Raw genomic sequence first — 115,343 nt, forward strand, 5'->3', positions numbered from 1 at the left:
ACTGTCATGGGAACTCAAAGTTTGTCAGCACTGGCAAAGCTTTCTGGCTATCGAGGAGGGCATAACTTCCAAAGTTTTCAACCGACTGGCAAGTAACCCAAAGCGAGCGGGGCAGATCTTGAGGCAGCGTTCGCACAGATATTATACTAGCTGACACAACACCCAACAGCTTCTAAAACAAGTAAATCTGCCTGCGAGAAATCCAACCGCTTCTGGTAAAGATGTGTTAGACGATCTAGATCTAGACACGCCAAATCAGGAAATCGATCGCTCTTTCTTAGACGATGAGTTGTCATTGTAGCTTGGTTATGGCGAAAGCAGTTGGGCAATGAGACGATCTAGCGCTTTGGCAGCAGCTTTGTAACTCCGCGCTTGCCTGCCTAGTTTCAATTCAGAAAGGATGCGATCGCGGATAGCCTCAAGGTCTGGCTGCTGTTGTTGCCTGAGATCAGAGTTTTCCGCGTTGCCAGAAGAGGCGCGCTCACACCCACCAAAGACTGCACTGGGCGGTACTGTCTAGGTGTAGCCTGGAAATTATCACCTTAATCGCTGTATTGGATGAAGATCGACAGGCACGGCAGAGCCAAAATACTCACCCCAATTGAAATCCAGTTGCTATTTAACTCTGGGCTACAAAACAGCCGAGATCGCGCCCTGTTTGGCATCTGCCTTTACACCGCTTGCCGGATTACCGAAGCTTGCACCTTAAGGCGAAAAGATGTCTTCGACGAAAAAAGAAGAGTCCGTAGTGAATTAATCATTCGCAAAGCCAATACCAAAGGCAAGCTGGCAACGCGCACGATTTGGGTGGGCGAGGAGCTGCGGAGTTTGTTAATCGACTACAACCCCCCATCCTACCAATGGTTTTTGTTTCCAGGTCGTCACGGCAAAGGACACATTAACCCAGATAGTGCTGCTCGTATATTGCGCGAAGCTTGCCGCATAGTGGGGATAGAAGGAGCTAGTACCCATTCATTCCGGCGCACCGCCTTAACGATAATGAGCGACGCTAGAATCCCCTTGCGAGTCATACAGGAAGTATCAGGACACCGCACCCTGGACGAATTACAGAAATACTTAGAGGTTCGCCCAGAGCAAGTCAGGGGAGCGATCGCGTCTTTATCTATGCTCTCCCATGTCGGGAAAACGCGCTATCACGACCTAGACATCGACCTAAACACGTCAAGTCAGGAAGTTGACTGCTCTCTATCCCCCGATAACGAGTCATTGTAGCTTGGTTACAGTCAGCTGCGCGTGCGGGTTGCTGTTTCGTTCATTTCGGATGTTCCGCTCGTTTCGTATAATTGTTAGTAGAGGTAGCTCGCCCTTTTGACAATTCGATCTCTCAAAAGCGATCGCTCGGACACCATACAGCCAATGACTATTTCGACACCATTGGAAACATGACACTATCAGCTCCCCGTTCCTTCGACATTATTGCACCGACAGCAGAAGATTCTGCAATCGCCCAAGCCAGCAGCCAAATTTTGGCATCAATTGTGGACTCGGACGCATCTCATTGCACAATTAGGGTGATGCTAGATGGCACACAAGGTGAAGCGGTTACTATCCCAACATCTGCGTTGCGTCTTTTCGTTGACATCTTGACCCAGATGGCTAAAGGCAATGCTGTCAGTATCGTTCCCATCAAAAAGGAACTCACTACCTCTGAGGCAGCTGACATTTTGAATGTCTCTCGTCCCTACTTAGTGGACTTACTGGAGTCGGGAAAAATTCCTTTCCGCAAAGTTGGAACCCGTCGCCGGATTCTCTATCAAGATTTGATGACATACAAACACCGGATTGACGAAAGGCGGCGGCAAGCCCTGGCTGAGTTGGCTGCCCAAGCCCAAGAACTAAACATGGGTTACGAGTAGCTAAGTGGCTTTTTTCACTGCGGTCTACGATGCCTCTGTTTTATATCCAGCACCGCTGCGGGATTTTTTGATGTGGCTGGCGCTCACCGACCTGTTTAAGGCTCGTTGGACGGATGAGATTCATGACGAATGGATGAGAAACGTTCTTTTGAACCGTCCTGACCTAACACTAGCTCAACTGACCCGCACGAAAAATCTGATGAATGCCAATGTCCGAGATTGTCTAGTCACAGATTATTCGTCGCTCATCCCAAGTCTTGAACTACCAGATCCAGACGATCTCCACGTTCTAGCTGCGGCAATTCGTTCTGCTGCTAGTTTTATTGTCACCTTCAACCTCAAGGATTTTCCGATGGTGGCTCTTGCACCCTATGGCGTTGAAGCAATTCACCCAGATGAGTTTATCCTGCAACTGATTGACCTGAACGCGGTAGAGGTTGGGTATGCCGCTAATCGGCAACTAAGCACGCTCAAAAATCCACCACGAACGCAGGATGAATACCTAGACACGCTGATAAAGCAAGGACTGCCGCAGTCAGCGGCATCGCTGCGCGAGTTGTTTGAAGAGATGCCAGAAATTTGAGGAGAGCTAATTCTGAAACTAATAAAGTTTCTGCAACACAACCCTTTTAGGCTATCCTTCTCCCTGTATTTCTGTAAATCTGTAAACACGATTTATTACAATTACGGAAATAATGATTTCAGTACACGCTCGAATAGGCTGTCCTGATTCTGTATTTCTGTAAATATGTAAATACAGTTTTCTGCAATTCCATCAGAGATGATTGCGGGTTTTGGTGTTGTAGGTTAGAGTTTAGGCGCAACAATTTATCTGTATTTCTGTAAATCTGTAAACCCGCTTCGCTGTAATTACGGAAATGGTGACATCGATCGTTAATCAAAAAGGCGGCGTTGGCAAAACGACGCTGGCTATCCATATCAGTCATGCACTGGTACTCAAGGGCTTCAAGGTTCTACTGGTAGATGCCGATCCGCAGGGTTCAGCCCGTGATTGGGCGGCGGCGAGGGATGCCTTGCCACCGTTTCCCGTGGTTGGGTTAGACCGTCCGACGATTCACCGCGACCTACCAACATTAATGAAAGACTTCGACCATGCTGTGATTGACGGTCCGCCGCGAGTTTCCGATCTAGCCCGCAGCGCGATTATTGCCGCAGATTTAGTCGTGGTTCCCATCCAGCCTTCGCCCTACGATGTTTGGGCAGCGGATGAAATTATCAAGCTGATTCAAGAAGCTTCCGTATTTAAAGAAAAACTGAAATCTGTATTTGTAATTAATCGTAAAATCGTAAAATCAGCTATTGGCAGGGATGTAGTAGAAGCGCTCGAACAATACCCCATACCCGTGCTGAATACCACTATCAGCCAGCGGGTAGCATTTGCTGAGTCTGCTGCTACTGGTAGCACGGTTTTAGAAACTGACAGTAAAGGCGCAGCCGCCAAGGAAGTGATGGCACTGGTGAACGAACTAATGAGTTTAGGAGTGTAGGGATGCCAGCGAAGAAAGTCAGCTTTGGGAAAAAGCCAGCGCCAGAAGAACCGCTTGGCGAGAGGCTTAACGAATGGGTGACTCACCGAGAACGCCAGGAGTCGGCAGAACAGCCACATCTAGATCAGCCGGAAAAAATGAAGCGGCTGACGTTGGACATTCCAGAACCACTGCATCGGGCGATCAAGCGTAAGGCAGTGGATGAAGGGGTAACGATGGTTGAGTTGCTGCGATCTTTGTTAGAACAGCATTTTGATGCTAGCAGTTGAAGCGTAATTACGTATTTACAGAAACACAGAATTACTGATTTGCAGAAATCTGGCGATCGCAGTGGGATATTGTTGACTGGAGGCTGTGCAAGCGCGGCTAACGCCAGAGAAAGCGATCGCGTCGCTGTCGATGTTGTCCCATGTCGGGAAACAATGGATATTAGCCGAGTCAAGAGCGTGTCGGAGTAGTAGATGAATTCCTTTTTCCCAGGCTCGTTCGAGCGCCAGCCCATTACTCAAAATCTACTGCGTACCATCCGGCTGATTGGCGAGTACAAAGGCAAGCAGGAGCTATTCAAACAACAGTCGCCCCAAGTCTTGGAGACATTGCAGCTTGCAGCCATCATTCAAAGCACCGAATCATCCAATCGCATCGAGGGGGTTGTTGCGCCGCTCCAACGCATACTAGCACTGGTGGCGCAGAAGACCACGCCGATGAACCGCTCCGAGCAAGAGATTGCTGGGTATCGCGATGTACTCGACACCATTCATGCTAACTACGAGCGGATGCCTTTTAATACTGGCTTAGTATTACAACTGCACCGAGATCTATATCGGTTTCTACCAGGGTCGGGCGGTCAGTGGAAGTCAGCTGACAACAAAATCACTGAGACTCGTCCTGACGGCACTACCGCCGTGCGCTTTGAACCCGTCAGTGCTTTTCTCACGCCAACCGCGATGGCGCAGTTACACGAACGCTTTAACACTTCTTCGCAAGCAGATGAAGTAGAGCCATTGCTCCTAATTCCCACCTATGTGCTAGATTTTCTCTGCATTCACCCATTCCGCGACGGCAACGGTCGCATGGCTCGTCTCCTAACCTTGTTATTACTCTACCAAGCGGGCTATGAAGTCGGTCGATACATTAGTCTGGAGCAGATTGTCGAGCGAACTAGAGAGAGTTATTACGACACCCTGTATCAGTCCTCCGTGGGCTGGCACGACCGACAACACACGCTACTCCCGTGGTGGGAATATTTTCTCGGTGTCGTTCTCGCGGCTTACCGAGAATTTGAGCAGCGCGTTGGTACGGTGACGGCAAGCCGAGGTGCAAAGCGCGAGATTGTATTGGATGTGGTAGCACGATTGCCCAATCAATTCCAATATGCAGATGTTGAGCGTGCTTGCCCTGGCGTGAGTCGCCCTACAATCAACCGAGCTTTAGCCGAGCTGCGTGAATCAGGTCAAATCCGCTGCATTAAGCCAGGTCGAGATGCGGTTTGGGAAAAAACACGATCGCTGAGGGATTAACACGATCATTTTGACAGTTGATGATCGTATTATATGAGTTGGGTCGATGAGATCCGATCTTGAGCGCCGCACGTTCTTATAGGCGTGTGGGCATGGGAGAATTACTTATGAAAGATCGGCTTTTGACCTTTGAGCAAATTTGTCCAAATTTCAGTTGCTAGCGCAAGAGTCTCTTGAAACTTAACCACTGGCAACTCAAGGCTGGTTGACAATGCTAGAATGAACTGCATTGCCAGCAATGCTAGGACACTCCCCAGTCAATAGCACAATATCTGATAATGACTTGGAAGGTTGGCAATGTTAGCAATGACAGAGCAGGAGAAAATAGTAGTTCTACAGGTAGACGTTCGGGAATCCACTAGGACGCGGCTGAGAATCCAAGCCGTCAAAATGGGGGTAACGATGGGAGAGTTGGCAGATCGGATTTTGGATGAGGCGCTCAAGAAACTTGAGAAGCAAGGGTAAGGGCGATCTCCGTTCTACTTTTTTGCAACCGATTGAAACGAGGGCAAGCACTACTTGAAAAATTTGGAGGGAGCGAATGAATGAATGAAATAGAGAGCGCCAAACTCCGGCGAGGGAATCTGGCGCTGCCCATTTCTAAATGATTGGCAAATTTATCACGGCACAAGAGTCGGTCACAAGCCTGAGAAACTTACCCGACTCCCCGCCGCCGCTAGAACCAAGGGGTTCCACTGAGTCGGTTTGAGCCATTGAAAACTTAACCAACTCCCACTGTATTTATTATATGGAAATAAGTTTTCGCCTACGTACATTAGTCAAGTTATTTTCCCCGCTTTGGTTGCCAAATTGGGGAAGACTTGGTAATGCTGGCGAAGCGCAGATATCTATATATAAGTGAGATGTGTGAGAACGCAATCCCTTGGAAGACGCTTTATTGGCGGTTGGGAGAAAGTAAATAAGTTTGACAGGTGAAGTCTCCGACTCTCCACACACGCAAAGAAGAGTCATGCTCACCACTACAAAAGAAAAATCATTTGCCCCAAAAGGCGCAGAAAAGGCGATCGCCCCCGCCGACCCGCTAGGAGTCAGATTCTGCCAGTATTTCAACCATCCTTGGGGCTTCATCTACGCCCCAGCAATACGCTCTGAAAAACCGCACTGGCAGACAGAAACCCGCTATCCGCTACAACCGCGTAACCTGTGGCAGCAGTACCAAAACCCCCATTCCTTCTTGGGACTGCGATTCGGCAAAAACACCCGTTACTTCGCCATCGACATAGATATCAACAGCGCTTACCATCCCGCACACGACCCAACAGCATATAAATCGGTGTTAGGCGCACTAGAAGAAATCGGGCTGTGCAAACCCGTTGCAGTCACATCCAGCGACAGCGGTGGGATACACGTTTACTACTTCTTTGGCGAAGAACTCCCCACCTTCCCCCTAGCCTGTGCCTGCTTTGACGCACTGACGGATGCAGGATTAGAAATTAAGCAGGGGCAACTAGAAATCTTCCCCAACCTCAAAGCTTGGACAGCCCTACCCAGCAACTACAACGCCCTGCGGCTACCCTTGCAAGCAGGTTCGTTCATGCTGGACGAGAGTATGTCACCCTACACCAACGACCTAGACTCGTTTTTAGATGCCGCCGACTGGTCAGCAGCAGGACAAGACTATTTCACCCTAAAACTTGCCATCAAAGCCGCGTCACTTCGCCAGCAAAAACTCTACAAGCCAGCCAACTCAATTAAAGCCGAACTGTGGCGACTCGACCTCAAACAAAGAATTGCACAAGGCTGGACGGATTACGGACAGACCAACTCACTGCTTAAAGACATCGCCTGTTACGGCATCGTCTTCAAAGAGCTAGCGGATGAAGCCCTAGTGGAATACATCGTAGAAACAGCCCTAACCTCCCCAGGCTACTGCGAATATTGCCGCCACCAACACAACATAGAGCAGAGAGCAAGAGAATGGGCATATTGCTGCATGGGATTCTACACCCCCTATCCATCAATCCCCAATCGCCAGCGCAACTACCGCTCGCACTTTGGCTGTGCCAACAACATAGTAGACTTTCCCCATTCCAATCTCAACCAAGAAAAACAGCTTCATACCCAAGAAAGAATCCGTAATATCGTCGCCCACCTAGAGCTTGCAGGAGAACTACCACTAACTCCAGCGATTCGAGCAACAGCCATCATCGCCACATCCAAACAGCTATATGGAGTAGGTGTGTCCAAAACCACCCTACACAAGCCAGAATACTTAGCCCTGTGGCATCCCCGAAATTACCCGAAAGATGCTCAAAGGTGTGTACAACCGCACTGTGAGCCAGTTGCAGCCGATTTTACCCCCCAAAAATACCCCCAAATTCCCGATCCCTGGCTCGAACCAGAACCGCCACAACCCGCTCCCACTCAGGAACAGACCAATCTGTACACACCCTTGCCTATAATGAAGGTCTTGTGCTTGCCACAGGCAAAACAAGATCTCCAACCCCATTCCCTTGAGGATTCAACTAATTCTAAAAACTCTTTAAATTCTTCAAACTCTTTACCAACAGAATCAAATAGCTGCTCTGATAAGAATTACAAATCCCCTACTTCCGGCAGCGCGGTGGAAAAATTCTATAACCAGGACTTATCAATTGACGCATCTAGCATCGTGGATGCTACCGCCATTATCGCACCAGAGCAGCAGCAAGAGCAATCTACCTCACTCCAAGGGAGAGAGTCAAAGGGGGGGAGTGTGTCACTAGCTGCGACTCAAGTAGAAAATTCACGGCTGCACTCAACTGCTCCAGCTGACACGCAAACCATTCGCCGCCTCATCAAAATCCGGCTAATTGCCATACAACACGCTAAAAAAGCAGTCCAATCGCAGTCCCTAATTGAGGGAAGAAGATTTAGCCCCCAAGAGCGAGAGCAACGGGAAACTGTTGCCAAGATGCGTTTCCTCTGGGAGTCTGGCGAACCGATTTTGATGGACGAGGTACTAGCTTGGGCTAGAGCCAATCCAGACCTACTACCAGAAGTCAAGCCGTCCTAGAACAGCTCCGGCGCTTTCGTCAAGCCCGCTCGCCCAACTAATGTCACATGACTCTACAGTGACTACCAAGTTTAAACTAACTTGTTCTCAGTCAAAATAGCAGTAAATTTAAATGGCTGCAATGTTTTAGCACATAAACATAAATGGCATTAACAGTAGTTAGTTATGCTACTCCCATGTGTTCAACATTAATAGCACATGGCTTATGACTGGATTAGCAAATTCAACTTATGCTAATCTAATGCGTTCCAAATCTATACCACATTGTCTCTGACTGGGTAAGCAGTCATAACCATGCAAAGAAGATGCAATCAACAGTTAATCCACATTGGTTATACATGGAATAGCAGTAGGAGCAATGTATGGAAGATTCTGAAAAAAAGAGCGTACAAGTTACAACCTATTTACCAAAGGAAGTGCTAGAGCAGCTAAAGAAATGGATGGATGACAACTACCAGCGCTCAGTCTCTCAAGCCGTATCGCTGATAGTAGAACATTTCCTTAAAAAAGACGGACGACCCCTCGGAGACACAGATCTCGCCCCCAGAGTAGCCGCCCTAGAATCCGCCAACCTACCACCCAGACTAGAACAGCTAGAAATTCAGATGCAGATGATGAGAGAAGCCCTCATCGCTGCCGGAGCCAGAAGCTTAGCAACAGGAGTAGAAGAGCATTTGGCAGAGAACACCAGTATCAGTAGCGGACAATTCACCTACACAGTCAAAGAAGCTAGAGAGGGCTTGAGCAAAACAGAAATCATGCGCCGCTTGGATATATCCCCAACCACGTTAAAGCGGCAGGCAGAAGCAGAAAGGATGACAGAAGAAAAATACTTAACCAAGATAACAGGCTGGCAGTTGGGGACAGGAGAGCGCCCGAAATATTTCCCACCAACCCAAAGATCCTCACCTTCTGCATGACTCTAGCTGCCCTTGAACACGCGCTCACGGCAGTCGCGCTCACTCTCAAATTGATTAGCTCCAAAGCTAGTCACAGCATAGCTTTGAAGGGTGTTTTTTAGCTCCAATTGGAGCGACAGGTGCTGCGACGATTAGGAGCCTACTAAAGCCCCGAATAGGGGCGTAGTGCTGAGGGATGGCGTGGAAGGTCGCCTTCCACAATCAATTTAGGCTTGAACCGGAAAACAGGTGGTGGTGAAGTAACGATGGGACGACGATGGGACGACGATGAGACGACGATTTGACGACGATGCGACGACGTAGTTATGCACTCGCTCTTGTCTTTTCGGTCTCAAGCAGTGCATGAACGACGATGAGACGACGATGGGACGACGATTTGACGACGATGAGACGACGATGAAACGACAATGAAACGACAATGAAACGACAACACTTGTCACTCGCCCTAGTTTTTTCGGTCTCAAGCAGTGCATGAACGACGATGAAACGACAATGAAACGACAATGAAACGACAACCAATGTCATTCGCTTTAACCAGCTGTTTTTATGTAACTCTCGCTGCTGCCAACTTTCCCTAGTTTTTCCCTAGTAATTCCCTACCTTGCCCCAAGTAGAGTCAATGAACTGGGGCTGATTCTCAATAAAGGGGAGGTGTTCTCAAGAATTCGGGTGAAGTGCCACCAACTTTCCCTAGAAATTCCCTAGTAATTCCCTGAATAGATCGTGCGCGTGCCACAGTCGCATTGGTAGGAGTAATGGTTAATGAAGAGCAAAAGCCAGATGGAGTGCAACTGCAACGAGCGTCCACTCGCTTCCCACCCCACCCCAAGATGCGTTATCAAGAAAAGCGTGTGAGATTTCCACAGAGCAATAATGCTAATCGCGGTTGGGGCTGCAAACTACTCTTAACAACTACCAACAGCTACCAACAGCTACCAATTGGTACCACGCACGGTACCAGTTGGTAACGCTTGGTAACGCTTGGTAGTCGGAGTAGTTTTTGACCCAAAAAGACAATTGGGGTAATAGCGGGGATGATTGGGGTAATAGCGGGTAGCACCATCGGTAATAGTGGGTATGATTGCCCCAATATTGGGGTAATAGTGGGGCGTTCCGATCAATTCCCAATGGGGTAATTTGGGGTAATTACGGGGATGATTGGGGTAATAGTGGGTATGATTGCCCCAATATTGGGGATAATTGGGGTAATTCGCGCTTTTGCGAAGATTCCACCGAGCGGATTCAATAGTTTTCTCCCTACAGTGGGAGCGCGTTGGTGAATTCATTCGCGTCTCGTCACCGAATTTTATTCATCCTCATCCGACTCGTCAGTGAAAGGCAGCGAAGACATTCCCATATAACTCACTTCAAGATCGATGTTGAAACTCAACGAGTCTTTAATCGTGCCATCAGCACCCTCACCATAAGTCTTTTCAAGTAGCTCGACCAAATCTCTCACCTGCTCAAACTCGTGAAACTCTTCCACCGCTCCATAAGCTGCCACCAAGTAGAAAGCGCGGAGAGCTTTCAAGATCATGTGACGGCGCTTAGTTGGTTTAAAGCTTTGCAGATAACGAAATAAAATTCCATCAGGACTATCAGTATTAGGACGATACCGAAAAGTAAAATCAACGAAGTCTTTGTCGCTCATCTCAACTGCCAAACAAATTAGTATTTATACTCAAGAAACTCTGACAAAAAAACGCCACTCTAAACAGATAAAAGTGGCTCAAATTGCCACTCCTTTGAAAAAATGTGGCAGTTTTTTCGAGAATTGTCGTCAAACAACTCTCAAATCCATTTTTCTTCTCAAACTAAAAAACATTGTCCAACTACCCCTCGCCACTTTATAGCAAAATCTTGGCTCATGTTGCCACTAAAATGAAATAATCTGGCAGTTTTTTTGAAGTCATTTCGCTCCATAGCACCTCTCGTCCCCCTCATTGACCACCACACCACATCCCCTAATTCCCCCAATGACCCCGTTACCGCCGTCCACTCTGTCTACCCATAGATCCCTCACCACCGCAATCGATTCGTCTGTTCCAATGACCCTGTTACCGCAGTCCACCCCGTTACCCCCGAAGATCTTGGTCAGGAGCAAGCTATGCCGCCGTAGCAACAAACACCTCGTCCCCGTGCTATCATCGGGTCGGCGGCAGCTTGCCAGAAGGGGTTCCCCCCCTCTGGACTCCCCCATGCTCGTTGTTGGCGACAGCCAAAAAGACGATCTGTAGAATGCGTAGATTTGGTAAGCTGTCGCCACCGCTCTTGCTACAACGAGCCAGATTTAGATTAGAGGGAATTCCCGCGTGGTCAAATCAAAACCAAAACGCACTCGGATGGTACGCATCCGATTCACCGAAGATGAATACGCAGCAGTCAGTCAAAAGGCGATCGCCTCACAACTAACTTTTAGCGAAGCAGTCAGACGCGCTGCGTTATCGCAACCACTACCCCAACCCAAAAGCGAAATGGCGATCGCCACTTACGAGCAGCTGGCGAAGTTGGGCAACAACGTCAACCAGTTAGCCAAGGCAGCTAACACGGCTGTGAAAATGGGACAAGAGCCTAAAGTGACGGTGGAACATTGGCAGAAGGTTTACCAAACCATCAAACAGTTGGGACTGGAGATCGTCGGTGATCGGTAACATTTCTAAAGGGCGAGGATTTAGGGGCTGCCTGAGCTACCTGTTGGAGAAGGAGCAGGCAGAACTAATTGGTGGGAATATGTTGGGGGAGAATGCACGGGAGTTGGCAGCGGAATTCAAACTCTCACGACAACTCAACCCCGATATCAAGCAGCCAGTATTTCATGCCAGCTTATCCTTGCCCAAACATGAAGACTATGCCGAACACGTCGATGAGGAGCGCTGGAATTCTATTGCTGCTGACTACCTCCAGCAAATGGGATTCACCCGCAATCAATATATAGTAGTGCGTCACTTCGACCGCGACCACGACCACATTCATATCGTTGCTGCTAGGGTCAAGCTGGACGGGACGGTTGTGGATGACAGTTGGGACTATCGCAAGAGTCAAGATATTATCCGCTCCTTGGAAAGGGAATACAACCTGACACCAGTGTTGAGCAGCTGGGAAGTGGAGCGACGGGGAATCACTAAAGGACAATACGAGCAGCAGCGAAGAGAAGTAGAAACAGGTAGTACCCCAACTCCTAACGTCAAGGAACGGATTGCCGAGCTTGCAGACCAAGTACTACCCACCTGTACTACGCCGGAGCAATTTATCGAGAAGATGCAGGCAGCCGGAGTGCAAATCCAGACCCGCACCCAACGGGATGGCAGCATTAGCGGCATCTCCTACCAATACACCCAAAATGGTGTCACCGTTGCTACTCCTGGCAATAAATTAGGGACTGACTACAGTTGGAACGGGATACAGCGCCGCATTAAGGAGTTAACGCCCCAACTGGGCGATGCTGAATTATTAGCAGCCCAAAAGAAAGTAGCGGCATACTTCGCGAAACTGCCAACTCATCCCAACGAGCAAGAGCTGCAACGGTTCCAAAGAGATGAGCGCAGATTAGCGGCTTTATATGACGATTTATTCCAACAAACTCTTGAGAAACAGGACGAAATAGAACAAGCTTCTTGGTTGTCACGGTTGCTACCCAAATACAAGACCGATCTTGCCTCCTTGGAAAAGATATTGGCGCAAAGGGATCGGGTTTATGAAAGCTGGATGGCAGCGGGGAGAAGAGTTGAAGAATGGCATAGCCAAAAGGAGGAATACCGCCGCTGGCAGTCATCCCCTGCAACGAAGGAAATGGAGCAGTTGAGAGAATACCTCAACACTCCCCAAGTCCAAACTAGGCTAAGTCATATAAAAGAAGAACAGCGCCAGGAACGGGAACGGCAGCAGGAAGGTAGAGAAATCTCTATTGCCGTGCAGCAGTTGTTTAGGCTCATTGGCACTCAACCACAACCGGACGGTTCTCTGATGCTTGAAGGGAATCGCTGGAGACTGATGCAACGGGGTCACACCGTCAGCGTCAGCGTGAAAGCGGATAACCGAGAGATTCTAAGGGTGGAGGGGGAGAAAACTGTCGTGTTTAACCCCACAAGAGAAGAAAGAGAGAGAATGCACTCCTTACGGTCAAAGGTGAGCGAGCAGCTGCAACAGGAAAAGATTTGGCAGCGCTCACTCGAACGAAAACAGAGCAGGGGATTTAGCCTTTAGAATATCTGCCAAGAGCGCGAACGTTTGATTCCACTCCTCCCAGTAGACGGGAGGGATGAGCATCATGGCAGCGACAAGTCTTGCTGCTCAAGCTAGAGCAACATTTTTGGCAATTCTCAAAGTACCAATTAACCTATAGGTTAACTGGTGCAGCAATTTAGTACGGCACAATAAGGCTTTGAAGCTTCTAAATTTTAGAGACTCTAATTGGTACAGTTTTATTCCTGGCGAGCGGATATTGAAAACGGCTTATTAATTCCTTAGCGTAACTTTCGGAATCACTGCTCATTTCCCCCCTATGTGCAAGCCGCTGAATGAGTTGGTAGTTCTTTAAATTTCTTAAGAAGCGATTCGAGAAGGCAAATAACGGCTAAAGTTTAATCAGTAATTTGATGCTAGATATTGATGGATGAATAAAACAAGAGTGCTTGATTTAACAAAAGTGCTTCAGTAGCTTAACTTAGAAAAAATCAAAAAGGAGCTTAAATGAAAACTAAATTGTATGGTCTTCTAGCTGTATTTATCCTTCTTCCAAATCAAATTGCTTTGGCCTCACATCCTGCTAACACTACAACAAAGAAGGACGAAAGTGTCGACAAAGCAAAGCCTTTCCTAGTAACACAAGCACAGCGACCTGTACACAGGGCGGTAGAACAGCGTTGGAGCAAGCAAGTAACACCAAATAGTAAAGATAAAGCTTGTGTTGGTTGTAATTTCGACACTGGGGCTTTTAACATAAATTCTCCTTCTAGGAGAAATCCTCATCCTAGTGCTTTTTCTGGCACTTGGTCTCGCACAAATGATCCTCACTTAAATAACCTCTCTTTTGATACAATCAACTCATCTATAAGAGAGTGGTTCACGTCTTCACAAGGTGAAGCGACTATGAAAGCAGTTATGTCAGGTTTCGGAAATTATACAATACATAGAGATCGATTTTAGAATGATGGGACAAACGAGTTGGGGAGCTTGAGATGGAGACGAGCTTAACCCTCTTTCAAGAAACACACTCTTTTGCAGTAGGTTGAGCAACAAGGTCAAAGCCGAGAGAGCGAGCCTTATTCCTCAGATGGTTGAGGACTTGCTCGTGGTATCGCTGCTCGTAGTAGTCCATGCCAGGGTCGGCGTACTGCCCGCCAGTCGTCCACATGCGGTAGAATAAGCGTGCGATTTTATGGGCAGTAGCGGTAATTGCTTTGGGGGCACCAAGACGAGAGCGCAAACGTCGATAAAAAGCACCCAAGGCAGAACGACTCTGAGTGAGGGAAAAAGCGGCCATACGGAAAGCATTTGCGGCGCGATTAATAACGGTACGAGTTTGGGAACTTTTAATCTTACCACCAGTAATTTTTTGACCAGGAGATAGACCTAACTAAGAGCAAAAGTGTTTAACGTTGCCGAAGCGTGTTGGGTCTTATCCAACTTCCGAGAGTATAGTTTGTACAGCTAAAGCATCAAGACCATCAATTAGAGTACAATCAACATCTGTAATCCTGTATAAATATTGGTGCAAATCGAAAACAGGGTGATTGGCAGTCGGTTTTTTTCTCCGTTTTCTTTTTGCTGGAGAGAGTTGGTTATCAACGATCAAACAACTTCAATTCCTGCTCGCTCCGTTTGGCTCAACATTTCTATACCGGCGTTGGGCGCGGCGTACAAGCATCATCTCGACGCGCAACAACATCCCTTGGCAAAGCCAATACCCAAAAACCATCGAGCGTAAACACTTGACAATGAGAACTTGCATCAAACGATTAACTTGCACTCGCAATCTGTTTCTCAAAGTCCATTGATTTGCATGATATTATTATTGACCTGTTCACCAACCGGCATGAATTTGGACGGGCAATCTAAAGAGTAATACACACGTCTAGAACACCAGCGAATTCTGGATAAACCTGTGGTATACGCAAACACTTGTCGTCCCGCTATGTCCTAATCCGATTGGCTTCAACTGCCGCCCATCCTCCAAACTAAACCCCATTTGCCGACTTCAGTTATATCATCGACTTCAGTTGTATCATCGACTTCGGCACCACGCAGGTTAGCACCACGCAGGTTAGCACCACGCAGGTTAGCACCACGCAGGTTAGCACCACTCAGGTCTGCATCAATCAACATAGCACCGTTCAGATTAGCACCACGCAGGTTAGCACCACTCAGGTTGGCATTAATCAGGTCTGTACCCCTCAAGTCTTGGTTCTCAGTCCCTTGATTAATAATCTTCCAAACCAAACGCCACTTGTCAGCGAGTTTTGTTGCATCATCGATGTCAGCATGTTTTAGGTCTGCATCGCTTAGAATAGCACCAATCAGGTTAGTACCACGCAGGTTAGCACCACGCAGGTTAGCGCGCTTCAACCTAGCACCGCTCAGGTTAGCACCACGTAGGTTAGCACCGCCCAGATTAGCATCAATCAGGTTAGCACCGCCCAGATTAGCATCAATCAGGTTAGCCCCACTCAAGTCCGCACGGTGCAGGGTAGCACGAAACAGGTTAGTACGACGCAGGTCGGCATCATTCAAGCCAGCATTACTTAGGTCAGCACTACGCAGGTCGGCACGTCTCAGGTCGGTCTGACTCAAGTCGGCACCACTTAGGTCAGTACCACTTAGGTCAGTACCACTTAGGTCAGTACCACTTAGGTCAGTACCGCTCAGATTGGTATTACTCAGGTTAACATCACTCAAATCGGTATTTTCTAAGTCAAGACCTCTGAGTGGTTGACTGAAAATCGCTTCTACTAAATCCCATTTAGCATTAGCATTAGCTTCGGCAATTTCTTCATCACCCAAACTTTCGCTTGGAATTATTCCCTTTACAGGAAAACCCTGTATCTCTCGTAACTCTCTTGATTCAATGCAAGATACAAGCCGTTTGATATCCTCTGGAGAACCCTCTATAATTAATTTAATACTGCCTTCTTGAATATCAATAATTGTGATTGTTCTTCCTGAATGTTCTCGTAAAACCGTTTCAATAATTTTGAAATTTGGAACTGAATTTATATCGCCTTCTAATACGATAACAGTTATAATTGTTTGCCTTGTTTCATCTATTACAGTTACTCGACGGCGAACTGTTTGCACTGGCTTTACCCCTTCATTAGTATTTAGGCTACTGCGCTCATTTCCTGCTGACCATTCTGATTGTTCTTTTGATATCCCAGCAATCTCTTTCCAATCTAAATTCAGTGAAATGCATATTCGTTTGAAATAATATTTAGGAATTGGCTTACCACTTAAAAATCTTTTAATTACATTGCAAGCTAAATTTGTTTTACCTACCAAATTGCTTTCTAGCTTAGCTCCTGTAAGTCCTACTTTGCTCTTTACTTTATCTATACCTTGTTGACAGGCTTTGAGGGATTCCAATACTTCATAGTCAATATCCTCTTCTAGGCTTAACGTTATTCCCCTGGAGTAAAGCTGATTGGACAAATTATCGAGAGTTTTTTCAAGAACTCCGCTAGTACGCTCTAGAATTGTGGCGAATGTGTCCCGATCTAGATTGAGTGCTTCTGCCATCCCCGTCCAAGATTGAGAGCTAAGAGATTTAGAAAGTGCATCTAAGGCAGCTTTAAACTTTCTCAGTCCTTCTTTAGTCAAGATAACGCTTTTTTTACCCATCTTACTGAGTTCATAAAGTGTGCTCGGGAAGTCTCTTGCACTGCTATCCATTGTTTCTATTTAACACAAACTTCACGAAAAAACGGCTTGTTGGCAGATGCTTTAACTAGCGTGCTGGACTCAAAATGATTCGGGATTTTATTTTATCACAATCTTAACTCCATGTTGCGGATCATCCGCAACAGTTTGGGCAAGATCGGCAATCTTTGGATTTATCTTAATCCCTTTGTCTAAAAGGCAGACTAGCAGCTAGTTTGACAGGATTTTAAACCTATCTAAAAAATTGTTTATTTCCAACTCGTGGATCATCAGTGGTTCCGCTTTGGGGCTGTCATATGATGCTAATTAATGTAATGAGAGTGAAGCTGCTACCAAGTGCAAACTAGTTTGAAAGTATTGTTCTGTCTAACTTTCATTCCATGCGTTAGCTGAATTTTAGGGCGCTTGCAACAACTCCATCCTCATTACGAAGTTCAGGAGGAAATACATGACAACAAATACAACCAAGAAAACAACATCATCTCTCGAACAATTTTACACTGAACTGCTTCAAGACCCAATGCTGCAAGAGCGGCTCAAAGCAGCAACAGACCCTGAAAGTCTGAGTGAGCTAGCTGTTCAACTGGGAAAGGAAAAAGGCTTCTTTTTTACTAAGGAGGAGGTCTTAGCTGCAATGGCTGTAGAGGCGGCAATGGAAGGTGAGTACGAGGAGGTCCCTCTTACAGACGGTAGAACTGGTATCAAAGCTAGCTTTTGAACAACAGATCCAGGTGGCTAAAGCTTGTTCTGAGGTTGCATCGTTATGTTTCAACCCACCCAGAGAAAGTTATGCCTCCGAGGAGGAATTGCAAAATCTGTTGAGACCATTCAAGCAGTGTGCATAAAAACAATTAATCAGAACAAAAGGAGAAAAAACGTGAATACAGCTACAGCTATTGACGCGCAACTGTTAAAGAACCAGATGCAAGATCGAGAAAGTCTCGAACAGCAAGCCCAAATCGCCTCTTCTGACCTTGAGTTATTAAAGGATGAGGAGTTAGAAGCGATAGCGGGGGGGGGACTTGACGACCTATTAAAAAACCTCTCGTTGCGAGGTAAGGTCGCCAGGTGGGCTGCCGTGGCTGCATCCGTAGTAGGGCTTTCTGTTGGTATGGCGGTTATGCCAGCTGAAGCAGTCAACCGGGCCCGTTGTGAGCCAGGAACCTTTAATATCTATCAAGGACCTCGAGGCGACCGTCCCACAATGTGCTTCGCTAATGCTGGCGAAAAATTTGTTGGTATCGCTGACGTGCATAGACTGTACTCAGGAGATAACGCTGGATTTCTTATCACTAATAAGGGTTACGTCAGATTCGGAAAACATCAGTCCCTTGACTTCATTAACAACGGCGGCACGGTGACAATCTTACAAATTCATATCAACTGATTGCTATAGCGGCGGTTGGCATCCAGTCGCAGGTCGTAATTCTCATCGGTTACGCCGACACACGCGATCGGCTCCTGCCCTGTGGCTCGGGGCCACAGAGCAGGACTTACTTATTCAATCAAAGATAGTTATGAAACGCAAACGTTCTATAATCCTGGATTTATCGCTGGTCCCGTACCTGATGGTAGGAATTGCGAGTGTAGGCGCTGCTATTACTGGTTATCTACCTATCGTTAAGCTAAACGGAGATTCTATTGCCTGTCCGACCAACGGCTGCGATCTCATGCTTTCCAGCCCCTACGCCACTGTCTTAGGAAAATAGGACTAAATAAAGGCAATTACACTTACAAAAAACTCCTAAACCAGCAAAAAAGATGGAGATTTTCGGTGAATAATTGCCCGTGTTATAGGAGCTTACGGCAGACAAACAGTGTGCCTCAATAATACTCTGCATCGAATTGGCAAAATTGAATTAAGAGGAATCAGAGAACTTTTTGGAGAAAGTCTAATGTCCTCATTTATTTGTTCTGTAATAGTCTTTACTTTGTATTATTTCTCTACTGCAATAATTGTTTTAGCTCTTAGTGCTATCACTAAAGCTTGGGTGCTGGGTTATTTTTTTGCCTTTCTCTTACTATGTGGCTATCTCTATGGTTTGAGCGAGATGTGCGAAAATCGGCGTGACTGAAGGAAAAACGACTGCGGAATAGTATAGGTAAAAAACTTTTGTATACATTAACCGGAGATCGATCGAATGAAAAATTTCAAGTTGTTCAGAAGACTAGGACTTGCAGTTCTGGGAGTTCTAGCATTTTGTACGTCCATATTCTTGGTGCAACCATCACCAATAAATGCTAGAACTGCAATTAGTTATCAGAACACACACCTGCTTGCGCTAGGTTTAGTGGATGAAATTGCAACACCGCACCAGCTAGGTCTAGATTACCTAACAGGGGAACCAGCTCCCCTGGTTGCTAGCAGTGAACTTATGGCGAGCATCGAAGCAGTTAATGAAAAAGCATCCCAAATGCCTGAAAACTTTAACCTTTCAATTCCTCTGGGAACGAATAGTCCAATTAAAGCTGGGACCTTACCAGGCGATTCGGAGTCAGCACCAACAAACTGTGATTGTGATGCAATTGGTTTCGCAAATGCGCAAGGTCAACAAAAAAGCATTACCCCCTCAGACGTTGAAGACATGACCAATGTGGAATACAACAACAATGGGAATTTACCTGCAACTGCCGAAGCACAAACTGTTCTCGTGGCTGATGCTAGTGGTTCGTTGCTTCAGGCAAGAAGAGTGCCTACCCTCAATTTAGTCATACAAAACAGACACACAGGAAAGAGATTTTTACTTCCAAGAATCAAGGCTAACGTCTTTTGCAGGGACGTTTTAAATGCCTTCTTGAACGGGACTGTAACGAGAGTCTAAACCTGTTCTTCAGCCTAAGTCACAAAATCTCATCTCCCAAGAGGGGATGAGTACTTCTACTGGCACTGTTAGCAATTTCCTCTTTCTTTTTGCGATAACCATCGGAGATGACCAGTGCAAATAAAAGCCCCGAAGTTCTTACTGAGTTTTGTTGCAATATTAGCCATCATCTGGACTACCAACTGTAATTCACTTCCTGCGCTGGCTACTAACTATTTTCCAGCTTTAACAACAAAAGAAACCAGTTCAATAAGAAAGCTGGAGGAGCCTGTAGCTTTAGAAGATCTAGGCACTGAACCGATTCCTACTCCAACACAAGAGCAGTTGCTGAAGCTCAGCATTCATCTGCGAGACGCTGCTAGATATCTTGGAGCGAGCTTGCCAGTTACTGTGACTCTGTATGAGCCACTTAGTAAATCATGGCGATTTACGGATATTAAAGATTCTAATGGCTGGACAACCTTAACAGTAGGTCAAGCCTTAAAACTGGTTACGCAAGAACTGGAAGTAATCAAAGCTAGAGAAACACAACCAGTAATTGCCCTATTACTAAAAGATGAACTAGCCGAGCGATACCTCCCAGTGAGGTTACCATTAAACCTTTACTGCTACAAGCTTTCAGAGTCGATTAAATTACCAGCTACCTTTCGTCACCAATCATGAAGTTCTATTGCCTACTTCTCAGGCTTTTAGGAATCCTCTTATTCACGTTAGTTTTGATTTTGTGTGGAGTTGGGTTTGACTATGCCTTAAATACATCTCTAGCTGCCAGTCCTGATAAGCCAACTACCGACCTCAGTTCCCAATTGAAGCAAATCCTAGTTTCTGCGGCTCCAAGCAATCAAGGACTCAACTATTTTATTCTCCCAGATTCTTCAGAAATCGATCGTATTCCTGCTGACCCAAACAACCCGCTTACACCTGAGAAAATTCGTTTGGGGCAGTTTCTTTTCCACGAGACGGCGCTTAGTATCAATCCCCTCAATCCTAAAAACTGGCAACAATCAAGCTGTGCCTCCTGTCATATTGCCCAAGCTGGATTCCGCTCAAACTTAGCGCAGGGACTAGGGGTCGGTGGCTTGGGTTTCAACAAGCTTAGGCATCGAGATCCTGACATTTCTTCAGTGCAGATTGATAAGCAAAACATTTTGGCTCCTTCCGTTCTCAACAGTGCATATCAAGAGGTAAAGCTCTGGGATGGTAGGTTAGGCGTAGCTGGCCCCAATGCTAAGGAGCCTGTAATCCAAAGCAATGATGTTAACCGATTCAAATTGCATGGCTTAGAGACACAACCAATTGATGGCTTGACTTTTCATCGACTGGGTACTGCGGCGATCGCTTCCATCCCAGAGTACCAAGAACTGTTTGCTAAGGCTTTTCCAGACCGCCCGTATGTAGGCGCAGACGTGGAGGATACAAAAAGAGCAGGGCTAGCGATCGCCGCCTACGAACGCACTCTCCTTGCCAATCAAGCTCCCTTTCAAAAATGGCTTAAAGGCGATCCGAATGCTATGTCTGAAAAAGAACTCCGAGGCGCAAAGGTATTTTTCAGCTCCTCGTGCGTTCAATGCCATACAGGAGCAAATCTAGCTTTAACAGATTTTCGGGCTGTCGGTTTCGCGGATCACCCTGAGGAGTGGAGCGGACTTAACCTGGGTCGAGGGGCTATTACCAAACGTGCGAGCGACGATTTTAAGTTTAAAGTACCACAACTGTATAACCTAGCCGATAGCTCCCCCTACGGACATGGAGCTTCTTTTAATACCCTGCGCGAGGTTGTAGAATACTTCAATCGCGCCGAGCCACAGAAGTTAGAAGCTTTGTATGCAGGCAATCTCAGTGTTTGGTTCCGCCCCCTCAACCTGACACAAGATCGGGTTAACGATCTGACAGCGTTTTTGGAGACTGGTCTACGCGACCCCAACTTGACCCGCTATGTGCCAGAGCGCCTACCTAGTGGACTCTGCTTTCCTAATAACGACCCCTTGTCGAGAAAGCAATTGAATTGTGATTAAGAAACTGTTGGTTAATGTTCTATTTATAAACCGACCATTTCTCTCCAAGGTCGCTCTGCTCCTGACCTGGCGAATGCCTCAAACGAACAAGCAAGAGCAGCATCTCCTGCGAGAATTTACCGTCAAATCTTCTCAATTCGCATCCTGAGTTTTGTCAGTCAACCAGGGTGCATTATGGCTAATCAAATGTTGGGCGAGTGTTCTCGTCACGCTCCCACAGATAATAACCTTCTCATCGCTGTTGTAGATTTTCTAACACTAAGTTGAAGTATGAAACGTCAAAGTCGTACCCCTTGGGTTCATCGCTACTGGCGACCTTTAATGGCAGGAATTGCTACAGTTGGTGCTGCGGTAACTGCATATTTAACAGCAATCAAATTAACTCAAGGTTCTGCTATTTGTCCGACTTCTGGCTGTGACATCGTTCTTTCTAGCCCCTATGCAACTGTGTTTGGATTACCGCTGGCGTTGTTTGGTTTCATAGCCTATGCCAGCATGGCGCTCTTTGCAATTTCACCTTTATTAGTGCCACAGTCGAATCAGCAACTGCGATCGCAACTCCAGTCTTGGACTGGGTTGTTGCTGTTTGCTGGTGGGACTGCTATGACGGTTTTCAGTGGCTACCTGATGTATTTACTCGCTTTTAAGATTCAAGCAGTCTGTATTTACTGTGTTGGCTCTGCTATACTCTCGACTAGTCTGTTAAGTTTGGCTATTGTCGGTCGCAATTGGCAAGATATCGGTCAATTGTTATTCACTGGATTTATCGTCGCAACGCTGGTGCTGGTTGGCACGTTAGCAATTTATGCCAACGCCAATAATCCGGCGCTCTCCAACTCTAATACCAGCACCGAGCAACTTTCACGGCAAGAGTACGCTATTACTACCACATCTGGTCAAGCTGAAATTGCCCTAGCGCAACACCTAAAACAGATTGGGGCGGTATTCTATGGAGCTTCCTGGTGTCCTCATTGCCACGACCAAAAACAGCTGTTTGGCAAAGAAGCCGCCCAAGAAATTCCATATGTAGAGTGCGATCCTAAAGGCATAAATTCTCAAACCGAACGGTGTCAAGCTGCTGGGGTACGGGGATTTCCTACCTGGGTAATTAACGATCGAACTGTCATGGGAACTCAAAGTTTGTCAGCACTGGCAAAGCTTTCTGGCTATCGAGGAGGGCATAACTTCCAAAGTTTTCAACCGACTGGCAAGTAACACTGTTGTGTCACTTTAGGCGGAAGAAAAATGGAAATCGGGATGAGTTAGGAAGGTAAAAATGGAAGAGGTAAGGTAATAAACAATGGATTGAAGTTTAGTAAATCCGCGCTTATAATTGAGGGATAGAAAAAACTGAAAGCCAAGGTTGAATTAAGTTAAATAGGGTAAAAGGTTGAAGGATAAGACGAAGATTGTTCAAAATATTCTTCCAACCTTTACCATTATCCCACCAGGGATGAGAAGCAAATGTTGATTGAGAATCTGCCGGAGAAGGACGCAGAGAGTCTGAATGAAGGCTAACCATAAGATAGGCACTTGCATTCAATCTCCCACCATCGTTCAATATCCTCATAGCGAGTCAAACCTGTATCTGCCCAACCTAATTCATTTTTACTTTGTTTCAAGCCATATTCAATCCCCGTGCTTTAACACCCCCATAAGAACACAAACCCAATCGCAATTCGTTATCCTTAGTGTTGAGGGGTTGCTCAACTTGGCAGCGATGGCTGCTAAGGTACAAGCCGCTCAAATATCCTCCATTGAGGAAGGCACTGTATGTCTCAACAACTCATCCCCCCCCACCCAACCTACTGACTACCAACTTGTGGCTGACTCTGCCGCCCAGGAATCGTCAGCGGTCGTTGCAGATTCTCACGCAGATGCTGAACAGTCAATTGCAAACTCAGGAGGGCAGGCATGAAAAATCGTAAGCCTGAGTCAATGGAATGGCATAGTCAAAAGATTTTGCCGCAACATCTCGACCGATTAGCTGTGGTATATGTGCGTCAATCGACGCTGCAACAGGTGCTCGACCACCAAGAGTCTACGCGGTTGCAATATGGATTAGTCGAACGCGCTAAAGCTTGGGGATGGCAGCGAGAGCGGATATTAATCATTGACGACGATCTGGGCAAGTCGGGAGCAACTGCTCAAGGACGGGCTGGGTTTCAACGCTTAGTAGCCGAAGTCGGTATGGGGCACGTGGGCTTAATTTTAGGCATAGAGATGTCGCGACTGGCTCGCTCATGCAAAGATTGGCATCAACTGCTTGAGATTTGCGCGTTATTTGGCACCTTAATTGCGGATCTTGACGGCATTTACGATCCAAGTCATTACAATGACCGTTTACTGTTAGGACTCAAGGGCACTATGAGTGAAGCAGAACTGCACGTCCTCAAACAGCGGCTAGTGCAGGGCAAACTTAGCAAAGCCGAACGCGGAGAACTTGAGTTTGGCGTTCCCACAGGTTATGTCCGACGCAGCTCTGGGGAAGTGACATTTGACCCTGATGAGCAGGTGCAGCAAGTGATTCGACTGATTTTTCGCAAGTTTGACGAATTGGGGACACTCAACGCCGTGTTGCGCTATCTGGTAGACCACCAGATTCAAATCGGGGTACGTGTCAAGAGTGGACTGACCAAAGGAGAGCTCGAATGGCATCGTCCCAATCGGACTTTGTTACAAAATATCCTAAAAAATCCGATGTATGCTGGTGCCTATGCTTATGGTCGGCGGCAAGTAGACCCGCGTCAAAAGCAAGCTGGGCGGTTGTATTGTGAGCGTGTGGTGGTTGACCCAAACGATTGGCACGTGCTGTTACACGATCGATTTCCTGCTTACATCTCATGGCAGCAACACCAGCATAACTTAGCACAGTTGAAGTCGAATCGCATCTGTGCTGAAGAATTGGGTGCCTCTCGGTATGGTTCTTCATTACTGGTGGGGCTGTTAGTATGTGGCAAATGTGGATGCCGCATGAGCGTTAACTATCACCACAAACAGGGATATCGATACGTGTGTTGTCGCCAAGCCGTGGATTACGGCGGTGAACGATGCCAAAGCATGTCTGGTCCAACATTAGATCGATTTGTGGTCGAGCAGGCGATGGAAGCGTTAAAACCTGCTGCACTCGAACTCTCCTTGGCGGCAGCGACGGCGCTCGAACAGGAACGCATCGAACTCAATCGTTTGTGGCAACAACGCTTAGAACGGGCTGCCTATGAAGCTGACCGTGCCAAACGCCACTATCAACTGGTTGAGCCTGAAAACCGTCTAGTGGCGCGTCACTTGGCCTCTGAATGGGAGGCGAAATTGCAAGCTCAACAGCAACTGCAAGAAGAGTATGAACGGTTTTGTCAACAGCAGCCTCGCTTGTTAAGCGATGCACAACGCCAGACAATTCGTCAACTAGCGCACAATATTCCAGTTCTTTGGCACGCTACCACAACAACCAACAACCAACGCAAAGACTTGTTACGTCAAATTCTATCGCGAGTTATCATTGATGCCCAAGGCGATAGCGAACAGGTTCAGGTTACTCTGGAATGGATCGGTGGAACTGTAACGTGCGCTGGGATTCGTCGTCCGGTTGGAAAACTTACACAACTGAGTAATTACCCACAACTGTGTGAACGACTGCGTGAGTTAGCCGCTCAAGACATGAAGCCGAAGCAGATTGCTCAGCAAATGAACTCTGAAGGCTTTTACCCGCCGAAACGACGGGCAACATTCAAAGCCGAACAAATTCAGAACTTGATGCGGCACTTAGGACTGAAACCACCGCATCAATCGACTGCTGAACGTGACAACCTCGAAGCCGATGAGTGGTGGTTGACTGACTTGGCACGCATGCTTAACATGTCCACAGTCACGCTCTATAGCTGGATACGCCGTGGTTGGGTCAAAGCCCGACAGCAAGAACATCCGTCTCGCCGATGGATAATTTGGGCAGATTCAGCGGAAATTGAACGATTAAGACAACGCCGTGAACAACCAATAGGAGCTGCAACACGACAACATTGGTTAGACTATCAAAAATCAAGATTATTAAATTCTAAGAGTGCAGATTTATCGACGAAGTACGATAGCAAGATAGATGATGTAGAGGGCATGATAGATATCAATTCTTGCAACTAAATTGCCAATACACTCAAGTCTCTGGAGCAAACAACCATGTCTAAACAGCCTTCCAGGTCACGTCAGCACCACAGATTAGACTCTTATAGGGGGATTACGGCAAGCTCATTTCAACCCATGTTCTTAACCCATAAAAATTCCCAACCTCTCTGGGTGTAATGTCGGGATAATTACTCATGACATACCAGGTAGAGTTCCCAGGTAATTTCTCTATGTCTGTGGTAATTTGCCAATATCTATGTTCTCCACGTTTTCCGTGAATTATTTCTCTAAGGAATCGATTCTCACTTCCAGTGCATCGAACTCTGCCTGAATTTGCGACAAGCTCAAATGCGGTAGGTGCTGTTCTGCCCATAAAATCGCATCACTCACCGAATGCCAGGAGCAATAGACTGGAGCAGTTTCCAATACTGCGACTTGACTAATTGCTGGTAATTCAACTCGTGGTTCTGGTGTTGCTATGCTTTGGTTGTCTGCTTGCCCCATTTCTTCAGTCGAATAAAGCCCAGACAGTTCTTGGGGGAAGGCACGGCGTAGAGCTAGGCTCTCTGCTACCCTACCAATCATCAAGTCAGGCATCTGTTGCCAAAAGTTATTCGGTCTGCCATCGCCTGTTTTTTGGACATTGTTTGGCAGTCCTTGGGTACGGGCATCTCGCCATCGTCTAATCCTAGTTGCTCGCTAACAAGCGTGACTCTATACCGATAACTTCGTTCAGCTCGAATAGCGCAATTAGATAACGTTGTTGCGGTCGCCTTGGTTTCACTTGTATGATGCATATCAAACACTCCTTTCTTTAAACGGGAAGGGTGGGCGATCGCTGCTAGTTTTCCAGGCTGTGAGCGATCGCCTTTCAATCTTCTAAATTCTATCATGATAAAATCATGATAATAATAGAGTCATGATAAAATTGTGATAAAACTAGAGTAAATAAGTTTAGTTAATCAGTGGGTTATGGCTAGAAAGAAGCTGTATCAAGATAGTGATTATATTCAAATTGTTGTTCCCAAGTCAGAGAAGGCAATCTTTGACGCTGTTTGTTCTGCTAAGCAAACAACAATGAGTGAAGTATTACGACAGGCAATGAAGCAGTACTTGGTGGCTAACAAAGAGGTTGTTGAGGAGGTTGGCACTTAATCAGGCGCAATCGCGCCTACATCTGTCACTCTATATCCGTCTCGCCTGAAGCTCTAAGCATAACGAAGAGCGCAAGAGTGATTTGCCTCAACCCGTACAGCGGCTAGATTTAGAAAAATCATTTGATATAATTATGAGTCAAGCAATTACAAAAAGCATTAATTTACAACAAACACTAGATACTGCCATACAAGAAACTCAAGAAATCATGCAGCAGGGAATAGATATCAGCGATCCCTCTGTAGTCACTCCTTTAGAATCAGTAGCCAATCAGTATCCCGAAATCTCCCCCCAGTGCAACCAGTTGCTCATGGAGTTGGTTCAACAGCAGATGAAACAGCTTTCTGGTCAAGAATCATCCCAATTTGTGAACGAATTTTGAGCTATAAAACCAAATGAATTGGTCAAGGTTTTTGGCTCAAGGGGAAAGAGCAGTCAGAATTGTTCGCTCTGGACTTAGGAGAAGAGGTATTAATGTAGGAGACTCAATTATTACCTCTTTCAACACCGATGAAGATCTTCCTGTTTACGATCGCAACGGCAATAAACTGTTTTGGATATCTGTTAAAGCTGTTTCTGGTTTGATCGACGACCCAGTACGACAAATGCCACCCAATTATAAAGGTTGGATGTGTGGAGAAGTAGAAAGCAAACAGTGGGTCAACCCGCCTGCTGTAGTTATTTGGTATTGTCTGAGAACTAATGTAGCCTGGGGTGCAATAACACCAAATCGTCCTAGTACGAAATGGATTATATTTCCCGATCGCTATGGAGTGGTCATAGACAAGCGCAAAACTGCTCTAACTGGACAAACTCATTATCTTTATCCCTCTTACTGCGTTCCACCAGCGGAAATTATCAGTAAAGATGAAGCGATCGGATATATTCAAGAATTAACTCATACTACTAATCTTTGACACAAGCTGACTTCACCTAATTTGCTTTCACTTATTTATTGCTAGCAGCATACCGTACATTCACACTAGCTCAGTCCGAAGTAGCTTACTAATCTCGAAGAGAATTTTGAGTGGCACTCGTGGCGCATTGACTTACATTCGGTTAAGCTAAGTCAATGCTGTTTTAGTGCTGTTGCCAAGAGGTAAAACTATGACTCAAATTGTAGATTCATTACCCGACGACTATCAACAGTGCATCTTGTGCCACTACAAAAACGCGACTAGTAGAGTTCAAATTGCTCGGATTACAAATGGAAATTCACTCTACTAAAATAGCCAGTGCCATTCCTGCTGATACCATTGACTGCCAGCAACTACAAGTCAATACGAATGAGGGCGCTCGCGGTTGAAAGGGCGTGTTTGCTTTCCTGGCAACGACAAAACAAAAAGACTTTTTCCGGCGATCGGAAATAAAAAAGAAGCTGGGATTATCGATGTTTTCACGAACCGCAAGATGCGTTAAAAATGCTTCGATTTCTGCACTTCCCATATCTTTAGGATGGCGTTTATTCTGAAAAAGGATGTAGCGTTTAATCCAGTTAACATAACTTTTTCTGTTTGGTAAGAATAGTGCTTAAGACGGAGCGCGTCTTGTACTTGTTCAAGCAGTTTCTTTGGGCGTTGTTCCATCGGTGTTATACAGAAAAATTCCGTTTAAAACTCTAAATTAGGATGTTATACGGAAAAATTCTGGATAACACCAAGGGATATACGGAATAATTCCAGATAATACTCCCGTAAAGGGTGGTTATACGGAATAATTCGGTATAATACCCAAATAAAGGGGTAAAAAAGAAGGTTTCCGTGTATTCAGACAGGATTTCGTTGTAATGCTAGATATATTAGCAGCGAGAAAAAGATTATACGGAAAGTTTTCGTATAATAAATAGTTACACTGCCAACTTTTTAGATTGCCAGTCTTAGGAATGTATTTTAAGCCTGCGCTTGACCATCAAGCTTCTGAACTGCTCTTGAGCCGAGCAATATCACAGGAAGGAGGGGCACCAAACAACCGACGGTATTCGCGTGTAAACTGTGAGGGGCTTTCATAACCGACCTGATGACCCGCGATCGCTGCATTCATCCCATCTCCCAACATTAAGCGGCGGGCTTCTTGCAGTCTCAATTGCTTTTGATACTGCAAAGGACTCATCCCTATAACAGCCTTGAAATGATGATGGAGCGTTGAAGGACTGATGCAAACTTCACGAGCGATTTCATTAATCTCAAAGGGTTTCGAGTAATTGTTTTTGAGCCAGTTGATTGCTCGGTTAATAGCATGGAGCCGCCGATCGCCCATCGCAATTTGACGTAAGCATGGGCTATGTTCGGCAGATAGCAAACGATAGAGAATCTCTCGCACAATGAGCGGTGCTAGGATCGCAATATCTTGTGGAGTTTCTAACAGCCGCATCAGCCGAATCGCCGCATCTAGCAACGGTGGAGTCATAGGACTGAGTGATAAGCCTTGTTGCAAGGGTTGGTGCTTGGGAACGTCTAGTTCTGTTTCCAGCATCAATGCTCCCAGTTCTCCTGGATCTAAATCAAGCCGCAAGCATAGATACGGTGCTGCTAATGTTGCCTCAGTCACTTGTCCCACGATCGGTACATTGATCGGCACGACCAAACATTGCTCGGAACCATAAAGATAAATTCGATCTGCTAAAATCACCTGCTTCTGACCTTGAGCGACAATGCAGAGAGCAGGTTTGTGGAGGATATGGAGAGGTGCAGTCGGTTGCGAAGCGCGAATCAAGAATAGCCGCGCGATCGCAGTAGCATGAATGCCATCGACATTAGTGTTTTGTGCAATCAGAGCCGCTAGCTCAAGCTGCTGTTTTTGAACTGTTTCTGCTGTCATGATCGTCTCAAGTCGCTGCTGCTCCTGTCACGCAAGGTAGCCCTAAAACACTCAGTCGCCAACATCAGCTTATCGTTTAATGAAGCAAACCTGGTAAAAGAAATGCAGGATTAGGCAAGAATTGAGCAGGTTCAGACTACCGCTGCTAAATCTGACTCTTTTAGAGTGAGGATGTAGTGGATATGAACTTGCAGATCCGGTCTTATGATGACTAATGAGAACAATGCAACCGCAGAAAAGATTGTCCTAATTACAGGTGCGAGTAGCGGGATCGGTAAAGCGACGGCACTTCTACTTGCTAAAAAAGGCGCTCACGTTGTTTTGGGCGCACGGCGCACAGATCGATTAGAAGCGATCGCATCTGATATCCAGGCTGAAGGTGGCTCTGTTGCATATCGCACCCTTGATGTGACTAACCTCGAACAGATGCAGGCTTTTGTGAACTTTGCCCAAGAGAAGTTTGGGCGCATTGATGCGATCGTGAACAATGCAGGTGTAATGCCGCTCTCGAAACTGGAGGTGCTGAAGATCGAGGAATGGAATCGGATGATTGACGTGAACATCCGGGGTGTTTTACATGGCATCGCGGCTGGACTACCGTTGATGCAGCAACAGGGTTGGGGACAGTTTATTAATCTCTCCTCGATCGCTGGACATGCGGTTTACCCGACTGCTGCAGTTTACTGTGCTACAAAGTTTGCCGCGATCGCCATTTCGGAAGGGCTACGCCAGGAAGTGAGTAACATCCGAGTGACGGTGATTTCGCCAGGAGTAACAGAGTCAGAACTGGCGGATAGTATTTCAGATGACACGGCGCGGCAGGGAATGCAAGATTTTCGACGGATTGCTATTCCACCAGAGGCGATCGCTAGGGCAATCACATTTGCGATCGAACAGCCGAATGATGTCGATGTCAGCGAAATTATTGTTCGTCCTACTGCTAGCCCTTATTGATCGCCAAGGGTTACAAACCCGATTTCTCAAATCAGCAATCTAACAAATCAAAAGCAGCAAATATGCTGTTCAAGGAGATTTAATCGTGAAATTTAGTCCTGTTCTTGCGGTGATACTTGCGTTTACCCTCGCATTTGTCCTCGCTTGCTCACCGCTCTCAGCTTCAGCCCCAGGAATTGGCAAGTCTGACATAGAAGCCATTAACGCCACTCGCACTGCCCGATCTACGGCGATCGCTAACAGAGATGCAGTGGCTGCCGCTGCTGTAGCTACGGAGGACGGAATAATCCTGCCGCCCAATCTGCCGCCACGACAGGGGCAACCTGCCCTGCGCGAGTGGTTTACCAACTTCCCTGCAACCTCTGTCACCTTCACCTCGATCGAGATTGATGGTTCTGACCGAATTGCCTACGATCGCGGCACTTATGAAGCAACTGCAAAAGATGGGACTGTCACACCAGGCAAGTATCTTTGGATCTGGAGGAAGCAAAATGACGGTTCGTGGCGGGCTGCGATCGCAATGTGGAACCCGAACGCTCCTGCACCGTGATGACGTAGATTAGTAAATCACGAAAGAGCAATGGAATCGTCCGATTACTGTATAACAACCGCGCTGCACCGGAACGTATTAAAATGGTCGTTAGGTTGCAAAGGTTACCTGCGTCCGGTGAGCGCGACCGTTAGCAATCCAAGCTATGCGATCGCCTACCTTCAGAATCACAAAACTACATCACCAGTTGTTCATGTTTTCCCGCCACTTTCTGTAGTTCTTGCACAATTGCAATAGCTGTTTGAGATATGTAAGTCACATACTCGCGAGCAGACACAAGACATTCTTGCTTGGGCAGCGTCTGCTTCAATAGCCGCACGCGATCGCGAGCGTGTCAGTAGTGCTTCTAGCTCATCAATCGCCTCTGCGTCCTTGAGCGCCAGGATCGCTATGGCAATGTCGATATCATCATAGTTGCAATGGTTAAAGCTGCCAATCAAATGACTGCTGTTTTCATCCCCGCGTTCCCCTGATGCAGGAATCAGAACATCGTTCGAGCAACTTTTTTTTAAGAGAGAGCGCCAAAAGCATGAAATCGACAGTTATTAGACATCTCCAAAATAGTAACGTTCTGTGGTAAAAGAACATTAAGATAAGTTTTTTGGCACAAGAATAAGGCTTTAATACTGAATTATATTGAGGAGAACCCTAAAGAAACACAGCGGTTAATTGGTCTAGAGTATGGACAGTTGCAACAATTAGTTCAAAATGCAGAACGGCTCCATTATGAAAAACAAGCTGCAAGAGAATCCAAAAAAGTTAGAATTATTGCTGGTGGTGGAGGACGTAAACCAAAATTATCCCTCAAAGAACAGATAATTTTATCTTTGCTATATCTGAGACATTTAACGACATTTCAACTTTTGGACATCTTATTTGAAGTGAGTGAATCAACAGCCAATGATACATTTAACTACTGGTTACCTAACTTGCAAGAATTGTTGCCCTCTAGCTTACTCGAACAAGTAAAAAAAACGCTGCTGACTATGAAACGATAAAAGAAGTACTGACAGAATATGAATTAATAGTAGATAGCTATGAACAAGTTAGAGAGAGACCTAGAGACAATGAGGAACAAGAAAAGTATTTTTCAGGTAGGAAGAGTAATCATACGTTTAAAAGCCAAATGATTATCTTGCTTAATGGTAGCGATATCGTTGATATTGTGGCAGGTGAACCTGGACCAAAAAGCGATATAACATTGTTTCCTTGAAAATTGCACTCGCTTTGACCCAAAGCAAAAATTTAAAGGGGATTTGGCTTATCAAGGAGAAGATTTAATTGAAACTCCAATTAAGAAGCCGAGGAATGGAGAGTTAACAACTGCACAAAAGCAAAAAAACAAACAGTTCTCCTCTCAACGAATATATGTGGAACATCGCATCCGCTCCGTGAAAATATTTCGAGTTGTTCAAGATAGATTTAGGCTACATTCCAAAAAATACGAACAATTAATAATGGCAGTTTGTGGATTAGTAAGATTCCGCATTGGAGCACTCCTCTTACCAGTAGAAATAAGTCCTATGCCCTCAAGTTGCAATTAACGCATACAACTCTATGCTTCTGCCTTGTTATCAACACTAAATATCTCAAATCCTTATTTGAGCAGATAGCCTAGGTGATTCGTACTGCTTGCATTTGCGCCTTATAAGCTAGTCATAGGCAAGGTTTGATAGTTTTCGGAGATGTCTTTTGGCCCCTGATGGTTATTTTAGGAATGTGAAGAGCGCGATCGCCAACAACTACTATCTAAGTCATCCCAGCCTATTTAGCCGCTCTGGGAATTGCAGACTGATAGACAGATTGAACGACGAGTACGGGCTTTTGGCTGTATTCTGCTTCTAGCTGCTTGACAAAACCCTCATCCCAATTGAAATCGTATTCTCTTTCGAGGTCAGCGACGACTAAGGGACGCAGTACACCTGTTACAGCGACTGTCTGATCCTCTTTAACTGCCGTATTTGCTGTATTGCCTGTTTTAGGATTTGCTACTAACACGAGTAAGTCGCTAGCGCCAAACAATTGGTCTTCATCCAGGGTAAAAGTAGTTGGACTGAGGATTTCCTCAACTTCACCCGTTACAGCTAGAGTTCTGCCGTAATATTGTTTTGGGTTGGAAGTAATTTCTCCAGGTTCAGGTGCAGGCGCGATCGACTGAGCAATAATTGCTGGTTTGCCTTCGTAGTCTACATAATTAGGCGGACAGCCTTCAGGAGCTAGGCGCGTACTATTGAAAGGTTCTTCGTAGTAAATCCGAGGACAAGGATTGAGTACCTGAGATCCCTGTGCCGATGCCACTAGAGGAATTGCTGATATACCAATTAGTAAGCCACCAAAAATGGTTCCTACTATCCCAACTTTTTTAGGTTGAATTCTATTTTTATTATGCATTTGAAACTCCAATTAAAAGTGTTTTGGTTAGATTCAAGCAGTTTGCATTAGCTACAAGAGGCGATCGCGTGCTACTTTTTGACAAAACAACTCATGACGGTTTGTTTAAAGTTGCGGATGGAGTCATTTTTGGCTCTCCAACACGCTACGGGAATATGACGGCACAAATGAAACAGTGGATATGAGCGAGTGCTTTGTGATTTAGAGATAGAGCATTATATCAGTAAAGTCTTAACACAACGTGTAGAAAGAACTAACGGCATTGTGCGCGGCTCAAACGGGTCGTTGGCATCGACGACAGAACAAGTTAGTAAGCTGTGGCAGCAGAGTGAGGCAACTTTGAGGCTTATTATTAGCTATTTCAATGGGTGCGACCTCGATCTGATATTATTTAGAGAGCAACCGGAAACCCATATTGATTGAGTTTGTGCCAAAATTGAGTCCACCGTGTCGGTGTTAAAACCAACGTTCTTAAACTAAGGACGACAGATGCACCTGCTTCTTTCCATCGCATTCCAGAACAGCATAAGCGTTGCTTAATCACGGTTTTACACGCTGCTTCAGTCACGCCAGACCCAATCGGGTAGTGTTTGTCGCGGTACAGAGCATAGTTCATTTGATGAAGATGATTCCGATAATAAGTGACCGCTGCATCTAGGTTCTCTTGAATGGTTTTGGAGTGGGTTTGGGTCTCTGATAACTTCAGCATCTGTTGATAAAGTTCGGATGCAGTTTCCGACTCATGTTTGAGCTGATGGCACTTTTGAGTCAGCCATTGTTTCTGTTGGGCTAAGTTATCGGGATAAAGCGTAACTGCCACCGCACCAAGATAACCAGAGGCATGATAGAAATCTAGAATCTGCTCTTGGGTATGACCTTTCAGAAACTGCCAGTTTGAGGCGGCACCATCGGCAATGCCGATATAGGTGGCTTTAGGGTATCGTTGTTTGGTGCGTTGGATTTCTCGCTCTAGCCGCTCTAGAAAACTGGCTTTGCCATATTCAGGGGTTGCTCCAATATAAATTGTGTGCTGGCGTTCCCCTACAGCGTCATAAAGACTAATAGTCCCGACCATTGCCTCTCGCCATCCTGTGTCGCACAGCAGCATACAGGTGCCGTCTAGACCAATGGCAACGCTCTTGATCTCGACCTCCAGTTTGGGGGGAACATAGTTCCAGCTTTCTTCTTTGAGCTCAATGATACTGGCAACGGCTTCGCTGGTGCGTTGGATATAAGAGACTGCAACTGGACGACGATGATTTTCTGCGAGGTCGCGTTGTACGTCTCTTGCTGAGCCATAAGCCAGTTTGGAGGACACTTGTTTCGCAAACAAGGGGGTTGAGGTAATGATAATTCTGCCTTCTCGCTCAACCGGACAATAGGTCTTACCCCCTCCTGAACGCTGATACACATGACGATGGACAATGACTTCTCCATAGGGGGTTTGATACTCTTTGGGTTGTTCTCCTTTTGTGCGCATCACTTCGCCAGCGATTTCAATGGCTGAACCATCGGTATCTAAATATTTCAGGGCGGCTGAGGTTGCTAGACATCCTCCTTCGTTCAAGCTTTGCTGGATGTTCTCTTCACTCGCGAGCATCGAACGGCTTAAGTCTATGGTCACTTCTAGCTTCACTTGCGACCCTTCAATACTCAGGATTCGTGCGCCCATTTTTGCTCCTGTGATTAGTTTACTCAGTAGTATCACTATCCGATCGCTAAATCAACTAGAGGTCGCACCCATTTCAATTGGATCTGGCAGCATACATGCCTGGGAACTACAGCGGCACAGCGAGCAGGATTAACCGATCGTCCTTGGACTTGGAATGACATCGTTACCTATCCCACACTTCTGTAGGGCATGACCTTACCTTTATTATGACTGACTGAAACAAACAAATTGCTACACGAGCATTTAACCAGAGTCCAACTCGCCAGCAGTAAATGTTGGAAAACTTTTCAGGGAGATTCCAATGGAATGCGATCGCTTGCTTTCAATCCGCAAGGCAATCTCTTCGGCTTTCAACGATTAATAAAGGAGGACACTCGACGTAAACCATTTAAGACCGCTCTGATGGAGGATTGCGCCTCCCCTCAATGGTAACAAAGTGGAGGAAGCGACAAAAACTCCACACCATCGATGTCCTTAATTTGCACTGTTCGCGCATTTGACATCGCTCTCCTTCAATGCACGCTCCTGAGCCACAGCGGTATAACGCTCATACAGTGCTGTTTCTTTTCAGTAGTTTAGAGTTTACAAACAGCGATCGCAAGGCTAAGTCTTTCGGAGTAAGTTCGCATTCTTTTGCTCCTTTCTCTGCGTGCGATCGTATTTAAATGATAGGACTGAGAATGGCTATAGATAAATACAATACAATTACTGAATATTCAGTAGAATAGTACTGCAAACTTCAATATTTTTACTATAGGCATTCCAAAGTTTAATGCTGTAAAGACAACACATCATCATTTGCAGGTTCTCCAAACAGCTGAGAGAATGCGGGAATGAGCAATAACATCTTGGTAACGGGTGCTACAGGCAATGTTGGTTTTGAAGTCGTGCGCTTGTTGAGCGAACGGAGATCTTCAGTCAAAGCTGCTGTACGAAGTCATTCTACTTCGCGCGTTCGTCTGCCTTCTGGTGTAGAATCAGTTGAATTCGATTTTGAGCAACCCCAGACGTTTGAGCTAGCTTTTCGGGGGATTAATACGTTGTTCTTGGTCAGACCTCCGGCGATTTCGCAGGTGAAGAAATATATCTATCCCGCACTTACAACAGCCCAAGCAGCAGGTGTCGATCGCGTTGTCTTTCTATCTCTTCTAGGAGCAGAACGCATGGCGATCGTTCCCCACGCTAAGATCGAAGCATACATTAAATCTCTCGGTCTAGCGTATACTTTTCTGCGGGCAAGTTTTTTTATGCAAAACTTGAGTACAACGCATTGTCAGGATGTTAGAGATAACAACGAGATTTTTGTCCCAGCAGGTAAAGGCAAGACAAGTTTTATTGACGTGCGGGACATTGCCGCTGTTGCCGTCAAAGTGATGACGGAACCAGGACACGAGAATCGAGCATATTCACTGACTGGAAGTGAGGCACTGGACTACTACGAAGTTGCTGAGATCTTTACAAATATTTTAGGAAGAAAAATCTTTTACACTCATCCTTTTGTGTTTAATTTTGCCCTGAAAATGTATCGGAGAGGGTTCAACGCAGGATTTATTGCAGTCATGCTAGGAATCTACACTACAGCACGTTTGGGATTGGCAGCAAAAGTTACCGACGATGTCAGAAATTTGTTGCAGCGATCGCCTATTAGTATGTCAGAGTTCGTGCGGGATTATCGAGCAAGTTGGATGTCACAAAGCCAACATCAAGTATAGCTGAGGAGACCGTGCTATACAGGTGTCGCTTGCTTAAAAGCACGGGCGATCGCCTTCCACGCCTCCTTACGCCTCATGTCTGCATCAAGTGGTAGGGGACGTACTGCTCGTCCATCTTGCCGTGCTTGCTTGTGGGAAAGCCAAGTGTAGCGATCGCTCAGTCCCCAAGTGATAACGGCAATTACCGCTGGTTCATCTAATACCGCTGACAGATAATCTTGATAAATTCCGGCAACTAGGCGATCGCGGAGATGAATATCTGACGGCAGGTGTTTGTCTGTCACATCTAGTTCGGTAATTATAATTTTCAGACCGAGACTTGCAACATCCTTCAGAAAAGCCCTTAATTGACTAGGGTTAAAGCGAGTTTCTCCCCCCCATAAGTGAGCTTGAATCCCAAGAGCCTGCACGGGAGATTCCTGAGATCTCAAACGCTCTAGTAACTTTAAAACAGCAATTCTCTTGGCTTCATCTTTAGGCGTGTCATACTCCGTACCATAATCGTTGTAAACCAGCAACGCCTGCGAGTCTGCTGCGGATGCGGCACGAAATGCTAGATCGATATAATCAGAACCTAAAAATTTCAACCACGGCGTGTTGCGCAAACCATCAGACCGTCCATCCTGGGGAAAAACTGCCTCGTTGACTACATCCCAGGAATGAATTTGTCCGGCATAATGCCCAGCAACTTTTGTGATATGTTCCAGCATTATTTGCCTAGCATTTCGATGGTTAACCGTCGATTTAAACCACGACGGTAATCTGGCGTGCCACAACAAGGTATGTCCGCGAAACAGTAGATTGTGAGTGCTGGCAAACTGAGCTAGGCGATCGCTACGCGAAAAGTCGAACCGATTTGGACTAGGGCGAAGACTTTTCCACTTCAATTCATCTTCTGGCACGAGCATGGCACATTCTCGAACAAAGCTGCTGGCAAATTGCGGATTGGATGACAGCATGTGTTCTTGTGTAGCAGCTCCATAGATTAATCCCTTCGCAGCCGCCCATTCGCGTAAAGAAGCATTCTCGATCGCCGCGTCTGTATCCGCTGATAATATCTGCCGATCGTACCCAGGCTGAGATTTACTAGCGCCAGCACCTATACCCGCTACAGCACTCAACCCTAACAAAAATCTACGTCTCCCAGTCATCGTTCTTTCAGTAATAACTCAGTGGCAAATAGCCTCAAGATAAACCAAGGCTCAATTGAGTAGCGCCGCCAGAGCCGCTGCGGTTCAGCCAGCAAACGAAACAACCACTCTAAACCCAATTGTCCCGCCCATCTGGGGGGAGTTGGTACGGCTCCTGCTACGTAGTCTATAGCAGCTCCAGCAGTCAAAATCGCATTGGCAGACAGTCGATCGAGGTTATCCAGTATCCAGTGTTCTTGTCGGGGCATACCCATGCCCAACATCAGTACGTGCGGTTGGTAAGCGGCGATCGCCTCTAAAACGGCTCGGTTTTCCAAACTGCTCGGATGCACGTCAAAATAACCGTGAGCCGTAGCTAATTGCAAGCCAGGAAATCGCTGACGTAGTATACTAGCACCCCGCTCGGCAACTCCTGGTTTACCTCCTAAATAAAATATGCGCCAACCTTGCTGTGCGGCTACAGCCATCAGATGGTCTGTCCAGTCTACATACGTAACTCGATGCTCCCGTCTCAGAGGCAAGCCCAGCAACCGCCCCAGCAAAATTAAAGACATACCATCAATATGTATGTATTCTGCGCGATCGTAGAAGGCACGCATCTTTGGGTCTTTGTGGTAGATGCAAAGACTATGCAGGTTGTGATTGGCAATAATCCACCGTTCGTCACGCTTAACAGCCTCGGCAATGAGGCGATTGAGATCCGAGATTGTCAGTGCATTCACCCAAACTCCAAGCAGGTAATAGGACTGCTTCATTGTTCCCTATCCCTAAAGATTTGCTCAACTGTTTCAATTAATGTCCGAACGCGGGCAGTCCAACTATGGTAAGTGAGGATCTCTTGTCGAGCTAGCTCTCCCATATTTGGCAACACCTCTCGCGACTCATAAGCTTTGACTAATGCCGATTTGAGTGCCTGTTTATCGCCAGAGGGAAACAAAAATCCAGTTTCCCCATCTCGCAGCGCGAACTTAGCATCCTCAAATGCCGAAGCTAAAACTGGTTTGCCCATCGCCATTTACTCATAGATTTTGAGCGGCGAATGATACATTGTCCCGATTTGCAATTTGACATGACCGGAATATCCCAAGTCAAATCCGGCAATATAATCGGGTACTTCGTCCCAGGAAACTTGACCGACAAACTCGACTCGGTTTGATAAACCTAAACTACGAGCTTGAGATTCCCATTTCTGTCGCATCTGACCGTCTCCCACAACGACCAGAGACAAATCGAAACCATCCGCTTGCAAATCGTGAAGGACTTCCAGCAAATCGTCTAAACCCTGCCAAGAGTAAAGATTACCCACAAATCCAATTGTGAAGTTATTAGACCTCTTGCAAAAGGTCAACTAGACAGAGGGGGTTTGAAGTAGGTGTAGCTCATAGTTGTACAATCCAGCTATGAGATTAAACCGCAATCCAAAACGCTTACGACGATTTCTATAACGGTCAGACAAAATTTTAAACACCTTAAGTTTACAATTTATGTTCTCCCCTATCAGTCTAATTCTAGCCAACTCTCGATTCTTCTTTTTGTCGGCAATACTTAAATTCTTTCCTCACGTAGACTTCTTAGGAGTTTCACTATTTGAGTGAAGTTTTTGAATTCCTTGATATCCCTTATCTCCTAAAAGCTTGATATTTTCCCTCAATCGAGTCTTGCTATTTCTAAATATGCGGAAATCATGCTCCTTTCCCTTGCCATGTGCCGTACAGATGATTTCTTTTGTGGCTTGATTTACCACTATCTGTGATTTGAGTGTGTGCCTTTTCTTTTTGCCACTGTAGAACTGATGAATGTTTTTTTTGGGACGCTCTATTGGGGTTTCTGTAACATCTACTACCACGATTTCTCTCTGACAATCAGACTCTTGTAGTTTCTTCTTACCAGGTAGAGTAAAGGCTCTTGAACTCACCAGCGGATCTTCAGTTTTCCTAATAATTCGATACGCTGTTGATTCATTCACCCCCCATGATTGACCAATGTGGAAATATGTCCGGTATTCTCGCGCCATTTTCCAATGTCATTAACAATTGGTCTTCCAAGCTTAACTTGCTTGGTCAACAGCAGTGGCTTGTTTGACTCAGCTTGTTTTAAAACCGCGAGCATTGCCTCGAAAGTTCCAGAATGTACGCCACATAAACGTTTGAACTCTGATGGCTTCAGGTGTTTTACGGCATTATAGCTCATAATTTTTGATCTACTTATCTCACCTTTCCCTACCCTTTTGCAAGAGGTCTAATCACTTTGTAGTCGATTCCCCAACCCCCTTCAAAAGGGGGCATTAGTTCCCTCCTTTTTGCCGCAGTCGCTTTGTAGTCGATCCCCCAACCCCCTTCAAAAGGGGGCATTAGTTCCCCCCTTTTTTAAGGGGGGTTAGGGGGGATCGAGATCTGAAACTTCAAACGTTTAATTTCTGTATTTTTAACTGCAAATCTGCAAGAAATAAACATCAATTGAACTCAACTCAATAAAAGATGAAACTACAGATTGCTATCCAGAAAACCTTGTTTGAAAAGGTATTTGTGATTCTAGCACTTCTACTTTTCTCAGATGCTTTTATTTCGCTTTTTCGTCGTCAAGAAGGATTTGTGCTTGATGCAACTGAAGGCGATCCAGTCATGCAAGTTTTTTTATTTGGAGTCTACAGACCTGTCCGGAATATTATTTAAGTGCTAAAAAAATGGTAGAACGAAATTTTGTCGCTCTACCACTATGAAAAATCCTCTTGATTATATCCAAGAGAATCCGCATCGGACAAAGCAAATACTGGGAATTACACATGACCAGTTTCGAGACTTGTTGAGCCAAGCTCAAAGGCATCATCAAAACCAGCAAGTAGACAGAGAAAGTAAAAAAATCCGGATAAATCAGAAAGGAGGAGGACGTAAACCGAAACTCAATGTTTCCGAGTCGGTATGTTTGTGTCTGTTTTATTTAAGACAGATGCCAACGTTTGAGGTTTTAGGGATGCACTTTGGGGTGTCAAAAACTGAGGCAAATGATACGTTTCATTACTGGTTAAGAATATTCCGAAAAATTTTACCTGCCAGTCTTCTTGAACAAGTTGAAGAAAAGGATGGTGATTACGCGATTGCTTTAGAATTATTGAGGGAATTTCAGTTAATAGTAGATAGTATGGAACAACCAAGAGAAAGACCTTCAGACTATCAGAAGCAAAAAGAGTATTTTTCGGGCAAGAAAAGGCAGCAGACATTTAAAAATCAATTCATTGTCTTACCGAAAGGCAAAGATATTGTAGATATAGAGGTAGGTAAAAAGGGTCCAACGAGCGATATTAGTTTGTTCCGCGACCAACAAAAAAAGTTTGAGAATGAGCAAATGTTTGAAGGAGATAAAGCGTATCAAGGAGGAGAGAAGATTACGACTCCTCAGAAGAAACCACGAAAAGGAGAATTAACGACAAAGCAAAAAGAGGAAAATAAAAAATTATCCAGCCGCCGTATCTTTGTCGAACACGTAATTAGACTCGTCAAAATTTTCCGCATCGCTCAACAACGTTTCCCCCTGAATTCTCAAATTTATGAGCAGGTAATTCTTACCATTTGTGGGCTGGTTAGGTTAAGAATTGGCGCGTTAATATTACCAGTTTCATGAAAATTGTAAATTGGAGAATAGTTATGCTTTAGCCATGAATATTTTTACAGATAGTTGCTATTAGTAACTCTCTCAAAGCCTTATGATTACGTCGGTTCTGGTTTCATGCTAATGCTGTGCAAAGCCAGACGTGGACTGCTTTGCAAATTTCCGGACGAGTCTTACGCAATCACCTTCTTCCTGATTCTGCTGCGGTGGAAAAGTGTCGTACAACTCGTACTCAAAGAAAAGCTATTAATCCTGCTAGTCGCGATCGCCCTCATCTCTGCGCTTTGGTCTGTTGCACCAGCAGTCACTCTCCGCCGCAGTGTAGCACTCGTCATGACAACTTTATTTGGGGTGTATTTAGCGACGCGCTACAGCTTAAAACAGCAGTTGCAGTTACTCGCTTGGACTTTGGGTGTAGCAATGGTACTTAGTTTTCTGTTTGCGATCGCCCTGCCAGCCTACGGAGTTCACCAGGAAGGGCGACACATCGGGGCTTGGCGGGGAATCTTCGTGCATAAAAATGCCTTGGGTCGAGCTATGGGTTTATGCGTAATGTTATTCTCGCTGTTTGCTCTTTATGGCTACAGATACCGATGGATTGCATGGACTGGCTTAGCACTTGCGATCGCCTTAACACTGCTGTCAACGTCAGCAACACCGCTCTTGTCTTCTCTAATTGTTCTAGCTCTATTGCCACTCTACAGCCTGTGGCGGTGGCGCAATCCTTTATTTATGCATTTTGTTGTCATGGCAGTGACGCTTGGTTCAGCTATAGTTCTGTGGCTTTTGAGTCAAGTGGAAGCAATTCTCGCTGCTACCGGACGGGATTTAACTTTTACCGGACGCACAGAGTTGTGGTCGGTTTTGCTGCAAGCAATCCAAAAATATCCCTGGTTGGGTTATGGATACAGTGCCTTCTGGCTCGGTTGGCAGGGCGAATCTGGAAGGGTATGGAACGCACTCGTCTGGGAGCCTACATACGCTCACAATGGTTATTTACAATTAGGACTCGATTTAGGCTTGCTAGGTATTGCAGTATTTGTATTGGGATTCTCGATTGACTTTGGGCGATCGCTGATCTGGGCGCGTACTCACCAAACTGCGGCAGGAATGTTTCCATTAGCATTTTTAACATTCTTATTGCCCTACAACATGACAGATAGCATTATCTTGCAGCAAAATAATATTTTTTGGATTTTTTATGTTTCAACAGTTTTCTCAATAACGATTCAGCCTCAGCTAGCTAAACCGCCTGCAAATAGGCAATTTTCAGCATAGGAAAACAATCAAATATGCTTCACAAACCTGTTGTCCTAATTTATAGAAATAATCTCTTACCAGCTTCAGAAACCTTCGTGCAAAAACAAGCAGAAGCCTTAAGAGATTTCATTCCCTATTACGTAGGCTCTCGTCTCGTACAAGGTTTGCAACTTCCTCAAGAGCGCCGGATCGCCCTCAACCAAGGCGGACTGTTAGGTTTGACAAATGAGCTGTCTTATAAGTTATGGGGGAAAGTATCTGCCGACTTCATTCGGTCTTTACAGCAGCTTTACCCCGCACTGATTCACGCTCATTTTGCCCCAGATGGGGCAATCGCTTTGCCACTAGCGCAACGCTTACACGTTTCACGGTTACGATGCTACCATGCAGGATAAATATGCAAAAGCCTCCTTCTGGAGTCACCGCGTTTATCTGCGTCGTCGAGAGGCATTGAAGCAGAAGGCGCGGCTATTTATTGCCGTCTCTGAGTCGATTAAGCAGAAGTTACTAGAACAGGGTTTTCCACCTGATAAGGTTGTCGTGCATCACATTGGTGTTGATACAGAAACCTTTCAACCCGTCGTCCAATCGTGCTGTTTGTGGGACGGCTTGCTGAGAAGAAAGGGTGTAAATATCTAATTCAAGCCATGAGCCAAGTACAAGTCGTGATGCCAGATGTGGAGCTGGTGATTATTGGTGATGGACCGTTAAGGGTCGATTTAGAAAACATGGCAGCGATGAAACTACGTCACTATCGGTTTCTCGGTACACAACCGCCACAAGTCGTGAAAAATTGGATGAACCGGGCGCTTTTGCTGGCTGCACCAAGCGTAACGGCTGCCACCGGGGATTCTGAGGGGCTTCCTATTGTCCTCATCGAAGCTCAAGCAATGGGTTTACCTGTTGTCAGTTCGATACATTCTGGTATTCCTGATGCTATATTACACGGTCAGACAGGCTTTCTGGCTAGAGAACGAGACTGGAAGATATTAGCTGAATATATTTTGTTCTTACTTAACGATCGAAGCTTATGGCAGCAATTTAGCCAAAACGGTCAAGAACGAGTCCGCACCCAATTTAATCTTCGCAGTCAAACTAGTATTCTGGAGGATATCTACTCTACTACTTTGCGACCCAAGGCGAGTAGGGAGCAGGGAGCAGAGAGTAGGGGAGACGTAGTTCACAACTCAATCTCAAAATGCTAAATTTTTCCCAAGTTGTTACCTTTTTGTTCCTAGTTTGACACTTTTGTTGTTGTAAATTAGACATTAAGGTTGAAGATAAAAGCTGCTGAAATTTACTATCAGATTTGCAAGTTTATTTTCACCGAAAAACGTCGAGCTGGATGTAACACTCTTCCTACCATATAGTAGGTGGGCATCGCCCACCTTTCCCTAAAGCTTCAATTACCCAACAACAGTATTAACTATCTATAGAACTCCGAGCGAACTGTAAAACATGCACAATGACGGTCATTAGTCATTTGTGAGTCCGTAATTACAACTTACGAATTACGACTTAAGACTTACGACTTATAAATCTTATGCATCGCTTGGAAGTGCTATAGAGCGCAAGGAGTGAAAATGATGATGAAACTTGTCAATCTCAAAGAACTGGTTTGTTCGTGGTTGGATGGAATTGAAATTCGTGACTCCCAGAAAGCCCATTTATTATGTAAGGCAATTCCAGCCAGTTGTCCGTTTGAGCGAGAAATCAAGTTTTTTAATCGCATCCTAGTTCATATTCCGCCCCTATGCAAGTTAAATCCTTTTTACGAGCAAGTGGTGAATCTTCGCTTTAAAGCTCTGTGCTATCTAGCGGACGAATGCGGAGAAGATATAGCCTGAGGGGGCGACATGAAAACTAAAAGCTAGATAGAATAAGCTCCATAGCCCGAATACCTCGTAAATAATCCTGAATCTTATTGCGATGTAATCTCATTAAATCTCGAACAATACACCAACAATTATTCATGAAGCTTACCCAACTTTGGCTATATAAACCAATATAGAAATTACTATGTCTTCGCGTGACTCGTCCAAATTCTTTAACTCTAGCGACATATTTTTGTACTCCAATACGCTTAATTTTTTGTCCTTGAAAAGTGGACATACTATAAGCAAAAGAGATGATTAAAATCAGAGATATTAACCGATTTCCTTCAACATTTGTATCTTCTAAGTTATACCCACCACTTTTAAAGTCTCGAAACATTTCCTCGATGTCAAAGCGTTTTTTAATGCCTCGATCGCTGAATCTAAGTCGCTTAAATTTGTTAAGATGAACCACCCTTCTTCTGGCGACCATCCTTTGTACACTCGCCGCCATTTGGCAGCTAGGTTGAAACCTTGAATTTTTTGATTTTTTGTGACCTTGATGTTTTGCAAAAATAGGGAAACTCCTGGTGAGAAATCCAAGCTATCAAGCGACTGCCAAATTTCCTTTTCATTTTGGATAAATTCATTCTTTTTTAATCTCAAACAAAACTTGACTTTTTGCTCTCTGAGCCAGTTAGCTAATTTTATCGAACAAAATTCTCTATCCCCTAATACAACCGTCTGATATTTTTTGAATAATGGTAGGACTTGAAAAAATATTTGTGTTTGCTCCTCAAAATTACTATTGCCCAATTTTGGTAAAATTTCCCAGTATACTGGCAACGCCCTTCGGTCATAAATTAAACTTATCATTATCAAATTATTTCGCTGCCATTGAGTTCGATCGATTACCAAATAAATTCTTTGATTCTCTAGGAGATTTTGAGTTAACCAGTTTTCTATTATCGCAAACCAAATTCTCTGGATCTTAAGGATTGGCAGTGATAAGAATCTCTGAATTTTTTTGCGTCTGCTCTCAAATAATATTGGTAAAGGTAAAGCATTTGCTATTTTTTCCAGACTGACTTCTTTAATATCTTGTAGGACATTAATCAGCAGGTTGAAAAACAACAGTTGGGACTGAGAGAGTTGATTTTCTAAGTTCGTTTGATACAATGGAGGTAACATTTTCAAGCTTATTGGTCTTCTTGACAATGAGTGACCTATCTTTTTCTACCATAATTCGGTCAAATCTTTATCCCATTTGGAATCTGAGGCGTGTGTCGCCCCTTCAGGTCTGCATTATTAACCATTGTTCTAAATTTCCAAACATTGAAGCGTTTACCATGCAAACCTACGCGAGTTTGTTGATAAAATACAGGACCGGGAGAATCTAGTTCAATCAAAAGGGCGATCGCCAGATATAGAGGTGATAAAAATAAGACGATCAGAATGGCTAGGCAAAAGTCAAAACAACGCTTGATCCAAAAATCTAATCCTGCAATTAATGGAGGAGAAAGTTTAAAGAAAGGTACGCCACTTTTTAGCGATAAAAATGTTCCTGTTTTCTCCTCTACAATTTCTTCTAAGCTCAGCGGCAAAATGTTGAGCGTTATGCCATTATTACGCAATTTCCAATAAAGAAACATTCGTTGCTCTATTTTGTGCCAAGAACAAACAAAGACTTCGGCTGCTCCTGAAGTAGTAATTTCTTCAACAACCTTTTCTATTCCACGGTTTTTTAATACATAAATTGGTAGGTATCCTATAATTCTGTAATGGTTTTCTGGCACGAGTAACTGCGTGGCTTTTTCAATATCTGTTGAAAATCCAATAATAAAAATTGGATTACAGATCGTACCTTGTTGGCGTAGTTTATTAGTTGTAAAGTTCACGCACAGTCACCCAGCTAAAGATAACAATATGCTGAGTAACCAAGCCCAAAAGAAAGTAGACCAGGGAATCAAATGATGTGACTGGTAGGATAAGTTGATAGCTAGTAGAAAAAGATGCGATAAAGTCAGTGCTTCGATTGGGTTTAAATAGTTACAGCATTCTTCATGAGAGTTATACATTCCTCGTACTGCCATTATCCCGATATGAGCAATCGGAATTGGTAAAAGTAAGTTATTCAACTTCCAGGGAAGATCTAGAGGAATGCAAAAAGTCTGGGTGGTATGCTATGCCAAAGATAGAAGCACGTAATCCACTAAAACTAGTATGATGCGTTGCAACCAATCTACGCCAATTCCTTTACTTAAGGTGGTAAAAATCGGTGCGCGAAGATCTAAATTAGCGGCTGAAGAAGCGGACTTAATCATCTCTAATTCCTTTGCTAATACTTAGTAAGTTCTAGAATTTATAGTGCTGAAAACATGAGTAATAGACCTATTGCTAGACTTAGTTGCATTACCGTTTTACTAAAAAGCTTTGTTAAACCGGATTAATAATTTTGAACCGTTTTTTACTTGATGTAGCATTTCGACTACTCTCAGTTTGTGCCATCGTACTACTAGAAGCTCGGAGAGCCAACCAAGTAGTATATGCAATCTCTGAAAATCAAAGTGTGACTTGAAAGCCACTCTATTTGTAAGTCTCTTTGTCTTGATAGACACTACAGTTACTTGAGTGTTGAATTTGATACCTTAGCTTAGAGCTAAAAAAGTGAAAAACTTGGAACAAAATCAGACATTATTGATATGGGTCTGATTCCGGGGTTGTGACGCAAAAATCGGTGCTGAGCAGACAGTGTATTCTTTTTTTAAGAGAATAATATGTCTTAATGAACCCCCTCTATACTCTGATTAATATCATCGTTTGAGTCGTTTAGGGCTTAACCCTCTGTCCAGTGTTTGGAAACCACTTCAGATTCCAGTTGTTGAAGGTCGTCCTTAGTATCGATATCATGTGGATTGCCGATGCGATCGCAATCGACTTCCACAACTGGGTAAACTCGCATCAACTGCCTAGCTCCTTCATCTCCCTCAAGTTTCATGGCATCAAACCACAACGAACGAGCAAGGAGGACGGGGTTGCGTCGAGATCCTGCATAGGTAGCTACAACAAAAGAAGCTCCTTCATGGTAGGCTGCTGCGAGACGACGGTAACAAGCAGCCGTGACGAATGGTTGGTCGGCAAGCCCAATGCAGAGAGCATCAATAGATTTATTAGGCTCTAACATCCACAGAGCCTGTTTTAGACTTGAAGCAATTCCACTTTGCCATTGAAGGTTATGTACTATACTCACGCCTGGTAAGGCTGCGGCGGCTACTTGCTGGAAATTGTAACCGACGACAAGTAAAATCGGGGCAAGCCCACTTTCACTAGCAGCCTTAAGAGCATAGGAAACTAGCGATCGCCCTCTAAACATTGCTAAAGGTTTAGGAAAATCCCCTCCAAACCGAGAACCTCTACCAGCAGCAAGGATAGCAATGGCAACCTGTCCCATGTTCTTACTTTGCGTGAATTGGTTTTTGGGTATGAGAGAGCCTACAGCCGCTACGCCCACTCTTCAGCGCAATAACTTCAGCCATAATTGACACAGCTGTCTCTTCTAAAGTGTTAGCACCAATGTCCAGCCCAATCGGGGCGCAAATCCGAGCTAGTTCAGTTTCGCTGAGTCCAGCCTCCTTCAGGCGACGGACTCGATCTGCGGTGGCTTTGCGGCTTCCCATCGCACCAATGTAAGCTGCTGGGGTACGTACGGCGGCTAGTAACGCTGGAACATCAAATTTAGGATCGTGAGTGAGTACGGTAATAATGGTACGAGCGTCTATCTGTGTGCTTTGGAGATACTGACCGGGCCAGCTCACCACAACCTCGTCAGCTTCAGGAAAGCGTGCTGGCGTGGCAAAGCGAGACCGAGCATCACATACGCTTATCCGGTAGCCTAATATCTTACCTAGTTTGCAAAGCGATCGAGCGAAATCAACAGCCCCAATTACAATTAAGTGCGGCTGGGGTACAAAGGACTCAATAAAAATTGCTACATCTGCTTGACTGCATTCCCCATTAGCACCATAACAGCTCAAGTTTTTCAGTCCTTGAGTTAACAGTCTTTGAGCGTCACGAGTCACCACCTGCTCCAGCTCTGTGTTACCAAGAGAACCAGCGATCGCACCGCGATCGGTGACTAACATTTTAGCTCCAACGTTCTCCCCCTCCACCAACGTACAGATTGCTATGGGCTGCTCGGATGCTTTGCAGATGGCATCAAAGACAAAATTTATTGACAGCTCGCTCCCAAGGCACTTGTGTACGAGGGGTTCCACGAAAACGTGAATCGTGCCTCCACAGGTCAAACCAACCACAAAACCTAGTTCGTCAGCTACTCCGTATGTAACTAGCCGTGGCTGATTTAGTGCGATCGCTGCTAGTGCTTCTTCAACTACTGCTCCTTCAACACACCCCCCACTGATAGAACCAGCGACCTCGCCGCTACTCGATACAGCCATTACAGCTCCAGGTTCTCTCGGACTTGAGCCTTGAGTGCAGACAACAGTTGCTAGTGCCACAGAGTCACCCTGATTCCACCAGCGTTTGACATCAGCAACAACATTCCTCATTGACTTTTTGCCTTTAGGGGTACATTAGCTGTTCGTGCAATGGGCAAACGTTCCTTAGCCGTTACAGGTTGCGGCTTAGCTGTTAGAGATTCCGGCTGCATTTTTTCCACAGCATTTTTTTCCACAGCATAATGTACGGCACGAATGGCGTTTGGGTAGACACCACAACGGCAAAAAATACCATCAAGCCAATCTCGGATTTCCGCTTCGCTAGGTCTAGGGTTGTTTTGTAATAGATCCATGAGTGACATAATCATAGCTGGCGTGCAAAAACCACACTGTAGCCCGTGCATATTCCAGAAACCTTCTTGCAATGCACTCAGTTGACCATTTTGAGCAACGCCTTCAATTGTCATTACATCGCTACCATCAGCTTGTACTGCTAAGACCGTACAGCTTTTTACCGACACCCCATTCAGCATTACCGTACAAGCACCACACTGTCCCGTATCGCAGCCGCTCTTTGTTCCCGTTAGATTTAGAACATCGCGGAGAAAATCCACAAGTAGCAACCGTGGCTCAACGTCTGCTGTATACTGTTTGCCGTTGACTTTGATGAGAGTTTGCATAAGATTTTGCATAAATTGTTTTTCTGAAAATGAGATGTAGAAGCGATCGACATAGCAAAATAGCTTTTTAGCTCACTACTCCTGTTACTGTGTTCTTCGCAGGCTGCCGGAAACGTAAATTAACCAACCACCACCACCATGTGTGAGATACTTGCCACCACTGTCCCATCGGAGAATTTTCGTCTAGTTGATTGAGTTTTGGGTTTTTAGGTAGGATGAAATAAATGAGATTTGAGGTTTCCTGTAGGGACTGAATCTTTAAGTTGGAAGGAAATGCTGCTCCCATTTCTGCTTCAAACGTAGCTTTTGGATTAGAGGTAATATTCTCGCGAAAAGCCTCATTTGTCCAAATCCGAGCGATCCATAATGCTTGTAAGCTTTCTCTGTAAGCTCTTGCTTTTTCAGCCCCACAAAGATGACAGTACATTGTCCACCAAGTATGACCCAACATCCACCAGGTAGCAAGTTGCTCGTACCGATACCATTGCTCTTCTGCTGGCGGAGCTTTAGGAATCACAAAGTAAAAGGTATCTTCTGGTTCCTCTAAAACCCTAACTTCTACGTTGACGGGAAATGTAATATTTGATTCTCGTTCAAACACGGCTTTCGGATCGGTTAGTATTTCTTGCTTAAGTAATTCATCATTCCAAATGCGATCGATTAGTCGTGCTTGTAAAGCTTCGTAGTAAGGTCCAAAATCTGTAACATTGACATTCGACCACAATTTTCTAACTTGAGGAAATTGAGTTAGAATATCTGTGAAATCAGTAGTTGCTGTCATCGTCGATCCTTGTTTATTCTTCCTATAAACGAAGGTAAAACTCTATGCTTTCAATTTATCAATTGAATTCGAGAAGAACAAGGGTTTTTATTTTGCCTAATGTTAAGATTATTTCTTATCATTTTTTATTAAAAATACTACCTAAAAAATTTAGTATAGTATTTTTATTACTTTAATTATGAAATCAATTTAACTATTCTACTGACTCATAAATCATATAGGAAGTAAATAGCCATGTACTCTCTACAACTATGAGTCACTTTTTGACTCACAAAATCTAAAACAATAAGAGTTATTCTATTAATTTCTGTAGTAAAGTTTATAATTTCATGCTATTTGCTTAATAGCAATTCTCGATTGCGTGCGTGACATCCGTAGGGGCGCACGGCTGTGCGCCCCTACAGTCGTGTGTTTTATCCAATTGAAAACTGCTATAAGGTAAGATTCCCCCTAACCCTCTTAAAAAGGAGAAAACTTAAAGCCCCCTTAAAAAGGGGGTTGGGAGATTCTTCAAGATCTTTGAATTGATAACCAAAACGTACCCTATTGCTTTCATTGACACCAATAAAAGTCTACCTACACTGGTTGAGCTACTGGTACAGCTAAAAGTCTAGGAATCAGAATATTACCTGGTTGCTCTAGAATAAATCGAACACAACGAGCCACATCCTCGCTCTGAAGTGGGTTTGGCACAAGCTCGTCATAACCTTTCATCCCACGCGATTTCCAGGAGTCATACAGGTTAGTAGCAACTGCACCAGGCTCAACTGTGGCAACACCAATACCAGAACCAGCCAACTCCATCCGCAAGGAATCAGTAAAAGCTTCTAAGGCGTGCTTAGTACCATCATACACAGCTAACTTGGGAGTTGTTTTCAGTCCAGATATACTAGACATATTGATGATATAGCCACTACCCTGTTGCTTGAAATGCCGCAGTGCTACGTAACTCATTCGCACTACAGCCTCAAAATTAATCCGGATCATTTTACACAAAGCTTCGATGTCTGCATCCTCAATTGACATCATATGCATTACACCTGCATTGTTGATGACAACATCCAGACGACCAAATTTTTCCAAAGCTACATCAACTAAGTGTTGTGGCAATTCCGGATCGGTGATTTCCCCAGGTACAATTATCGTTTCATTGCTCATTTGAGCGGCAAGTTCTGCCAACTTTTCTGGAGAGCGCGCTGTAATCAACAGCTTCATCCCCGCTGCATCTAAGCTCTTGGCGATCGCCGCTCCAATGCCGCTACTAGCTCCTGTAACAATTGCTACTTTATTTTGTAAATCCATAGTGGCTCCTTTTACTGTTAACTAAATCAACTGATGCTAATGTAGGGTGCCTACATCCCTTGAGTAACTCAAAGCAAGCTCTGATTCTTAGTTAGAATGCCTTTCAGCTTAGGGACTAAAAAACACTGACGCAAGGATCGAAATTTCGATGCAAGTTGACAATCTTTTGATTTGACTATCTTGCTCTTATGTGCCAGTGTTTATATTTTCAGCAAATAGAAGCAACTTCTTCATTCGCCTCTAAAGACGGCGGATTATCCTGATCGGTGTATCCTTGACTAATTTCGATAATGTTACCGTTTGGATCGGTAATCCAAACCGATCGCCATCCACTAATAAACTCGTCAAAGTTGAGCGGTCCTAGAGAAATTTTGGCATCTTCGCCCATTTCCGCTAGCTTAGCATCGACATTATCGACCTGAAAGCCCAGGTGTCGCCAGCCTGGGTAGGCTGGTCCATCGTTACGAATCTGGTAAGTAGGAGATTCTTCCTTTGCTTGGATCAGCTCAAGATACATATCATCCAATTTCAGAAACACAATTTGTTCCTTGCCAAGTGGTGCGACCCGAGCGCGTTGGAAGCCAAAATATTTCGTGTAAAATTTTTCAGTTGCAATTGGATCTTGGCAGCTGATTGCCATCTGCGAAAATTTGAGCCAAGCCATAACTTAAATCCTTACTAAAGCTGGACAAGAACGTATCTATGCGTATGACCCATCGGGATATTGAACGACACCAGCAAAGTGAACGGCAATTTTGCCATCGCGCAATACCCAATTATCGTAGAAACTCATTTCACCAACTACGCCATTAGTACTGCGAGTTCTGAGACTTTCTACCATCATCAGCGTGTTCTCGGTCTCTGCCCATTGGTTGAGCGAGACTTCCAAATCTTCTAAACTGAAGATGCGACTTTCAAAAAACTCCTTGAGCTGCTGTCGTCCACGGATGTAGAGTGGCTGGCGATTTTCGGTCAGGGTACTAATTAGTAGAAGATCTTCAGTGTATTGGTCGAGCAACCCTTCAACATTTTTTGCTTTGATAAAACCGATATGCTCTTTGTAGAGCTTGCCCAAAGGAGATGCAGGAATTGCTCCCTTGACCTTTTCTGCATTGGCATACGTGCTATCAGGATACTGAATGACTCCAGCAAAGTGGATAGCAATCTTACCATTTTGTAAAAACCAATTGTCGTAGAATTCAACATTGCCGACCTCACCGCTAGTGCTGCGAGTTTTGAGGCTTTCCACCATCATCAGCGTGTTCTCGGTCTCTGCCCACTGGTTGAGCGAGACTTCCAAATCTTCTAAACTGAAGATGCGACTTTCAAAAAACTCCTTGAGCTGCTGTCGCCCACGGATATAGAGCGGCTGGCGATCTTCGGTCAGGGTGCTAATCAGTAGAAGATCTTCGGCGTACTGGTTGAGCAATCCTTCAACATTTTTTGCTTTAATGAAACCGATATGCTCTTTGTAGAGCTTGCTCATCGGAGACAATAGCAGTTGTTCCATTGGTGTTTTCATAGCGAACCTTAGTGCAGGAGATGGAAACGCAAGCAAGTTTTAGAGACAAAATGCGGCTCAGACTAAGCCCAAATCCAAAAGCCAAAATGATAGGCAATTTTGCCGTCGCGCATCATCCAAGCATCTCCAGCATTTACTGAACCAAGATCGTTATTGAAATTAGCTTGGAAGAAAATAGTATCTTCAGTCTCAGTAAAATCAAGAGACTTGAGATCGATATGACCGATCGCTTTCATATACTTATGAAAAAACTGTTTAATGTTTTCACGACCTTGAATCGTAATCGGTGCGGGCATGTCAGCAAAGCCGTTGAAATAGGTAATTAACACAGCGTCTTCCGTGTAATCTCTATCTACCATCTCATCGACTTTTCCAGCTGCGATCGTCTCTAGATGGGTATTGAAAAACTTGCGCCCAGGAGAAATTGTTGAAGTTACCATTGTCTGACCTCTTTTGATTTGCAGTTAAAGTGAATTGACGAAATAGTTCGAGAAATTATGTCTTATGACACTCTTCCATTGAAAATTACAATGGGCTATTCCACTTCCACCGATCGCGTTTGCTGATGATGGAAGTAGAAAACTTTGCCTTAAAGCTGAGCCGACCCCTCATAATAATCAAGAGAGTCTACAATATACGTCGTAATGACTGCTTTTCCTGTCTGAGGCGATCGCTGCACTACCCAAGTTTGATAAGCATCTAGAGTAATCCGTTCGCTTTTTGCTGCGGGTGGATTCCACACGCTAGCCTCCCATTTCACAACCACTTTAACATCAGCTTTATCTCCCTTGGGAGTCACTTGGACTTGTTTTAAGGTGTGAACTTCGTCGAAAAAAATGCCGATAACGCGCTCGTACCAATCTTTGAACCCAGCAAAGCCGTAGACAGTTGCTTCAGGAAAGCGCATTTCTGAGCCTTTCTCAGCCAACATGGGGATATATTCTTCAAGTGGTGCGTGAACGTCCAACTTTGAATACCAATCCGCTGCTAATTGCTGCACTTCAACTTGAGATAGAGTCGTGATATTGCTTAATGTCATGGTTTTTCCTCTCGATAATTTCGATAATTGGTAGAAACGCTAGATTGCTATTGACCGCACTTAACACCAATTTTTGAGCCTGCAACCTCATTGGTCAGTACTAAGTCAATTAAGAAGGGTCCATTGTAAGCTAATGCTTTCTGGATGGCTGGTTCGATCTCGTCAGGCTGTTCGACTCGTATAGACTGAACTCCCATAGCCTGCGCTAACTCATCAAAACGGATGTCTGGATTGCCTATGGTGAAAGAAGTTGGAAAATCGTGTTCTGCAATTCCTCTTTCGCGCCAATATTGCATAATATTGAGCTTGAGTATTTGATAACTGTGATTGTTGCAGATGACAAATTTAGCATCAATGTTGTGATGTGCAGCAGTCCACAATGCCTGAATAGTATACATACTGCCACCGTCACCAGTGAAACCAATAACCGTTTTATCTGGATTAGCCAGCTTTAAACCAATTGCACCTGGAATACCAACACCAAGGGAACCACCCCGTGTTTGAAAATAATATCCCAAAGTTGTGGGGGGAATGTAACGACAAAGTTCTTCAGAGTTAGTGATTGCTTCATCGAAAATTACCGTATCTGGTGGCATATGCTGAGCCAAGTCTCGTGCAAAACGCGAGAGATGCAAAGGTACTGAGTCGCAGACAGCTTTATCAGCCTCAAGCTGAGCCGTTAGTTGCTGGTTTTTAGCTTCAGCTATCCGAATCGATCTTTGAAATGCTTCCTGCTGCTGTTCGGGAGTCATCATTGATTCTAAGGCTGTACCTAGAGCTGCAAGAGTAGTTTTCGGATCGCTAATCAGTCCGAGATCTACTGGAAAGTTTTTTGCAATCTCATAGCTATTTAAATCAATGTGAATCACTTTTGCATCGGGAGCAAAAGCACCAGATAGTGCGGGAAAGACTTCAGGGAAGACGTAAGTACCGCAAATTAACACCGCATCTGCTTGGGAGGTGATGCGGCGACTAACTTCGCCAAACATATGCCCGAGCAGTCCCCCAAATAGAGGATGAGTAGCGCTCATGTTCGGTTCTGAGGAATCTGCTCCCCATACTTGAGCGCCAAGCAGCTCAGCAACGCGGCTTAATTCAGCTTGAGCATCTGAAAAAGCCACTCCGTCACCTACTACAATTAAAGGCTTAGTTGCAGTAGCTAGTATACTTGCGGCTCGTTCGATCTGTTCTGGTTCGGGGGTAACTCGCGCGATCGGGAAAGAAGTTGGAATCGCTTCTTCTTCATTAGGAGCATCAAGGATATCCATTGGCAGGCTAACGAAGACAGGACCCATTGGTGGCGTACCAGCAATTTTAATTGCCCGACGCAAGACCCGCAAAAGAGAAGCAGGATCGACAACCCGAGTCGCCCATTTAGTCACGGGTTTTGCTATGCTCACAAGGTCAGCTGCCATTTGAGCATCCATTCCATCGTACATGATGCCTGCTTCACCAGCTAGCACGACCAATGGTGCATGACCGCGCATCGCTTGGTACATCATGCCAATTCCATTTCCCAATCCAACACCACTGTGTAGTTGCACAACAGTTGGTTTTTTGGTGGCACGGGCATAGCCATCAGCCATGCCTACTGCAATCGTCTCTTGCAATGCAAAGACATATTTGAATTCAGGCTCGTAGTGACTTAAAGCGTCCAGAAATCCCTGCTCGACCGTGCCAGGGTTGCCAAACATGTGGTGTATGCCATCTGCAAGCAGTTGTTCTATAATCGCAAAGCGCCCATTTCTGTTAGCCATAATTTCCATTTTCTCGGGCATAATCTATTTGCTGGTAGCGATCGCACAGTTATTGCTAAGCCAAAAATTGCTCGGTTGAGATTTACCACCCATACCGTCTTAGCCCTTTCTCTAAGACTTCTACTAACTTCTGACCAGTTGTATAAGAGTCTGCGGTAGACCGTCCCGTGATAAATGGATAGTCAACAATGACAGAAATCTCTCTGCCAAAATTACCGTGATATTCTCCATCTGGAGCTGTCGCATCGCTGAGGATATACTCTAGGGGGTAGGGAGGTGGACCCATATTAAGATCGCTACCAACAAATCCAGTTCCATCTAAGTAGTCATACTCTTTACAGTGACCGGTAACGTGCTTTCCTCGAATCATACTCTTGCGTTCTACCAGGTCGCGAGCAAAAGCCAGACAAGTTACACCATAGCACTCCGCAGCGATCGGTTTACCCAGCTTGTAAAAACCGAGGATGAGGTCATGGACTCGATGGTTGTTTACCAAATCGACGATTGGACCGCTACCACCTACGATCAGGAGAGCGTCATATTGCGCCAGATCCTGATGCACCTCGTCAATCGCGTTGTTGTAGGTTTCCATTTCTCGCAGAAACTTTTCAGCACTCCAGTAGGGGCGATCGGGCAACCATTCGGAAAGGATAATTGGATTATCTAGCCGAGGATTCTTTGGATCTTCTAATCGCTTGACTTTCTCCGCCATCTCCTCAGATACGACTGTCCGACCTAAAGGAGGGTCGACGAAAGTAGGGTCCATGCTGGGAGGAAGTGCCACTGGTCTTTTACCAGTTGGAGTTGCAAAGTCTACTTGGTATCCGGCTGCATCAAAGGTTTCCAGAGGACCTACTAGTTCTTCACCCCAGTAGCCGTACTCTGACAGAATTATCAGTATTTTTCTCATAGAATTATCTCCTGCATGTGGTTTCGTTGTTTGGACTATCAGCTAGCAGCTCTTGCTCTTGTAAGGGGAGTAGCTATCTTTTTGGTTGAGAAGAGATTTGTTGCTGAGGAAATTTGTTGGATTCGTTCGGTAATAGCGTCTATGAATGGATAGACTTCGTGTCGCGATCGACCAGTCACTAGATCGTCATCTACAACTACCCCTGTGGGTGAGGGTTCGTAAATTGCACCAGCATTCATGATGTCTGCAAGCACGACTTCGTGGCAGATCACTCGTCGTTCTTTAAGTAACTCTGGCATGGGTGTTAATATCCACAACCCATGACACAGCGCTCCTTTGACAATCTTAGGATTCGCCATAGCTTTGGCATAGAATTGCACCGCTGGCGAAGTGCGAACTTGTTCCCCATCAATTGGTTGACCCTCAGGTGGTTGGAAGTAACGCAGACGCACGCTGGTGTAATTAGCAGACATGATCACAGCTGCATAGTCGTTAAGATCTACGTTTTGAAAGTCGATATCCACTTCTATAGTTCGAGGTGTCGCGCCTGTATCTTCATCGCTGAAGAAGCAAACGCTTGGTTGTCCCCAAAGCCTAGACATTAAATGCACCGTTGCTTTTAGTTCTGAAAAGCGCTGCTGATACGCTTCAATTTCTTCAGGAATGAATTCACTTTCAAGAAGAACAGCGATTTTCTTACCTCCAAGGGATCTGGGTATCATGTTAGTTAGATATCCTTTTTTTGTGCTGATTTATTGACTAGATGATTGTAGCAAGAGCAAGTGTTTAGTCGTTCAAGTTCATTGTATAGAGTAAAAAACCAAGAAAAAATGGTTGAACTTTTGTCGTAGGTTTATATTTTTTTGATTCCGCTTTTTCTATAAATAAATATTTATTTCTGTAGAGCTTTTTATTTGCATTTGTTATATTTTTGATAAAATACAACAGCTTATTTTTAAGCTTAAACGTGGCTGTACTTCAGCCATTACTGCCTACCAAATACAATGCCTTTAGAAGCATTTCTATTAGGAAGAGGGACGAAATATGCAAATAATCCAGCTAACAAAAAAAGTATTAAAGTAGCTATAATCGGAAATTTGTGAGGTGCCATTGTTTTATGAATCATCGACAGGATTAATTGAGTAAGCTTTGCAAGAGCTTCTTTTCTTTCAAAAAAGTTATTAGAAAAGATTCAATATCGACTAATAGTGAAACAGCATTTGTTTTTTCTCCTATTCTTCATTTGTATAGTAGGTAATGCTCGCTGCATGGTAGTTTTGGTGGGCAACGCCCACCCTACTATTCTTCATTTGTGAAGTAGAAATTATAGATTCTGCAAGGAGCTATCTGACTAAAATTAGGATTCAGAGGTTTGAAGAATAGGGGTTCGACCGTAAGTTTCAGTTATTGCTTTGAGGCGATCGCGCAGTTGCGGCGTTAAAGCAGAGAGTTGATATCGCCAACCCCAATTTCCTACTGCTTTACCAGGAAAATTCATGCGAGAGTTTGTACCCAGTCCCAAAATATCTTGAAGGGGAGTAATTGCCCGATCTGCAACAGAACTTTGCGCCAAGCGAATCAAATTCCAATGGATTTCCTCCGAACTCGTACAACCCAAATAAAACCGAACTGCTTCTCGCGCTTGTTCTGATAACTGGTTAAACCATCCTACAGTCGTGTCATTATCGTGAGTCCCCGTGTAAACTACACAATTGCGTGGATAACTAAACGGTAAAAAGCGTTTTTCTACTTGCGTGCCATCGCCAAAGGCAAATTGTAAAATTTTCATCCCAGGAAGTTCAAAGCGATCGCGCAACGCCTCTACCTCGGGTGTAATCGTTCCCAAATCCTCAGCAATAATCGGTAAGTGACCTAGCTTGTCGTTAAGTGCCTTAAAGAAAGCTTCTCCAGGGGCTTCAATCCATTCTCCATTCATAGCAGTGGTTTCGCCCTGTTTTACTGCCCAGAAAGCCTCGAAGCCTCGGAAGTGGTCGATGCGGATTAAGTCTACATAGTTAAGGATGGATCTGAAGCGTTGCAGCCACCACTCGAAGTTCTCCCGTTGTAAATTTTCCCAGTTATAGACAGGGTTCCCCCACAGTTGTCCGGTAGCACTAAAATAATCTGGTGGTGTCCCTGCCATCAGTGTTGGTTCACCTGTCTCTCGATTTAGACAAAAATTTTCGGGATGCGCCCAGACATCTGCACTATCATGTGCCACGTAAATAGCAATATCTCCTATAATCTGGATGCTTCTTTGGTTGGCATAACGTTTTAGTTCTGACCATTGTTGGAAAAATTCAAATTGGAGATACTTGTAGTAAAAAGTATCCTGACTTAACCGTTGCTGCCACTGTTCGATCGCATCTGGCTGTCTTTGAGCGATCGCTAGCTCCCAATGATTCCAACTAGCACCTTGATGAACATCTTTAAGCGCCATAAACAGAGCGTAGTCATCCAGCCAGTAAGCATTGCGATCGCAAAATTCTGAAAACTCCTGTCGTTCAAACGACGTAGCATTTGCTTCAAAGTTTGAGCAAGCTTTTCGCAGCATTGGTATCTTCGTTGAAATCGCTTGCTCAAAATCTACTGTCTCAGCGTTCAACTCAGGCAAATGAGCCAGGTGAGCTTTTTCTAACAAGCCTTTTTTCTCTAACAAGTCTGGACTAATCAGCAGTGGATTTCCTGCCATTGCTGAATAAGAGGCGTAAGGAGAATTACCTTTTCCCGCAGGTCCCAATGGTAATATTTGCCATAGTTGCTGTCCGCTATCCGTTAAAAAGTCAATAAAGCGATAAGCCTCTAAGCCTAAGTCGCCAATGCCAAACTGACTAGGTAAGGAAGTAGGATGCAGTAAAACTCCGCTAGCTCGCATGAAAGGCATAATTAACCCTCAGTAGAATTTGTTTACTCAGTGGCAGATAGCTTTTTTTCTTATGACTGACTAACTTAATTTTCCTCTTCGTTAAAAACCGTCAACTCACTTGGCTGACAGCGTTTAATCTCGATCTGAATTCCTTGTGCTGCTTCGCTTTTGAGATCTTCAACATAGCCTGAGCAAGCTATCTTTGCTTCCTAAAATGATATTTAATCTTGTTAATGAATTTCATGAGCAAGATTGAGAAAATCGCTCTTAGGATAACCTTCCCAGCATGAGATCGCGATCGATCTACTTTACGAGAACGCTGCGCGTATGAGATCGTACGCTTCTTGTAGTAAGTAGGCTTTGCGCGATCTCAAATCAGTTCTATGTAAGAAATCTAATACAAGATTATCAATCAGAAAGCATAGTTACAATGATTTAAATTTAGGCATAAGTTTGCCTTCTTTAGGTTTTATTTATAATTTTTTTGCTAAGTTTTTTTTCTAAAAAAAAATTAACGGTAAAGGTATATGAGTTTTGGACGACTCATATAAAAAATAACTTATTTATTGTACAGAAATTACTGGAGCATGAGGTTTGATTATAGCAGAGAGCGGGTAGATTAGGACATTTCAATTGTCTAGAAACAATAACAGCCAAGTCTATTTTTCTCTGCTCCCCGCTCCCTACTATATAAGTTGCGATCGCGCAACTCACATATTTCCAAACATTTGAATTATAGTTTTGCAATCTCAACATTTTATAAAGATTATCAGTTGCTAATCTGATATTTTATACGCTGAGATTCTTCAGGCTTTGACTGCCAACCCTTCCGATTGAAGACTGATTTTTAGAAAGCTACTCAATAAGTTTTCTGAGTCGTGGTAATTGCTGGTTGACGAGGACGAATATCTAACCCCTGCACGCCTAGATCTAGGCGAAAAATACCTCCTTGACCTGCTTCTGTTTCAACACCACCAGTCACAAAAAGACTTGTTAAATTCGCTCCACCAAAAGCACAATTACTAGTAGTTAAATTACCACTCCCATATCGACGAACTAACTGACCGTTTGAATTTAGTACTTCTACATGGCGCGTACCATAGTGAGCTATATAGAGATTTCCCGCAGCATCCAAGCATAAACCATCAGGCTTATTATCGATCTCTCCTGGTTGTTTGACTGGTAAAGCAAATACTCTTTTCTCCCCCAGCTTTCCTGGCGATAGCACATTATAGACAGCTACTAAATTTTTATTACTTTCACTGACAAAAAGACGCTGACGATCTGGGGTGAGGACAATTCCATTTGCAAAAGCAAGCCCGCTAGCCACCTGGTTGAGTTTACCTGCGGCATCAATATAGTAGACTGCACCATTAGGATTTTGAGGGTTTGAGTCGCCAGAGTCGGTGAAATAAAAACCCCCTTGCGGATCGACACTGATGTCATTGGGATATACTAATGGTTTGCCGTTAAACCGATCGGCAATTATTTTTAAGGTATTGCCATTGGCATCCAACTGTAGCACCGAATTTTTGGCAGCAACGATATGAGAACCATCGGGCAGAATTTTGTGTCCGTTAGCTCCTTGAACCTTAGCCCAAATTCGACTGGAGCCATCGGGCGATACAACCGTAATCGTTCCTACTTTAGTTTGGGAAAAGTAGAAATTGCCTTGACGATCGAAAACAATTCCCTCGCTGTATTTATCACTTTGCAGTACTTTTTCTGCTGAGATGGTATGCGCTGCTGGTAGTTTTTCTTGTGGGGGAGTGACTACAGTTTGGTCGGAGACAAGTTTCACCTGCTCGGACACAGTAGATGGAGTGTTTAGCTTGTTATGGCTGCAAGAAACTAACACTGTAGAGCTAGACAAGAGTGCAATTATTTTCCGCATGGTAAAAAACCTATGTAAGGCGATCGAATACACAGCGATTTACTGCTCGTGATAGTTCCACAGCAGCCCACCGTCAACAAAAAAGGTAGAACCAGTGATGTAGTCGGCATCAGATGAAGCCAGAAAAGCAACCATAGGTGCAATATCTTCTGGTTTACCCAAACGCCCTAAAGGAATGTTTTGTAACAACGCTCCTAGCTTTTGGGGGTCATTTAAGAGATTAGTATTGATTGGAGTCTCGATTGCTCCAGGGGCTACGTTGTTAATTGTAATTCCCAGAGACCCTAGTTCGACTGCCAAATTTCGCGCGATCATCTTCAATCCACCCTTGCTGGCACAGTAGGGCGTGAAATGAGGAAAAGGCAGTTCCTCATGCACGGAACTAATATTGATAATTTTGCCTTTGCGTTTAGTTTCGATCAAATGTTGCACGATCGCCTGTGTAGCGAAAAATGCGCCTTTTAAGTTAACATTCAGCACTGCGTCATAATTGGCTTCGGTAACATCCCAAAAATCCGCGTTCTTGCCGTCAACCCCAGCATTATTCACCAAAATATCCAGTTGACCAAAATATTGAATGCTTTCAGCGACTAGCCTGCGAACATCACTAACTACTCCCAAGTCTGCCTGAACGATATAACCTTTACGACCAGTTGCTTCTACTTGTTTCAACGTAGCTTCTGCGCCTTCTGGATGAGAGCGATAGTCAATGACCACATTTGCTCCTTCCTTGGCAAGGCGGACGGCGATCGCGCTACCAATACCCTGACTGCTACCAGTCACAAGTGCAACTTTACCTTCAAGTTTCATAACTTTCTCCTTGTTGTCCGATAAACATCAACTTTAGTAGGGCTGCAATAACCGCAGTTGGCATGGTGACAGGGAATGTCTGATGCATGAAAAAGCTTGCTACAGTAGGATTTGCCAGTACCAACAATCCCCTGTCGGTATAGAAGTGCAGCTAAAGCAGCCCCAAGAGGTGGAGCAATCCAGTAAATCCATTGATCCTGCCAAATCGAAATCAGGGCAGCTGGAGCAAAAGAGCGGGCTGGATTCAAACTAGTGCCAGTCAGCGGTGATTCGGTAGACACCAGAAAAGCAACTAGCGCCCCAGCGATCGCACCAGTCCAAGGCATAATGGACGAGTTGACTAATATCAAAATTGTCAACATCAGCAAAAATGTAATGCCAACCTCAATTCCAAAACCCATGACTGGTGATACTCCTTTCCCCAACAGAGTCGCACCTAGATGAACGCTGCGAGCAAAGTCAGACCACAGTATGAGTACTAAGGCAGCACCAATCAAAGCACCAATAACCTGCATGAAGGCGTATGCTATGGCATCGCGGGTAGAGATTTTTTTCATCAGCCAGAAGCCCAAAGTGACTGAGGGATTGAGATGTCCTCCAGAACGTTTGCCTAATGGCGAGTAAGCGATCGCCGTTCCTCCCCCAGCAAAGCATAAAGCTGTGAGACACAAGCGCACGTTAGGATTGGGTATTAACTTAACGATTGGAGATTCTGGGCTAAAATTCCAGCAAACCCAAGAGAGACCGTTGAATATCATTAAGATTGTGCCTACCAGTTCTGCGACGTAAGCAGGGATAGCACTGGGTCTGCTACTAACAATCCTACGTTTCATCTCAGGTTCCTCAACTCGTTAAGTTATAGATGGGGCAATGCTGTCACGAACAGGATGTGGGGTGTGGGGATCGCGATATTCTCCACACTGTTGGATCAGTTTGGCGACTAATCCCGTCCAGCCAGTTTGATGACTAGCCCCAATTCCCGCACCGATATCGCCATGAAAGTATTCATGAAACAAAATTAAGTCGTGCCAGTGAGGATCGGTTTGGAACTTTTCAGTACCACCGTAGACGGGTCGTTTGTGAGACGAATCTTCCAGAAAAATTCGCACTAGTCTTTGGGACAATTCAAATGCAACTTCCCAAAGTGTCATCATGCGACCAGAGCCAGTAGGACACTCTACTTTAAACTCATCCCCAAAGTAGTGATGGAACTTTTGTAGCGACTCAATAATTAAGTAATTGACGGGGAACCAAACCGGTCCGCGCCAGTTAGAATTTCCGCCAAACATACCAGTACTGGATTCTGCTGGCTCGTAGTCCACGCGATACTGATATCCATTGGCTTCAAAGATATAGGGATGAGACTCATGAAATTTGGAAACTGCACGAATGCCGTAGGGACTTAAAAATTCGCTTTCATCCAAAATTCTTTTCAGAATGCGCTGGAGTTTTTCACGATAGGCGATCGCCAGCAGTCTTCTTGCCCCTACTCCGGGTGATTCCATGCAAGCGACATTTTGTCGTAGATCTGGGCGATTTCTAATAAACCATTCCATGCGTCGTTTGAAACCAGGGAGACGCTGCAACATTTCTGGTTCCAAAGTCTGAACGGCAAATAGCGGAATGAGTCCTACCATCGAACGTACTTTTAACGGCAACCGATCGCCATTAGGCAGGTGCAAAGCATCATAATAAAATCCATCAACTTCATCCCAAAGCGATATTTCCGTCTTACCAATGCCATCTATTGCATCAGCAATGTAGAGAAAATGTTCAAAAAATTTGCTGGCAATATCTTCATAGGTAGAGTCTACTTTTGCTAGTTCCAGAGCGATCGCCAGCATATTCAGGCAATACATCCCCATCCAGCTCGTGCCATCTGCTTGATTGATCCGTCCACCCGTAGGTAGTTCGGCGCTTCTGTCAAAGACACCAATGTTATCTAATCCCAAAAAGCCGCCCTGGAAGACGTTATTGCCTTCAGCATCTTTCCGATTTACCCACCAAGTAAAGTTCAGTAGTAATTTTTGAAATACCCGCTCTAGAAAATTCGTATCGGCACGACCGTACATTTTACGTTCAATCTGATACACGCGCATGGTAGCCCAAGCGTGAACGGGTGGATTTACATCACTAAAAGCCCATTCATAAGCTGGTAACTGACCGTTAGGGTGCATGTACCATTCCCGCGTCAAGCGACTCAACTGACGCTTGGCAAAGTCTGGGTCGATCGCCGCCAGTGGAATCACATGAAAAGCCAAATCCCAAGCGGCAAACCAAGGATATTCCCACTTATCTGGCATTGAGAGAATATCATCGTTGAATAGATGAATCCACTCATGGTTTCTGCCGTGCCGTCGTTCGGTTGGTGGTGTCGGATTTTGGGGATCGCCGTTCAGCCACTCATGAACTACATAGTAATAATACTGCTTGCTCCATAACATACCTGCAAACGCCTGTCGTTGGACGTTGCGTTCATCTTCTGAAATGGAAAACGGACAAATTCGATGATAAAATTCATCTGCTTCCAAAAGCCGAGTTTGCAAAATTTCGTTAAATTCAGCCTCAAAAGGCTGAATTAAACTCGGCGAATCGCTGAGGCGTAGCCGCACAATCTTAGTTTCGCCTGCCCCAATTGACAATACGTAATGAGCTGCACATTTAGTACCAAGCCGATTTGGGTTGACTGCTTCTTTTCGACCTTCTACCAGATAATCGTTGATTCCATCTTTGACGTAGGGAGAAGCATTGCTTGCTCCATATAATTTCTCAAAGTTGGTTTCATTATTCGTAAATAGCAGTTCTGTTTTCCCGTCACAATACAGCCATCTATTTCCCAATGTTGGATGGATAGCTTCAATAACACTGAAATCGGACTCAGATTTAACAACTTTGAGAATTGGTTGCTCTTGGTGAGAATTCCAAGACCAAGTATTCCGAAACCAGAGTGTAGGCAACAGGTGTAGTGTTTTTGCTTCCGCTCCTCGGTTAACGATACTGACTTGGATCGGAATATCTTCCGGTGAATTCTTAGCGTACTCAACGAAAACATCAAAGTAGCGATCGTCAGCAAATATACCCGTGTCGAGCAGTTCATACTCTAAATCCTGACGACTTCGACGTTGATTTTCCTCAACAAGTCGATCGTAAGGGAAAGCCTGTTGAGGATATTTATACAGGCATTTCATGTAGGAGTGCGTGGGAGTATTATCCAAATAAAAGTAATATTCTTTGACATCTTCCCCATGATTGCCTTGATTTCCCGTGAGACCAAACATTCTCTCTTTGAGAATTGCATCTTCTCCGTTCCACAGGGCGATCGCAAAACAAAGGCGTTGATGGTTATCAGAAATCCCAGCAATTCCATCTTCTCCCCAGCGATAAGCGCGAGAGCAGGCACTATGATGAGGAAAATAATCCCAAGCTTCCCCAGTCGCACTATAGTCTTCTCGCACGGTTCCCCACTGTCGTTCGCTCAAATAGGGTCCCCAACGTTGCCAATGAGCAGTGCGATCGCGGACTTCTTGCAATCTTGCTTCTTCTCTGGTCATATCTTTCCTGCCTCAATACGAGGGCTAATATTCCTTGGCTAGCGATGACAATCGAGATAGTCACTACAATATGCAAAACTAACTAGTCAGCTATACAAAATCTTCAGCAATGATTTTTTCTATATTGCGTTCTGCTAAAGCCGCAATAGTAAAGGAAGGATTTGTGATGGCTGTATAGCCAGGAATCATCGCTCCATCCATGACATAAAGACCTTTATACCCGGCGACACGCCCGTAGCGATCGCAGGCTTTTCCTAGTGTTGCTCCTCCTAGAGGATGCCCAGAGATAGAATTGATAAATTCTGACTTAGGCTGACTGGTTGAGGTCGTATTTTTCTCATCAAGGATTTGAGCAGTTAACTTGACAGCATCTAATTGAGCATTGTCTTGAGTCCAGTTCAAGCGGACAGAATCAGTAGATGCATTGTACGTAAATGTCCCTGTTTGTCGAGGTATACCTAAAGCTAGTAACTGTAGCGTACCATCAGCCGCATTTGCATCTGGAATATCCTCAAGAACAGTTGCGCCGAGAGGGTTATCTAGGTGTTCCAGAACTACACATGCTGGTCCTCCTTTACCAGAGACAGGCGGCGATAAGTTGCTACGAGTTACAATCGCATCTCCATTACCTCCCCAATGTTTGCCAACTTCATCGTTTAATTTTGGTAACAAGCCCGTTGCTTTAGATCTAACTAAAAGTTTGGAAGTTCCAATAGAACCAGCGGCTAAAAATAAATAGCGACAAGTAAAAGATTTTTGGGCGACAACTGCTCCTGAAGTATCAATTTGAGTGCATAAAACTCTGTATCCATATTCAGGGACTTCAGTAATATCCGTAGCTAGATGTAGAGTTAAAACATCTAACAAGCCAGTTTGCTCTGCCTGAAATAAATAGTTGCGATCTAGGCTATTTTTAGCCCCACTATTAATACCGTACCAATGATTACCTATAATTGCAGCAGGGATCTTAGTTCCTTCTATTTCTTGGCGAATTATATTCCAATCTACTGCAAGATTATATGGATATGTAGCAAAGCCCGCTCTGTTTCCTTGTTCGATTAATAACCTAGCGCGATCGTAGTAAGGACTTGCCAAAATATCATCAGGAATGCTAGCGGGTTGTAGAAGCGATCGCACGCGAGGATAATAAACTGCATCCAATTCATCATAGTCCACAACATCAGGAGAAAATATCCCATTGAATATCTCGCGTCTGGGTTGGTAAGTAATCGCGTTGTAAACTAACGATCCACCTCCAAAGCCAGCCCCATGCAAGATATTAATTCCATTTTCCTGAGAAAAGTCTAGCACTCCTGTAAACGGATCGACGGGGACCCCATTCCATGTCGTATTACTTAACCAGGCAGCTCGACCATCTATTTGTTGAAAAGTAGCAAAAGTATTTCCATCATCTCTAATGGACCAGCGGAGTCCTCGCTCTATCATCAAAGTTCTAATCCCAGTTTGTGTCAATCGCAGAGCGGTAATCGCTCCACCAAAACCGCTACCAAGGACTAGAGCTTCTACGGCTTCATCTGGAACATTTTGATTTTGGGCGCTCGCGCGATAAATACTAGCTAACGGGCTTATGGCAGCACCAGCAGAAATAAGTGCGGTAGTTTGCAGAAAGCGGCGACGGCTGCGAAACCTGTTCTTCATAGTTCCTCAATTTATGACGATCGAGTTATGAGATTTCTAAGCAAAGCGGCTAGTGGTTTCAAAGTTAACAATTTCTGTTTCGAGGAAAGTAACAACGCTGACTAGACTTGCGAAACATGTATTGTCTATACTACAAACATCAAATTTTTTAACTTTTTCAAAGATACATAGCCTTTGCTTTTGTTTGTCGAGGTATTTTTTAACTTACCTAAACACACTGAAAATCCCAAACTCATCCGAAGTATATTTATCAATTTTTTTTTAGAGAAGAGACAAAAATTAGAATTAAGTTTGCATTATTTTGATTTCAACGCTCAATATTTTTTTTTAACATTTTCTTAAGGTCGTATAACAGAATCCTTTATAGCTATTTTCAGATAGATGAGATACGCAGAACTATAAAAAAACATATTACAATTATCTTATAAGTCGGAATACACAAATTTTAATTTTATAGAACAATTGTTTTTCACCCAATAAACCAAACTCAAAGATTTTTGAAATAATTCCAATTAAGTCAAGTTTATTTAGTCAATTATCTAAAAGTATTGAATCAGATTATTGAAAACTACGAATGCTTCTAAAATGTTTTACGCTCTATATGAGTTTTATTAAATTATTAAGTTTGTCAGTAAATAGTTTTAAAAAAGTAGCTTGTATAACGTTAAGATCTCGATACTAAGTAGCTCCTAAAGAATACAAACTAGCTCCGAAAGTTCAACCATTGTGTTCTTACTTCGTGTTACATAAGCTTTTCAGTATCAAACATCGGCTAAAACTCAATAGTCTTTTGCACAACGCTTAAGTATCGTGCCAAGATGCCGAAGCTTCAGCAAGCAAGCGATCGCAACTGAAGAATCGAGAAAAAAGCTATACCCGCCCATCCATTTTTTTCTTGCTATACAGCTAACAAAAACTTCAAACTAATCTGATGAAGTGAGTTCAAATGAATACTGCTTTAGAGGCAGCTTGGGCAAATTTCTAGGTTTTTACTGAGCTTTCAATTGCTGAACAGAATCAGCAAATGTCGTAAAAAAATAGTCAGGAAGAATAATGATTCTAACTACAGCTACACAGCAAGTTGAGCTAGCGAAAACTAAATACCAATTGGAGCCAGGATGCCAACATCCCTTGGGTGCAACACCAAATTCTGAAGGAGTCAATTTTGCAATCTTTTCAGAACATGCCACCTCTGTAGAGCTTTTGTTATTTGATAATCATGACGATCTTGAACCCACACAGATTATTCAATTAGATCCAAGGATAAATAAAACCTTTCACTTCTGGCATGTCTATGTTAGAGGATTGAAACCATGCACTTACTATGCTTATCGGGTGAGTGGACCTCAGGACATACAAGCAGGACATCGCTTTGACGGGAATAAGGTATTGCTCGATCCATACGCGAAGGGAAATACCAATGCGCTTTGGAACCGCGTTGATGCAATAGGGACAAAGGATAACATAGCTACCTCAATGCGTAGCGTAGTCGTTGATATATCGGATTATGACTGGGAAGGCGATCGCCCTCTTAACCGACCCATGAGTGAGACGATCGTTTATGAGCTTCATGTTGCAGGATTTACTAAGTCCCCTTCTTCAGGCTGTCAACACTGCGGTACTTTCTCTGGAATTGTTGAGAAGATTCCTTATCTAAAAGAGTTGGGGATCACGGCTGTTGAACTGATGCCAATTTTTGACTTTGATGAAAAAAATATTTTTCGAGAGGTTGACGGTAAGCCCCTGAGAGACTATTGGGGATACAATCCACATAGCTACTTTGCACCCGAAGGCTCATATTGCACCTCGCCAGAAATAGGGAGCCAGATCCGAGAGTTTCGAGATCTGGTTAAGGCACTGCACAAAGCAGGGATTGAGGTGATCTTGGATGTAGTCTTTAACCACACGGACGAGGGCAACCATGACGGTCCTACGATTAACTTTAAAGGACTTGACAATAGCATTTACTATCACCTAGTACCGTTCAACAAGTATTACTACATGGACTATTCTGGGTGTGGAAATACTGTTAACTGTAACCATCCTATGGTGGAAAAGTTAATTGTAGATTGCCTGGAATTTTGGGTGAAGGAAATGCACGTTGATGGTTTCCGATTTGACGAAGGCTCTATCCTCGCCAGAGGTCAAGACGGAGTACCTTTAATTCATCCACCAGTCATATGGCACATTGAAACATCTGAAATCTTAGCCGATACCAAAATTATTGCAGAAGCATGGGATGCTGCTGGGCTTTATCAAATTGGCTACTTCCCTGGTTATCGATGGGCAGAATGGAATGGACGCTACCGAGATGATATCCGACGCTTTGTCAAGGGAGATTCAGGACTAGCAGGATCTGCTGCTTGGCGAATTGCTGGCAGCGCCGATCTCTATCAAGCTAGTGGGCATCTACCAATTAATAGCGTTAATTTCATCACTTGCCATGATGGGTTTACTCTCAATGATTTAGTTTCTTACAATAATAAACACAATGAAGCTAATGGCGAAGGCAATCGCGATGGCATTAACGATAATCTGAGCTGGAATTGTGGTGTTGAAGGGGAAACTGAAGATAGAGAAATTGATGCATTGCGTCGGCAGCAAATTAAAAACTTTGCAGCTATTCTTCTACTGTCCCAGGGCGTGCCAATGATTGTGGCTGGCGATGAAGTCAGGCGTACTCAACAAGGTAATAATAATGCCTACTGCCAAGATAGCGAGATTAGTTGGTTTGACTGGAGTTTAGTGGAGAAGAATGCTGATATATTCAGGTTCTTTAAGCTGGCGATCGAGTTCCGTAAATGCTATTGTCAATCTGCTTTACGCCGTTCCCAGTTCTTCAGTGGCGATGTCAATGAGCGTGGTTTAGCAGATATGTCTTGGCACGGCACAAAGTTGTTTAATCCAGGATGGTACGATCCTCATTCTAGAGTTCTTGCCTTGACTTTAGGCGGTTTTGAAGGAGAAGCAGATCTTCATATCATGTTCAATATGTACTGGGATGCTTTAGAATTTGAAACTCCCTCAATTCAGGGTAGGAATTGGTACAAAGTCATTGATACTGCGGAACCTTCCCCGATGGACATCATGGAGCCAGGGAAAGAAATCTTGGTTTCAGGCAATGTTTGCCCTGTCAAAGAGCGTAGTGTCGTCGTTCTCATTTCTAAATAGTTAGTAGAACATCAATTTCCATGAATGGAGATATTCAATGAGTAACACAGGTTTTTCATTTTCAGACTCGATCGCAGGATACGTGACAGAATTCGACTCAAGCAGAAATACTTTCAACCTAAAAACTTCTGATGGTAGAAATTTTGAGGTTGCATTAACCTCAACAACTTACGCAGAAATGGTACGCAATCTAGGAGAACCATATTATGACTGTACTAGCCAAATGCAGTCAATGCTTGTCCCCGATCGCTATCTTTTTGCATATGGCATCTTCTATCCTGAAGCAGATCGGAATAAGTTTGAAGCCAAACACGTTGTTTTTCTGGGTCGGACAGAAAACGAGTATCTGTTTGAAAGACCGGACTGGTGGGTAAAACAGATCCGAAATCTTGCCAATTTTTATCTGAAGGCACAGTTTGAAGATGGTGAAATCGACTATCGGAAATATCGTACTGGAATTGGTTTAGTGGGTTCCAAGGAAGATTCCAATCGTCAGGAAACTGATACCATTTCTCGCCTAGTTTACGGTTTCGCCACAGCATATATGATGACTGGTGACGATCGCTACCTAGAGGCGGCGGAAAAAGGGACTGAATATCTGCGCGAACACATGCGTTTTCTCGATGAAGGCGAAGAAATCTGCTACTGGTATCATGGTGTCGATGTGAAGCCAGATGGCAGCGAACAGAAAATATTTGCCTCAGAATTTGGGGATGATTATGATGCGCTGCCAGCATACGAGCAAATTTATGCGTTGGCTGGTCCCACCCAGACTTATCGGGTGACAGGCGACCCACGCATCATGAATGATATTGAATTAACTGTCAATTTATTTAACCGCTATCTCCTAGACAAAACAGACAAAGGCGGCTTTTTCTCTCACATCGATCCCATTACCCTCAGCCCTTATGCCGAGACTTTAGGGAAAAACCGCGCTAAAAAGAACTGGAACTCAGTTGGCGATCATGCTCCAGCCTATTTGATCAACCTTTGGTTAGCAACTGGCGAAGACAAATACGCCGATTTCCTTGAGTATACGTTTGACACCATTGAAAAACGTTTCCCAGATTTTAACAATAGCCCATTTGTGCAAGAACGTTTCTATGAAGATTGGAGGCACGACACAACGTGGGGTTGGCAGCAGAACCGAGCAGTGGTGGGTCACAACCTCAAAATTGCTTGGAACCTAATGCGAATGAACCACTTGAAACCAAAAGAAAGGTATACCACTCTAGCCGAAGAAATTGCCGAAATTATGCCAGATGTTGGTAGCGATCGCCAACGTGGAGGCTGGTACGATGTCGTAGAGCGCAGTTTGGAACCAGGACAAAAAGTACACCGCTTCGTCTGGCACGATCGCAAGGCTTGGTGGCAGCAAGAGCAAGCTATTTTAGCTTACTTAATCCTAGCTGGTTCCCTTGGTAATACTGAGCATCGACGTTTAGCACGGGAGTCAGCAGCTTTCTATAATGCTTGGTTCCTCGATAACCAGTCTGGTGGTGTCTACTTTAATGTCTTGGCAAACGGAATTCCTTATCTAATGGGGACTGAACGTGGCAAAGGCAGCCATTCGATGAGCGGCTACCACTCGTTCGAGTTAGCTTACTTGGCTGCGGTCTACACAAATTTGCTAATTACGAAACAGCCAATGGACTTATACTTTAAGCCCAGACCAGGAGCATTCAAAGACAACCTTCTGCGAGTTGCACCGGATATTCTGCCACCAGGTAGCGTGCGGATTGGTGAAGTATGGATCGACGACCGATCGTATACTAATTTTGATGCCGACCAACTGACTGTCAAACTGCCTGACACTCGCGACCAAGTGAAAGTAAGAGTCAGAATTCTGCCGATTCAGGTTTTCTTTGATGCCGCTTTACTGGAAGTCGCTGATGGGACTGCCAAGATTTCATTAACTGGCTTACTAGATGCAAATGCAATACCAATTCTGGAAGCAGAGTTAGAAAAGGTACAAACGCAGCCACTCAAACGCCTCGTCTTTCTGTTACAAGACTTAAAGTGTATCTCTAGTGCTGGACTGCGTTTTCTAATTTTCACAAAGCAAAAGCTAGGTTCTGACGTTCAAATTCATGTAGTTGGCGCGCAGGAAAATGTGAAGAATTACCTCAAGATGAGTTCATTCTGTCAAGGCATTACTGTGTTCGATCGGTATGATGTGACTGAAACCGCCAACGTGTATTTAGTTCCCTAAGAATAACTACCCATCTGTATGACGAAAATCCCTGACACCAAATGATTTCTGAGTTAGTGCTTAGTTTTTGGTAAACCAGATTTTGCATGTGTTTCCCTGCCTGTCGTCATACCACCATTAGACCGTGTGGGAACATTTGACCAAGCAGGGACACTTGCATCGAAAATTTCGCCGCTGGTCGTAACGCGACTAGGTTATGAAGGAGTAACTGTGGCTAATCCTGTTCTGTTAACTTTAGACGACGATCCAGGAGTTTTGCGAGTGATCGAGCGCGATCTCCGACGCGAGTATGGTAGCCGATTCCGAGTCATGCGATCGGAATCGGGTTTAACAGCTCTGAAGGCACTGCAACAAGTTAAGCTACGTAGGGAAATGGTAGCACTATTCTTGGTAGATCAGCGGATGCCAGAGATCGCAGGGGTAGAGTTTCTCGAACAGGCGATGGAACTTTTTCCAGATGCAAAGCGGGTCTTGCTAACTGCATATGCGGATACTGATGCTGCTATCCGCGCCATCAACACAGCAAAGATTGATTACTACCTTCTCAAGCCCTGGGACCCGCCACATGAAAAACTATATCCCGTGCTGGACGATTTACTAGATGATTGGATTTCGTCTTGTCGTCCGCCCTTTGAAGGTTTGCGAATTGTTGATTCGCGTTGGTCGCCTCATCTGCATCAAATCAAAGATTTTTTGGCTCGCAATCACGTACCTTATCAATGGCTGGACATTGAGGCAGAAGAAGAAGCACGCCAATGGGCTAACTACACCGAATCTGGTGCTACAAATTTACCACTGGTATTATTTCCCGATGGTTCTCACTTGATACAACCGACAAATACGCAAATTGCCCAGAAACTCGGATTGCGAACCCATGCCCAAATGCCATTCTACGACTTAGCGATCGTCGGCGCTGGTCCATCTGGTCTAGCAGCAGCAGTCTACGGAGCGTCTGAGGGATTGCGAACCGTGTTAATTGAAAAAGAAGCCCCAGGCGGGCAAGCAGGAACGAGTTCTCGGATTGAGAACTATTTGGGCTTTCCCGTTGGACTGAGTGGAGCGGATCTAGCTCGACGTGCAGTAACTCAAGCCAAACGGTTCGGCGTGGAGATTCTCTCGCCACAAGAGGTGACTGGTGTTCGAGTCGCCGATCCCTATCGTATTTTGACACTGAGCGATGGCACAGAGGTTTGCTGTCATGCAATGCTTATTGCTACGGGTATCTCGTATCGCAGACTTAATATACCTGGGATCGAAAATCTGATCGGAGCTGGCGTATATACTGGGGCAGCAATGACTGAAGCACTCTCTTGCTTAAATCAAGAGATTTATATCGTTGGCGGGGCTAACTCAGCCGGACAAGCAGCGGTCTATCTTGCTAAATACGCTAGACGTGTGAAAATGCTGGTGCGCGGCGATTCTCTTGCTAAAAGCATGTCCCAATATTTAATAGACCAGATTTCAGCAACAGAGAACATTGAAGTTAGGGTACACTCTAGCATCGTCCAGGTTCATGGTGAAAACTGTCTAGAGGCAATTACGATTGCTGATGCCCAGACAGGCGAAAAACAATCTGTTCCTACAAACTTACTCTTTGTCATGATTGGAGCTAAACCGCGTACAGATTGGTTAGATGGCATTGTGGTAAGAGACGAACAAGGTTTTATCCTGACTGGAGCAAGTTTAAACCGTAATGGACGCTGCATCAAAGGATGGACGCTCGATCGCGAGCCTTTTCTGCTTGAAAGTAGCGTACCTGGTATCTTTGTGGCTGGAGATGTGCGTCACGGTTCAGTGAAGCGCATTGCTTCAGGAGTAGGAGAAGGTTCGATTGCCGTTCAGTTCATTCATCAATACCTGAGTAAGATGTAATTATGCTTGATGCCTTAAGACAAACATCGCTCTTTGCAGAACTCACGGACGAGCAATTGCAATGGTTAGCCGAACACGGTAACCTGATTCAGTTAGCCACTGGAGAGTATCTAGCGCTTGAAGGAGAGCCGCCGAAAAATTTCTACGTGCTTGTGGAAGGCGAAATACAGCTGACAAAAAAAGTTGGTGACATAGAAAGGCATATGATGACCTTCGGACCAGGAACGTATACAGGTCACGAGTTAATTTTATTAGATATGCCTTACTTTGCTAGCGGACGGGCTACAAAAGCTAGTCGCGTGTTGAAATGGGACACACATGCTTTCTGGCAAATGCTAACCAGATGTCCTTCGATTACACGCGATCTGCTGGTCATAACAGCCCAGCGGACGCAAATCTTGGAAACAACATCACGACACCACGAAAAGCTGCTTGCACTAGGTACTATGGCAGCTGGTCTTGCCCACGAACTGAATAATCCAGCAGCAGCGGTCAGTCGAGGTGCAAAGCACATGCACGAATTATTCCAAGAATTGCTCTTGCTGGCACTCAGTCTGAACCAACAGCAGATGACAAGCACGCAGATGGCTTTTCTGGCAAATATTCTGCAAGACGCGATCGCGCGTGCCGCAACACCGCTACAGTTAGACCCGCTCGTGCAGAGCGATCGGGAGGATGAGATCGCTATCTGGCTTGAGGCAAACGGCGTTGAAGATAGCTGGAATCTCGCCCCTACTCTGGCAGTAGCAGGACTAGATACAGAATGGCTGAATGTTGTCATAGAACATGTGCCTGCTCAATCCTTGGGTAAAGTACTGACCTGGATTGAAGCAACTCTGACTGGGTTGGGGTTGTTAGACGAAATTGAGCAGAGTGCGGGACGCATTTCTGAGCTAGTTAAAGCAGTCAAAGAGTATTCATACATGGATCGAGCGCCAATGCAGGATTTAGACGTACACCAGGGAATCGAAAGTACGTTGATTATGCTAGGTCACAAACTTAAGGGTGGTGTAGCCGTGTCGCGCGAGTACGATCGCAGCCTGCCTACTATCTGCGCCTATGGAAGTGAGTTGAACCAAGTTTGGACTAACTTGATCGACAATGCGATCGATGCAATGGGCGGACGCGGACAAATCTGGATTCGCACAGCGCGAGACAATAACGATCTGCTCGTAGAGATTGCTGACAATGGTCCAGGCATTCCGCTAGACATTCAAGGGCGTATCTTCGAGCCATTTTTTACTACCAAAGGTGTGGGTCAAGGAACTGGCTTAGGTTTGGTGATTAGCTATCGAATTATAGAGAAACACGCAGGCGACATCCGCTTTCATTCCGAGCCAGGAAACACTTGCTTTCACATTCGCCTGCCGATCGCTCCGTGTCAAGTGCGAAATCGTCAGGAAAACTCAAGTACTCAACTTCCAAGTACTCAACTTTCATCAATCTTAGTGAGTGGCGAGTTAGGCTAAAAAATTAGCCGCGCACTGATTCTGTTTTGGTTAGTCTTTAGTTGGGTCATCATACCCAATTCCTAATTTCTCTCTAGAAAGTTCTAACTCTCGCCAAATTACTTTGATTCGGCGACAAGCTTCCTCTGTAGAAATTTTTCCATTAGTTTGCAAGCTAACAATATAACCAATTTCTTGAGCAAACTCTTGTAAATTGGCATTGAATACCAAGTATTCTGGTGTGAAGTTACCCCGATAGCGGTGACGGGGATGTAAAAACTCATTTTTGTCAGCCATGTCTATTCGTTTGCTTTTTCTGAGCTATGGATAGAGTATTCTATTGCAAAACTTGGTGAATCTACTACTAGGAATAGATTACGCTAACACGCTTTTATTGCTATTGAAAAAAATATTTGATGTTGTATAAACAGTACAATAGTCTTTGTAGCAAAGTTAAATTTAGTCAACATTTCAGTAAGAGTAATACGATTTGTGAGGTTAGGGAAATCGACTGACTTACAATTGAAGCGCAACTATGAGTTACAAGCCATTCCGACTACTGAGCATCTAACTTACAGCCGATCGCGGTTAATATGTATTGCCCAAACCAAAGAATTATTGTGGAGAGATTGCTTGGTGAAACGATGTCAAAAAATCTATCTGCCAACTTGCCGATCGAGGTTACTCTCACATCCAAGTAGCAGATAAATTTGACATTTTGGTACTAGATTTAACCCTGACGAATCTAGAAGGATATTACCGAGAACTGCGAAATAACTTTACGGTTGCTGTCGAACGCCGCTGGCTACTAAGCTCAGTAAATAATTCTCTAAACAGTCATTTGCTTGCCTCCAACTCCAATTTTCTAGTACGTATTTTCTAGCTCGTTCGCCCATTTTTTCTACTAGATCGGGATTATCTAAAAGATAAGAGATAGCCTTACCACTCAGAATTGGATCGTCACCATCAATTAAAAAACCATTAATTCCATCTTTAATACTTTCTCTAACTCCTCCTTCAGCGATCGCAACAACCGGAGTTTCACAAGCATTTGCTTCAAGAGGCGCAAAACCAAATGGCTCTAGGACAGGAGTATAAATCATGACTGAAGCTTGGCTCAAAAGTTTGACGATCTCATCATCTGCAATCTGCACCTTAGCTATAAATTTAACTTCTAAAGATCTAGCAAGCTGTTCAATTTTTTGCTGATAACTATCGACAGAGAAATTTCCGATCCAGATTAAATCTGGTCTTTTTTCTTTCTGTATTGTGCCGATAGCGCGAACTGCACGCTCAAGTCCTTTGCCAGAATAAATACCTCCAAGACCGACGACAATTTTCTTTCGAGAAACTTGTGATGGCTTAAAGAGTTCGGTATCAATTCCTAAATAACAAACTTTAGCATCTAATCCATAAGCTCTTAAAACACTTTCTCGACTAAAAAGAGAATTAACTAAAATTAAATTGAACGCTCGCGCATTCTGCAATTCTTCTCGAACTTGAAGTCTATATCCTTGTACCTGAATCGAATTTTTTAGAAATGTTGAGAGATAACTACTCGACCACCCAGTCTTCGCTGGAGGTGGTATGGCTGCCCAAGGTAATCTTGGTATCGCTTCGTATAGTTCTCGATTAGGTTCTTGGAGATAAATAGCTGTTGGTATATTGACATATCGACCAATTGCAGTCGTACGAAAAAAAGTACAGGAATTGGCGAAAAGTACATCGAAGTCACCGCAATTAATTTCAGCAGCACATTGTTGACAATGAGCATCCATCGCTTGGATATTATTCAAAACATGAAAATACGGCGAAAATGGCTGTTTTATGAACTTATTCCGTTTTTTTATAGGCGGCTGAGCAAGTGGCACTATATTTTCTTCGATCAATTCGCTTAAAGGAAGATAAGATTGGTCTGCCGTTGGAGGACACCAAGATTCTAAAGTGTGACCGCGCTCTAACAAGCCTTTTACATGATGATATAAGGCTCTCTTTCCACCACCACTTGGTAAGTTATGCCAGATAGCAATTTTCATATACAATTACGCTTTTTCAACATATTCCTTCAATAGTCAAATTTTGTCATTCTAGAAAAGTTCAGTAATATGGTCTGACTAGAGCTATTGTGGATACCAAGATATAAGGACGCTGTAGCGTTTAGCACGACTATGAAAACTCATGTTTAAAAGTTATAGAAAAGTTAATGCGATCGCTAGTTAGATATCTAGTCTCAAAATGCATCAAAAAAGGTATTTTTTGCTTTTTCTATTCCAATTATCTTAGCTCGATTTATTCATCCTAAAATACCTGAACTTATCCGTATTGATTAATGCAAGTTTATAGAGGAATATGTTAGAAGTTTTTAAAGCTGATAGCCATCAATTAAAATGTAAAAGCTTACACAAAGCGATCGCGTAAAACATGTTTTAAAAACTTTTTGTACGTTAACTATAAAAAAGCAATTGGAAATTGTCTTAATGATAAATGTACGAAGTGTATCGATATACAAGATTCCAATCGTTGGAATACTTCTTTTTTGAAAAATAGAGCGATTGTAAGATTTTGCGATCGTTGTTAATTGTTTAATTATCGCAGGTATTAATAAAATTATTTTTTGAAACAAAGTTTGCGATTGAGTTGTTCAGGGAAAAATAGTGAATTATCTTATGAAAAAAGCATTAATTTTTGGAGTATCAGGTCAAGATGGGGCGTATCTAGCTCAGTTGTTAATCGATAAGGGTTATACTGTTTGTGGAACCTCACGAGACGCACAAATTTCTTCTTTTCAAAATTTACTACGCCTGGGAATTCGCGAACAGGTAAAATTGGAATCCGTTGCCCTTAACGACTTTCGCAGTGTTTTACAAATTTTGAACAAATTTCAGCCAGATGAAGTATACAATTTATCAGGACAAAGTTCAGTCAGCCTCTCTTTCGATCAACCAGTTGAAACCTTTGAAAGCATCTCAATTGGTACTTTAAATGTATTAGAAGCCCTACGCTTTATCGATCGCCCCATTAAGTTTTATAATGCTGCTTCGAGTGAGTGTTTTGGAGATACTGAAGGCAAAGCAGCCGATGAAACTACGCCATTCCGCCCTAAAAGCCCTTACGCTGTAGCCAAGGCATCCGCTTTTTGGCAAGTTGCTAACTACCGCAAAGCCTACGATTTGTTTGCTTGTTCTGGTATTCTATTCAACCACGAATCTCCCCTGCGACCGGAGAGATTCGTCACTCAAAAGATTGTATCCGCAGCTAACCGAATTGCTAAAGGTAGTAAGGAAAAGCTTTATTTAGGTGATATTTCTATTCAGCGTGACTGGGGATGGGCTCCAGAGTACGTTAAGGCAATGTGGCTAATGCTACAACAAGGGCAGCCGGAGGATTACGTCATTGCAACTGGAGAAAGTTGCAAATTAGAAGATTTTATAGCAGCAGCCTTTGCCTATGTAGGCTTAGACTGGCGCGATCGTGTTGTAATAGATACAAGTTTATTCCGACCAACAGAAATTGCTGTTAGCAAAGGTAATCCCGCTAAAGCCAGAAAAAAGCTGGGATGGCAAGCGCATTATAAACTCAACGATCGTGCTGTTGTACAAATGATGATTCAAGCACAAGCTGAGCTTGTGAATGGCAGCAGGACAGCAGCATACAATCAGGAAAGAGATAAATATTTAGGTCTAGCTACAGCTTTCTAGAATGACTTGTGGCATCATAACTTGTCGCATCATACATAACACACACACGATAGCCACAGTAGTATCATACCTAGTTTCTGTGTATGAAAACTACAAAATATTGCGTCGGCAATACTTATTGGTAAGTTCAGCAAAATTACGAACATTGCGATCGCAGTTGTCTGTAAAAAAGCGTAACTAAATTTGACCGAAACGAAATAACTGAAGTTTTCCAACTTTTTCTGTATCGAGCGCTTTCGTTACTTACAGTAGCATCTTAAAAGAAAGTTTTCTTCTCTCACTGAGACTTTTTTTCTAATTTATTGAAACTAATATAGGTTTAGTATACACTATGAGTACAACTATTTCTTATTCTTACTGGTACAAGCTATATTATAAATTTAAACGAAGATTGGGTGAGTATACCGACTATGGATTCAAAAATCCTCAATGGTTACTCATGTTTGTTTTTGGGCGTATACATATTATTCGCTCGCTAATGATTTTATTAGCTAGTAAACCAGAGCTTATTATTCCTACAACAGACTCTTCCCTCTTTACGGAGATCGATGTTGACTCCATTGTGGAAAATTTAAAACGAGATGGGGTTTGTTTAGGGATTCATTTGCCAAATTATGCATTAAATGAAATTTTAAACTTTACCAATCAAACCTATTATTTTGCTAATGGTGAGTTTGAATTTCCTTTCACCCTCGACAATAAAGAAGAACAAGAAGCTAAATATGGCAAGCCGTTCTTATTTGGCTATCATCATCAGCCTTACCTATCTTGTGCAACCATTGAAAAACTAGGAAATGACCCTAAATTACGGCAAATTGCTGCAAAATATTTAGTTGGTGAGCCTATTGTTAAAAGCATCATGCTCTGGTGGAGTTTTGCTACTCCTATAGAACAAACAGATGAGCGCTTGCGATTCGCTCAAGGATTATTTCATTACGATCTAGATGATTATCGCTGCTTACAATTTCTGTTTTATCTAACAGATGTAGATCTATACAGCGGTCCCCATGCCTATGTGAAAGGTAGTCATATTAAGAAGAAACTACAATATCAGTTGTCCATAGACAGAGATCAACCCGAACAAGAGTTAATTAATTATTATGGGAGTGATAAAATTATAAATATTTGTGGAAAAGCGGGGATGGGATTTGCTGAAGATCAATTCTGTTTTCACAGGGCAAATATTCCTACTAAAAAAGATCGGCTTATCCTCCAAATAAAATTTGTTTTAAATAGATATAGTTTTTCTTGAAGCTTTAATTTTGTTAGAAGAAAGGGCAAGAAAATAGGTTTTAATGCTTTTTCAAGGAAAATATTAGAGCAAAACCGCGTTCTCTAAAGACAGCTTTTGATGTATGGAAATCGATGAAATTTAATTTGGTAGATTTTCAGCAGAAAAATCTGTTTTTATAAAGATTCTACAACCGCTAATTTATTTAGAAAATAATCCCAGAGTATTGTCAAGTTTTCTGGAGCAATCTCTGGGATATTGTTGTTATACTTGCTCTGATTGTTTTTTGTCTTAATATTAATTGGTTTAAGCTTATCATTAATAACTCTGATTGTTTTTCATAATAATGTCTACCTAAAAGTCAAAAATTTGATAAAGCATTCTCCCTACATAACCAGTTTCTCTAAAAAGGCAACTCAGTGACAAAATCGATTGAATTTGAAATATTAAGAACTAGAGTAATATGACATCAAAAATAGCTTCTAAGCTCGTACTATTCTGTGGTCTTGTTACGCTGGTGTTGACACTCTCCACATACAAAAATACCTCTATCACTACTTTCTATGTCGATGCAAATTCAGGCAATGATTTATTAGGAAATGGCTCGATTGCAAGACCTTGGAAAACGCTTCAGAAAGCTGCCGAATCGATGGGGACAGATGATACGTGCGTTATTAGGCAGGGCGTGTATAGAGAAACGGTCATACCGAAAGACGGACAAACCTTTGTGGCTGCACCTGGCGAGAAGGTTGTAGTAACAGGTACAGATCTTGTCAGCAATTGGTTTCGTCATTCAGATAATGTTTTCCGTACTTCACTGCCTAAAAAGGTGTATGCCGTATTTGTTCAAGGCAACTATCTTTCTCTTGCCAGATACCCCAATGTAGGCAACGATTACCTCGATTCGAGAACATGGGGCGCTACACAAGTCAATAACAATGGTAAAGGAAGGGCAAACGTCCAGTTTCTAAATGGCATGAACGTATTTAGCAACTTTTGGAATGGAGGTTACTTCTTCGGACTCAATGGAGATAACTTTTATGCCCCCAACATAGGTAAGATCGTTTCTTCTAGTGGCAACAAACTCGCTCTGACAGAAATTACCGAGACGATTTCTAACCCTGCGTGGCATGAATTTGAGGGCAGCGGTAGAGGCTTTATCATCAACCACTTAAATGCACTTGATGCCCCAGGTGAATGGTATTGGGGAAATTCAACCCTCTACATCTATCCACCAAATAAAGAGATGCTGACATCAAAGCTGGTTGAAGCTCAAGTAAGACTGTGGGGATTCGATCTGAGTCAGCGCAAAAATGTGACAATTAAAGGCATCGTCTTTCGAGGTGCTTCCGTGCGGATGGAGAATGCAGTCAACTGTACGATCGATCGCTCGATCTTTCGCTACCATTCTCCCTTTCAAGCCAATTACAACGGTCACAGCTATGTAGCATTTCCAGGAATTTCTGTATCTGGTTCCGATAATACTGTTAAGAATTCGTATATCGGACATGGATGGGGTGCGGGAATCTCAATATCAGGCGATCGCACAACCATTGAGAATAATTTTGTCGAGGACTTAGCTTGGAGTAGCCAGGGCGCTCCCATTGTTGTCAATGGCAATGACAATAAGATCTTCAGAAATACAATACGAAAGAGTTCTGGCACGGGAATTCACGCTGGAAGCATACGTCGTCCCCAGATAATGTATAACTCCATCTCCGACACAGGGCGGCTACTGCTTGACAGCGGACAAACGGGAATTTATATTTGCAATTTCTGCGATCGCCCGACAGATAAGAGAACTCTTGAGGGTGGTGTCATTGCATACAATTACATTGGCTTAGTCAACACTTCTTTTGTTGACAATGGAAAAGGTATGGCAATTTATCTAGATGATGGAACGCATGGTGCATACATTCATCACAATGTTACTAATACTGGTGGGCGAATTAATTGGGCAATTTTCATTCACTATAACGGTCACACTATCAAGGACGTTTTTGTAGATAACAATACCCTCTGGGGTTATGACGATAAGGCTGTCTTTTTCGCTGGAAACTGGAATGGTAAGGGTGGTGGCACGAAGAATAGTCGGATATCGAACAATAGTGCACAGTTGCCAGGCGCGACGTATTACGACAAGAGTGGTGGCGCTGCAATCTCGAATAATCGGGAAGGGGTTGTATCTTCGGAATTTGTAAATCCGAGAACAGGGGACTTTCGCCTGCGCAGTCATTCTCCTTCGATCGACGCTGCGGTTCCCTTGTTAGGCATAAACATGCCTATACCTGATGGAAAGCCAGATGTGGGGGCATATGAATATGGTGCTGTTGGCTTATTTGCAGGTTCCTCTATTCAAGGCGATCCACAAGATACCTTTCTAGAAAGATGACTCTCCATACATAGCTACTCTCACCTGCATACGATTGCTTTCCGTAAAATGTCTCGGCGACTCGGCGATCGCAGTCAAAACCGATCTCGAATTGCCGAGAGCAATTCGTTTAAGTCTACAGGTTTAGTAAAATAACCATCAGCTCCTTGTTGTAAAGCACGGCGACGAGTTGCCATGTCTGCCTCAAATGAAAGAAACCAAAACGGTATACTAGCTGTAGATGGTTCGCTACGCAATATTCTTAAAACTTCGTATCCACTTAGCCTTGGTAGATTGAGTTCGCAAATAATTAAGTCTGGCTGTTGTTCTCTAGCTATTTGTAAACCTGAACGAGCATTATTTGCCATCAAAACTTGGAACTTGTTAAAGGTAAGAAAATCATACATTAGTAGTAGAGAATATTCATCATAATCGATTACTAAAATCTCCATTACAGCTCTTTTGAATATGAGATAACAAGGACAGACAGCAAATCATATAAATGCGTTACAAAAGCTGTTGTGGAAAACTTGCTGCTAATCAAGATGAATTTTGCTTTCCTAAACTAGCGCGGCGGAGCTTTACCTGACGAGCTATATCAGATAGCAAGGAGGTAGTTAAAAGAGCAAAAGCAAAATTAATAAGGTATAAATGTGTAAATTTTACACATTTGGACTGTTGGCTGACCTGAATGAATTTAGGTGAAGTAGAAACTATCTAGTTAAATTCATCTCTGAGCCACTTTTAAAAAGACTAGTGTTCTCGCTGTTATTTAACTATTCTCAACGTCTACCCAATATAAATAAATATATTCGCAGGTAAAATACAGTAGAAATCGTTCTCTGGCTTGCAAGAATTAAGAAACATGCAGATTGTTGAAATCATCGCAAAGCGGCAATATTATTTATGTTTAACAGACGGTTTTTCATACGGATATAACACTAGTTTTAAATATGCGGATTCTATGAATTGCTGTCCAGGGGGAAAAGTTCAGGGATATTATAGTAATTGGTAATTAGTATTGCCAAGACATTGTTAAACTGTTAGAATATGAGATATTAAATATATTTTTAATATTCGCAACAGTTTTGATATCGCTTGAAGCAATTTAAAAAATTCAGTTATTACTCAACAAAAAACGGTTTTTTTAAGCAAGTATATAGAGCTGTTGACACCAAGAAAAAGTTTAGAACTCGTAAGAAAGCTTGATATCTAGTCTGTTAGAGAAGACACTCAGAGTGCACTGTAACAGGCAGAGAGAATAGGATCGGGATCTACGTGCTTAGTTCGAGGGAACGCACTCTACTGGAAATAGATAACAACATGTATTTAAATTGTGCGGCGAACGCTACTCGGAATTGACGAGGGTTTCACAACAAAACATGTTGCCAAGTTTGAAAATAGCAAAGCAGTAATCGCGGAAAGATTAGCGCAACAGATGATAAATCAATACCGCTTTTGAGCAACAGTTTTCATGGCGTTTATCGATACCTCACTATGCAAAATTCCGAATTCAACTTGGATGTAAAAGTTTTAGATAGCTATTCTAGTCCCTCGCTTCTGAAGCACGGTCAAATAGAGAATATAAGTCCCAACTATGAAGTTAAACTTCGGCAGGGACAGCTTTTAGTGAAGCTTGCTTCTAGTCAAGGTCGCAGTAGTCTACTTTCATCTCGGAATCGACAGTTTTTGACTGAGTGGCTGCAATATTGTCCCGCACGTTTAGTTCGCATAGATCCAGCTTTAGGTGCGATCGCGATCCAACTTTGGGCAGATGTCTGCAAGCAAACAGAGAAGGTGACTTTTTTACGAATTCCTCCCGCACAGGGACTTCGCAAACATCAACATCGATTTAGCTGGTGGGTCAAACGAATAATCGATCGCGTTATTGCTATTGTATTATTACTAACTCTTAGCCCAGTCTTTTTAGGGCTTTCCCTACTCATTTATTTTGACTCACCAGGGCGAATTTTTTCCTATCAATGGTGTGTTGGAGAAAGGGGCAAGCTGTTTCAGATGATTACATTCCGTACAACGGCTCCAAATTTGAAAACGCCACACCATCAAAACACAGGCGATCGGCAAGATCCTGATAAGTGGAATGATTTGCATGTTACAAAACTAGGTTATAGGATGCGTAAATATAGCTTGAATAAGCTGCCACAACTACTAAATGTGGTACGAGGCGACATGAGCTTTGTAGGTTCATCAGCTTACAGTTTAAATGATGCTATAAGACTTGCTCCTGATAGCCAGAGGCAACTGAATGCACTGCCAGGAATAATCGCTCTTTCCCATCTGAATTTTAGCTTGTGGGCGAAAAATAAGGAGTAAAAGATAGTGGCAGGGAATTGGCTGAGAAGCTATTTGGTATGTTGTTACTCCTTCAAACGAATTGAGTATTATCTAGCAAAGCGAATTGCCCGAGCTAAAGCAATAGATTCCGGTTAAGAATGAAAAAATCTTGAAGAGTCTCTAACTTCCTGAAAAAAGGATAAGAATTTAGTCTTAACCAAAAAGTGTTGCAACCTAAAGATGTAGAACAGAAAATTTATATTTTTGAGGAAGGTACATTAGGGATGAAACCCTTACAAGTAGCTGCTCTAAAACAGTTTCTGGCGAACAACCATTTTGTCTACAGCGAGTATAATGAGGATGCAGGTGCAGTTGTTTATACCGTTACTATTGATGTTTGGACAATGACGGTAGCTTATGGCGATGAATGTTATTACTGCCTATATAATAATTTCACTGAAGAGTCATTTTGCGAAGAGTTCGATAATGTGTCCCTAGTTATGCGCGTCTACGACATGCTAAGTTTTTTGAAAGAAAATTTTCGACTTATACCTAGATAAGTGATTTTTACTTATAAAACCTAATGAACACTCTAGTTCTCAGTACTTTCGATCTTAATGGTGGAGCTGCTCGCGCTGCTTATCGCTTGCATTTAGGTTTGCAAAGTGGTGGATTAAACTCTAAAATGATGGTGCAGTATAAGTCTAGTAATGATAAAACAGTTCTCGAACCTTCAAATAAGTTTGGGAAGTGGGTTAACAGATTGAGACCGAATCTCGATGGGCTGCCATTGCAATTTTACCCCAAGCGCAACTGCAACATTTTTTCTTGTCAATGGCTTCCAAACTTGCTCGAATCAAAATTAAAGCACCTTTGCCTTGACGTAATTAATCTTCATTGGAATTGTGGTGGCTATTTAAGTATTGAGAGCTTTGCTAAATTCAAAATACCTTTAGTCTGGACTATCCACGATATGTGGGCATTTACAGGGGGTTGTCATTACAGTCAAGGCTGCGATCGCTATACGGGTTCTTGTGGCTCTTGCTTCCAACTTCACAGTAATAATCCGCACGATCTCTCTCATTGGATATGGCAACGTAAAGCAAAAGCATGGAAAGAATTAGACTTAACTATTGTTGCTCCCAGTATTTGGTTAGCTCAATGTGCTAAATCAAGCTCTTTGTTTAAAGATCTGCGAATAGAGGTAATTCCTAATAGCTTAGATACTCAAAAGTACAAACCAATAGAGCGAGCCATAGCACGAGAAATACTCAATCTGCCACAAGATAAGCAACTTATTCTCTTTGGTGCAGTAGAATCGACTAGCGAACCTAGAAAGGGTTTTCATCTACTTCAAGCTGCTCTACAAAAACTGAGTCAATCTGGATGGCAAGATACAGTAGAGCTAGTTGTTTTTGGTTCTTCTCAACCTGAACATTCAGTTGACTTGGGGTTCAAGTCTCACTATTTAGGAAATTTTAGTGACGATCTTTCACTGGCATTAATTTATGCAGCAGCAGATGTTTTTGTGGCTCCATCAATTCAAGACAACTTACCAAATACTATAATGGAAGCAATTGCTTGTGGTACGCCATGCGTAGCTTTTAATATTGGTGGTATGCCCGATCTGATCGATCATCAAAAAAATGGTTACTTAGCTCAAAAATTGGAAGTCGAAAGTTTGGCTCGGGGTATTTCTTGGGTACTGGAAGATCGCGATCGCTACCAAAGTTTACGCCAATCTGCTCGTACAAAAGCAGAACAAGAGTTTTCTTTAGAAATACAAGCACGTCGCTACATAGAACTTTTTGCAAAAGTTATTGATGAAAAGCTTCGCGATCGAATTACGATTGGATAAGGCTTAAATATAAACATAAATAGTTAAATATTGTTATACGAACATTTTGATTGAATGAATTATTGATAACTGATGACTGAAGTATCGTGCTTTCCAATGTTTGTAAATTTTAATCGTATTTTTTGTGAAGAAAAATCTATGCATAGGAGCCATGAAAGATTAGGTTTAACGATGATGAGATGGTTGCAATTCAAAAATGAAGGCTATAAAACTTGACATGAATTAGAATTTTAAGTCTAGTACTACTTTTAGAACTACCAAGGAAAACTAATTGGTATAGTTCGCTCAAGAAACGATCGAGGTAGATAGAGAAATAGTTTGAAACTTAAATGAGAAAGCACGTGGATCTTAAATTACCTACTCCGATTTCTACAATTTTGATGAGAACCAGCTTATGGCGAAATAACTCCTTTGTCTTACGAGAATTTAAGCACTTTCGTAAAATTGCTATATCAGCAATAATCTTTTCGTTATTTGCAGCAGTCTTTGAAGGAATTACAATTGGTTTTATAACGCTTTTTCTGCAAACGTTTACTACTCCCGATGCTTCATCAATCAAAATAGGAGTTGATTGGTTTGATGTTTGGGTTTTAGGTATAAACACATCAGCTTCTAGCCGTCTTTATCGAGTAGCTATCCTAATTTTTCTCACGGTTTGGCTACGTTTTAGCTTTGTTTATTTAGGTAATTTTACGACTACGCTTGCCGAACTAAATCTATCAAACTGTATACGTCAACGGATTTTCGATCAGTTCCAGAAGTTAAGTTTAAGTTTTTTTCTGAAAAAGCGTGCAGGGGAGTTAATTAATAACATTTACGGCGAAGCTAACCAGCTTAGATTAGCTGTTGGTGTAACTTCTATCGTAATTTCTAGGAGTTTTACCTTATTAGTGTATACAATATCGATGTTTTGGCTGTCTTGGCAACTGACAGTTATTTCGATTCTCATGTTTGTGCTGCTAGCAATAGGTTTATCTACACTAGTAAAACGGGTAAGAGAAGCTAGTTTTGAGGCTGTAACATCTACTCATAACTTTATGTCAATGGTAATGGAATACATTACCGGCATCCGTACTGTTCAAGTATTTGCAGCTTACGATTTTGAGTTTCAGCGGTTTAACAAAGTTACTACGGAATTGATGCGTACTCATGCTAAATCCGCAGCTGCCGCCGCACTAGTACAACCAATTACCGAAGCTGTAGCTAGTACTATTCTTCTAGTTATGTTAATTGCAGCAGTTGCAGTATTTGTGGCAAGTGGTAGGCTAGAAATAGCCTCATTACTAGCATTTTTATTTGTTTTATTGCGAACTGCACCAGTGGTAGCACAGATCAATGCAGCTTGGGCGCATGTTAATAGCTTTCAAGGCTCATTAAATAGTATTAAGCAGCTCTTGAAAACCGATGATAAACCTTATTTGCAAAATGGTACAGTTCAGTTTTCAGGATTAAAGCAATGCATTGAGTTTGTTGCTGTAGATTTTGCCTATAATCCTCATCAACTAGTGCTACAAGATATCACATTAACAATGAAGCGAGGACAAATGACAGCATTAGTTGGTGCTTCTGGTGCTGGCAAGTCCACCATAGCAGATCTTCTTCCCCGTTTTTACGATCCTACAAGAGGAAAAATTCTGCTTGATGGAGTCGATTTACAAGATTTCGACATCAATACATTGCGGCGTAAGATAGCTATGGTAAGTCAAGATACGTTTATTTTTAATACTTCTGTCCGTAACAATATTGCTTACGCTATGGAAGATGTTGATGAAGCTGCGATTCAAAAAGCGGCTCAACTTGCTAATGCACTGGAGTTTATCCAAAATCTACCTAAAGGTTTCGATACACAATTAGGAGATCGAGGAGTTAGGCTATCTGGAGGTCAACGGCAGCGAATTGCAATTGCTCGTGCCTTGCTGCGCAACCCAGAAATTCTGATCTTGGATGAAGCGACGAGCGCGCTAGACTCCGAAGCTGAGCGATTAATTCAGGAATCTATAGAACAACTTGCTGTAGGTCGAACAGTAATTGCGATCGCTCATCGACTCTCTACAATTGTCCGTGCTGATAAGGTGGTCGTGTTAGAGCAGGGACGAATTGTAGAGCAGGGAACATATAAAGAGTTATTAGAACGACGCGGTAAGCTTTGGAAGTATCACCAGATGCAACATCAGACGAATTGAACTCATACAGTTAAACTCATATAGAATCAAATCTAGTGTTTGAGCAAGTAGAGTAGTAAGGCTATTTTTATTAAATAATCGAGCAATAAAAAATTGAGTTTTGACTCAAAAAGAATAGGGAACAGCTTCTGAGAGAAAGCAACTACACTTGACTGAACAAAGGAGCATAGCTGATGTCTAGTAGACGTGATGTAACATTTATCATTGTTTCCTACAATTCAGATAAAACATTGGAATCATCGATCAAGTCCTGTCTTGCATCTGTTCAAAAATACTATGCAAACACAGGGGCGGTTGTAGTTTACGACAATGCTTCTTCCGATAATTGTCCTCAAATTATTGATAAATTTGCTAACAAGTATCCATCTATTTTTACAGGTATTAAAAGCAATGAAAATGTAGGTTTTGGGAGGGCTAACAATAAAGCCGTTCAACTTTCTCCTAGTAAAACATACTTTTTAATCAATCCTGATGTTGTATTTGAACCCGAGATCGTTAATACCTTAACTGCGACATTAAATTCAGCAAATGATATTGCAATCGTCTGTCCTAAACTTCTCTATCTAGATAAATCGATTCAGCCTTCGATCCGAAAATTCCCTTCCTTTACTTATTTTTTACTAAGAAATTTACTAGGTGAAAGATTACAGCAGCGTTTTTATCCATTCAAGTACTACTATGATATAGCACCAACTTTAGACAGCGCCGTTGAGGTTAACTGGGCTATTGGTGCTTTTATGGTTGTTTCACAAGATTATGTAGATAGATATGGTTTATTTGATGAAAGGTTTTTTCTGTACTTTGAAGATGTGAGTTTGTGTGTAGATGCATGGCTCAATGGGTTTAGGGTAATCTTTCAACCTCAAGTTTACGCGCTACACATGTACCAGCGTGTAAGTACGAGTTCAAAATTCAATTACATGAAGTTACTACACACAGTGTCAGCACTGCGATTCTTTGCAAAGTACAGACCATATAAGAAGAGGTGGCAATTACTAACTCATTTACTTGAGTTAAATTTGAGTTTGAAGACTCCTTTTAGATTTCTACTACTAACAAGACGTTGGATTTAACTCAAGAAATCAAAAGTATGAAATTGAGCGACACAGGGAGCAGGGAGCAGCAATCTACAAAAAAAACTTGAATTGGGGGATACAAACCCCCTAAATAACAAATAATTATGTCAAGATTACGAACATAAGAGACAGTTGGGAGTCCGCGCTTTCAATCCTATGCTTTCAAGCATAGGTTCTCTGCTCCTTTTGAAATCCCACAATCCCGTATCTCCTTTGTAGAGGCATTATGAACAATCTCTTTAAATCTGAAAGACACGGATGCAGTGAAGAAACAATACGAACTGTATTGGTAACAGGTGGAGCTGGTTTTATTGGTGCAAATTTCATCCTTCAAGCTAGAGGAGCGCAATGGTATAACGTAGTTAATCTAGATAAGCTGACCTATGCCAGTAATTTACAAAATTTGACAGCTTTAGAAAACGAGCCTGGATACTGTTTTATCAGAGGTGATATTGGCGATCCCCAGTTGGTAAGTCATTTATTACAGCAATATCAACCTGATGCAGTCATTAACTTTGCTGCCGAAAGCCATGTCGATCGCTCAATTTTAAATCCCTTAACTTTTGCTCTCACTAATGTAACGGGTACGCTTCAGCTACTGGAAGCTTGCAGAGCCTATTGGCAAAAATTACCACTCCACAAACAGGAGAGATTTCGCTTTTTGCAAGTGTCTACTGATGAAGTTTATGGCTCTTTGAGCATAACAGACTCACCTTTTTGCGAAGACAATCCTTACGCACCTAATAGTCCCTACGCAGCATCTAAAGCGGGAGCCGATCATTTCGTGCGGGCATACTACCATACGTATGGTTTACCTACCCTAATCACAAATTGCTCGAATAATTACGGTCCTCGTCAGTTTCCAGAGAAGCTGATTCCTTTAACGATTCTCAATGCTATGGAAGGACAGCTTTTGCCGATATACGGTGACGGGCAGAACATTAGAGACTGGCTGTACGTATCAGATCACTGTGAAGCCCTTCATCTCGTTCTACAACAGGGAAAAGTAGGTGAAACCTACTGTATTGGGGGTCAGAACGAACAAACAAACTTAATGGTTGTGGAAAAAATTTGTACGATTTTGGACGAATTGTTACCTAGCAAACCTAATTTTTCTCATTCTTCCTTAATTACTTTTGTTAAAGATCGACCAGGACACGATCGCCGATATGCGATCGACTGTACTAAAATGAATCGAGAGTTAGGCTGGAAACCAACCGAGAGTTTTGACACTGGTTTACTAAAAACAGTGCAGTGGTATATTAATCATCCTCAGTGGGTAGAGCAGATCCGCACAGGAGCTTATCAAAGCTGGATCGAGCAAAATTACACTGATAGAACAGTTAACTACTTATCTGTGTAGCGATCGCAACACAAACGTAAGCCAACCGAACTTTTCTGTATCGACAAGTTTCAATTGCCCGTCCATAATCAAAACAATACGTTATTTCTATAGCAGGGAGCAGAGAGCAGGGAGTAGGGAGCAGATAAAAAAGACTTGGCTGATATTGCTTATAGACTAGTTGAAATGTCTTAATCTCTCCGATCGTTGCTGTAAGTGGAACTGTAGCTAAAAATAACTGTACTGCTTGTATACATACTCGTAGATTTGAAACGATCGAGTAGTGACAAGATGAAAATACTGGACTTGCATAAATTGGACTTGTATAAACATGGAGGCGTGCAATTTGAGCAGATATTTGTTCACATCAGAGTCTGTAACAGAGGGGCATCCTGACAAAATTTGCGATCAGATTTCGGATGCAATTCTGGATGCTCACTTAAGCCAAGATCCCACGAGTCGCGTGGCAGCAGAGGTAGTCGTCAATACTGGCTTAGTACTAGTAACAGGTGAAATCTCCTCGAAAGCAAAAGTGGATTACGTCAAACTAGTCCGACAAAAAATTGCTGAGATTGGCTACACTGATGCAAATAATGGCTTTTCTGCAAATAGCTGTTCGATCTTAGTTGCTCTAGACGAACAGTCACCAGACATCGCTCAAGGTGTCAACAAAGCACAGGAGTACGAACAAGGCGATAACGAAGATGATTGGAGTGCTATTGGCGCTGGCGATCAAGGAATTATGTTTGGCTATGCTTGCAAAGAAACTCCTGAATTAATGCCACTGCCGATTAGTCTAGCTCATCGCCTTGCACGGCAGTTAGCCAAGGTGCGAAAAATGGGCAAGCTTTCGTACTTGCGCCCTGATGGTAAAACTCAAGTCACAGTTGTTTACGAGAACGGTCGTCCTGTAGGCATAGATACGATTTTAATTTCTACTCAACATTCAGAAGCAACAACCTTAGGCGAGATTTATCAAGGGTTGCTACTAGAAGTCGTCGAACCTGTATTTGCCGATCTCGATATTCAGATCGATAATTCCACTCGTTTTTTAGTCAATCCTACAGGCAAGTTTGTCATTGGTGGACCCCAGGGAGATTCTGGACTCACTGGACGCAAAATTATTGTCGATACTTACGGCGGCTACTCGCGGCACGGTGGTGGTGCTTTTTCGGGTAAAGATCCTACTAAAGTGGATCGGTCGGCAAGTTATGCTTGTCGTTATGTAGCCAAAAATATTGTCGCTGCTGGCTTAGCCGATAAATGTGAAGTACAGCTCAGCTATGCGATTGGCATGAGCAAACCAGTGAGTATTTTAATTGATACCTTTGGAACGGGCAAACTACCTGAAGAAGATTTGCTCAATTTGGTCAATCAAAACTTCGATCTACGACCTGCTGGTTTAATTCATACCTTCAACATGCAAGGTTTACCTCAAGAACGCAACGGTCGTTTCTATCAAGATGTAGCTGCCTACGGTCACTTTGGTCGAATGGATTTGGATTTACCCTGGGAACGCTTGGACAAAGTTCCACAATTGCAGGAAGCTATTACAGTTCAGATGTCAGCATGACCGAGCAATATATCAAATCCGATCGCGTCAGTCGCAGCAGCTTCCATGCAGCAGTTAAATCGGGGGAGTTTTTAATCACTGCTGAGGTCACTCCTCCAAAAGGAAGCGATCCGACTCGCATGATAGAAGTGGCATCAGCTCTGAGAAATTGGGTTCACGCAGTTAATGTTACAGATGGTAGCCGCGCAGTTTTAAGAATGAGTCCTTTAGCTGCCGCAACGATTCTGTTGCAGCACGGAATTGAGCCAATCTGTCAGATGACGTGCCGCGATCGCAATCAAATTGCGATTCAAGCCGATCTGATGGGAGCTAATGCTCTTGGCATTAACAATATCTTGGCTCTTACAGGCGATCCGGTAAAAGCAGGAGATCATACCCAAGCTCGAAGCGTGTTCGATCTAGAAGCTGTAAGGCTCTTACAAACTATTACGAAACTCAATCAAGGATTTGATTATAACGGAAAAGGTTTGTGTGACGGAGCAACAGAGATCTTTCCAGGAGCAGCAGTCGATCCACAACTTGCTAGTTGGTCGGGATTGCAAAGACGTTTTGAGCGTAAGGTTGCAGCAGGAGCGCAATTTTTTCAAAGCCAAATGATTGTTGACTTTAGCCGCTTAGAGAAGTTTATGAGTCAAATTGCGGCTAAATTTAACAAACCAATTTTAGCTGGAATTTTTTTACTGAAATCTGCAAAAAATGCTCAATTCATTAATCAATACGTTCCAGGCGTGAATATTCCCCAAGCAATAATTGCTCGGTTGGAACAAGCTACCGATCCATTACATGAAGGTATAGTCATTGCAGCAGAACAAGTGCGATTAGCTCGTCAGCTATGCCAAGGCGTTCATATAATGGCGGTTAAACGAGAAGATTTAATTCCTCAGATTCTTGAAATAGCTGAAGTTTCACCTCAGAGTAAAACTGTGTTGAATGTAGCAAATACTACTCGAATAGCATTATTAGAGCCAACACTACGTTTACATAGCCCCAATATAAGCGATCGCACAAGGTTATGAATGCTTCACCTACAACATTAATTCCCTCCACAACTTCGGTAGAGACAGAGGAAATATCTGCTTGCCCTAACTGTAGGAGCAACCAACTAAATATTTGGTGTAGAGCTTACGATAGACTGCACAAAAGTAGTCAGCAAGAATTTATATATTCTAGATGTAAAGAGTGTAATTTAGTCTTTTTATCAGTCAGACCAGTAGAGACAGAAGTTTATAAGTTTTACCCTGAAAATTATGCTCCATATCAAGGAACGCCAAATCAGCAGTTCCAGCAAATAACAAATTTATCAAACGAGCGATCGCTTAGCGATCGGCAAAAATATCACTATGTTCGTAAACTTCTCAAAACCTCATTTAATACTGCTAAAGCTAGTTTAAAATCTCTACCTTTTAAAAAATTTACAATAGAAATTCAAGAATTTTATCAACCCATAGGAGAAGCTGCAAAACTACTTGACTTTGGTTGTGGTTCAGCTCAATTTCTGAATGAAGCTCGCAAGCAAGGGTGGAATACTCTTGGTATGGATTTTTCAGAACAAGCTGTAGAACAAGCTAGCCGAAATGGACATACAGTCTTCCTGGTATCCCCAACAGTATGGAACGAAATAGAGGATGAATCCTTGGATTTTGTGAGAATGAATCACGTCCTAGAGCATCTTTATCATCCAAAACAAGTCTTAACTGCGATTAGACAAAAGATGAAGCCAGGAGCAGTATTACATATTGCAGTGCCAAATCCACATGGAATTTCATCTCAAGTTTTTCGTTCCCAATGGTGGGGATTAGAATGTCCAAGGCATATAATGCTCTACTCTCCTCCAGTCCTAAAAGATTTTCTCATTCAACTCGGTTTTTCTAATTTTAAGGTTTTTCATGAATCGATTACGAAAGACTTTGCTAGAAGCTTAGGTTATTTTTTATACGATCGCGGTCGCATATCTGCTAACGAAGTTGAAACTATGATGCAACACAAGTTTCTATCTGCTCAACTCTACCTTCCTATGAAAATTGCAGCAATCTGTAAAGCGGCTGATAGATTTCACATCTTTGCAAAAAAGTAATCGCACTACTTTATGCTTTCACCTACAATCGCTTGGAAACCAGTCGGACATATTAATACACCTAGTTCAAGACTTCGATGCTTTTTACCATGCCAGTATTTAAGAAATAGAGGTTGGTCTTGCGAACTATTTAGCTCTAAAAACATCGATCGCTATCAGTTAGTTGTGTTTCAAAAAACATATGATGAAGAAAATATAGGACTTGCAAAATCCTTAAAAAGTAAAGGTATAAAAACCGTATTTGACTTATGTGATAACTTGTTTGTTTATCCTGATACAGTAGATAGACAAAGAGAAAAGTTACTTCAAAGCATGATCGATACTGTAGATGCAGTATCGGTTTCAACTCCAGAAGTTGAAAAGTTAATCCATAGTAAAAACACGCAAGTTATTGATGATGCTATTGATGAACCTCAAATAAATTCTCTGATTAATTTTTGTTTTAAACGCAAGAATTATTTTAAAAATTCTACTGAGCAGCAATTTAAAGTAGTTTGGTATGGTAGTGCAGGATTAGAAAATCCTCCCTACGGCATAGTCGATCTACCTAGCGTGTTACCATTTCTAGATAAGTTACATTCTACATTACCAGTAAGCTTAACTGTAATCAGTAGCTCTGAAACTCTTTTTAAGAAATATGTGAATGGAGTTTCATTTCCCGTAAAATATTATAACTGGAAAAAAGCTACATTCCAATATTTGTTCAAACAGCATGACGTATGTATTATTCCAATAAATATCAATCCTTTTACAATTTGTAAATCAAATAATCGACTAATTTTGTCTCTTTTGTTAGGGGTTCCTGTTATTGCAGACAAGATTCCTAGCTATGAAGAGTTTCGCGATTTTATTTTATTTTCTGATTGGCAAAATAGTTTATACACTTATGCCACAAATAAAGAGCTACGGCATCAACACATTGCTCAAGCACAAAAATACATTAATATGAAGTATAATAAAGATAGAGTTATATCACAATGGACTTCTTTGTTTCAAGCGCTTCTATAGTTTTTTGCTTTTAAAACAATAGATGAATTACAAAAAGCTGAAAAGTATAAATTTTTGATGCATCATATATACTCTTGTAAAAGATAAGTCATTTTTATAAAATCCATAAAATAAAATATAAATATTTTTTATTGTCGATTATCGTAAATTTATTAAGCGCTATATATTTTTCTCGAACTCAATTTATTCAAGCTCTAGTAAAGAGAGTTTATTATGACACAAGATGAGCGAGTAAGAGTTTTTGTTGGCTCTGGTGAAGCAAGTCTTTTGGAGCGTAAAACCTTAATTCATTCTCTTCGCAAAAGTACTCAACGTCCTCTAGATATTTATGTTTTTAATGGGACGCATAACTCAATTGAATTAAATGATGGAGAACCTTTTTTAGCTCCAATGTCTTTAAAGGTTAAATACAAAAACATAACTGAATTCAGTCTTTACCGTTATTTAATTCCCGAAGTTTGTAATTTTCAAGGTAAGGCAATCTATCTAGATTCGGATACTATTTGCCTGACAGATATCGGACAACTTTTTGACACCCTTGTATCGGACTATGATTTTCTAGCAAAAAAAGATGCTTATACTAGAACCGATCTCTGGGGACTCAGCGTTATGCTAATTAACTGCGATCAGTGCCGATTCGATCTTGAATTAATTCTGGATGAAATCGATCGCGGCTTTTATTCTATGGTAGATTTTACAGGTATGAGTCAGGCTTTTCTAGAGCGCCATTCCTACAGAATTGCTGCACTCGATCCTCAGTGGAATGTTTTTGACTTTTGGGATCGACGCACTCATCTGATCCACTATACAAATCTTCACACTCAACCGTGGAAATATCAGAATCATCCTTACGGTGAGTTATGGTTTGACTATTTTAAAGAAGCTCTGGAATCTGGCTACATTACTGTAGAGGATATCAAATTGAGTATAGATAGAGGCTATGTCAGACACAATTTATTAAAAGGTAACTTCTCAGCGGTAGGAAGTTCGGTAAATTTCCTCAAGAAAGCTTTTCACTTCATGAAGCCACTGCTTGCAGAAAATCGGAGACGACTTGGCGTTTTTAATCAGCCAGCTTAACTTGTCCTCTCTCAAAGTTGTACTCTCTCAAATCTCATATGGGCTTTTTATAGCCGCAGGTTAATAATGCAACAAATATTGAGTCAGCCTTACCTCAAACAAGTTACCGATCTCCTGAAATTAGAAGCGGAGGCGATCGCGCGTGTGGCGCATCGGCTTCAGTCGGAACAGGTCGAACAAGCAGTACAGCTATTGGCTAATTGTCAAGGCAAAGTCGTGGCGATCGGTGTTGGCAAGTCAGGAATTGTGGCACGAAAAATTGCAGCTACTCTCACTAGCACGGGGATACTAGCAGTTTACTTGCACCCGTCTGATGCTCTGCATGGAGATATCGGAATTGTTTCTGCTGGGGATGTCGCTGTAATTCTCAGTAACAGTGGAGAAACAGATGAAATCTTAGGCATACTACCATATCTTAAATATCGACAGATCCCTTTCATTGCCTTGGTTGGCAATCTCAAGTCAACCCTCGCGCGTAGTGCCGATGTTGCATTGGATACATCTGTTGACAAAGAGGCTTGTCCCTTCAACTTAGCACCGACAACGAGTACTACAGTTTCCTTGGCACTTGGGGATGCATTGGCAATGACACTGATCCAAGTTAAGGGTTTCACTTCACAAGATTTTGCTTTCAATCATCCCGCAGGACGCTTAGGCAAACGTCTAACTTTAAGAGTTTGCGATCTGATGCATGGTGGTTCGGACAATCCCAAAGTTGTACCACAAGCATCTTGGTTTGAAGTACTGCGTGCGATTAGTGAAGGTGGTCTTGGCGCGGTGAACGTCGTTGATGATACAGGATATCTAGTCGGCATTATCACGGATGGAGACTTACGGCGTTGGTTGCAAAAGGTCAGCCTAACTAATATAGAAACCTTAAGCGCAGGCACGATGATGACAAGCAATCCAACGGTAGTTTTTCCCGATCTCCTTGCTTATGATGCACTGCAACTAATGGAAAATCGACCTCACCAGCTTTCCGTGTTGCCAGTGGTCGATCGAGAACAGCAATGCCTTGGTCTGCTGAGGCTACATGATATTGTGCGTAACGGTCTCTAAAAACTGCTTGATGTTTCGCTTCTGGGAATAGTTGAAATGAAAATTTTGGCAGTGATTCCAGCTCGTTACAACTCACAGCGCTTTCCTGGCAAACCCTTGGTAAAGATTGGCGATCGCCCTATGGTGCAATGGGTTTATGAAGCGGCAGTCAGTTGTCCTTCATTTAGTCAAGTTGTGGTAGCTACGGATAATGCAGATATAGCAGAGTGCGTGTGGAGTTTTGGGGGTGTTGTGGAGATGACTCGTACTGACCATGCTACAGGGACAGACCGAGTCGCGGAGGTAGCGGAACGTTATCCCGAGATGACTGCGATCGCTAACGTTCAGGGCGACCAACCGTTTGTCACTCCGCAAATGCTAACACAGCTAGTCAAACCTTATTTGCGCGGTAACTCGCCAGACATGACCACTCTAGCTTGTCCTCTAGCAGAGAAAGACTACGGCGATCCTAACGCAGTTAAGGTACTATGCGATCGGCGCGATCGCGCTCTTTATTTCTCTCGTGCGCCAATTCCTTACTATCGCAACCATACACCAGCACCTGTCTTTCATCATTTGGGACTCTATGCTTTCAGGCGTGATTTTTTAGCAAAGTATAGCAAGTTAGCGCCTACACCACTAGAAGATTGTGAAGGGTTAGAGCAACTACGTGTTTTAGAGCATGGTTATCAAATAACTGTCTGCCACACTCAAACATCTACAACTGAAATCAATACGCCAGAGGATCTGTTACAGGTTCAGGTATTGCTAGCTAAAAAAGCCATTCCAGTTCAGACTGATGCAATCAAAGCCAGAATTTTAGAGGCTGAATAAATGAGTTCTAGTAAAACAATTAAAGTTCTGACACTGTCAAAGTACTATCCTCGTGACAATGGTTTTATCCCTGAGAACCAAAGCAACATTTATGCTTGCATGGACCCGCCTGTTGAAGCTGTTGAAGCAGGGAAGGCGATCGCTTTACCTCATGGTAAGTTTAAGATCGATCTCATTCTAAAACAGTTGCCTTCTGGGTGGTGTCCCGATCTAGTTTCCATCAGTTCGACTTTAATGCTGGTACAGAATCCACCGATCCCTGTGGGAATTCCCAGCTTAACGTGTCCATCAGTGATGAAGCTAATTGACAGCCATCATATGCCTCGCCCAATTCAAAACTTGATTGAGTATGCTAAGTTGGTGGGCTGTCAATATCATTGGACGGGCTATACTCGCCATCACATTCATTTTTTTGTTGAAGCTGGTTTACCGAATGTATTTTGGATGCCAGGAGCGATCTCAATTCCTCCCTACGTACCAGAACCAGTAACAGACAAAACTTACGATGTAATCTTTCGAGGTGCTGTCGATAGTAACCACTATCATCGTCGTGAGTTCTTAAAGTTTTTACAGGAAGCCGAAATAAATGTAGATTTTAGTGGAAGTCCTTATGCAGAATGTTTGGATATATACGTTCAGTCCAAAATCGTGCTGAATTGTAGCTTAAATGGAGATCTGAATCGACGGGTTTATGAAATACTTATGGTAGGAGGTTTTTTACTAACCGATCGCCTCGCTCTACAGTCTGGTCTTCCTTTGCTGTTTCAAGAAGGAGTACATTTAGAGTGTTACGGCTCTAAGCAAGAACTACTCGATAAGATAAAATACTACCTCAACCATCCCGATGCAGCAGCAGAAATTGCTCGAAAAGGGCATGAATTATTCATGGCAAAATATCATCCTGAAATTCTTGTCGATCGGTTTAATCAGATCGTTTTCAATGGAGAAAATATTCCACCAATTTTCTCGGCTCAAGATGATGTCAGAGTCACTAGTATCGCGAGTAGAAATATTAATGAAACCGCTTTTTATTCAAGATTAAAAATTTACGAGCTGCTACAGGAACTCCACAGATTAAATTTTGAAATCGATCTGCTTTATTATCAAAGTAAAAATGAACTGTTGGTTGCAGATTTATCCGACTTACCCAAATTTCAGATTACATTGGTCAATTCACCAGAAGAGCTTGCTAATACCACAAAAGACTTTGAAGTAATAATAATAGATCTACCTAAAGAAGTATCACATATAGAGCCTTTGATCGAGCAGCTCAATCCATGTATATTGGGCTGTAGTTTATTTCTAGTTTTAGGTAATTCTTCGAGTGCAAAACAAAAGAAATTGAATTTCTTGCTCAAATCCAAAGGATTAGTACCTACTCAATTCGTTGAAAGAGAAACTAGCACTTACCTGGCTTATCAACGGCAGTCTGAAGAGACTAAAACTTTATCCCGAACGAAAAAGCTGAATTTAGAGTTGTTTTGCTATTCTGATATAGAAGACTATAATAATCCTTTGAATAATAGATCCAGTAGTATAAAGCAAGTAGTTAAAAATTTAGTGCGTACAATTAGTTTGAGAAACTTTTAAATGAATTAACTACATATACGTACGCGATCGCTAATAAAATAAATATTAAACTAAGGCTAATGCAATGACTTCTTCAGACACAGAATCTATTGTAGTTGTATGTGCTGCTGATAACAATTATGTAATTCCTTTATCTGTGACATTCAAATCTATACTTGCAAATCTTAAAAATTCACAAAGAGTAAGTTGTTTTGTAATTGATGGTGGTATTGAAGCAGTTAACAAACAGAAAATCTTAAAGTCGCTGGACTCACAACAAATTATTATTGAATGGTTGCAGCCTACTGACGCTATTCTCAGTAAAGTGAAAGTTTCAGGTCATGTTACAGTTGCAACATACTATCGGTTACTTATTCCCGATCTATTACCGCAGCAAATCAAGAAGGTAATTTATTTAGACTGTGACTTAGTTGTCAACGAAGATTTACAAAAATTATGGACTATAGATATTGATAATAGCTATCTACTAGCAGTTCAAGATATGGGAATACGTGAAGTATCAAATCCTCGCGGTGGACTTCATAACTATAAAGAATTAGGAATTCCTCCTCATTCTAAGTATTTAAACGCTGGAGTGATGGTATTTAACTTGGAAAAGTGGCGAGCAGAAAATATCAGCACCCAAGCCATTGAGTATCTTGAGCAGAATAAAGAACATGTTTTAAACTGGGATCAAGACGGAGTAAATGCAGTTCTTGCAGGTAAATGGAGAGAACTCGATCCACGGTGGAATCAAACTCCTAGCGTGTATAAATATCGGTCGTGGAAAGACAGTCCTTTTACTGAAGAGATGTATAAATCTGTGATTCAACAGCCTTACATTGTTCATTTTGCAACCGCTATCAAGCCTTGGCATTACTACTGCGAACATCCAGCGAAAGATTTGTTCTTTCAGTATCTCGATCTAACATCTTGGTCGGGTTGGCGACCTAAAAAACCATTGAAATACATAATAAGGTTAGGCTTACGACGATTTAGAGAAAATATAAAATCTCTGCTCAAGAGCTTTGCATGGCATCTATCTCTTTCACGGTAATTAGAAACCTCTTGAGATTTGTCCAGGGGAACTACTATTCAAGTGAGTACATGGAGTTGTTGCCTGCGTTCAGATTCGATCGCTTGAGAAGTATTTTTAACGCTCGTATAAAAAACTGAACTTTTCCATATCGACAAACTTTTGCGATTAAATCAGCATATAGATATTGCATACGATTGATTGTTCATTTTTGGCGGTCTCTTTTAGTTTAAAAGCTAATTGTTATTTAGTCATTTTAAAACAAACATAAATATTAATTTCTTTAAGGTGTTACCTTTTGAAACGAAGAATGGATATCACCTAGAAAATTTGTCTAATCGCTATCTACAAAAAGAGAGCAGTTTATGGCTTGTACACAAATTACAGACACCCTTTCAATTGGTGATGGCTATCCATTAACTCTAATTGGTGGTCCTTGCGTTATTGAATCAGAATATTTTACTTTAAAAATGGCAGAAAAAATTCGCCAAATATGCGATCGCTTGGGTATTTCTTTTATATTTAAATCTTCTTTTGATAAAGCCAATCGTACGTCGTTAGACTCGTTTCGAGGTCATTCTCTAGAGGCAGGGCTAGAAATTTTGCAACTGGTCAAAGATAGAATCGGAGTGCCGACTTTGACGGACATTCACGAAAGTTATCAAGCGGCAACTGTAGCTGAGGTCGTTGACGTGTTGCAAATCCCGGCTTTTCTCTGCCGTCAGACAGACTTGTTACTTGCAGCAGCAGCTACGGGTCGAGCTATCAATGTCAAAAAAGGTCAGTTTCTCGCTCCTTGGGATATGAAACATGTCATTAGCAAACTCGAAACTGGTGGGACAAAGCGTATTCTATTGACTGAGCGAGGTACGAGCTTTGGTTACAATACCTTGGTGGTAGATTTTCGCTCTTTGCCCCAATTGCGGAGTTTTAATTATCCTGTTGTCTTCGATGCTACTCATAGCGTGCAATTACCGGGAGGACAAGGTAGCAAATCGGGGGGGCAAAGACAATTCGTTCCCTACTTAGCGAGGGCAGCAGCGGCTGTTGGTATCGATGCACTATTTATGGAAGTTCATGCAAACCCTGACTTAGCACCTAGTGATGGACCAAACATGATTCCTTTAGTAAACCTCGAACATATTCTCAAACAAATACTATGTGTACGTGCCGGTTTAGAAATTGCTAGCCAAGCTGAGTTCAATGCTTAAAATCACTGAGCCTGAGTTACAATCACGTCTATTGAAGATTAAGCTTCTAGCGCTAGATGTTGATGGCGTGTTGACAGATGGTGGTCTTTACTATACGGAGAGTGGAGAAGAACTGAAGAAGTTCAACATAAAGGATGGTCAAGGACTAAAAAAATTAAGGCAATCTGGCATAGAGGTAGCTATAATCTCAGCTAACTCTTCAAAATCAACGCTTCATCGTAGTCAAAAATTAGGAATTACTCATAGTTTTATCAATGTAGAAGATAAGTTGTCTGTACTAAAAGATTTGTGCGTACAGCTAAGCTTATCTCTATCCGAAGTTGCTTATGTTGGGGATGATGACAACGACCTGCTAGTATTACAAACGGTAGGGTGTCCTTTTACAGTTGCTGATGCCATGCCTGAAAATAAAGCTCGCGCTATATACGTTACTAGAAAGTCTGGTGGGCAAGGTGCAGTTAGAGAAATCTGCGACCTTTTGATAAACTCTCGTTTAAACTTCAAAAACCAGTTTATTTGCGCTTGAAGAAGATGGATACTCCAACAAAGCTAAAGCGACTTGTGGCTTGCCAGGGTAGCATTCAACTCATCACGGCTATATCAGCGCTGACTTGCCGAGAGAAAGAGCAACAAGATACGAACGTTGAATATGATAACTACTTAGTGATTTACGACCTTAGAACTCCTGAAAATCAGAGTAATACATTTGCTAATTTCATCAAAAAGATGGCAGAAGAAGTCTGTACTTGGCGGGAAATTGTGTATATCCAGCCCGAGCAAATGCAGGCACTCCAGGCAAAGCTAAATCTTGTGAGACTAAATCTTGCAAATATTCAGCAAGTTTTCTCTTTAGTTCACAAATTAACTGGTATTTCATCAGCAGATGAAATTTATCTAAGTAAAAACTACGATATCTGGGATCGACTTTTGCTAAATGTTTATGAATCGGCTAAAAAAATCTGCTACGGAGATAGTATTGGATTGTATCTTTCAGCTTCTTCTACTGTCCTTCAAGTTGAGCCGAGAAGTTTAACTTATAAATTAAAGCGATTATTAAAATCATTTATATTTACCAAGAATTCGCTCGACGAAATAAATTTTGATGTCGGTTATTTCACAATATCTCATTTTAATACTTTGAGCGAGCCTCCTCCTATGGAAGTGGTTACGGTAAACAAAGCAGTTACACTTAATATTTTCCAAAGATTAAGAGGAGTTGTCGGAAAGGTCGTAGACTCAGACTACATGAATAACCTACGTACAAAGCTTGCAAACAACTCTGTATCCATTTTGCTGACCTCAAATTTTTCTGAGGCAAGTAGAATGTCTGAGGAAAATGAAATTAATGCATATCAAAAGTTTCTTAAAATTCATAAACGAGAAGATAATACAGTCTTGATAATTAAGCCACATCCAAGAGATAGCGCACTTAAAATAGAAAAATTACAATATAGCCTAAATGGACTCTTTTCAGAAGTGATAGTAATTTCTGAGCTAAGTTGGTTTTTTCTCCCTTTTGAAATCTTTTTAATGGAAGTATTTTTGGATCGAAACTTAGTACCTCATTGTGATATAAAAATATTTGCATTTAGTTCTGCTTGTTTATCTTTAAAATTTCTTTTTAATCTTCCTTGCATTATCGGTTTTGGTAGTGATATTACACATCAATCATTTTATGAAGAACAAGTCAATAAAAGAATACAGCATGAATTAGAGCTTAATTTTTTACTTCAACAGATATAGGGCGATCGCCCCATGAAATTTAAGATTAGTCATGCAATCTATTGTATTCTTTAAGACTTCTTCTATCATTCTAAAACACTATGGAAATAAGCAAAAGAATTAACTCGACACAAGCAAGTGGTAGAAGCGAACAATTGAATTACTTTCGATACGCTTTAATTTTATACTGCTTGATAGTTCTATTTGTAATTCCATTTAGATCTTTTTTTCCACATGCCAAACTATTTTTACCAATAATTGCTTTTGTTTTAATTTTACAACTTATTGTTTATAAGACTAAAATAAAGCTTATAGACACTATAATTGTGTGTTTGATTTTAATAGCTTCTTCATTACCAGTGTCATCTTTAGTTTTGTTTAGATACACGCTACCTATATGCTTTATTCTTATTGGTTTTAATGATAATAAACCTACATTACTTAAAAGAAACTATCTTACTATATTATATTGGATTTGTTTGCCTTCAATTCTTTATCAACTAGTTGTATATAGAAACCAGTTTTTTGATGGTGTAGCGAGGATTACTTTAAGTGTTGGAGACCACAACATATCGGGATTATTTATGTTGTTATTCTTCTTCTTTTGCTACAAAAATAAATTTAGAATTGGTATAGTTTTATCGCTTCTTTGTATAGGTCTTTTCCTGAGTCGAAACTATTTTATTAGTATATGCGTCTTTTATTTGATTTTGTTGTTTGAAGTTCCATTCTCAAAAATAATCAGCAAAATTCACTTTGCTTATATTTTTATAGCTGTTAACTTTTTAGTAATCTTACTCAGCTATTATTGGATTACAAACGTAGAGACTTCCAGTTTATTATACGATAGTGGCGCTAGTCGTCTATTTTCTTTTAATTCTTTTAATGATAGTTCTAATTTAGACAGATTTGAAGCAAACGTTTTTCTAATTCAATCTTATTTAAACAATCCAGTACTAGCTCTCCAGGGTTATAGAGATACTTACATAAGCGTGTTTCAACCACTTCGTTTATTAATACATCAATCGTTTCTTGAAGTTTTTGCCTATACTGGGGTTCCCTTTAGTTGCTTGTATTTTTTCGGTTTTGTAAGAGTCGTTATGCGGTTTTATCATAAAGATAATTTTAAATATATTTATTCATATTTAACTTTTACTTTATTTTTACATAGCTCTTTACAAGGAGCAACACTCACGCTTTTTATCTTGATTTTAAGTTTACCTTCAAAAAGTAAGAGATTACACCCATATTAAAAATCTAAAATTTATTAATGAAATCGAGCTATTTGCATATATGCTTCAAGTTTAGCTATCTCAACATAGCACTTTTATGAAAATATCTATTGTTACTCCGGTTTTCAATTCTGTAACAACAATTGAAAAAACGATACTGAGTGTGATTTCTCAAAAAAGAAACTTTCCCTTAGAATATATTGTAATTGATGGTGGTTCGACTGATGGTACTATTCAAGTCATAAACAAGTATGCAGACCAGATAAATTTGTTTATTTCAGAACCAGATCGTGGTCCTTATGATGCCATGAATAAGGGAATAAACCATTCAACAGGTGATGTTATAGGCATAATTAACTCTGATGATTGGTATCACGATAATGCGATCGCAACGGTCGAGCAAGAATTTTATCGAAATCACGACATTTCCGTTCTCTATTCACCTATAACAAATTACTATAAAGGAGAATATGTTGCTACTTTCGTTCCTGGCGATCTAGATAAACTTTTACTTAGATTTACGCTCAACCATCCATCTTGCTTTATTACAAAGTCAGCATATAACCTAGTAGGTTTATATAACTTAGAATATTCGATCGCAGCAGATTACGATCTGATTCTTCGCTTATTTGTATCTGGCGTAAATTTTCATTACGTAAGTACGCCACTTGCCTCTTATTCATTAAGTGGAATGAGTTCTTCTGCCAAACCCTTTGATAGAATTAAATTAATTCGGGAGTGCTGGAAGATTAGCTGTAGCCATTCTAGCCAATTATCTAGGGATATGGAGCTTCAGCGATGGAACGTATATAGAGCCTGGGTTTTCAATGAGTTATTTGCGCTCCCAACTAGGTATTTTCTTAAACCTCCACTAGCTAGAAAGCTGAAATCTTTTCTAAGTAGATATCTTGGAAAGCCAGTATCGGATACTTATGGTAAATGGTAGTTTTTCTATGTCAAGAATCTTGTTTATCTCTGCCCAGGCTCCCACTAACCAATATCCACAAGCTGGACAAAGGATTGCCTTTACACATCTTACAGAATATGCCATTGCTAGTGAAGTCGTTGATGTAGTAGTTATAGCTAATAAAGGTGAGGTGGACGCTGCCAAAGATTTAGTTGCAAAATTTGGTAGTAACCTCTACACATATCCACTCAATCAGTTCAATAAAATTACTAATTGCTTAACTCATTATCAAGTTCCCGTGAAGTTTGCTTCTCGTCTTATTAATACAGTTGAGAGAAGCATTCAAAAACTTATCATGACTAATATTTATGATACGATTCATTTTGAATGTTCTCATGCTGCTATATATTTTGAAGCCATTGAAAAGTATATTAATCCTACTCAAACGAAGACTGTAATTAGCTTAAGAGATGTGTGGACTCAAGTTTTTTTAAGACAGTCTGTCAGTAATTTTTTCTATGGTATTGAAGTAGCTAGAACTTTCCATTATGAACGGCAATTATACTCCCGTGTCGGTGAGTTATGGGTATCATCTACCAAAGATCGCGACCTTTTAACTTCTTTATTTTCTATACCCACTGCAAGGATTACTATCAAGCCTCACCAAGCTAGTTGTTTTGTGTATCGAGTGCAGCGTTGTTTAGAAAAGATAGAGAAAAAAAGTCTCTTGTTCTGGGGAGCTATAGGAAGACCAGAGAACGAACAAGCAATTCTTACCTTTGTCGAGCAGTGTTTTAAGAAGCTGGTTCAACACGATGGAGATTTTAAACTTTACATAGTAGGCTCCAATCCTTCTCAAAAAGTTTTGGCACTTGCTTGTAAACAGATTATAGTTACAGGATTTGTTGAAGATCCAACTGAGTTTTTTGAAAAAGCTGAAATTGGAATAGTTCCTCTATCTAAGGGAGGTGGGATTAAACTAAAAACCCTAGAAATGCTAGAAGCTGGCTTGCCAGTTATTGCTACTGCTGTAGGTGCTGAAGGAATCGTAGATCGGCGGAAAAAATTAGTAGTGAGTGACAATTTTGAAGAATGGTTCGATTTGATCCGCATAATGATAAGGTAAAGCTTTTTTGGCTCCACTTTATTTTTCTAAATTGCCTTCTGCTTTTAATAAGGTAGCAGAGCGATTTGCATTGCTGACAGCAGTTCCTATTTTGTTAGAACGTAGCTTAACTAAATTTCTAATAAAGTTGGCTCGGGCAAAATCGGGAGCAATTTCTATAGCGCGATCGCAATCTTTCAACGCTGCTACTAGATAATTTAATGCTAAATTCACTTCAGCTCTTACAACGTAAAAGTGTGGTTCGTCAGGTTCGAGAAGAATTGCTTTTGTGTAATCAGCCTTTGCTGCTCTCAAGCGATTACTCTGAAAGTAAAGTTCTCCTCTTTCTATATAGGCCAAAACATTTTCTGGATTCTGTTTAATTACCTGACTCCAATCCGCGATCGCTCCTGAAATATCACCTAGATTTTTTCTAACCCAAGCTCTATCTGCGTAACAGTACATGCATTTACGATCTCGTGATATCGCTATATTATAATGTTCTAAAGCAGATGATAGTTGTCCGAATTGAGATAGCAACGCTCCGCGTTTATGTTGCAAAAAATGCTCATCAGGACACAACTCGATGGCGCGATTGTATTCAGAAAAAGCTGCGGCTAATTCTCCAAAAGATTCTAAAATCTCTCCGCGATATATATAGGCAGCAACAACGTTTTTAGGATTAGTCTTATCTAGATGAATTACCGCTGCATAATCATTTAATGCTGCTTGTGTTTGAGCTAATTTTTTGTAAGCATTGCCTCGATTCAAATAAGCAATAGCAAAATCAGGGTTAAGTGCGATCGCTTGAGAGAAATCAGCTACCGCAGCACGATAATCTCCAGTTCTCACCCATATGTAGCCTCGATTCAAATAGCTATCACTGCGATCGGGTGCAATATCAATAGCCGTAGAAAGGTCTTTTAGTGCCGCTCTATAATCATTTAAGTAGCTATAAGCATTTGCTCGATTAACATGCGCTTGAATTTTATTTGACTCAACCTCGATTGCTTTAGTAAAATCAGCAATAGCAGCTTCAGCATTCTGCTTTTGATCTAGGTAAGTTATGCCTCGGCAAATATAAGCTTTATAGTGTTGCGGATCGAGTCTTATGGCTAGATCGTAGTCAGAGATTGCTTTATCTGACATTTTTAAAATACTATAAAGGTTGCCTCGATTGTATATAACTTCTACTAAACTCGGGTCGAGCTTAAGAGCTTTGTTAAAATATAAAAGTGCTGTTTTAACATTACCTTCAAATAAGGCATGTAAACCATATTGCTTGTACTGCCAAGCTTGAAATTCTTTTACCATAATTGACTTGGATACTTCGACTAAATATGTAAATACTTTGACTCATAGATCGGATTTGTCTTTTTCTAAGAACAATATATGTATTACATCTGACGGAAATGATAATACTCCTGAACTTTTCTGTATAGACAAACTTTATCTATCAAGAGAACATATTAGTATGACACCAATCTAAGTGTCAAAGTTCTCTTATATAGAGGTGATTTAGCACTACACAATCTACAAGTTGTTAAGAGAAGACACTCAGAGTTAACTCTGACAATTTTAGTAAATAGAAAACGTTTGTTTCAGTTTCGTTTGTAGAAGTATATTGAACGAGTTTTTCAATCTCCTCTTAGCTATGCGATCGCAGCAAAGCTTAATACTGTAAGTGACAAAACTTATAGCTTTACTAACTTATGAGGTGAAATAGTCTTCAATGTGATGTATTTAACTAAATTTCTCATGTAACTAATATTACTTTTCTCAATTTTCTGTAGCCTTTCAGTTGCAAACTGCAAAACTCGATCCGCTCGTCCATCCCAAGTAAAATTATGTACTTCTTGAAAAGCACGATTGGCAATAGTATTAGCTAATAAAGGATTATTCAACAGAGTATCTATTGCTAATTTGAATGAGAGTGGTTCATCAGGTTCTGCCAACAGTGCATTTTCTCTGTGTCGCAATACTGTTGCTATAGTTGGTAAAGCTGAAGCGACAATTGGTCTTTTAGCAACCATATAATCAAATAGCTTCAACGGACAAGTAGCTTCAGCCAGTTCCCAATACTTACTGGTAGGAAGAATTAGAATGTCTGCGGCATATAGATATAGTGCTAGCTCAGATTGTGGTACGTGACCGAAAAATTGTATGTTTTGTAAATTCATCTGTTGGCAAGTTGCTTTTACCCGGTTGATATCATCAATCCATCCTCCTACTAAAACAAATTTACATTCTGGCATCAAACTAGCAGTTTTCAAAATTATTGGTATTCCTTTATAATCGTACAAATGCCCTGAATATAAGATAATTTGACTGTCTTGTTGTAAAGATAACTTTTGGCGGGCTAAAGATTTACTCTGATAAGGAAGAAAATTTTTAATGTCTACGGCATTAGGAGCTACCAATGTTTTTTCAGGAAGCAAACCATGATTTAAGTAGTTCTCTGCAAGTTGAGGTAATGTGGTAACAACACCAAGCAAGTTCTTGTTATCGAATAACTCTTTACATGTAGAACTAAGTTTTTCTGAAACTGGTTCGTGCCATTCCCAAAGTACAGGTATACACATTCTTAGCAAAATTTCAACCACAGGAAACGAACGAGTGTAAATTAAGAAAGGAGCTTTAAAACAAGCGTATAAAATAGCCAGTTTATAAAAGATAAAATTTTCATAATTTTGGGGGAAAGGATACTCGATCTTAATATGTAGCGGTAGGCGAACTAGTTTAAATTTACAATACAAACCATACCAATCTTGAAATTCTGAGTCTATGCCTTTTAAAACCGAAAAAATATCTCCGCTAGTGACCAATTCAAAATTTTCAACTTTTTGAGAAAAAGCCTGCGCCATTTTAGCAGTTTGAATTGAGTGAGCCATTTTTGATGGTAGGTTTCCTTTAGACACATAAATTAGAGACTTTAGCGTTTCCATTTTACTTTCTTCGATAGGTAGTTTTTTGATGATACCAATGATTAATACAGGCAAAACCTATATACTATTATTTGTATTTCCATGCTTAACCTTTCGCTTTGATAGCGCTAGTATATATAATATTTGCGATCGCAAAAATACTAGTTAAATCGAGTCACTTCTCTTTTTGGAAGATTGTTTGTTGCTTTTGCTAAAACTTCAGACACAACCTCTGTGTATCGAGCAAGACTGAATGTCTCTAATACTTTTTCACGAGTTTGCTTCCAGTCTACAGAATAAGCCGAACCGCTAGCGATCGTCACAATTGATTCAGCAATCGACTCAGGTGTAGTTTCGCAAGTCCATAGCTCCGTTTCTGGATTAAAAAACTCTCTCAAAGCCGGAGAATTCATGGTTAAGGTAGGTAATCCTAATGAGAGGGCTTCAATCAACTTATTAGGAATAGCATGATACGCTTTATCTGTATTACCAAAAATACCTAATGCTAAATCGCAATAATTAACTAGATATTTAGGTAATGAACCATTAATAAAATTTAAGTCCTTCCTGAGAAAAACTATAGATTCAAGATGACATGACTGAACTTTTTCTACATAATCGTAAAAAGCTTTATTGTCTACACCAAAAAAGTTACAAGTAAATTGCAAGTTTCTTTCGCGCAAAATTTTTATCGCTTGTAATATGTTATCCAATCCATGTAAAGGAATAAATGTTCCCCACCAACAAATATTTAATTTCCCATCTTGCATCCAGCTTTTGTTGGGGAGCAAGCAAGAAACATTACACAGAGGAGCTATGTAGACTTTTTTTCTGTCAATATCAGTATTCAGAATCTGTTCCCAGTAAGTTAACTCTTGATTAGAGCTATGGATGAGATAGTCTGATTTCTTTAACGCTATTATATCTTTTTCAATATATGATTTAGCGAGTTTGCTTCCATCACCAACTCTTTTTCTGTCCCTCACTTCAGTATCGTAAAGCGAGATATACATTTCAACTATTACTTTTTTTCTAAACAGCTTTGCTGCAAAAACAGTACTTTTGATGAAGATAGTATTCATTGGCAATAGGTAAATTACGTCCGCAAACGCAGCTTTTATCAAAAGTTCAATCCAGTAAAATTTAGTTAATATTTTCTCAAGTAAAGAACTCTGCCTACGTAAGTTTATATAATAAAAGCTAGGACATAATTGAGAAACAAAATAATTTTTGGAACCATATAGAAACTCGATGAGAGCTTGAGAGCGACGATCTACGCGAGAAATATTGCCACAGAGCAAAACCTTGGCTTGATTTATGGGTGCTAGCATTGAAGTAATATTTTTGAGAATTGAACTATTGGCAAAAATACATGGAACTATTTTTTCAACACCGTCTTTTCTTACTATTTAAAACGTTAAAATATCTCACGTTCAATGGTGAAAAAAATAAATTAACTTTTATAATAATTTTGTTAGTGCAATTTATATCTCAACAATTGCACCTATGTAGGGATAAAAGACATAACTTAATAGAAGTGAAATATCATGAAAAACCTGAATCGCTACTTTGTAAATTGTCCTGTATTAGCTAAGTTTTCATACTATCTAATAAAACTTCAGGTTTAAATAACAATATGTTTTTTTTGTACGATAAATATTATTAAGTGGGAAGAATCAACGATGAACTAAAAATATTTCTGACTCTGATTGGTGTTGCTTAAGTGCACTCTTAGTGTCTTCTCTCACAATCCATAACGCCGCGAGCTATAACGCTTATAGCGCTACTTTACTCGTATTAGTAATTTAGTATTAATGTCTAAATGAGTCACTCAAAACTCTATTGAATAACGTTTTTAACTGCTATGAATTTAATAATTATATTTCTGCTTTATCATCATGTTCAGTTATAAGTCAGTTTTTGTCAATACATAAAAGTTACAGAAAAGTTCAGGACATAAAAGTTATAGACCAGTTCAGAACAAGGAACGAAATTATCTTGACAAATATGCAAATCGTCAACATCAAACACAAAACAAGGAATAGGCTCTATCTTACTATTCCACTTTGCGAACTACGGTTTACTGGTGCTAGCACTGCTCGATCTCCTAGAGCTACTTGTCCCCACGCGCTTGCTAAATTCAGTGGAATTTTTGTGATTAGCACCGTTGTTAGTGCTTGACACTTTGCGGCTTCAAATCAAAATGGATGCTCGCACCCAATTGTCAATCTTGTTTTATTACAATTCCTTAACCTTTAATGCAGCTTGAAGATATTTATCAATATTTTGCCAATCCTCCAGAGATTTATCTTTGCCAAGAGCAAGCAGTTTGTTATATTCTGTCGGTTTTGCTTGAGGGTGAATCTTATGGATCTGGATTGATTCAAAAGCTCGAACGTGAAGAGTCTCGCTATCGCCTCTCCGATACCGTGTTGTATGCAGCGCTGAAATTTCTCGAAGATGAAGGAGCGATCGCGGGGTACTGGCAAAAACTAGAGGGTCGCGGTCGTCCTCGACGAATGTTCCGGCTCAATCACCAATGGCAAAATGAAGCACGAAATCTAGCAAAATTATGGAGCGATAGCATCACCTAATGTAAATAAATCAGTCAGCCTTTTAGGAGCAGAACGTCTCTGCTGCGGGATAGCTGGGCGATCGCTTCTACGATTTCATCTCCAATTTTTCGAGTAATTTAGGCAGATCCTTCTGAGATACTTGGCGATGCTCGGTTTCGATCGCATCAACCCAAGATATACTTTTCCCCATTGTTGCGGCAAAGAAAGCCCTCGACCAGCCTTTAGCTTTTCTAGCTGCTCTAATCGCAGCACCAGATGGCGGCTGTTGTTTGGGACGTTCCACGCCTCTAAGCTGGTTTGGCAACTTAGCAATCTCTGCCAGCGCTGCTTCTGGTAAATCGAATCGCCATGTAGTATCTAAAAGCTGGCTCCAGAAGCCGATTGGTCTTTTCGTACCATCGTTATTTATCAACCACGCTGGACCAGTTTCTAACTCGACTCGCCATCCAGCCGCTTCAATTACTTTCAAGTCAGTCGCTAGATCGTCAGCTAGTTGCCGTCGTAGTTGCCGATCTTGCTCTGCTACCGCAATTTTAGCCATACCATACGCAATTTGCATCAGAGATTTGCCGGAAAAGACTTCGCGGTATCCTGGCTTGACTTGAAAAATCAGCCAAATTAGCATTCGAGCTGCACCAGCATTTTGTTTACCAATGCTAAACAGCGTTTGTACTGTTTTTTTGGTAATAACTCCCGTATAGTAATAGTACTCAGACTTATT

Annotated in this window: 106 protein-coding genes and 8 pseudogenes (1 of these 114 running past the window's edge); 70 read left to right on the forward strand and 44 right to left on the reverse strand. The window is 42.5% G+C overall.

Annotated features, from left to right (window positions below):
- The first annotated feature begins 558 nt into the window (after nt 1–558).
- The 11 genes from QH73_RS15000 to QH73_RS15050 all read left to right on the forward strand — a co-directional run bounded on the left by QH73_RS15000 (nt 559) and on the right by QH73_RS15050 (nt 9,809).
- Nucleotides 559–1,233 carry a tyrosine-type recombinase/integrase gene (locus QH73_RS15000; RefSeq protein ID WP_039712345.1) on the forward strand — a complete coding sequence of 225 codons (675 nt, stop codon included), beginning with the start codon at nt 559–561 and terminating at the stop codon, nt 1,231–1,233.
- 71 nt (nt 1,234–1,304) lie between these two features.
- Entirely contained in the window at nt 1,305–1,877 is a 573-nt protein-coding gene (locus QH73_RS15005) for a helix-turn-helix domain-containing protein (RefSeq protein WP_236147036.1), read from the forward strand.
- Nucleotides 1,878–1,881: 4 nt separating this feature from the next.
- Nucleotides 1,882–2,460 carry a PIN domain-containing protein gene (locus QH73_RS15010; protein WP_039712346.1) on the forward strand — a complete coding sequence of 193 codons (579 nt, stop codon included), beginning with the start codon at nt 1,882–1,884 and terminating at the stop codon, nt 2,458–2,460.
- A gap of 295 nt (nt 2,461–2,755) precedes the next feature.
- Nucleotides 2,756–3,385, forward strand: a complete 630-nt coding sequence (parA, locus tag QH73_RS15015; protein WP_039712347.1) for a ParA family partition ATPase — start codon at nt 2,756–2,758, stop codon at nt 3,383–3,385.
- Nucleotides 3,386–3,387: 2 nt separating this feature from the next.
- Nucleotides 3,388–3,654, forward strand: coding sequence for a hypothetical protein (locus QH73_RS15020; protein ID WP_052289580.1), 267 nt, complete (start codon nt 3,388–3,390; stop codon nt 3,652–3,654).
- 39 nt (nt 3,655–3,693) lie between these two features.
- The gene (locus QH73_RS15025) at nt 3,694–3,843 is read left to right on the forward strand and encodes a hypothetical protein (protein ID WP_165587707.1); all 150 of its coding nucleotides are present in this window, start codon (nt 3,694–3,696) and stop codon (nt 3,841–3,843) included.
- Between the two features lie 3 nt (nt 3,844–3,846).
- A complete protein-coding gene (locus QH73_RS15030; protein ID WP_039712348.1) occupies nt 3,847–4,905 on the forward strand; it encodes a Fic family protein in 1,059 nt (352 codons plus the stop codon).
- Nucleotides 4,906–5,202: 297 nt separating this feature from the next.
- Nucleotides 5,203–5,370, forward strand: coding sequence for a hypothetical protein (locus QH73_RS15035; RefSeq protein ID WP_165587708.1), 168 nt, complete (start codon nt 5,203–5,205; stop codon nt 5,368–5,370).
- A 505-nt stretch (nt 5,371–5,875) separates the two neighbouring features.
- The gene (locus QH73_RS15040) at nt 5,876–7,921 is read left to right on the forward strand and encodes a hypothetical protein (RefSeq protein ID WP_132867100.1); all 2,046 of its coding nucleotides are present in this window, start codon (nt 5,876–5,878) and stop codon (nt 7,919–7,921) included.
- Between the two features lie 362 nt (nt 7,922–8,283).
- On the forward strand, nt 8,284–8,841 hold the full coding sequence (locus QH73_RS15045) for a hypothetical protein (protein WP_132867102.1): 558 nt from the start codon (nt 8,284–8,286) through the stop codon (nt 8,839–8,841).
- A gap of 755 nt (nt 8,842–9,596) precedes the next feature.
- Nucleotides 9,597–9,809, forward strand: a complete 213-nt coding sequence (locus QH73_RS15050) for a hypothetical protein (RefSeq protein ID WP_132867104.1) — start codon at nt 9,597–9,599, stop codon at nt 9,807–9,809.
- A 338-nt stretch (nt 9,810–10,147) separates the two neighbouring features.
- On the opposite strand, the gene QH73_RS15055 is transcribed toward QH73_RS15050, so the two are convergent.
- Nucleotides 10,148–10,492 carry a hypothetical protein gene (locus QH73_RS15055; RefSeq protein WP_039718932.1) on the reverse strand — a complete coding sequence of 115 codons (345 nt, stop codon included), beginning with the start codon at nt 10,490–10,492 and terminating at the stop codon, nt 10,148–10,150.
- Between the two features lie 661 nt (nt 10,493–11,153).
- Here QH73_RS15055 and QH73_RS29185 point away from each other — a divergent pair.
- From QH73_RS29185 to QH73_RS15070, 3 genes are all read left to right on the forward strand, one after another.
- Nucleotides 11,154–11,492, forward strand: coding sequence for a plasmid mobilization protein (locus tag QH73_RS29185; protein ID WP_165587709.1), 339 nt, complete (start codon nt 11,154–11,156; stop codon nt 11,490–11,492).
- Nucleotides 11,482–13,044 (forward strand): relaxase/mobilization nuclease domain-containing protein, encoded by a 1,563-nt coding sequence (locus QH73_RS15065; protein WP_052290483.1) that lies wholly within the window; start codon nt 11,482–11,484, stop codon nt 13,042–13,044. The genes QH73_RS29185 and QH73_RS15065 overlap by 11 nt, the downstream gene beginning before the upstream one ends.
- Nucleotides 13,045–13,530: 486 nt before the next feature.
- Nucleotides 13,531–13,986 carry a hypothetical protein gene (locus QH73_RS15070; protein WP_132867107.1) on the forward strand — a complete coding sequence of 152 codons (456 nt, stop codon included), beginning with the start codon at nt 13,531–13,533 and terminating at the stop codon, nt 13,984–13,986.
- 55 nt (nt 13,987–14,041) lie between these two features.
- On the opposite strand, the gene QH73_RS15075 is transcribed toward QH73_RS15070, so the two are convergent.
- Complete coding sequence (locus tag QH73_RS15075; protein WP_063777391.1) at nt 14,042–14,323, reverse strand: hypothetical protein; 282 nt, start codon at nt 14,321–14,323, stop codon at nt 14,042–14,044.
- Between the two features lie 671 nt (nt 14,324–14,994).
- Nucleotides 14,995–16,725: a pentapeptide repeat-containing protein gene (locus QH73_RS15080; protein ID WP_132867109.1), complete on the reverse strand. Its 1,731-nt coding sequence runs from the start codon at nt 16,723–16,725 to the stop codon at nt 14,995–14,997.
- A 436-nt stretch (nt 16,726–17,161) separates the two neighbouring features.
- Between QH73_RS15080 and QH73_RS15085 the strand changes: the two genes are divergently transcribed.
- From QH73_RS15085 to QH73_RS15115, 7 genes are all read left to right on the forward strand, one after another.
- On the forward strand, nt 17,162–17,431 hold the full coding sequence (locus tag QH73_RS15085; RefSeq protein WP_132867111.1) for a Nif11-like leader peptide family natural product precursor: 270 nt from the start codon (nt 17,162–17,164) through the stop codon (nt 17,429–17,431).
- A 159-nt stretch (nt 17,432–17,590) separates the two neighbouring features.
- Nucleotides 17,591–18,100, forward strand: coding sequence for a beta/gamma crystallin domain-containing protein (locus QH73_RS15090; protein WP_165587711.1), 510 nt, complete (start codon nt 17,591–17,593; stop codon nt 18,098–18,100).
- Nucleotides 18,101–18,230: 130 nt separating this feature from the next.
- Nucleotides 18,231–18,422 (forward strand): vitamin K epoxide reductase family protein, encoded by a 192-nt coding sequence (locus QH73_RS15095; protein ID WP_165587705.1) that lies wholly within the window; start codon nt 18,231–18,233, stop codon nt 18,420–18,422.
- Nucleotides 18,423–18,854: 432 nt separating this feature from the next.
- On the forward strand, nt 18,855–19,535 hold the full coding sequence (locus QH73_RS15100; RefSeq protein WP_039712424.1) for a hypothetical protein: 681 nt from the start codon (nt 18,855–18,857) through the stop codon (nt 19,533–19,535).
- Nucleotides 19,536–19,649: 114 nt separating this feature from the next.
- Nucleotides 19,650–20,198: a hypothetical protein gene (locus QH73_RS15105; protein WP_039712423.1), complete on the forward strand. Its 549-nt coding sequence runs from the start codon at nt 19,650–19,652 to the stop codon at nt 20,196–20,198.
- A complete protein-coding gene (locus QH73_RS15110; protein ID WP_132867115.1) occupies nt 20,195–21,550 on the forward strand; it encodes a cytochrome-c peroxidase in 1,356 nt (451 codons plus the stop codon). Before QH73_RS15105 ends, QH73_RS15110 begins: the two co-directional genes overlap by 4 nt.
- A 270-nt stretch (nt 21,551–21,820) precedes the next feature.
- Complete coding sequence (locus QH73_RS15115; RefSeq protein ID WP_132867116.1) at nt 21,821–22,765, forward strand: vitamin K epoxide reductase family protein; 945 nt, start codon at nt 21,821–21,823, stop codon at nt 22,763–22,765.
- A 15-nt stretch (nt 22,766–22,780) separates the two neighbouring features.
- Here the strand turns inward: QH73_RS15115 and QH73_RS15120 are convergent.
- Nucleotides 22,781–23,190: pseudogene (locus tag QH73_RS15120) on the reverse strand (IS701 family transposase); the annotation flags it as partial.
- 80 nt (nt 23,191–23,270) lie between these two features.
- Between QH73_RS15120 and QH73_RS15125 the strand changes: the two are divergent.
- Together QH73_RS15125 and QH73_RS15130 are read left to right on the forward strand one after the other, a co-directional pair.
- Nucleotides 23,271–23,468 carry a hypothetical protein gene (locus tag QH73_RS15125; protein ID WP_039711155.1) on the forward strand — a complete coding sequence of 66 codons (198 nt, stop codon included), beginning with the start codon at nt 23,271–23,273 and terminating at the stop codon, nt 23,466–23,468.
- Entirely contained in the window at nt 23,465–25,684 is a 2,220-nt protein-coding gene (locus QH73_RS15130; RefSeq protein WP_201278172.1) for a recombinase family protein, read from the forward strand. The genes QH73_RS15125 and QH73_RS15130 overlap by 4 nt, the downstream gene beginning before the upstream one ends.
- 261 nt (nt 25,685–25,945) lie before the next feature.
- On the opposite strand, the gene QH73_RS29325 is transcribed toward QH73_RS15130, so the two are convergent.
- Together QH73_RS29325 and QH73_RS15145 are read right to left on the reverse strand one after the other, a co-directional pair.
- Entirely contained in the window at nt 25,946–26,263 is a 318-nt protein-coding gene (locus tag QH73_RS29325) for a recombinase RecT (protein ID WP_039717270.1), read from the reverse strand.
- Nucleotides 26,251–26,559, reverse strand: a complete 309-nt coding sequence (locus QH73_RS15145) for a hypothetical protein (protein ID WP_132867118.1) — start codon at nt 26,557–26,559, stop codon at nt 26,251–26,253. The genes QH73_RS29325 and QH73_RS15145 overlap by 13 nt, the downstream gene beginning before the upstream one ends.
- Nucleotides 26,560–26,638: 79 nt before the next feature.
- Here QH73_RS15145 and QH73_RS15150 point away from each other — a divergent pair, with 79 nt between their 5' ends.
- The 3 genes from QH73_RS15150 to QH73_RS15160 all read left to right on the forward strand — a co-directional run bounded on the left by QH73_RS15150 (nt 26,639) and on the right by QH73_RS15160 (nt 27,738).
- Nucleotides 26,639–26,821 carry a ribbon-helix-helix protein gene (locus tag QH73_RS15150; protein ID WP_039717269.1) on the forward strand — a complete coding sequence of 61 codons (183 nt, stop codon included), beginning with the start codon at nt 26,639–26,641 and terminating at the stop codon, nt 26,819–26,821.
- A gap of 133 nt (nt 26,822–26,954) precedes the next feature.
- A complete protein-coding gene (locus tag QH73_RS15155) occupies nt 26,955–27,203 on the forward strand; it encodes a hypothetical protein (RefSeq protein WP_039717268.1) in 249 nt (82 codons plus the stop codon).
- A gap of 13 nt (nt 27,204–27,216) precedes the next feature.
- Nucleotides 27,217–27,738 (forward strand): hypothetical protein, encoded by a 522-nt coding sequence (locus QH73_RS15160; RefSeq protein ID WP_132867120.1) that lies wholly within the window; start codon nt 27,217–27,219, stop codon nt 27,736–27,738.
- 298 nt (nt 27,739–28,036) lie between these two features.
- Here the strand turns inward: QH73_RS15160 and QH73_RS15165 are convergent.
- Both QH73_RS15165 and QH73_RS15170 read right to left on the reverse strand, forming a co-directional pair.
- Nucleotides 28,037–28,321: pseudogene (locus QH73_RS15165) on the reverse strand (phage integrase N-terminal SAM-like domain-containing protein); the annotation flags it as partial.
- Between the two features lie 408 nt (nt 28,322–28,729).
- Complete coding sequence (locus QH73_RS15170; protein ID WP_039717266.1) at nt 28,730–29,638, reverse strand: AraC family transcriptional regulator; 909 nt, start codon at nt 29,636–29,638, stop codon at nt 28,730–28,732.
- 204 nt (nt 29,639–29,842) lie between these two features.
- On the opposite strand from QH73_RS15170, the gene QH73_RS15175 reads away from it, so the two are divergent.
- The 5 genes and pseudogenes from QH73_RS15175 to QH73_RS28840 form a co-directional block, all read left to right on the forward strand.
- Complete coding sequence (locus tag QH73_RS15175; RefSeq protein WP_063777354.1) at nt 29,843–30,592, forward strand: SDR family oxidoreductase; 750 nt, start codon at nt 29,843–29,845, stop codon at nt 30,590–30,592.
- A gap of 85 nt (nt 30,593–30,677) precedes the next feature.
- Entirely contained in the window at nt 30,678–31,142 is a 465-nt protein-coding gene (locus QH73_RS28235; RefSeq protein ID WP_039717265.1) for a YybH family protein, read from the forward strand.
- 689 nt (nt 31,143–31,831) lie between these two features.
- Nucleotides 31,832–32,140: a helix-turn-helix domain-containing protein gene (locus QH73_RS28240; protein WP_236147038.1), complete on the forward strand. Its 309-nt coding sequence runs from the start codon at nt 31,832–31,834 to the stop codon at nt 32,138–32,140.
- A 26-nt stretch (nt 32,141–32,166) separates the two neighbouring features.
- Nucleotides 32,167–32,355 carry a transposase family protein gene (locus QH73_RS28835; protein ID WP_309476498.1) on the forward strand — a complete coding sequence of 63 codons (189 nt, stop codon included), beginning with the start codon at nt 32,167–32,169 and terminating at the stop codon, nt 32,353–32,355.
- 13 nt (nt 32,356–32,368) lie between these two features.
- Nucleotides 32,369–32,686, forward strand: a pseudogene (locus tag QH73_RS28840) (transposase family protein); the annotation flags it as partial.
- A 220-nt stretch (nt 32,687–32,906) separates the two neighbouring features.
- Here the strand turns inward: QH73_RS28840 and QH73_RS15200 are convergent.
- Nucleotides 32,907–33,533, reverse strand: coding sequence for a hypothetical protein (locus QH73_RS15200; RefSeq protein WP_132867124.1), 627 nt, complete (start codon nt 33,531–33,533; stop codon nt 32,907–32,909).
- Between the two features lie 23 nt (nt 33,534–33,556).
- Here QH73_RS15200 and QH73_RS15205 point away from each other — a divergent pair, with 23 nt between their 5' ends.
- Together QH73_RS15205 and QH73_RS15210 are read left to right on the forward strand one after the other, a co-directional pair.
- Nucleotides 33,557–33,718, forward strand: coding sequence for a flavodoxin family protein (locus QH73_RS15205; protein ID WP_132867126.1), 162 nt, complete (start codon nt 33,557–33,559; stop codon nt 33,716–33,718).
- A pseudogene (locus tag QH73_RS15210) lies at nt 33,711–33,899 on the forward strand (IS1 family transposase); the annotation flags it as partial. The gene QH73_RS15205 and the pseudogene QH73_RS15210, both read left to right, overlap by 8 nt.
- Before the next feature lie 25 nt (nt 33,900–33,924).
- Here QH73_RS15210 and QH73_RS15215 read toward each other — a convergent pair.
- Nucleotides 33,925–35,205 (reverse strand): ISKra4 family transposase, encoded by a 1,281-nt coding sequence (locus tag QH73_RS15215; protein ID WP_039711635.1) that lies wholly within the window; start codon nt 35,203–35,205, stop codon nt 33,925–33,927.
- Between the two features lie 66 nt (nt 35,206–35,271).
- Between QH73_RS15215 and QH73_RS28250 the strand changes: the two are divergent.
- Together QH73_RS28250 and QH73_RS15220 are read left to right on the forward strand one after the other, a co-directional pair.
- Nucleotides 35,272–35,391 (forward strand): annotated as a pseudogene (locus QH73_RS28250) (IS1 family transposase); the annotation flags it as partial.
- A 647-nt stretch (nt 35,392–36,038) separates the two neighbouring features.
- Complete coding sequence (locus QH73_RS15220) at nt 36,039–36,917, forward strand: SDR family oxidoreductase (protein ID WP_039717263.1); 879 nt, start codon at nt 36,039–36,041, stop codon at nt 36,915–36,917.
- Between the two features lie 14 nt (nt 36,918–36,931).
- Here the strand turns inward: QH73_RS15220 and QH73_RS15225 are convergent, their stop codons facing one another.
- The 4 genes and pseudogenes from QH73_RS15225 to QH73_RS15240 form a co-directional block, all read right to left on the reverse strand.
- Entirely contained in the window at nt 36,932–38,068 is a 1,137-nt protein-coding gene (locus QH73_RS15225; RefSeq protein ID WP_052290244.1) for an endo-1,4-beta-xylanase, read from the reverse strand.
- Nucleotides 38,065–38,823 (reverse strand): WecB/TagA/CpsF family glycosyltransferase, encoded by a 759-nt coding sequence (locus QH73_RS15230; protein WP_039717261.1) that lies wholly within the window; start codon nt 38,821–38,823, stop codon nt 38,065–38,067. The genes QH73_RS15225 and QH73_RS15230 overlap by 4 nt, the downstream gene beginning before the upstream one ends.
- Nucleotides 38,820–39,416 (reverse strand): annotated as a pseudogene (locus QH73_RS28255) (glycosyltransferase). The gene QH73_RS15230 and the pseudogene QH73_RS28255 overlap by 4 nt, the downstream one beginning before the upstream one ends.
- Nucleotides 39,417–40,258 (reverse strand): annotated as a pseudogene (locus tag QH73_RS15240) (IS5 family transposase).
- Between the two features lie 287 nt (nt 40,259–40,545).
- Between QH73_RS15240 and QH73_RS15245 the strand changes: the two are divergent.
- The 7 genes from QH73_RS15245 to QH73_RS15265 all read left to right on the forward strand — a co-directional run bounded on the left by QH73_RS15245 (nt 40,546) and on the right by QH73_RS15265 (nt 44,781).
- Entirely contained in the window at nt 40,546–40,740 is a 195-nt protein-coding gene (locus tag QH73_RS15245) for a hypothetical protein (protein WP_132867127.1), read from the forward strand.
- A gap of 43 nt (nt 40,741–40,783) precedes the next feature.
- Nucleotides 40,784–41,686, forward strand: a complete 903-nt coding sequence (locus QH73_RS15250; RefSeq protein WP_132867129.1) for a transposase family protein — start codon at nt 40,784–40,786, stop codon at nt 41,684–41,686.
- A 105-nt stretch (nt 41,687–41,791) separates the two neighbouring features.
- Nucleotides 41,792–42,952 (forward strand): O-antigen ligase family protein, encoded by a 1,161-nt coding sequence (locus QH73_RS15255; protein ID WP_132867130.1) that lies wholly within the window; start codon nt 41,792–41,794, stop codon nt 42,950–42,952.
- 14 nt (nt 42,953–42,966) lie between these two features.
- Nucleotides 42,967–43,329: a glycosyltransferase family protein gene (locus QH73_RS28260; RefSeq protein ID WP_236147039.1), complete on the forward strand. Its 363-nt coding sequence runs from the start codon at nt 42,967–42,969 to the stop codon at nt 43,327–43,329.
- Complete coding sequence (locus QH73_RS28265) at nt 43,319–43,573, forward strand: glycosyltransferase (protein ID WP_236147040.1); 255 nt, start codon at nt 43,319–43,321, stop codon at nt 43,571–43,573. Before QH73_RS28260 ends, QH73_RS28265 begins: the two co-directional genes overlap by 11 nt.
- On the forward strand, nt 43,534–44,139 hold the full coding sequence (locus tag QH73_RS28270) for a glycosyltransferase (protein WP_309476499.1): 606 nt from the start codon (nt 43,534–43,536) through the stop codon (nt 44,137–44,139). The genes QH73_RS28265 and QH73_RS28270 overlap by 40 nt, the downstream gene beginning before the upstream one ends.
- 378 nt (nt 44,140–44,517) lie before the next feature.
- Nucleotides 44,518–44,781 (forward strand): Mo-dependent nitrogenase C-terminal domain-containing protein, encoded by a 264-nt coding sequence (locus tag QH73_RS15265; RefSeq protein WP_132867131.1) that lies wholly within the window; start codon nt 44,518–44,520, stop codon nt 44,779–44,781.
- Between the two features lie 16 nt (nt 44,782–44,797).
- Here QH73_RS15265 and QH73_RS15270 read toward each other — a convergent pair.
- The 23 genes and pseudogenes from QH73_RS15270 to QH73_RS15380 all read right to left on the reverse strand — a co-directional run bounded on the left by QH73_RS15270 (nt 44,798) and on the right by QH73_RS15380 (nt 67,976).
- Nucleotides 44,798–45,939, reverse strand: a pseudogene (locus QH73_RS15270) (IS4 family transposase).
- 59 nt (nt 45,940–45,998) lie between these two features.
- Nucleotides 45,999–46,646: a sugar transferase gene (locus QH73_RS29190; protein ID WP_052290240.1), complete on the reverse strand. Its 648-nt coding sequence runs from the start codon at nt 46,644–46,646 to the stop codon at nt 45,999–46,001.
- A gap of 6 nt (nt 46,647–46,652) precedes the next feature.
- On the reverse strand, nt 46,653–46,886 hold the full coding sequence (locus tag QH73_RS28280) for a hypothetical protein (protein WP_132867133.1): 234 nt from the start codon (nt 46,884–46,886) through the stop codon (nt 46,653–46,655).
- Nucleotides 46,887–46,931: 45 nt separating this feature from the next.
- A complete protein-coding gene (locus tag QH73_RS15280) occupies nt 46,932–47,072 on the reverse strand; it encodes a hypothetical protein (protein WP_165587712.1) in 141 nt (46 codons plus the stop codon).
- A gap of 512 nt (nt 47,073–47,584) precedes the next feature.
- The gene (locus tag QH73_RS15285; protein ID WP_039717260.1) at nt 47,585–48,199 is read right to left on the reverse strand and encodes a nucleotidyltransferase family protein; all 615 of its coding nucleotides are present in this window, start codon (nt 48,197–48,199) and stop codon (nt 47,585–47,587) included.
- 4 nt (nt 48,200–48,203) lie between these two features.
- Nucleotides 48,204–49,316, reverse strand: a complete 1,113-nt coding sequence (locus tag QH73_RS15290; RefSeq protein ID WP_039717259.1) for an XdhC family protein — start codon at nt 49,314–49,316, stop codon at nt 48,204–48,206.
- The gene (locus QH73_RS15295) at nt 49,313–49,885 is read right to left on the reverse strand and encodes a (2Fe-2S)-binding protein (protein ID WP_039717811.1); all 573 of its coding nucleotides are present in this window, start codon (nt 49,883–49,885) and stop codon (nt 49,313–49,315) included. The genes QH73_RS15290 and QH73_RS15295 overlap by 4 nt, the downstream gene beginning before the upstream one ends.
- A gap of 67 nt (nt 49,886–49,952) precedes the next feature.
- Nucleotides 49,953–50,666: an NHLP leader peptide family RiPP precursor gene (locus QH73_RS15300; RefSeq protein ID WP_052290239.1), complete on the reverse strand. Its 714-nt coding sequence runs from the start codon at nt 50,664–50,666 to the stop codon at nt 49,953–49,955.
- A 576-nt stretch (nt 50,667–51,242) separates the two neighbouring features.
- On the reverse strand, nt 51,243–51,968 hold the full coding sequence (locus QH73_RS15305) for an SDR family oxidoreductase (protein ID WP_039717258.1): 726 nt from the start codon (nt 51,966–51,968) through the stop codon (nt 51,243–51,245).
- A 208-nt stretch (nt 51,969–52,176) separates the two neighbouring features.
- The gene (locus tag QH73_RS15310) at nt 52,177–52,632 is read right to left on the reverse strand and encodes a VOC family protein (RefSeq protein WP_039717257.1); all 456 of its coding nucleotides are present in this window, start codon (nt 52,630–52,632) and stop codon (nt 52,177–52,179) included.
- A gap of 36 nt (nt 52,633–52,668) precedes the next feature.
- Nucleotides 52,669–53,490: a nuclear transport factor 2 family protein gene (locus tag QH73_RS27815; protein WP_201278174.1), complete on the reverse strand. Its 822-nt coding sequence runs from the start codon at nt 53,488–53,490 to the stop codon at nt 52,669–52,671.
- A gap of 62 nt (nt 53,491–53,552) precedes the next feature.
- Nucleotides 53,553–53,930 (reverse strand): nuclear transport factor 2 family protein, encoded by a 378-nt coding sequence (locus tag QH73_RS15325; protein WP_015154217.1) that lies wholly within the window; start codon nt 53,928–53,930, stop codon nt 53,553–53,555.
- Between the two features lie 149 nt (nt 53,931–54,079).
- A complete protein-coding gene (locus tag QH73_RS15330; RefSeq protein ID WP_039717256.1) occupies nt 54,080–54,529 on the reverse strand; it encodes a hypothetical protein in 450 nt (149 codons plus the stop codon).
- Nucleotides 54,530–54,576: 47 nt separating this feature from the next.
- Nucleotides 54,577–56,307 carry a thiamine pyrophosphate-binding protein gene (locus QH73_RS15335; RefSeq protein WP_236147041.1) on the reverse strand — a complete coding sequence of 577 codons (1,731 nt, stop codon included), beginning with the start codon at nt 56,305–56,307 and terminating at the stop codon, nt 54,577–54,579.
- A 61-nt stretch (nt 56,308–56,368) separates the two neighbouring features.
- Entirely contained in the window at nt 56,369–57,196 is an 828-nt protein-coding gene (locus tag QH73_RS15340) for a type 1 glutamine amidotransferase domain-containing protein (RefSeq protein ID WP_039717255.1), read from the reverse strand.
- A 38-nt stretch (nt 57,197–57,234) separates the two neighbouring features.
- Nucleotides 57,235–57,918 carry a DJ-1/PfpI family protein gene (locus QH73_RS15345; RefSeq protein WP_039717254.1) on the reverse strand — a complete coding sequence of 228 codons (684 nt, stop codon included), beginning with the start codon at nt 57,916–57,918 and terminating at the stop codon, nt 57,235–57,237.
- A 635-nt stretch (nt 57,919–58,553) separates the two neighbouring features.
- Entirely contained in the window at nt 58,554–60,080 is a 1,527-nt protein-coding gene (gene malQ / locus QH73_RS15350) for a 4-alpha-glucanotransferase (RefSeq protein ID WP_039717253.1), read from the reverse strand.
- Between the two features lie 65 nt (nt 60,081–60,145).
- Nucleotides 60,146–60,262, reverse strand: coding sequence for a DUF1816 domain-containing protein (locus QH73_RS28285; protein WP_132867206.1), 117 nt, complete (start codon nt 60,260–60,262; stop codon nt 60,146–60,148).
- A 659-nt stretch (nt 60,263–60,921) separates the two neighbouring features.
- Nucleotides 60,922–61,956: an SMP-30/gluconolactonase/LRE family protein gene (locus tag QH73_RS15360; RefSeq protein WP_039717805.1), complete on the reverse strand. Its 1,035-nt coding sequence runs from the start codon at nt 61,954–61,956 to the stop codon at nt 60,922–60,924.
- A gap of 39 nt (nt 61,957–61,995) precedes the next feature.
- Entirely contained in the window at nt 61,996–62,766 is a 771-nt protein-coding gene (locus QH73_RS15365) for a glucose 1-dehydrogenase (protein ID WP_039717252.1), read from the reverse strand.
- On the reverse strand, nt 62,763–63,599 hold the full coding sequence (locus tag QH73_RS15370) for an MIP/aquaporin family protein (protein WP_052290237.1): 837 nt from the start codon (nt 63,597–63,599) through the stop codon (nt 62,763–62,765). The genes QH73_RS15365 and QH73_RS15370 overlap by 4 nt, the downstream gene beginning before the upstream one ends.
- Nucleotides 63,600–63,617: 18 nt before the next feature.
- On the reverse strand, nt 63,618–66,317 hold the full coding sequence (locus tag QH73_RS15375; protein WP_039717251.1) for an MGH1-like glycoside hydrolase domain-containing protein: 2,700 nt from the start codon (nt 66,315–66,317) through the stop codon (nt 63,618–63,620).
- 90 nt (nt 66,318–66,407) lie between these two features.
- Nucleotides 66,408–67,976: a GMC oxidoreductase gene (locus tag QH73_RS15380; RefSeq protein WP_039717250.1), complete on the reverse strand. Its 1,569-nt coding sequence runs from the start codon at nt 67,974–67,976 to the stop codon at nt 66,408–66,410.
- Nucleotides 67,977–69,029: 1,053 nt separating this feature from the next.
- Between QH73_RS15380 and glgX the strand changes: the two genes are divergently transcribed.
- The 4 genes from glgX to QH73_RS15400 all read left to right on the forward strand — a co-directional run bounded on the left by glgX (nt 69,030) and on the right by QH73_RS15400 (nt 76,700).
- Nucleotides 69,030–71,147, forward strand: coding sequence for a glycogen debranching protein GlgX (glgX, locus tag QH73_RS15385; protein ID WP_132867134.1), 2,118 nt, complete (start codon nt 69,030–69,032; stop codon nt 71,145–71,147).
- A gap of 37 nt (nt 71,148–71,184) precedes the next feature.
- Nucleotides 71,185–73,359 (forward strand): AGE family epimerase/isomerase, encoded by a 2,175-nt coding sequence (locus QH73_RS15390; protein WP_039717249.1) that lies wholly within the window; start codon nt 71,185–71,187, stop codon nt 73,357–73,359.
- A 210-nt stretch (nt 73,360–73,569) separates the two neighbouring features.
- Entirely contained in the window at nt 73,570–75,231 is a 1,662-nt protein-coding gene (locus QH73_RS15395) for an FAD-dependent oxidoreductase (RefSeq protein ID WP_039717248.1), read from the forward strand.
- A 2-nt stretch (nt 75,232–75,233) separates the two neighbouring features.
- Nucleotides 75,234–76,700 carry an ATP-binding protein gene (locus QH73_RS15400; protein ID WP_039717247.1) on the forward strand — a complete coding sequence of 489 codons (1,467 nt, stop codon included), beginning with the start codon at nt 75,234–75,236 and terminating at the stop codon, nt 76,698–76,700.
- 30 nt (nt 76,701–76,730) lie between these two features.
- Here QH73_RS15400 and QH73_RS15405 read toward each other — a convergent pair whose 3' ends face one another.
- Nucleotides 76,731–76,976, reverse strand: coding sequence for a DUF7219 family protein (locus tag QH73_RS15405; protein WP_039717246.1), 246 nt, complete (start codon nt 76,974–76,976; stop codon nt 76,731–76,733).
- A gap of 482 nt (nt 76,977–77,458) precedes the next feature.
- Nucleotides 77,459–78,715 (reverse strand): glycosyltransferase family 4 protein, encoded by a 1,257-nt coding sequence (locus tag QH73_RS15410; protein WP_039717245.1) that lies wholly within the window; start codon nt 78,713–78,715, stop codon nt 77,459–77,461.
- A gap of 630 nt (nt 78,716–79,345) precedes the next feature.
- Here QH73_RS15410 and QH73_RS15415 point away from each other — a divergent pair.
- The 3 genes from QH73_RS15415 to QH73_RS15425 all read left to right on the forward strand — a co-directional run bounded on the left by QH73_RS15415 (nt 79,346) and on the right by QH73_RS15425 (nt 84,000).
- On the forward strand, nt 79,346–80,377 hold the full coding sequence (locus tag QH73_RS15415; RefSeq protein WP_039717244.1) for a GDP-mannose 4,6-dehydratase: 1,032 nt from the start codon (nt 79,346–79,348) through the stop codon (nt 80,375–80,377).
- Nucleotides 80,378–80,708: 331 nt separating this feature from the next.
- Nucleotides 80,709–81,629: a phytanoyl-CoA dioxygenase family protein gene (locus QH73_RS15420; RefSeq protein WP_039717243.1), complete on the forward strand. Its 921-nt coding sequence runs from the start codon at nt 80,709–80,711 to the stop codon at nt 81,627–81,629.
- 442 nt (nt 81,630–82,071) lie between these two features.
- Entirely contained in the window at nt 82,072–84,000 is a 1,929-nt protein-coding gene (locus QH73_RS15425) for a right-handed parallel beta-helix repeat-containing protein (RefSeq protein ID WP_039717242.1), read from the forward strand.
- Nucleotides 84,001–84,074: 74 nt separating this feature from the next.
- Here QH73_RS15425 and QH73_RS15430 read toward each other — a convergent pair whose 3' ends face one another.
- Nucleotides 84,075–84,431 carry a response regulator gene (locus QH73_RS15430; protein WP_039717241.1) on the reverse strand — a complete coding sequence of 119 codons (357 nt, stop codon included), beginning with the start codon at nt 84,429–84,431 and terminating at the stop codon, nt 84,075–84,077.
- A gap of 1,045 nt (nt 84,432–85,476) precedes the next feature.
- Here QH73_RS15430 and hepC point away from each other — a divergent pair.
- From hepC to QH73_RS15530, 20 genes are all read left to right on the forward strand, one after another.
- Entirely contained in the window at nt 85,477–86,313 is an 837-nt protein-coding gene (gene hepC, locus QH73_RS15435) for a heterocyst development glycosyltransferase HepC (RefSeq protein WP_039717240.1), read from the forward strand.
- 185 nt (nt 86,314–86,498) lie between these two features.
- A complete protein-coding gene (locus QH73_RS15440; RefSeq protein WP_039717239.1) occupies nt 86,499–86,834 on the forward strand; it encodes a hypothetical protein in 336 nt (111 codons plus the stop codon).
- 23 nt (nt 86,835–86,857) lie between these two features.
- The gene (locus QH73_RS15445; RefSeq protein ID WP_039717238.1) at nt 86,858–88,132 is read left to right on the forward strand and encodes a glycosyltransferase family 4 protein; all 1,275 of its coding nucleotides are present in this window, start codon (nt 86,858–86,860) and stop codon (nt 88,130–88,132) included.
- 329 nt (nt 88,133–88,461) lie between these two features.
- Nucleotides 88,462–90,315 (forward strand): heterocyst formation ABC transporter subunit HepA, encoded by a 1,854-nt coding sequence (gene hepA / locus QH73_RS15450; RefSeq protein WP_039717237.1) that lies wholly within the window; start codon nt 88,462–88,464, stop codon nt 90,313–90,315.
- A 173-nt stretch (nt 90,316–90,488) separates the two neighbouring features.
- Nucleotides 90,489–91,388 (forward strand): glycosyltransferase, encoded by a 900-nt coding sequence (locus QH73_RS15455; RefSeq protein ID WP_039717236.1) that lies wholly within the window; start codon nt 90,489–90,491, stop codon nt 91,386–91,388.
- A gap of 277 nt (nt 91,389–91,665) precedes the next feature.
- A complete protein-coding gene (gene rfbB / locus QH73_RS15460) occupies nt 91,666–92,754 on the forward strand; it encodes a dTDP-glucose 4,6-dehydratase (protein ID WP_039717802.1) in 1,089 nt (362 codons plus the stop codon).
- Nucleotides 92,755–93,079: 325 nt separating this feature from the next.
- Nucleotides 93,080–94,306, forward strand: a complete 1,227-nt coding sequence (metK, locus tag QH73_RS15465) for a methionine adenosyltransferase (RefSeq protein WP_374189038.1) — start codon at nt 93,080–93,082, stop codon at nt 94,304–94,306.
- Nucleotides 94,303–95,322: a methylenetetrahydrofolate reductase gene (locus QH73_RS15470; RefSeq protein ID WP_039717234.1), complete on the forward strand. Its 1,020-nt coding sequence runs from the start codon at nt 94,303–94,305 to the stop codon at nt 95,320–95,322. Before metK ends, QH73_RS15470 begins: the two co-directional genes overlap by 4 nt.
- Nucleotides 95,319–96,380, forward strand: a complete 1,062-nt coding sequence (locus QH73_RS15475) for a class I SAM-dependent methyltransferase (protein ID WP_039717233.1) — start codon at nt 95,319–95,321, stop codon at nt 96,378–96,380. The genes QH73_RS15470 and QH73_RS15475 overlap by 4 nt, the downstream gene beginning before the upstream one ends.
- Nucleotides 96,381–96,392: 12 nt before the next feature.
- Entirely contained in the window at nt 96,393–97,388 is a 996-nt protein-coding gene (locus QH73_RS15480; RefSeq protein ID WP_132867135.1) for a glycosyltransferase, read from the forward strand.
- Between the two features lie 213 nt (nt 97,389–97,601).
- Nucleotides 97,602–98,468 carry a glycosyltransferase gene (locus QH73_RS15485; RefSeq protein WP_039717231.1) on the forward strand — a complete coding sequence of 289 codons (867 nt, stop codon included), beginning with the start codon at nt 97,602–97,604 and terminating at the stop codon, nt 98,466–98,468.
- Between the two features lie 66 nt (nt 98,469–98,534).
- Nucleotides 98,535–99,527: a KpsF/GutQ family sugar-phosphate isomerase gene (locus QH73_RS15490; RefSeq protein WP_039717230.1), complete on the forward strand. Its 993-nt coding sequence runs from the start codon at nt 98,535–98,537 to the stop codon at nt 99,525–99,527.
- Between the two features lie 36 nt (nt 99,528–99,563).
- On the forward strand, nt 99,564–100,340 hold the full coding sequence (gene kdsB, locus QH73_RS15495; RefSeq protein ID WP_039717229.1) for a 3-deoxy-manno-octulosonate cytidylyltransferase: 777 nt from the start codon (nt 99,564–99,566) through the stop codon (nt 100,338–100,340).
- Entirely contained in the window at nt 100,341–101,930 is a 1,590-nt protein-coding gene (locus tag QH73_RS15500; RefSeq protein ID WP_132867137.1) for a glycosyltransferase family protein, read from the forward strand.
- A gap of 64 nt (nt 101,931–101,994) precedes the next feature.
- Nucleotides 101,995–102,966 carry a glycosyltransferase family 8 protein gene (locus QH73_RS15505; protein ID WP_039717228.1) on the forward strand — a complete coding sequence of 324 codons (972 nt, stop codon included), beginning with the start codon at nt 101,995–101,997 and terminating at the stop codon, nt 102,964–102,966.
- A gap of 344 nt (nt 102,967–103,310) precedes the next feature.
- A complete protein-coding gene (gene kdsA, locus QH73_RS15510) occupies nt 103,311–104,156 on the forward strand; it encodes a 3-deoxy-8-phosphooctulonate synthase (RefSeq protein WP_039717227.1) in 846 nt (281 codons plus the stop codon).
- Nucleotides 104,149–104,682, forward strand: coding sequence for a KdsC family phosphatase (locus tag QH73_RS15515; RefSeq protein ID WP_039717226.1), 534 nt, complete (start codon nt 104,149–104,151; stop codon nt 104,680–104,682). Before kdsA ends, QH73_RS15515 begins: the two co-directional genes overlap by 8 nt.
- 5 nt (nt 104,683–104,687) lie before the next feature.
- The gene (locus QH73_RS15520) at nt 104,688–105,899 is read left to right on the forward strand and encodes a polysialyltransferase family glycosyltransferase (protein WP_039717800.1); all 1,212 of its coding nucleotides are present in this window, start codon (nt 104,688–104,690) and stop codon (nt 105,897–105,899) included.
- Nucleotides 105,900–107,207: 1,308 nt separating this feature from the next.
- Nucleotides 107,208–108,056 (forward strand): glycosyltransferase family 2 protein, encoded by an 849-nt coding sequence (locus tag QH73_RS15525; protein WP_039717225.1) that lies wholly within the window; start codon nt 107,208–107,210, stop codon nt 108,054–108,056.
- Between the two features lie 7 nt (nt 108,057–108,063).
- Nucleotides 108,064–109,143 carry a glycosyltransferase gene (locus QH73_RS15530; protein ID WP_039717799.1) on the forward strand — a complete coding sequence of 360 codons (1,080 nt, stop codon included), beginning with the start codon at nt 108,064–108,066 and terminating at the stop codon, nt 109,141–109,143.
- Between the two features lie 18 nt (nt 109,144–109,161).
- On the opposite strand, the gene QH73_RS15535 is transcribed toward QH73_RS15530, so the two are convergent.
- From QH73_RS15535 to QH73_RS15545, 3 genes are all read right to left on the reverse strand, one after another.
- Entirely contained in the window at nt 109,162–110,436 is a 1,275-nt protein-coding gene (locus tag QH73_RS15535; protein WP_039717224.1) for a tetratricopeptide repeat protein, read from the reverse strand.
- Nucleotides 110,437–110,816: 380 nt separating this feature from the next.
- On the reverse strand, nt 110,817–112,121 hold the full coding sequence (locus QH73_RS15540; protein ID WP_236147042.1) for a glycosyltransferase: 1,305 nt from the start codon (nt 112,119–112,121) through the stop codon (nt 110,817–110,819).
- An 86-nt stretch (nt 112,122–112,207) separates the two neighbouring features.
- Complete coding sequence (locus QH73_RS15545) at nt 112,208–113,377, reverse strand: glycosyltransferase (RefSeq protein ID WP_039717223.1); 1,170 nt, start codon at nt 113,375–113,377, stop codon at nt 112,208–112,210.
- Between the two features lie 927 nt (nt 113,378–114,304).
- Here QH73_RS15545 and QH73_RS15550 point away from each other — a divergent pair.
- Nucleotides 114,305–114,640, forward strand: a complete 336-nt coding sequence (locus QH73_RS15550) for a PadR family transcriptional regulator (protein WP_039717222.1) — start codon at nt 114,305–114,307, stop codon at nt 114,638–114,640.
- Nucleotides 114,641–114,707: 67 nt separating this feature from the next.
- Here the strand turns inward: QH73_RS15550 and QH73_RS15555 are convergent, their stop codons facing one another.
- A protein-coding gene (locus tag QH73_RS15555; RefSeq protein WP_039717221.1) for a helix-turn-helix domain-containing protein crosses the window boundary here: on the reverse strand, nt 114,708–115,343 show its 3' end. It continues 840 nt past the right edge of the window; only the last 636 of its 1,476 coding nucleotides appear in the window; its start codon lies beyond the right edge, outside the window — the gene reads right to left on this strand; its stop codon occupies nt 114,708–114,710.

The organism is Scytonema millei VB511283 (assembly GCF_000817735.3).
In the GTDB taxonomy this organism is placed as follows: Bacteria; Cyanobacteriota; Cyanobacteriia; order Cyanobacteriales; family Chroococcidiopsidaceae; genus Chroococcidiopsis; species Chroococcidiopsis millei_B.

What these genes read in the sequence shown, in the direction of transcription:
- QH73_RS15000 (WP_039712345.1), top strand. Translation starts at nt 559, where the DNA reads ATGAAGATCGACAGGCACGGCAGAGCCAAAATACTCACCCCAATTGAA.
- parA (WP_039712347.1), top strand. Translation starts at nt 2,756, where the DNA reads ATGGTGACATCGATCGTTAATCAAAAAGGCGGCGTTGGCAAAACGACG.
- QH73_RS15020 (WP_052289580.1), top strand. Translation starts at nt 3,388, where the DNA reads ATGCCAGCGAAGAAAGTCAGCTTTGGGAAAAAGCCAGCGCCAGAAGAA.
- QH73_RS15030 (WP_039712348.1), top strand. Translation starts at nt 3,847, where the DNA reads ATGAATTCCTTTTTCCCAGGCTCGTTCGAGCGCCAGCCCATTACTCAA.
- QH73_RS15035 (WP_165587708.1), top strand. Translation starts at nt 5,203, where the DNA reads ATGTTAGCAATGACAGAGCAGGAGAAAATAGTAGTTCTACAGGTAGAC.
- QH73_RS15040 (WP_132867100.1), top strand. Translation starts at nt 5,876, where the DNA reads ATGCTCACCACTACAAAAGAAAAATCATTTGCCCCAAAAGGCGCAGAA.
- QH73_RS15045 (WP_132867102.1), top strand. Translation starts at nt 8,284, where the DNA reads ATGGAAGATTCTGAAAAAAAGAGCGTACAAGTTACAACCTATTTACCA.
- QH73_RS15050 (WP_132867104.1), top strand. Translation starts at nt 9,597, where the DNA reads ATGGTTAATGAAGAGCAAAAGCCAGATGGAGTGCAACTGCAACGAGCG.
- QH73_RS15055 (WP_039718932.1), bottom strand. Translation starts at nt 10,492, where the DNA reads ATGAGCGACAAAGACTTCGTTGATTTTACTTTTCGGTATCGTCCTAAT.
- QH73_RS15070 (WP_132867107.1), top strand. Translation starts at nt 13,531, where the DNA reads ATGAAAACTAAATTGTATGGTCTTCTAGCTGTATTTATCCTTCTTCCA.
- QH73_RS15075 (WP_063777391.1), bottom strand. Translation starts at nt 14,323, where the DNA reads ATGGCCGCTTTTTCCCTCACTCAGAGTCGTTCTGCCTTGGGTGCTTTT.
- QH73_RS15080 (WP_132867109.1), bottom strand. Translation starts at nt 16,725, where the DNA reads ATGGATAGCAGTGCAAGAGACTTCCCGAGCACACTTTATGAACTCAGT.
- QH73_RS15085 (WP_132867111.1), top strand. Translation starts at nt 17,162, where the DNA reads ATGACAACAAATACAACCAAGAAAACAACATCATCTCTCGAACAATTT.
- QH73_RS15095 (WP_165587705.1), top strand. Translation starts at nt 18,231, where the DNA reads ATGAAACGCAAACGTTCTATAATCCTGGATTTATCGCTGGTCCCGTAC.
- QH73_RS15100 (WP_039712424.1), top strand. Translation starts at nt 18,855, where the DNA reads ATGAAAAATTTCAAGTTGTTCAGAAGACTAGGACTTGCAGTTCTGGGA.
- QH73_RS15110 (WP_132867115.1), top strand. Translation starts at nt 20,195, where the DNA reads ATGAAGTTCTATTGCCTACTTCTCAGGCTTTTAGGAATCCTCTTATTC.
- QH73_RS15115 (WP_132867116.1), top strand. Translation starts at nt 21,821, where the DNA reads ATGAAACGTCAAAGTCGTACCCCTTGGGTTCATCGCTACTGGCGACCT.
- QH73_RS15125 (WP_039711155.1), top strand. Translation starts at nt 23,271, where the DNA reads ATGGCTGCTAAGGTACAAGCCGCTCAAATATCCTCCATTGAGGAAGGC.
- QH73_RS15130 (WP_201278172.1), top strand. Translation starts at nt 23,465, where the DNA reads ATGAAAAATCGTAAGCCTGAGTCAATGGAATGGCATAGTCAAAAGATT.
- QH73_RS29325 (WP_039717270.1), bottom strand. Translation starts at nt 26,263, where the DNA reads ATGCCTGACTTGATGATTGGTAGGGTAGCAGAGAGCCTAGCTCTACGC.
- QH73_RS15145 (WP_132867118.1), bottom strand. Translation starts at nt 26,559, where the DNA reads ATGATAGAATTTAGAAGATTGAAAGGCGATCGCTCACAGCCTGGAAAA.
- QH73_RS15150 (WP_039717269.1), top strand. Translation starts at nt 26,639, where the DNA reads ATGGCTAGAAAGAAGCTGTATCAAGATAGTGATTATATTCAAATTGTT.
- QH73_RS15155 (WP_039717268.1), top strand. Translation starts at nt 26,955, where the DNA reads ATGAGTCAAGCAATTACAAAAAGCATTAATTTACAACAAACACTAGAT.
- QH73_RS15160 (WP_132867120.1), top strand. Translation starts at nt 27,217, where the DNA reads ATGAATTGGTCAAGGTTTTTGGCTCAAGGGGAAAGAGCAGTCAGAATT.
- QH73_RS15170 (WP_039717266.1), bottom strand. Translation starts at nt 29,638, where the DNA reads ATGACAGCAGAAACAGTTCAAAAACAGCAGCTTGAGCTAGCGGCTCTG.
- QH73_RS15175 (WP_063777354.1), top strand. Translation starts at nt 29,843, where the DNA reads ATGATGACTAATGAGAACAATGCAACCGCAGAAAAGATTGTCCTAATT.
- QH73_RS15200 (WP_132867124.1), bottom strand. Translation starts at nt 33,533, where the DNA reads ATGCATAATAAAAATAGAATTCAACCTAAAAAAGTTGGGATAGTAGGA.
- QH73_RS15215 (WP_039711635.1), bottom strand. Translation starts at nt 35,205, where the DNA reads ATGGGCGCACGAATCCTGAGTATTGAAGGGTCGCAAGTGAAGCTAGAA.
- QH73_RS15220 (WP_039717263.1), top strand. Translation starts at nt 36,039, where the DNA reads ATGAGCAATAACATCTTGGTAACGGGTGCTACAGGCAATGTTGGTTTT.
- QH73_RS15225 (WP_052290244.1), bottom strand. Translation starts at nt 38,068, where the DNA reads ATGACTGGGAGACGTAGATTTTTGTTAGGGTTGAGTGCTGTAGCGGGT.
- QH73_RS15230 (WP_039717261.1), bottom strand. Translation starts at nt 38,823, where the DNA reads ATGAAGCAGTCCTATTACCTGCTTGGAGTTTGGGTGAATGCACTGACA.
- QH73_RS15245 (WP_132867127.1), top strand. Translation starts at nt 40,546, where the DNA reads ATGAAACTACAGATTGCTATCCAGAAAACCTTGTTTGAAAAGGTATTT.
- QH73_RS15250 (WP_132867129.1), top strand. Translation starts at nt 40,784, where the DNA reads ATGAAAAATCCTCTTGATTATATCCAAGAGAATCCGCATCGGACAAAG.
- QH73_RS15255 (WP_132867130.1), top strand. Translation starts at nt 41,792, where the DNA reads ATGCTAATGCTGTGCAAAGCCAGACGTGGACTGCTTTGCAAATTTCCG.
- QH73_RS28260 (WP_236147039.1), top strand. Translation starts at nt 42,967, where the DNA reads ATGCTTCACAAACCTGTTGTCCTAATTTATAGAAATAATCTCTTACCA.
- QH73_RS28265 (WP_236147040.1), top strand. Translation starts at nt 43,319, where the DNA reads ATGCAGGATAAATATGCAAAAGCCTCCTTCTGGAGTCACCGCGTTTAT.
- QH73_RS15265 (WP_132867131.1), top strand. Translation starts at nt 44,518, where the DNA reads ATGATGATGAAACTTGTCAATCTCAAAGAACTGGTTTGTTCGTGGTTG.
- QH73_RS15280 (WP_165587712.1), bottom strand. Translation starts at nt 47,072, where the DNA reads ATGATTAAGTCCGCTTCTTCAGCCGCTAATTTAGATCTTCGCGCACCG.
- QH73_RS15285 (WP_039717260.1), bottom strand. Translation starts at nt 48,199, where the DNA reads ATGGGACAGGTTGCCATTGCTATCCTTGCTGCTGGTAGAGGTTCTCGG.
- QH73_RS15290 (WP_039717259.1), bottom strand. Translation starts at nt 49,316, where the DNA reads ATGAGGAATGTTGTTGCTGATGTCAAACGCTGGTGGAATCAGGGTGAC.
- QH73_RS15295 (WP_039717811.1), bottom strand. Translation starts at nt 49,885, where the DNA reads ATGCAAACTCTCATCAAAGTCAACGGCAAACAGTATACAGCAGACGTT.
- QH73_RS15300 (WP_052290239.1), bottom strand. Translation starts at nt 50,666, where the DNA reads ATGACAGCAACTACTGATTTCACAGATATTCTAACTCAATTTCCTCAA.
- QH73_RS15305 (WP_039717258.1), bottom strand. Translation starts at nt 51,968, where the DNA reads ATGGATTTACAAAATAAAGTAGCAATTGTTACAGGAGCTAGTAGCGGC.
- QH73_RS15310 (WP_039717257.1), bottom strand. Translation starts at nt 52,632, where the DNA reads ATGGCTTGGCTCAAATTTTCGCAGATGGCAATCAGCTGCCAAGATCCA.
- QH73_RS27815 (WP_201278174.1), bottom strand. Translation starts at nt 53,490, where the DNA reads ATGAAAACACCAATGGAACAACTGCTATTGTCTCCGATGAGCAAGCTC.
- QH73_RS15325 (WP_015154217.1), bottom strand. Translation starts at nt 53,930, where the DNA reads ATGGTAACTTCAACAATTTCTCCTGGGCGCAAGTTTTTCAATACCCAT.
- QH73_RS15330 (WP_039717256.1), bottom strand. Translation starts at nt 54,529, where the DNA reads ATGACATTAAGCAATATCACGACTCTATCTCAAGTTGAAGTGCAGCAA.
- QH73_RS15335 (WP_236147041.1), bottom strand. Translation starts at nt 56,307, where the DNA reads ATGCCCGAGAAAATGGAAATTATGGCTAACAGAAATGGGCGCTTTGCG.
- QH73_RS15340 (WP_039717255.1), bottom strand. Translation starts at nt 57,196, where the DNA reads ATGAGAAAAATACTGATAATTCTGTCAGAGTACGGCTACTGGGGTGAA.
- QH73_RS15345 (WP_039717254.1), bottom strand. Translation starts at nt 57,918, where the DNA reads ATGATACCCAGATCCCTTGGAGGTAAGAAAATCGCTGTTCTTCTTGAA.
- malQ (WP_039717253.1), bottom strand. Translation starts at nt 60,080, where the DNA reads ATGCCTTTCATGCGAGCTAGCGGAGTTTTACTGCATCCTACTTCCTTA.
- QH73_RS15360 (WP_039717805.1), bottom strand. Translation starts at nt 61,956, where the DNA reads ATGCGGAAAATAATTGCACTCTTGTCTAGCTCTACAGTGTTAGTTTCT.
- QH73_RS15365 (WP_039717252.1), bottom strand. Translation starts at nt 62,766, where the DNA reads ATGAAACTTGAAGGTAAAGTTGCACTTGTGACTGGTAGCAGTCAGGGT.
- QH73_RS15370 (WP_052290237.1), bottom strand. Translation starts at nt 63,599, where the DNA reads ATGAAACGTAGGATTGTTAGTAGCAGACCCAGTGCTATCCCTGCTTAC.
- QH73_RS15375 (WP_039717251.1), bottom strand. Translation starts at nt 66,317, where the DNA reads ATGACCAGAGAAGAAGCAAGATTGCAAGAAGTCCGCGATCGCACTGCT.
- QH73_RS15380 (WP_039717250.1), bottom strand. Translation starts at nt 67,976, where the DNA reads ATGAAGAACAGGTTTCGCAGCCGTCGCCGCTTTCTGCAAACTACCGCA.
- glgX (WP_132867134.1), top strand. Translation starts at nt 69,030, where the DNA reads ATGATTCTAACTACAGCTACACAGCAAGTTGAGCTAGCGAAAACTAAA.
- QH73_RS15390 (WP_039717249.1), top strand. Translation starts at nt 71,185, where the DNA reads ATGAGTAACACAGGTTTTTCATTTTCAGACTCGATCGCAGGATACGTG.
- QH73_RS15400 (WP_039717247.1), top strand. Translation starts at nt 75,234, where the DNA reads ATGCTTGATGCCTTAAGACAAACATCGCTCTTTGCAGAACTCACGGAC.
- QH73_RS15405 (WP_039717246.1), bottom strand. Translation starts at nt 76,976, where the DNA reads ATGGCTGACAAAAATGAGTTTTTACATCCCCGTCACCGCTATCGGGGT.
- QH73_RS15410 (WP_039717245.1), bottom strand. Translation starts at nt 78,715, where the DNA reads ATGAAAATTGCTATCTGGCATAACTTACCAAGTGGTGGTGGAAAGAGA.
- QH73_RS15415 (WP_039717244.1), top strand. Translation starts at nt 79,346, where the DNA reads ATGAAAAAAGCATTAATTTTTGGAGTATCAGGTCAAGATGGGGCGTAT.
- QH73_RS15420 (WP_039717243.1), top strand. Translation starts at nt 80,709, where the DNA reads ATGAGTACAACTATTTCTTATTCTTACTGGTACAAGCTATATTATAAA.
- QH73_RS15425 (WP_039717242.1), top strand. Translation starts at nt 82,072, where the DNA reads ATGACATCAAAAATAGCTTCTAAGCTCGTACTATTCTGTGGTCTTGTT.
- QH73_RS15430 (WP_039717241.1), bottom strand. Translation starts at nt 84,431, where the DNA reads ATGGAGATTTTAGTAATCGATTATGATGAATATTCTCTACTACTAATG.
- hepC (WP_039717240.1), top strand. Translation starts at nt 85,477, where the DNA reads ATGCAAAATTCCGAATTCAACTTGGATGTAAAAGTTTTAGATAGCTAT.
- QH73_RS15445 (WP_039717238.1), top strand. Translation starts at nt 86,858, where the DNA reads ATGAACACTCTAGTTCTCAGTACTTTCGATCTTAATGGTGGAGCTGCT.
- hepA (WP_039717237.1), top strand. Translation starts at nt 88,462, where the DNA reads ATGAGAAAGCACGTGGATCTTAAATTACCTACTCCGATTTCTACAATT.
- QH73_RS15455 (WP_039717236.1), top strand. Translation starts at nt 90,489, where the DNA reads ATGTCTAGTAGACGTGATGTAACATTTATCATTGTTTCCTACAATTCA.
- QH73_RS15470 (WP_039717234.1), top strand. Translation starts at nt 94,303, where the DNA reads ATGACCGAGCAATATATCAAATCCGATCGCGTCAGTCGCAGCAGCTTC.
- QH73_RS15475 (WP_039717233.1), top strand. Translation starts at nt 95,319, where the DNA reads ATGAATGCTTCACCTACAACATTAATTCCCTCCACAACTTCGGTAGAG.
- QH73_RS15480 (WP_132867135.1), top strand. Translation starts at nt 96,393, where the DNA reads ATGCTTTCACCTACAATCGCTTGGAAACCAGTCGGACATATTAATACA.
- QH73_RS15485 (WP_039717231.1), top strand. Translation starts at nt 97,602, where the DNA reads ATGACACAAGATGAGCGAGTAAGAGTTTTTGTTGGCTCTGGTGAAGCA.
- QH73_RS15490 (WP_039717230.1), top strand. Translation starts at nt 98,535, where the DNA reads ATGCAACAAATATTGAGTCAGCCTTACCTCAAACAAGTTACCGATCTC.
- kdsB (WP_039717229.1), top strand. Translation starts at nt 99,564, where the DNA reads ATGAAAATTTTGGCAGTGATTCCAGCTCGTTACAACTCACAGCGCTTT.
- QH73_RS15500 (WP_132867137.1), top strand. Translation starts at nt 100,341, where the DNA reads ATGAGTTCTAGTAAAACAATTAAAGTTCTGACACTGTCAAAGTACTAT.
- QH73_RS15505 (WP_039717228.1), top strand. Translation starts at nt 101,995, where the DNA reads ATGACTTCTTCAGACACAGAATCTATTGTAGTTGTATGTGCTGCTGAT.
- kdsA (WP_039717227.1), top strand. Translation starts at nt 103,311, where the DNA reads ATGGCTTGTACACAAATTACAGACACCCTTTCAATTGGTGATGGCTAT.
- QH73_RS15515 (WP_039717226.1), top strand. Translation starts at nt 104,149, where the DNA reads ATGCTTAAAATCACTGAGCCTGAGTTACAATCACGTCTATTGAAGATT.
- QH73_RS15520 (WP_039717800.1), top strand. Translation starts at nt 104,688, where the DNA reads ATGGATACTCCAACAAAGCTAAAGCGACTTGTGGCTTGCCAGGGTAGC.
- QH73_RS15525 (WP_039717225.1), top strand. Translation starts at nt 107,208, where the DNA reads ATGAAAATATCTATTGTTACTCCGGTTTTCAATTCTGTAACAACAATT.
- QH73_RS15530 (WP_039717799.1), top strand. Translation starts at nt 108,064, where the DNA reads ATGTCAAGAATCTTGTTTATCTCTGCCCAGGCTCCCACTAACCAATAT.
- QH73_RS15535 (WP_039717224.1), bottom strand. Translation starts at nt 110,436, where the DNA reads ATGGTAAAAGAATTTCAAGCTTGGCAGTACAAGCAATATGGTTTACAT.
- QH73_RS15545 (WP_039717223.1), bottom strand. Translation starts at nt 113,377, where the DNA reads ATGCTAGCACCCATAAATCAAGCCAAGGTTTTGCTCTGTGGCAATATT.
- QH73_RS15550 (WP_039717222.1), top strand. Translation starts at nt 114,305, where the DNA reads ATGCAGCTTGAAGATATTTATCAATATTTTGCCAATCCTCCAGAGATT.